The sequence below is a fragment of the Pseudomonas sp. LBUM1678 genome, from assembly GCF_059695575.1.
In genome coordinates this window covers 5,318,000-5,432,808 of the sequence record NZ_CP166775.1, presented here as the reverse complement: position 1 = coordinate 5,432,808, position 114,809 = coordinate 5,318,000, and the positions used below count along the sequence as shown (strand labels likewise).

The window sequence follows — 114,809 nt, the reverse complement described above, 5'->3', positions numbered from 1 at the left end:
CGGCATCACCAGCGCGATCAACATCGTCGGCCTGAAACTGGCCAACGGCATCAACGCCTTGCTGATGCTGGTGCAGTTCCTGGTGCTGATTGCCTTCGTCGCGCTGTGCATCCACTACGTCGGTGGCGATGCGAGCACGCCGTTGTGGTCGATCAAACCGTTCTTCAACGGCGACATGCAGATGCCGCTGATCATGAGCGGCGCGGCCATCGCCTGTTACTCGTTCCTCGGTTTCGACGCGGTCAGCACCCTGACCGAAGAAACCCGCGACCCACGCCGCACCATCCCGCGGGCAATCATGCTGATTACCCTGATCGGCGGGCTGATCTTCGTCAGCGTCTCGTACTTCGTGCAGATCGCGCATCCATCGTTCCAGTTCGACAGCGTCGACTCGGCGGCTTATGAAATTGCCCGCAACATCGGTGGTGACCTGTTTGTGTCGATCTTCCTGATCGGCCTGATCGTCGGCCAGTTCGCGTCGGGCCTGTCGGCTCAGGCCAGCGGTTCGCGTCTGTTGTTTGCCATGGGCCGCGACGGTGTGCTGCCCAAATCCTTTTTCGGCAGCTTGCATGAACGCTTCGGCACCCCGGTCAACAGCATCCTGTTGTGCGCCGTGGTGGCTTTGCTGGCACTGAAACTCGACGTCACCACCTCGACTTCGTTCATCAACTTCGGCGCGTTCCTTGCGTTCAGTCTGGTGAACCTGTCAGTGATTTTTCACTACTGGATTGGCGGTGAGAAGAAGGGCCTGCGAGAGTTCGTGCTGTTCCTGTTGTTCCCGTTCATTGGCCTGGCGGCAGATTTGTGGCTGATGGTCAGCCTCGATCACCTGGCGATTTACCTGGGCCTGAGCTGGCTGGCAATTGGCGTGGTGTACCTGGCGGTGCTGACCGGTGGCTTCCGCCGCCAGCCACCGGAGATGGATTTCCAGGAGGCTGCATAACCCACACCAATCCCTGATCTCTGATCTCTGTAGGAGCTGTCGAGTGAAACGAGGCTGCGATCTTTTGATCTTGCTTTTGATAAAACAAAGTCAAAAGATCGCAGCCTCGTTTCACTCGACAGCTCCTACAAAGGGTGTGTTCAGGGGGGCAGGGGTGTTCAGGTGGCTGAGTTTGTCTGGTGCACGGGTAGCTCGACCCTGAATGTGCTTCCCACACCGACTTCACTCACTACCGAAATATCCCCCCCATGCTTCTTCACAATCCCATAAGACAGGGACAACCCAAGCCCTGTCCCCTGGCCCACCGGCTTGGTGGTGAAGAACGGGTCGAAGATTTTCTGCAAGCTGTCCGGGGCAATACCCGACCCGGTGTCTGCCACTTCGATCCACACCCGTTCACCCTCAAACCCGGTGCGCAGGGTGATGGTGCCGCGCTGCGGGCCCATTGCCTGGGACGCGTTGACGATCAGGTTCATGATCACCTGGTTGATTTGCGATGGCAGGCACTCGATGTCGGGCAGCGGCTGATACTCCTTCACCACGTCGGCCTTGTACTTGAGTTCATTGGCGACGATGTTCAGGGTCGATTCGATGCCCTGTTGCAGATTGGTCCACTGCCATTCCTGGTTGGAGTCCACGCGGGAGAAGTCCTTCAGGTCTTTGACGATCTGCCCGACGCGGTTGATGCCCTCCTTGGACTCCTTGATCAGCAACGGGATGTCGTCGCGCAGAAATTCCAGTTCGATCCGTTCACGTAACTGCCCGAGACGTTCGATCACCTCGTTTGAAGCAATCGCTTCTTCGGCTTCGCGGTAGGCGTCGAGCATTTCCTGCAGTTGCTTGAAGTAGCCATCAAGGCTGCCGAGGTTGGAGGAAATGAAGCCGATAGGGTTGTTGATTTCATGGGCGACACCGGCGGCCAATTGCCCCAGTGAGGCGAGTTTTTCCGACTGCACCAGTTGCGATTCAAGCTGTTTGCGCTCGTCGATTTCCCGCTGCAACGCCTCGCTGGCCTGTTTGAACTCGGTGGTGCGCTGGTCCACCAGATGCTCCAGGTGGCTCATCTGCACAAACGCGCGTTCGGTCATCTCCCACTTGGTCAGCAGGGTGTTGGCCATTTGCTGGACTTCGATGTTGTCGAAGGGTTTTTTCAGGATCAGCAAGCGGTCATGGGCCTGTAGACGGTCCAGCAGTTCATCCCAGGAATAGTCGGAATACGCGGTACACACCACCACTTGCAGGCGCGGGTCTTCCTGCCACAGATGTTCGATGGTCTGCGCGCCGTCCCAACCCTCAGGCATGCGCATGTCCACGAACGCGAGGGCGTAGGGGCGGCTTTCCTGCAACGCCTGAGTGAGTTTGCCCAGGCCTTCCTGGCCGCCATAGGCCGAATCCAGTTCGAAGAGGGGAGTGGTGGCTTTGACTTCACTGCCAAATAGCGTGGCTTCCATCTCGTCCAGTTCAACGTGCTGCACCGAAACCGGTGTGAGGATCTTGCGAAAGTCGGCATGAATCGACGGTGTGTCGTCGATCAGCAGAATTCGCCGGTTCGCAAGTTCACTCATGCCTCCTCCGGGACGGTTTTCAACGGGATCTGCAGGGTGAACTGTGCGCCCTTGCCAGGCCCGTCACTGTGAGCGCTGAGATGGCCGTTCATTTCGATAGCCGCCAATGCGCAGCTGTGCAGACCAAAGCCGTGACCTTCCTTGCGGGTGGTAAAACCGTGGGCAAAGATGCGCGTCATGTTCTCCGGCGCGATGCCTTCGCCATCATCCTTGACGCTGATTTGCAGGGTGGCGTCTTCAACGATTTTTACCCCGAGGGTCATTTGTCGCGGACGATTGCTGAGGTCGGACATGGCGTATTTTGCATTGCTGATGAGGTTGATCAGGATCAGCAGCAAGCGGTGCTTGTCCCCCATGACCTGCGGCACCTCGTTGTACTCCTTGACCACCGTGACGTGATGCCGGGTCAGCGCACCGGAGTTCATGCGCAAGGCGTCTTCCAGCAGTTCACTGATGTGCAGCGGTTCCATCAGGCTGTTGGCGCCGGCGTAGGACTGTTGGGTGGCGACGATGTCCTTGATGTGATCGACGCTTTTGGTCAGTTGGGCCAGTTCCTCGGTCATGTTCTGTTGTTCGAGCGCAATGGCGTCGACCAGTTGATTCAGGTAGCCAGGGAGCAATTTGCCTTTTTCGTCCAGGGTCAGAAAGGTGCCCAGGTCGCCTTGATGTTCGTTGATCAGCTGCATGGCCTTGCCCAGCCCCTGGGCCTTGCTGCTGCGCAGTTTGCGACTGACGAGGTCGGCGGAAATGTTCACGCTGTTAAGCACGTTGCCAACGTTGTGCAGCACATTGGTAGCGATTTCGGCCATGCCGGCCTGGCGCGCGGTGTCCAGCAATTCGCTCTGGGTATCCTTGAGCTCGCGGGTGCGTTCTTCGACCCGTTTTTCGAGGTCATCATTGGCAGTTTTCAGGTCTTTGTTGACGCGATTGATCACGGTGAAACTGCGCATCAGGTGAATCGCCAGGTACACCAGCAACAGCACCAGCAGCACCGAAAACGCCAGCATGTAGAAGTGATAACGCTGGTCGATCGCATCGGTGCGCTGCTGATCGTTGTTTAGCAGATCGGTGATGTCGTCCAGCCGTTCGGCCACGGGAATGGCCTCGATGTTTTCCAGCAACCGGTTGACCACCGGCTGTTCCCGCAGGATCAGCTCGATGTGCTTGTCGAGAATATCCAGCGGACTGTGGAATTGCTCCGGCAGTCGCAGTTTGTTCACTTTCAGTTTGCTCAGGCCCACCAGAATTTCGGCGGCCTTGCCGTCAGAGGTGACCATGGCGAACTCCATGGTGCTGAGTACCAGGTCATACGTGTCGTTGGCGATGTTTTGCAGTTGCAGTTTGTCTCCGTCCTGCAACTGGGCGAGGGGTTCCTGAATGTCGTCTTCGGCGGTCGGCAGAAACGCCAGTGAGTTGCGCAACACGGCATTGTGGGACTTGAATTGTTCCACCAGCCGGGTCTTTTCCTCGATGGCGCTCAGGTACGCATCATGGCTGGTGAGCCAGGCGGGCGAGTCGTTGCGGCCGTGATTCGACTCCATCGTGTCGAACCGCTCCCACAGCTTCGTCATCTCGGTCAACGGTGCGACCAGCGGATCGTAGTTGTGGTTGATGGCAATCCTGGCCTTGAGGATTTCCGTTTCCCATTGCGCGTTCAGCTGTTTCATCCGGGAAACCAGATCCCGGGATTCGGCGTAGGTCGACGTCTGGTTCGAGCTGGATTTGAGGTACAGAAACAGCAGTATCGAGGCCAGTATCAGGGCCACGATACCGAGGAGCGCCAGGCTGCGTCCGCGAGACATTTTCATAACGGTTTGCCCTCCCATTCACCGGTCAGGGTCTTGAGGAATTGGATGATCAGCACCTTGTCCTCGGTGGAGGGAATGCGCCCCAGCTGAAACGTGAACATCACGTCCACGGCCTCTTCGAGGGTTTTGGCCGAACCGTCGTGAAAGTACGGCGCGGTCACGGCGACGTTACGCAGGCTCGGAACCTTGAACACGTTGCGGTCCTCTTCGTCCTTGGTCACCAGGTAGCGGCCCAGGTCGGATTCAGTCGAGTTGCCTCGCGTCTTGAAGTAATCACCCATCACTCCGAATTTCTGGAACATGTTGCCGCCGATGTTGATCCCCTGATGGCAGGTGATGCAGCCGTAGTCCTTGAAGCGTTGATAACCGTACTTCTCCTCGTGGGTGAGGATGTCGGTATCGCCCCGCAGGTATTGGTCGAAACGCGAGTTGGCGCTGATCAGCGTGCGCTCGTAGGTGGCCAGGGCGTTTTGCACATTGTTCATGGTCACGCCGTCCGGGTAAGCATTGCCGAACGCGGTTTGATAAGCCGGATCGGCGGACAGCGTTTGCACCACGTGTTTCCAGTTGCTCCCCATTTCACTGGGGCTCTGCACCACGGTGTGGACCTGGGTTTCCAGGGTGTCGGCGCGGCCGTTCCAGAACTGCCTGAAGTTCAGGCTGGCGTTGAACACGCTGGGGGTGTTCATGGCGACTGGAAGACCGTTGAAACCGATGGAAAACGCCTTGTTATCGGCACCGCCGCTTTCAAGTCGGTGGCAACTGGCGCAGGACAGGCTGCTGTTGACCGACAAACGGGGTTCATTGAATAACTGGCGACCCAATTCCACCCGCAGAGGGTTTTGCTGTGGGACAGCCGGCAGCGGTTTAAGCGGTTCGTCCAGTGGCGCGCCGCTGGCCGTCAGGCAAAGCCCGAGCAAAGGCAGCAGAAGAAGACGGTGGGAGGATGGCGACATCTGATACTTCCTTGGCTGATAGCCCGTGTGTCGCTGCTTATCGGTCATGTGGTGGCAGGAGGAGGGGATTTCACCGACGTCAGGTATTGCACAAACGCGTCCGGCGCCACGGCTTTGCTGAAGTAGTAACCCTGGCCTTCCTCGCACTGATGGGCCTTGAGGAAATCCAGCTGTTCGAGGGTTTCCACCCCTTCGGCGATGATGGTCAGCTTGAGGCTCTTGCCCAGGCTGATGATGGCGCTGACCAGCGCGGCGTCGTTGCTGTCCCGGCTCAGGCCACGAATGAACGACTGATCGATTTTCAGCACGTCGATGGGAAAACGCCGCAGGTAACTCAGGCTGGAATAACCGGTGCCGAAGTCGTCAATGGCCAGTCGCACCCCCATTGCCTTGATCCGGTTCAGGGCGGTGACCGTGGCATCGATGTTCTGCATCAGCACGCCTTCGGTGATTTCCAGCTCCAGCAATGACGGGTCCAGACCGGTTTGATCGAGGACCTGTTCAATGCCTTCGACAAAGTCTCGCTGACGAAAATCGATGGCCGACACATTCACCGACATGCACAGCCTCGGCAGCCCCGCTGCCTGCCAGGCACAGGCTTGTCGACAGGCCTGGGCCAGCACCCATTTGCTCAACGGCACGATCAAGCCACTGTCTTCGGCCACCCCAATGAAATCCGACGGGTAAACCCAGCCATGCCCCGGTTTCTGCCAGCGAATCAACGCCTCTGCACCGACCACCTCGCCGGTGCCCAGGTCCAGTTTTGGCTGGTAATGCAGCACAAATTCGTCCCGCTCCAGTGCCAGGCGAATACCCGACTCGATGCTCTGCTGATCCCGGGCACGCTGGTTCATCTCGTCGATGAAAAAGCGAAAGTCGTTGGGGCCGCTTTCTTTGACGTTGCGCATCGCCGTTTCGGCTTTCTTGATCAGTGCGATGGCATCGAAGCCGTCATCGGGGTAGATGCTGATGCCCAGGCTGGCGGTCACGCTCAGGTCATGGCCCGCGATGTGCTGGGGCGTGCAAATGGCGTTCAAGAGTTTTTCAGCGATGCCTTTGGTCTGTTGCGGATGACGGATATCAGCGAGGATCACCACGAACTCGTCAGAGCCGTAGCGAAACACCGAATCGGACTCACGCACCGTGGACACCAGGCTCTGCCCAACTCTTTTGAGCATCTCGTCACCGGCCGGATGACCCAGGGCATTGTTGATGCGCTTGAAGCGATCAAGGCCCAGAAACATCACCGCCAGTTGCTTGTCATGGCGGCGGGACAACGCCAGGGACTGGTTCAGCCGATCACCGAGCAGCGTGCTGTTTGGCAGATCGGTCAATACGTCGTATTGCAGCAGATGAGACACCTTGAGCAGTTCGTGGACCCGCGCCTCGATGGTTTGCTCCAGGCTTTGCACTTTCGTCTCCGCGTCGTGCGTCATCTGCCATTTCCAGGTCAGAGCACTGGCCATCTGGCGGATTTCCAGACTGTCGAAGGGCTTTTTCAACACCAGCAACTGGTCGCCGAACTCCAGCCGTTCAGCCATGTCTTCCCAGCTGTAATCGGAAAAGGCGGTGCACAGCGCGATTTGCAGATGTGGGTCGATCTTCCAGAGTTGTTCGATGGTTTCCAGCCCGTCCCAACCCGGCGGCATGCGCATGTCGGTGAACGCCATGGCGTAGGGGCGTCCTTCGGCCTGGGCGCGTTTGACCAGTTCGAGGGCTTCCTCGCCCTGAAACGCAGAGTCGAGCTGGAACGTCAGTCGGGCAGGCTTGAGCGTGCCGAACAACGCCTCTTCAGTGCCGGCCAGGGACCGCTCATCGTCGGAATCGGGGCCGAGGATCTTGTGAAAGTCCTGATGGATCGAGGGCGTGTCGTCGATGATCAGGATGCGCCGGTTGGTCTGGACGGACGAAGTTTTCATCCTTGGCCCTCCGTGGTGCGCGGGTTGTCCAGGGGCGGCCCGTTTCCTGGGCTGGTGGGCACGATACTGCCGGCTTTAAGTAATTCGGCTGCCTGTTGGCTGCTGACCGCTTTACTGAAGAAGTAACCCTGAGCGTTCATTGGCGAGCCTGTGGCCATCAGCGAACTGCGCTGTTCCTGGGTTTCGACACCTTCGGCGATGATTCCGATCCCTACCTCGCGAGCGAAATTGATAATCGCGCGCAACGTGTTGGCGCTGGCCGGATCGCGGGCCGCGGTGTCGATGAAGGCCTGGGCGAGTTTCAGGTGATTGACCTGGTAGGTCTTGAGGTAGTCGAACGAGGAATACTCAGTGCCGAAGTCGTCGATGGCGATCTTCACCCCCAGCTCCCGCAGGCGCGGCAGCACGTCGTTGTGGGTCCATTTGGTCTGGGCCAGGGTCGCTTCGGTGACATCGAAGCGCAGGTCCCAGGCGCACAGTTCCCAGCGCGCGGTGGTGCGCAGCACGTCATAGATCAGTTCGGGCCCACTTTTGAGCTGGGCCAGGGACAGCTTGATGGCAATGACCGGCGGGGCCATGCCTTCATCGCGCCACTGGCGCATTTGCTGGCAGGCGCGATCCAGCACCCAGTGACCGAGGGCGATAATGGCGCCGGTTTTTTCCGCCGCCGGCAGGAACGCCGGCGCTTCCAGCAATCCACGCTCGGGGTGGTTCCAGCTGACCTGGGCTTCCATGCCGAGGATCCTGCCGCTGCTCAGGTCAACTTCCGGCCAGTAATTGAGTTCGAGTTCGTCATGCTCAATGGCGGTTTTCAGATCGTTGGCGATGGTCATGCGCTCGACCACCTCCTGATTGATCTCCTCGGAGTGAAAGTGATACTGGTTGCGGCCCTTTTCCTTGGAGCGATACAGCGCCATGTCGGCCTGGTTCAGCAGGCCGTCGGCGCTTGTGATGAGCGGCGAATAGCTGCTGATGCCGATGCTGACCGAAACGCGTACGTCATTGCCGGCCAGGGAGTAGGGCAGCACCAGCGCATCGCGGACCTTGCCGGCCAATGATGCGGACTGGGTCGGGTCGCCGACATCCAGTTGCAGGATGGCGAACTCGTCGCCGCCGAGGCGCGCGACCACATCGTTTTCGCGCACACAGGCCTTGATGCGCCGGGCGACTTCCTGCAGCAACAGGTCGCCCACCGGATGACCAAGGGTATCGTTGATGCGTTTGAAGTGATCGAGGTCCAGGTAGAACATCGCGAACGGTGTGGCGCCCCGACGTGCGGCGGCGAATGCCTGGTGCAGGCGTTCGATCAGGGTGGCCCGGTTGGCCAGGCCCGTGAGCCCGTCGGTGCGTGCCAGCAGGGCGATTTTCTCCTCGGCGACCTTGCGTTCCGTGACATCGATGATGATGCCTTCGACTTCCAGCAAGCGTCCTTCATCGTCACGCACCGGGATATAGCGGTTTTCGACCCAGCGCCAGGCACCGTCGCCGGTGCGCATCCGGAACTCGATGGACGCGCCTGCCGCATGGCGGTCCAGCACCCGGGCCATGGCCGTATCGACCTTCGATTGGTCGTCCGGGTGGATCAACTCCTGGGCCCAGTTGGCCGAGGCGACGAGGTTCGCCGCGACGTGACCGTACTTGGTGATGTTGTGGGAGATGTACATCAGCGGAAACAACGGTTCGCCCCGCAGGCGATAGAGAATGGTCGGGCTGTTCTGCACGATGATGTTGGCATCGGACAGCTCCCGGGTGCGTTCTTCGACGGCCTGTTCCAGCAGCGACATTTTCAGCTCGGCGTCTTCGGTCATCTGCCATTTGGCGGTCAATGCGCTGGCCAGTTGCCGGATTTCGATGGCATCGAAGGGTTTTTTCAGGATCAGCAGTCGGTCGCCCAGCTCCAGGCGTTCATCGATGTCTTCCCAGGAATAGTCGGAATAGGCGGTGCACAGCGCCACTTGCAGCTTGGGGTCGACCTGCCACAGCCGTTCGATGGTTTGCAGACCGTCCCAGCCCGGCGGCATGCGCATGTCGATGAAGGCCATTGCGTAGGGCAGGTCGTTGGCCAGCGCTCGCTCGACCTTGTCCAGTGCTTCGAGGCCCTGATACGCCGAGTCGAGCACGAAACTTTGCAGTGTTGCCGTCGCTTGAGTCCCGAACAGGGCGTTTTCGGCGCTGATCAGCTCGTCGTCATCAATCGATGGCGGGCTGAGGATCTTGATGAAGTCTGCATGAATGGAAGCAGTGTCGTCGACGATAAGTATCCGACGGTTGGTTCGCGCCAGCAGCGTATTCATAGGTATACGCCGGGAGCGGTGGCAGTGTGGAGCGGTGTGCTCATAGGGGCATCCTTTCCCTGATCACGTGGCAACGGTACAGATAATGGATCCGAGTGAACTGAGCATAGTCGCCCGTGCAGCACTTCGCCCGGTCGACTGAGACGAATCATTTCCAGGGGCCTTGCTGGAAATCATCTAGCCTGTAGCTCAGGCAGGGCCAGAAACGGAATGTTTTGGCTGATGACTGACGCAACAACGCCCGTTTCGCTTGAGGTAATGCCATGGAAGAGCAACTCCCCACGACTGCCGCCTATAAACCCACGATTCTGCTGGTCGACGATGAGGAATCGATCCTCAACAGTCTGCGTCGGCTCTTGCGCGGCCAACCCTACGACGTGCTGCTGGCGACCAGCGGTGCCCAGGCCCTCGAAATCATGGCCAAACAGCCGGTCGACCTGGTGATGAGCGATGCGCGCATGCCCAATATGGACGGCGCCACGCTGCTGGCGCACATTCACCAGCTCCATCCCGGCACGCTGCGCATTTTGCTGACCGGTTATGCCGACCCGACGATGATGGTCAAAGCAATCAACGATGGGCAGATTTACCGTTACATCAGCAAGCCCTGGCACGATGAGGAGTTGGTGTTGACGTTGCGACAATCCCTCGCCTACCAGCATTCCGAGCGCGAACGGTTGCGCCTGGTGCAGGAGACGTGGGACCGCAACGAGGAATTGAAGCTGCTCAACGCGACCCTGGAAAAACACGTTGCGTCCCGTACCTCGGAGCTGCAACAGACCGCCGACATGCTCGACCTGGCCTACGAAGAGCTCAAACACAGCTATGTCACCGGCACCGAGGTGTTTTCGTTGCTGGCCAACCTGCGTTTACCGCCGGCCAAGCAGACTAACCGGCAGATCATCGAGCTGGTGCGGGTGTACTGCAAACTCCATGGCCTGGACGAGGGCAGCACCCGCGACCTGACCATGGCCGCGGCGCTCTACAACATCGGCAAGCTGAGCTGGACCGACAGCATGATGACCGCGCCTGCGGACCTGCTGCACCACAGCGATCAGGAGCGCTATCGCGGTTATCCGAAGCAGAGTGAATCGTTGCTGATGACCCTCGACCCAATGAAAGATGCCGCTCGCCTGATTCTTCACCATCAGGAACGCTGGGATGGCACTGGTTTCCCCGACCGGCTCAAGGGCGAGGCGATCCCGCTGGGTTCGCGGTGGCTGAAACTGGCGGTGGATTTCATCGAGTTGCAGCGTGGGCTGATCCTTGAGCGCCAGATGAACAGCGATGAAGCGCTGGTCTATATCCGCCAGTACGCCGGTCGACTCTACGATCCGGCGCTGGTCGAGGACTTCATTCAGGTCTGCGCCGCGTATCTGAGTGATGTGTCGCTGGCCGATCCGACGGTCAAGGTACTGACCACCCGGGACCTGGCAGCGGGCATGATTCTGGCGCACAACCTCAACGCCGATAACGGCATGTTGCTGCTCAATGCGGGCAAGGTGCTGAGTGGGCCGCTGGTGGAGAAACTGATCGCTTTCGAGGCGATGGAAGGGGCGAAGTACAGTGTTTTTGTGAAGGTGCCGGAAGTGCAGGAGGCCGCGATTCCCGAAGCGCCAGAGGTCGTCCAGCCACTGCCGTGATCCCCTGTGGGAGCGGGCTTGCTCGCGAAGGCGTCGTGTCAGTCGACATCTACTTGATTGACACACCGCTTTCGCGAGCAAGCCCGCTCCCACAAAGGTTCAGCAGTGCTCGGCAGATATTTTTTCCCCGTGACGACGCCCCGACACCCATGTGATCCTTGCGGTTTTTACCCAAGGCCACTCCAGATCCATGACACTTTCATCTGCCGCTTCCCCCCGCATCATCCGCATTGCCGCCGCCCTGCTGATCGGCCCCGACGGTCGCACGCTGTTGGTCCGCAAGCGCGGCACCGAAGCCTTCATGCAACCCGGCGGCAAGATCGAGGCCCACGAGCAACCGGTTCATGCCCTGGCCCGTGAACTGGAAGAAGAGCTTGGGCTGGTCATCGACCCCGCGCACGCCACCTACCTGGGACCTTTCTCGGCACCGGCCGCCAACGAGCCGGGTTTTGTCGTACAGGCCGAACTCTTTCAGCTGACCATCGATTCAGACGTATCACCTGCGGCGGAGATCGAAGAGGTGCGCTGGATCGATCCGGCCACCGACGGCAATCTCACGCTGGCGCCATTGACACGAGACCTGATCCTGCCGTTTTATCGAGCGTCGCTGACCGCGACCGTCTGATTACTCACGGACCAGGATTGCCCTATGATCCCGCTACCAGACTTGCTGATTTTCGCCGCCGCCGCGTTGCTGATGGTGCTGACGCCGGGGCCGAACATGATTTACCTGATCTCCCGATCGATCTGCCAGGGGCGCAAGGCCGGCGTGACCTCGTTGCTCGGTGTGGTCGCGGGGTTTTTCGTGCATTTGTTCGCCGCCGCGGCCGGCTTGACCGCGGTGTTTCTGGCCGTGCCGATGGCCTACGAAGTGCTGAAGTGGGCCGGTGCGCTGTACCTGGTGTGGCTGGCCTGGCAGGCGGTCAAGCCCGGGGCGCGTTCACCTTTCGAAGCGCAACAGTTGCCGCCGGACTCGTCGCGCAAACTGATCACCATGGGGTTTCTCACCAGTGCCTTGAACCCGAAGATTGCGGTGTTTTACCTGTCGGTGTTTCCGCAATTCATCTCGTCTGAACATGGCTCGGTGTTCACCCAAAGCATCGTGCTGGGCTTGACCCAGATCAGCGTCAGTTTCTGCGTCAATCTGCTGATCGCAATCTTCGCTGCGGGCATCGCGTCGTGGTTCGTCAACAACCCGACCTGGCTGGCGGTGCAGCGTTATTTCATGGGGTTTGTCTTGTCAGCGCTGGCAGTGCGGCTGATGCTTGAGCAACGTCGGACGGCTTGATCATGTGGATTGAACGACTGGATGCCAGCCATGCCCTGGATTATCGGGCTCTGATGCTTGAAGCCTATGACCTGCATCCGCAGGCGTTCACTTCCAGCGTACGTGAGCGTGCCGCGATGCCGCTGAGTTGGTGGGAGTCGCGCCTGACCAGCAAACTGGATGTGGTGCTTGGGGCGTTTGACGAGGGCAAGTTGGCAGGCATCGTCGGCCTGGCCTTCGAACCCCGGGAAAAGGCCCGGCACAAGGCGACGTTGTTTGGCATGTACGTGTCTGGAAAGGTTCGCGAGCGGGGGTGGGGTCAACAACTGGTGCAAGCCGCGTTGGCTGAAGCGCAGAACCATCAAGGCCTGAGACTGATCCAGCTGACCGTCACCGCGGGCAACGAGGCCGCGTTCAACCTGTACAAGCGTTGCGGCTTTGTACAGTACGGCCTCGAACCCATGGCGGTACGCGTCGGCGAAGACTACTTCGACAAAATCCACATGTGGCGCGAACTCTAAGGATCACATAGATCCTGTAGGAGCGAGGCTTGCCCGCGAAGGCGTCGTGACAATCGACATCTACTTGGCTGATACACCGCTTTCGCGGGCAAGCCTCGCTCCTACAGGTCTTGTGGTGTGTCAGCGGACTGCGCTAACCCCATCCAGTGTCGAGAACGACGTGTCTTTGGCCGTCAGCAAAAAATCGCGCATGTACGGCGCATCCAGCATGTCCGCGCGAATCCCCGCATACAGCGTCGCAAACAATCCCTTCTCGCCCAGCCGCTTGGCCTTCACGTAACCCCGTGAGCTGTATTCGTGCAGCGCCCAATGGGGCATGCCGCACACGCCGCGTCCGCTGGCCACCAGTTGCATCATCATCACCGTCAGTTCCGAGGTGCGGACCTGCGCCGGTTCGATATCGGCGGGTTCGAGGAAGCGGGTAAAGATGTCCAGCCGATCGCGTTCCACCGGGTAGGTGATCAGCGTTTCCGTGAGCAGATCTTCCGGAACGATGTAGGCCTTGCTCGCCAGACGGTGCTGGTTGGCTACCGCGAGCATCGCTTCATACGTGAACAACGGCACGTAAGTGATCCCCGCCAGTTCCAGCGGGTCGGAGGTCACCACCAAATCCAGATCGCCACGGGCCAGGGCCGGCAGCGGGGCAAAGGAGAAGCCTGAGGCCAGGTCCAGCTCGACTTCCGGCCAGGCATCGCGGAACTGATCGATGGTCGGCATCAGCCACTGGAAGCAACTGTGGCATTCGATCGCCATATGCAAACGGCCCGCCGTACCGCCCGCCAGGCGCGCGATATCACGTTCGGCGCCGCGCAGCAGCGGCAAGGTCGCGTCCGCCAGTTGCAGCAGGCGCAAACCGGCGCTGGTGAAGCGCACCGGTTTGGTTTTGCGCACGAACAACGGCATCCCCAGCCGTTCCTCAAGCTCCTTGAACTGGTGGGACAGGGCCGACTGGGTCAGGTGCAGGCGGTCGGCGGCATCGACCAGGCTGTCCGCTTCGCGCAAGGCGTGCAGGGTCTTCAGGTGACGGATTTCAAGCACCGGATGGCTCCATGAGGAAAACTTGTGATCAACACGAAAAGGTTGAGTTTGTCTCATGTTGGGTTGGCTGTCGACAATGGCGCCATGTTTTACAGCCTCTTTTACAGGAAGAAACTCACCATGGCTCTGGCCCACACACTTGGTTTTCCACGCATCGGCGCGGACCGCGAACTGAAAAAAGCCCTCGAATCCTTCTGGAAGGGCGATCTCGATCAGGACGCGCTGAAAAGCGTCGGCCGCCAACTGCGTGCCAACCACTGGCAGTTGCAGAAAGACGCCGGCATCGACCTACTGCCCGTCGGCGACTTCGCCTGGTACGACCAGGTGCTGACTCATTCCCTGACCTTCGGCGTGATCCCCGAGCGTTTCGACAGTGTCAAGGATGCGCGCGGCCTGCCGACCCTCGACACCCTGTTCGCCATGGCCCGAGGCGCTACCGCGACCTGCTGCGGCGGTGAACACACCCAGTTGCAATACGCCCAGGAACTGACCAAGTGGTTCGACACCAACTACCACTATCTGGTCCCGGAATTCACTGCTGACCAGCAGTTCAAACTGAGCTGGGAACAGCTGTTCGACGAAGTCGACGAAGCCAAGGCCCTGGGCCACAACGTCAAACCAGTGATCATCGGCCCGCTGACTTACCTGTGGCTGGGCAAGGCCAAAGGCAAGGACTTCGACAAGCTCGATCTGCTGGAGCGCTTGCTGCCGATCTACGGTGAAATCCTCGGCCGCCTTGCCGCGCAAGGCGTGGAATGGGTGCAGATCGACGAACCGATCCTGACCCTCGACCTGCCGCAAGCCTGGAAAAACGCCTTCGAACGCGCTTATCACATCCTTCAATATTCGCCGCTGAAAAAACTCGTGGCCACCTACTTCAGCGGCCTGGAAGACAACCTCGGCCTGGCGGTCGGCCTGCCCGTGCAAGGCCTGCACATCGACGCGGTGCGTGCGCCGGATCAACTCGGCCAGGTGCTGGATCGTCTGCCGACCTACAAGATTCTGTCGGTGGGCCTGGTCAACGGCCGCAACGTCTGGCGTTGCGAACTGGAGCAAGTTCTGGCGCAACTGCAACCGGCCCAGGAACGCTTTGGCGACAACCTGTGGGTCAGCAGTTCCTGCTCGTTGCTGCACAGCCCGGTGGACCTGGAACGCGAAGACAAACTCGATCCTGAACTGAAAAGCTGGCTGGCCTTTGCTGTACAAAAGTGCGGGGAAATCGCCGTGCTGCGCGATGCCCTCAACGACCCGCAATCGCCCAAGGTGCAAACCGCACTCGCCGAAAGCCGAGCGATTCAGGCCAGCCGCGCCGAGTCACCGCGTATCCATAAAGCCCAGGTGCAGGCACGCATCAACGCCATCAGCGCAGCAGACAGCCAACGCCACTCGCCGTTTGCCAAACGCATCGCGCAGCAACAGGCGCGTTTGAAACTGCCGCCATTTCCGACCACTACCATCGGCTCGTTTCCGCAGACCGGTTCGATTCGTCTGGCACGCCAGGCCTTCAAGCAAGGCAAGCTGTCGGCCAACGATTACACCGACGCCATGCACAGTGAAATCCGCCACGCGGTGCAAGTTCAGGAACGCCTGGGCCTGGATGTGTTGGTACACGGCGAAGCCGAACGCAACGACATGGTCGAGTACTTCGCCGAGCAACTGGACGGCTACCTGTTCACCCGTTTCGGCTGGGTGCAGAGCTACGGTTCGCGCTGCGTCAAACCGGCGATCATCTACGGCGACCTGAGCCGCCCGAACGCCATGACCGTCGACTGGATCACCTATGCACAGAGCCTGACCGACAAGGTCATGAAAGGCATGCTCACCGGTCCCGTGACCATGCTGATGTGGTCGTTCCCCCGCGAAGACGTCTCGCGCAAAATCCAGGCGCAACAGTTGGCCCTGGCCCTGCGTGACGAAGTGGTCGACCTGGAAAACGCCGGCATCAAAATCGTGCAGATCGACGAAGCCGCATTCCGCGAAGGCTTGCCGCTGCGCCGGGCGCAATGGCAGGAATACCTGGACTGGGCGGTGGAAGCGTTCCGCTTGAGTGCTTCCGGTGTGCGGGATGAAACCCAGATCCATACCCACATGTGCTACAGCGAGTTCAACGATGTGATCGAGTCCATCGCGGCGATGGATGCCGATGTGATCACCATCGAAACTTCGCGTTCGGACATGGAATTGCTGGACGCCTTCGAAGCGTTCGACTACCCGAACGACATCGGCCCGGGTGTGTATGACATTCACTCGCCACGAGTGCCGGACACGGGAGAGATGGTCAAGTTGATGAGCAAAGCCGTTAAACGCATTCCGGCGGAGCGTTTGTGGGTGAACCCCGATTGCGGGTTGAAGACCCGGGCCTGGCCGGAGACTGAGGCGGCGTTGGTGAATATGGTGGCGGCGGCAAGGCAGTTGCGGAGTCAGTTGGCCTGACGACTAGTCGCTTTTCAGCTTGAATGAAAAACCCGCTGGATCGGTGACGATCAGCGGGTTCTCCTTTCAAATTACGAGCAAACGACGATTTAAAGCCGGCTCTTTTACGTTGCGCTAGGCATGTGTCGCGTTAGTGAGTTGTTGCACAATTATCAACAAAATCAGGGAGTCGTTTCCATCCGCTGAAGATTGATGGTTGTGAATCTCAAATGTCGCGCTGTTGTTGTTGGGAGCAGTAAACTCACCGACCAGATCATGCTGCACGAGCCTCGGTGGTGTCACTCCAGGAGTCTCCAGAAGATTGATGATCCGTAAGTTAAACAGAGGGTTTTGACGTCCTCCCGATCCTGTGGCGTTCATCACACGAGCCGTAAATCGATACCTCGCCCCTGTGGCCAGCTGAAAGGTTTTATACAGAATTGCGCCCGCATGATTGTAACCCCCGGGTGTGATATTGAAAAAACCAACTTGTGGAGAGGGCAAAAGCCAGCCAGTTCTTCCTCCTGGGCCGATATTCCAGCCATTAAGGCTACCTACGAAGTTAGTAACATCATATAGATCGGGGCGAGTAGTAACGATCCAGTCGGGTGAGCTCTGCTGACCATCAGGCGTTTTCGCAGTCAGGCTATGTCTGCCCAATCCGATATTCAGGGTTTTCCTCCAGATCCCGTTTTCTTCCGATGTTGTGGTGCCTATCGATGTGCTTCCATCAAACAAATGGACGGTGCTTTTAGGTGTTGCGGTCCCCACGAGTTCAGGTGTTGTGTCGTCGCACGCCCCACCGTTGACAACTTGCCCGGTAATTGCCCCTTGATTGTCAATCAACTGAGTAATCATCGGCCTTGCCAGCATTTCCGATTTGATCGTCAGCTCCCGCACAGGGAAGAACGTATCAACACCACTCTTGTCGCTGAAATTTGCGATCGACAATCCACGAACCTGCGTGCCGTCTTTGAACAGTTTGAGCTGTTCCCGAGAGATGACTCCGCTCAATCCGGTGCTCACATGGTTGGCGGTGATCACCCCCTCGAACAGCATGATGACGTATTCGCTCCCGTCGGATTTTTGCCCACTCAGGGCCACCCGCATCCGGGTGCCGATGGCAATGAACAGCCAGGCAATCAGCGTCCAGTGAGCATCGCCTGTAAAGTTGTTGAGGTTCAGGACCTTGTGATCCGGCGCCTCCTTGATGGTCATGCGCGGGTAGTTGATGTCTTCATTGGCAATGGACGTGACTTCATATTTGGTGGGCGCAGAACTTTGATCATGTATGCCTTCCTGCGTCACGACATACCAAAAGGACATGAATGTGCCCATGTTGGCGGGGACGGCGGTCAGGGGCAGGGTGAAGGTCAGTGTCCCGCTGGCGCTTCCTTGAAGTGTCGCAAGCACCGGGCTGCCGAAACCATCACGCCCTTTGACGAAGAGGGTGACACGGTGGGTGGGGTCCATCCCGGTGTAGGTGACTTTGACCGTGGCAAGTTTCTGAGTGTTTTGCGGATTGATAAGGTTGCCAGGTGAGGCCTGTATCAACTCCGGCGGTAGTAGCAACAAGGCTTTGGCGCCGATTCGCAGCACCAGTTCGGGGGCGGTCAGAGGCAGTTCCCGGTTGCGTTCGATGTACCAGTCCACTGTGATGACTAGATTGAGCAGTGAGTTGATGAGCTCGTAGGCCAATCTGAATTCAATGTCTTTGTCGAGATGGGCCGCGGCAATGAGCAACGAGTCTGCAAAAACAAGATTGCCGTCAGGCCCCCGTACTTCCAGGTGAACCGTGTCGCCGATGCGCGTGTGGCCTTTGGCCGGGCAAATGGCTGGGGTGCCGAAAGGAATATCCTTCGGATCGAGCACGCCGTTTTCATCTTTACCGACATCGACGATGTTCAGGACATTGGTCACTAGGTCGATACGCAGACGACTTATGAAGGACTCCAGTGGCGCGGCATGCCTGATGCCGGTGACGGTATAGGACAGCCGGACGGAACCGTCCTGATAGGTATCAAGGTGCGTGGTTTCCCAGTCAAAGGGTACGACGATGCCGACCCCCGGAATCACCATGGCCTGCGTGACAAACCGTTCGTAAGTTTGCAGTCGGGTGGTGCCGCCGGCGCTTGTACTCAGGCAGGTCAGTGTCACCTTGTCACCGACCGCGAGGCCTTCGATTTCGGGGCCGGCATAGACGACCGTCTCGGCCAGATCTGGCGACAGGACCGCCCCGTGGGCTTGCGGCGCAGTCGGCGCTGGAGCCCGGTATTTTTCGCCGATCAATCTAGGGGAATAAGGGTAAGACGGCGTCCGTTCTGGCGAACCCGACACCATCCTGATCCTGTGGTAGCTCAGTTTTATCGTCGTCGGGGCGAGTTTGTTCACGAGTTCAAAAGGGATCTCGAATGTCACGACACCCGCCTTGTAGTCGAGTGGACCAAAGACTTTGCTGTACCCGGTAGCGGCGTCGTAAAGGGTCAACTCCACTGTATCGCCAGCGACGGCGTCTGCACGTCGCACCAGTACGTCAACCTCCATGGGCCCACCGTCGAGATCGTCGATCGCCAGGACATCGTCATTGGCGAGACGCACTGAAGGCGCTTCAAGATAGGTCGTGTCCGGTTCCAGCGTACCCACACCGACGTTGGACGTCAGGCTGCTGTTGTGTACCTGGTCATGGATTTTGTAACTCACCAGCAGCGGGTCGGCAGGGCCGATCAGCTTAAGGATCGCGGAAGACACAAACACCACAATGTCCTGACCGACTTGCCCGGCATCGATGACGAACTCGACGATCTGGTTATCGATCGTCAGAACAATCCGGTCTCCCATGGTCATGACTGGCCAGGCCGGGATGATGAAGTCAACGCCGGCTTCCACCATCTCCTTATCAATCACCGCCGGGAAGCGCGGAGCTTCCAGAGGTACGCGTTCGCGGGTGTTGCCGGTTGGATCGAGGCTGTCCGGAAAGGTTGGCTTGAACCATACGGTGATCTCTTCTGAACGTTCCGGTCCACCGCCACTGGTGCGTTCGACGGTGTACCACGTCAGATGGATGCCAGGTTTTTCGACGGCCGTTCTGGGAATGAAACTGACGATGTCCTCGTTGTTGTGATCCCTGGGGACGATTTCGGTCTTGATCAGTGTGCCTCGATCCGTCGGGTCCGGGACCTGACCGGGCTCAAGGCGTTTGCCCATGTACAGGCGTAGGGTGTCAAACGCCTCCATCAGGGGATAAGAGGGGAAAAGAACCCACCATCCAAGCCCGGGACCTGCGGTCTCATCCGCGTTGACCCCATGGGAGGCGGTGGGGTAGTCGACCACGTGCCAACCGGGGATCAGGATGGGGAATATCCTGAGTGCTCCATCTTCTGTGAACAGGCCCTGCGACCTGACTTCGGCAAACGGGTCGACGGGTTTTTGCGGGCTTTCTATTCTCAGCTCGGCCAGTTGTTCTGGTGTGTAAAAAGAAAAAGCAGTCACGGTTATTCTCCGACTCGCACGAAAAGCGCACGAACCGGGGCGGCAAGGCGCGTCAGAGACTGATTGAAAGCTCAAACTTGCAGGCTGGCTACTGTCAGAAATAACAGGTTCAGACTGTTTTCTGACCAGCGGTAGCCGTCGATGCTTCACACGACCGTTCAGCACTCTTCATCAAACTGTCACGTAACTGTGGCAGCGCGCTTGATCAAACTTCATCAGACTCGCGCTCTACTGGGGTTCTGCGTTTCGGTGTTTTTTCATGCGTGCACGATTTTTATCAACAGCGGCCTTCCTGGCCGCGTTGTTGTTTGGATTACCGTCTTTCGCGGCGTCTCGTTGCGATGTCAATGTTCCAACCCAACAGGCCGATCTGGCGCAGGTGAGCCTGGCGTACCAGAGCATCGGCCGTGCGTCCGACCCGGCGTTGCTGCTGGTGATGGGCCTGGGCGGGCAGTTGATTCACTGGCCGGACGAGGTGGTGGTCGCGTTGTGTCAGCAAGGTTTTCGGGTGATTCGCTATGACAATCGCGACGTCGGTCTCTCGACCTGGCGGCAAGCGCCCGCCGACGCCAACCTGACTTTCGAAGTGCTGCGCTACAAACTCGGTTTGCCGGTGGCGGCGCCGTACACCCTGACCGACATGGCGGACGACGCTTTTGGCCTGATGGATGCGCTGAAGGTTGAGCAATTCCACGTATTGGGCGCGAGCATGGGCGGGATGATCGCCCAGCATATGGCGGCGATGGCGCCGCAGCGGGTCGAGAGCCTGACCCTGATCATGACCAGCTCCGGAGCCGAAGGCTTGCCGGCGCCGAGCGCGGCGTTGGTGCAGTTGTTGTCGCGGCGTAGCGCGCCGAATCGCGAAGTGGCGCTGGAGCAGCAGGCGGATTTGCTGGCGGCGTTGGGCAGCCCGGCCGTCAGCGATGATCGGCAGGCGTTGCTGCATCAGGCGGCGCTGTCTTATGACCGCGCGTTCAACCCGGAAGGCGTGAAGCGCCAGATCATGGCGATCCTCGCCGAGCGCAGTCGTGTGGCGTTGCTTAACCAATTGCGCGTGCCGACGCTGGTGGTCCACGGCACGGCCGATCCGCTGTTGCCGGTGATGCACGGCGTGCACCTGGCGGCGCATATTCGCGGTAGCCAGTTGAAGCTGATTCCGGGACTGGCGCATCGATTCCAGGAAGCGTTCAAGGCGCCGTTGCTGGCGGCGGTGTTGCCGTACTTGCAGGCCCATCGCGAAGACACCTCGCATTGGGCGCAGATTGATCCGGTGCCAACCCCAAATCTCCTGTAATCCCCAATCCAGACTGTGGGACAAAACCCTGTGGCGAGGGAGCTTGCTCCCGCTGGGCTGCGAAGCGGCCCCAATCCTGCGTATGCGGTGTATCAGGCAAACCACATTGGCCGGTTTTACGACTGCTGCGCAGCCGAGCGGGAGCAAGCTCCCTCGCCACAAAGGCTCATCGCCCTCAGTTGGTTATGTCGGTGGAACGAGGTTGTCGAGCATCCGGTTCACCGCCAGTTCACCCAACATGACCGACTGCTGAATGCCGAGCACGGTATTGCGCTGCGGGCCTTCCATCAATGCCGCGAAGTCACTCAACATCACGCTCGCCGACGCAAGGGATTCACAGGCGTTGGCCAGCAGGGTTTCGTGATCGATGTCGGGGGCGATGGTGTAAATGGTGCTGGGCCGGCGTGGGGTGTCTTTGGGGATGACCGGTTTGAGGTAGTAATCGAGGGCGCGGTCGGCGGCTTCGTTGAGTTTTTTGGAGTCGGGGGTTTCGTAGGGGGAGACGTCGTCGGTTTCTGGGGGATTCGGAGTAATTTTGAACATTGAACTGGAGCTCCTGCTAGTAGAGCTGCAACTCATCTCGCTACTAAACGAATGGGTGGCAGCTGTGCGCAAGTTAGTAGACCGGCCTCCAGTCAAAACCGGCGCGCCCGAGGGCGCCATGCGCACAGCCACCATCAAGTGCAGGCAACTGCCTGACTAGATGACACTTATGCGACCGGAAAAAGCCGGGCTACTAAACCCGATCACTGGGAATCAGTGACACGAACCAAGTTACCGACGGCCCCCAAGGCGCACAAGCCGGCGGATTCTGACGTGGTTGTAGGCGACGGCGCAAGGCGCTGTAGCTTTCAGGAAGTAACCTTAAACAGAACTAAACACATCCCCAAAAACACCGTAAATCCCCTGTGGGAGATTCTATGTTGCCCGGCAACCCTGAATTCTCAGGCTGACAGGTATTCGCTCTGATTTTTCATCAGGGCAAATGCCACCCGACAGAGCTTTCGGGCCAAGGCGACCAAAGCCTGGGTTTTCGAGAAGCCTCTAGCCAGGTATGCCTCGTAAAACGGCTTCCATTTAGACGAGCGACACGCCGCCATTGCGGCGTTGTAAGCCAAACGACGAACCTCCGGATCTCCTTTTTTGGTCAGGTACCGCCGCCCATTCTTCTTGCCGGAATCGTCGACTGCCAAGTCCATTCCCAGGAATGCGATGAACGCATCGCTGTTCGCAAAATCGCCCCGCATAAAAGTCGTCGCTAACCCCGTTGCGGTCAGCTCCCCAACGCCTTCTATGGCTTTGCAGCGATCAATATTCGCCTCAATCCCTGCCTCTTTGCTGACCTTGCGCAGCAGTTTCTGAATAGCCTGATCCGCTTGCTTGAATGCCTTCTGCTGAGCGGCCTGCACTTTCTTCAACAAGGGTTCATTGGCCCAACTCAACATCAGCCCAGCATGGTTCTGGATCAGCGTTGCACGTCTATGGAGAAGGCTTTTCAGTGAGCTGTAGGCCTTGGGTGGCGGGCTCCAGACCCGCAGTTTGGTTTGTTCATTCTCCAAGTAACGCGCCAGCAAACGCGCATCGCAGGGATCATTCTTGGCTCGTTGTCCGACGCCACGGCGGTAATGACTTACCCGATAAGCGTCCACCACGTAGACCTGATGACCCATTTCATGAGCCAACTCAACCGTGTCCAGGTGGTAAATGTTGGTGGCTTCAACGGCGATAGCGCTTTGGGCGGGCAGGGTTTTAAGCCAACGTTTAAGGGTGGTTCGATCGTTCTTGATGTCTTGAATGATTTGCAGGTCGGTGCGATAGACAGCAATTTGGGCCTTGGCGATATCGATACCAACAACCGTCTGCGAAGTAAGGATTGTCATGACAAATCCTCGGAGCTAGGGTTTAAGTGCTTGTTGGGGTCTACCGTTGCGCTGGCTTGTCTCTATCGTCGGTTTACCGATGAATTCCTTATCGGCGCTTTGGGTAGAAGGGGCGGGACGAGAAGTCTCCCACGGTCTGTACTGGTCAGAGTCAGAATCGAGTCTGTAGTCCCGCCCACCCCTTCAAGTCTAAACATACAAGCGAGCCTGCTCGCGATGGCGTCGTGTCAGTCGCCATCTGCTTGACTGATACACCGCCATCGCGAGCAGGCTCGCTCCCACAGGATATGTGGAATGGCTGCCACCTCTGTTCCACAGGGGTTAGGGGAATGGCTGCCACCTCGGTCTCGTCAGGTGTATCGTTCAAACTTTCCGCCGCCTTTCCAGCCTGCGAGGTGAATGATGAGTACCCCTTTGAAAATCGATTTCGTCAGCGACGTGTCCTGCCCGTGGTGTGTTGTCGGCCTGTATGGCCTGACCCGCGCGCTGGAAGTGCTGCGTGATGAGGTCCAGGCCGAGATCCGTTTTCAGCCGTTCGAACTGAACCCGAAAATGGGGCCGGAAGGGCAGAACATCACCGAACACATCACCGAAAAGTACGGCTCGACCCCTGAGCAATCGCAGAAGAACCGCGAGATGATCCGTGCCCGTGGTGACGAGGTCGGGTTTGCGTTTCGCACCGATGGCAACAGCCGCATCTACAACACCTTTGATGCCCATCGGTTGCTGTTTTGGGCGGGGCTGGAAGGGTTGCAGTTCAACCTGAAGGAAGCGCTGTTCAAGGCGTATTTCACTGATGGCGGGAATCCGTCCGATCACGGTCAGTTGGCGCAGATTGCGGAAAGTGTAGGGCTGAACCGGCAGCGGGCGGCAGCGATTCTGGCGTCCGATGAGTTTGCCAAAGAGGTGCTCGAAGAAGAGCAGCTGTGGCTGTCGCGCGGGGTGAGCTCGGTGCCGACGGTGGTGTTTAACGGGCAGTATGCGGTGAGTGGTGGGCAGCCGGTCGAGACCTTTGTCGGAGCGATTCGGCAGATCATGAGCGAATCAAAAGGCGGGACCGTTAGCTGATCGAGCGGCGAGCCGAATAACTGTGGGAGCGAGCCTGCTCGCGATAGCGGTGTCTCAGTCAAGCAGAGGGTGACTGACACGACGCTATCGCGAGCAGGCTCGCTCCCACAGGGTTTTGTGTGTAGCTGGAAATTAGCGGACGATTTTGTCTACGTGGATGCCCAGTTTCTTCAAGCGATACCAGAAGCTGCGCTCGGAGATCCCGATCAACTGCGCCGCCGCGGCCTGCACGCCATTGCTCTGCGCCAGCGCCGCCAGAATGTAGGCCTTTTCGACCTCGGCCAACGCCGCCTCCAGGTCCGCCGGCACGTTGCCTTCGGTGACCAGGGCGCCGCTGCTACCAGAATTTGAGGCAAACAAATAAGCCGGCAAATCCTCCTCTTCGATCACCGCCCCCGACGCCACAATCGTCGCCCGCTCCACGCAGTTTTGCAGTTCGCGAATATTCCCCGGCCACGAATAATTGGCCATCGCCTGCAAGGCTTCCGGGCTGAATCCGGTAAAACGCTTGCCCGCCGCGGCACCCAGGGTGTGAGCGAAATGCCGGGCCAGTTGCGCGACGTCTTCAACCCGTTCGCGCAGGGCCGGCAGCGGGATCGGGAACACGTTGAGGCGGTAATAAAGGTCTTCGCGAAACTCCTTGTTGGCCACCGCGTCCAGCAGGTTCTTGTTGGTCGCGGCAATCACCCGCACATCGACCTTGCGCTCGCGTGGATCGCCCACCGGCTCGATCACCCGTTCTTGCAAGGCCCGGAGGATTTTCGCCTGCAAGGCCAGGGGCATTTCGCCGATTTCGTCGAGGAACAGCGTGCCCTTGTCGGCTTGCATGAAACGCCCGACGCGATCCGCCACCGCGCCGGTAAACGCGCCTTTGCGGTGGCCGAACATTTCGCTTTCCAGCAGCCCTTCGGGGATCGCCGCACAGTTGACCGCGACGAAGGGTTTGTCGGCGCGGTTGCCGTGTTTGTGGATCGCCCGGGCGACCATTTCCTTGCCGGTGCCGCTTTCGCCGGTCAGCAGAATCGTCGCGTTGCTTTCGCGCACCGAATCGATCGCGTGCAGCACCCGGCGAAAACTCGGGCTGTCGCCGATCAGACTGTCGATCTGCTGATGCTCGTCGAGCTCGGCGCGCATGCGCTGGTTGTCTTTGAGGATGTCGCGAAATTGCAGGGCCTTGCTGACGGTGATGTCCAGTTCATCGATGTCGAACGGCTTGGCGATGTAGTCGAAGGCGCCGTTGCGCATCGACTGCACCGCGTTTTTTACCGTGCTGTAGGCGGTCATGACGATCACCGGCAACTGCGGAAAACGGCTTTTGATTTCCGCCAGCAATTGCGGGCCGTCCATGCCGGGCATGCGCCAGTCGCTGATCACCAGGTCGATGTCCTCGCACTCCAGCACCTTGAGCGCGTGCAGGCCATTGCCAGCGGTGAACACCTGGATGCCGTTCTGACCCAGGGCCGATGCCAGCAAGTCGCAGAGCTTGGGCTCGTCGTCGACCACCAGTACGTTATGCGTCATCGCTGCCCTCGTCGAAATCTTCACCGTTGGCCGGAATGTACAGCGTGAAGGTGGTTCCGGCATCTTTTTCACTGACGCATTCGATGCGCCCGTCATGACTTTCCATGATCGAGAACACCTTGGCCAGACCCAGCCCGGTGCCCGAGGCCTTGGTGGTGACGAACGGCGTGAAGATCCGCTCGAGCATGTCCGGTTCAATGCCCTGGCCGGTGTCGCAGACGCTGATCACGGTGTAGTGCTCGTCGCTGCTGATGCCAACCGTCAGCCGCCCGCCGTCGGGCATGGCGTCGATGGCGTTGACGATTAGGTTCAGGCCGGCCTGCTTGAGTTGCCGTGCGTCGGCGTGAAGGGTCGCGCCGGGCGCCTGATCGTCGACTCGCACATCGATGTTGTGGCTGGCCAGTTCCGGGGCGCAGAAGCCGATCAGTTCATCCACCAGCGGCCGCGCCGCTTGGGTCGAACGCATCGGCGCGCTGGGCTTGGCGAAGTCTAGGAAATCGGTGATCAGGTCGTTGATGCGGCTGACTTCGCTGACCACGTATTCCAGATGACGCTTGTCGGTCTCGGGCAAATCAGCGCGCCGGTGCAGTAGTTGGGTGGCGGTTTTGATGATGCCCAGCGGGTTGCGGATTTCATGGGCCAGGCCCATGGCGACTTCGCCCAGCGCATGCAGACGGTCGCGGCGGCGCAGTTGCGATTCCAGGTGCTGCAACTCGGCGAGGCGTTCGCTCATGTGGTTGAACGTGCTGCTCAGTTCCGCCAGTTCGTCGCCGCCGGAGACCGGCAGGCGCTGGCGGTAGTCCCCGGCAATCACCGCTTGCACGCCTTTGGACAGCCCGCGCAACGGCTTGGTCAGGCGTTGGGAGACAAACCAGCCGACCGCCAGGGACGCCGCCGAGCTGAGCAGGAAAATCAGGATGAACAGGTTGCTCTGGTTCACCAGCCCGACCAGGCTGGTGTGGCGCAGCAGACCGCTGAATATCACACCTTGCAGCTCACCGTTTTCGTTGAGAATGGGCCGGTAGATGCCGCTGTAACGATTGGTGAATTGTTCGATCGGCTGCTTGGTGTTGCGCAGGATCTGTTCGATTTTCTCCGGCACGGCGGCCGGGTGATCTTCGAAGCGCTGGGTGGAGAAGATCTCCGAGAAGTCATTGGCCTTGGCCAGGTACAGCCGCAGGTCGAGGGAATGCACATCGGCGACGCTGGTGAGGAAACTGCTGTCCAGGTACGTGGCAACGACCAGTTTGTAATCGACGCCGTCCTGATCGGTCTCGAAGGTCGACACAACGGTGCCGGTGGCGACGCCGCCGACTTGCAGCGTTTGCAGCACCGCTTTGGGCTCGGTGCTGATTTGACGGACGATGTCATCGGCAGTGGTGCTGAACACTACTTTGTGATCGCTGTTGCGCACCAGCGCCACGACGTCGATGCCCATGGAGTCGGCGATGTCGCTGGTCAGTTTGTCGTGTTTGCTCGACAAGCGATCCGTGGGCGGGCGCGTGTAGCGCAGGAACAACTGCGCGGCCCGGGCGTTGTCACGCAGGATCTCGCTGATCTCGTCCTCGACGATCTTGGTCGATTCCTGCAGCCAGATCCGCACGTTGCTGTCGAAAATCTGCGACAGGGTGGTGGCCGCCAGTTCCGCGGCGATCATGGTCGGGATCACGCTGACCAGCCAGAACGCGAGCACCAGTTTGCGCTGCAGGCTCCAGCCGGAGAGGGCGAAAGGTCGGGCGGTGGCGCGTGGGTTTTTGATCATCGTGCTTCGCTTATCGCAGCAGCCATGGCGGAATCGGAACGGTCCGGTCGAATGAACATTTTCACCAGTCGCAGCAGGCTGTCGAGCACCCGGTTGCGGTGGCGGAAAAACACGGTGTTGCCGGTAAACGAGCAACCCAGGCGCAGCTTACTGGCATAGCCGGCCTGACCGCACGCGTAGATCGGGATGCCGTGTTCAATACAGTAGTCGACATTGGCCAGCCAACTGCGCACGTACAGGTTGTGATCGCGGGTTCGACTCAGGTCGTGGGCGAAGAATTTATCGACCAGGCGTTGCTCGTCCAGCAGCACCAGGTTGAACGCCACCAGTTCAGCGCCGACCCAGTAGAGCACGCACGCGGCGCGTTCATCGAGGTGTTCCAGGACCTGGCGAAAGTAGTCCGGCGGCAGGCGTTCGAAGGTCAAGTCGCTGCGCTCAAGTGTGGCTTCGTAAAGCGCCATCATTTGCGGGAGCAGGTCTTCGACGGAGCGCCGCCACTCGATGCGTGGACCTTGCCCGCGCAAGGTCCGGCGCAGGTCTTTGCGGGTGGATTTGCCGAGGGTGCCGAGGTACGCGTCCACGGAGCCAAAACGGATCGGCAGTTCGGCGCTGGGCAGACCGGGCATGCTTTGCAGGCCGGCCTCCTGGCACACCTTCAACCATTGCGGATCGCGGTGCGACGCGTCCTTGACCGCCAGCAGACCGATGCCCGCCTGATCGGCGTCGTTTCGCGCCAGGGTCAATAATTGCTCAAGCAAGGCCGGACGCCGGGCGGGGTCGATCTGCCGTGCGGTCCCGACATGGCACTGCTCGGCCACCGGCGAACCGAGGGCGTACAGCCGCACGTCGAACAGGCCCGGCCACCAGCGGCGCAACTGTTCGGTGACGCGTTTGCCCGACCCCTGAACCGTGGTGTCCAGCGAATACGCGGTGGTGAACGCCACCGCCGCCGCGACCAACACCTCGTCCTCGTACAGCGCCAGATAACGCCACTGAAAATCCGCGATGCCCGCCTGTTCAACGGCCCGGTAATAATCCCAGCCCTCCAGTTCAGCGGGGAAACAGTCATTCCAGGCTGTGCGGTCGATGGCTTCGATCGTCGAAAAGGCAAGGGCAGTGATCACATCGGTTCCTTAAAATTTACCCACGGGTTTCTCCATCGCCCGACTCCCACAACGTTGCGTCGTTACGCAATTTATGTAGCAGCTGGCGAAGCCTGCGTTCGGCTCGGTCCGCGCTCGGGCGCAGCAGTCGTAAAACCTGCTGGCGCGGTATGCCTGACACACCGCAGTGGCTGATTTCACGACTGCTTCGCAGCCGAACGCAGGCTTCGCCAGCTGCTACAGGGATCGTTGCGAGAGTCAGGCCAGTTGCCGGTAATCCTGGCGCACGGGTTGCGGGGCGGTTACTTGTTGCATGAACCGATGCTGGATGAAGTCCGCGCTCAGCTCCACGACACGCCGGTATTGCAGGTCGACGGTGATCATGTGGTAGCAATCGTCGAGCAGGATCTTCACCACCGGGCCGCCGAGTTTGCGTTCCACATAGTCGGCGTTCCAGCGGCTGGTGATGTCGTCTTCCCGTGAGTGCAAAACCAGCGCCTGAGTGGTGATCTGCGGCATGCGTTTTTTCACCGCGGCCACCAGCCGATGCAGTTCCCGGACACTCACCCCGGACATGGTCAGCAGCCCGGCATTGCTGCTTTCACCGGCCTTCATCTGCCGCTCGACGATGGCGCGCAAGCGTTCGTCCTTGATGCCGAACGGTGATTTTTCATTGAAGCGGCACAGGTGCACGCCATACGGAATCGCCATCAGCAACGGTGTGAGCACGGCGACTTTGGGCATGTTCCAGCCGTCGTAGCGCAGGGTCGTCGAGTACAGCAACATGCCTTCGATCTGCCCCGGATGCTCGGCGGCCAGGTACATCGCCAGCACCGCGCCCATCGACAAACCGCCGACAAACACGTGCTGGTGTTTGCGCCTAACACCGATGAAGGTGTTGCGCGCGCTCTCGTACCAGTCGCGCCAGCCGGTGGCTTGCAGGTCGGCGTTGTCCCCGCAGTGGCCGGCCAGGGTCGGCACGTAGACCGTGCAACCGGCCTTCGCCAGGCCCATGGCGACCCGACGCAACTCGGTCGGCGTGCCGGTGAGGCCGTGGATCAACAACACCGCAACCTCCCCGTTGCCGAGAACGAAACCGGCGCTGCCTTCGCCCATGTCGATCTCAGCTGCACTTGAAAAAAAGTCGTTCATCGTTTCATCGCCCGATGCAGCAGACGGTCGAGCAAGGCGATGCCCAAGTCGATTTCCGGGTAGCTGATTTCCAGCGACGGCGCGAGGGTGATCACGTTCTTGTAGTAACCGCCCACATCGAGGATCAGGCCCAGGCGTTTGCCGTCGATTTCGATGTCGCCCTTCATGCCTTCGTCGACCATGAAGTCGAGGGTTGCCTTGTCTGGCGTGAAACCGTCCGGCCCACAGATTTCACAGCGCAGGGCCAGGCCAAGACCGTCGACGTCGCCGATGATCGGGTAGCGTTTCTGCAAGTCTTTCAGGCCTTCGAGGAAGTATTTGCCCTTGTTCATGACCATCGCGCCGTAGTCGACTTCGCTGGTCATCTTGAACATTTCCAGACCCACCGCCGTGCCCAACGGGTTGGACGCGAAGGTCGAATGGGTCGAACCCGGTGGGAAGATTTTCGGGTTGATCAGCTCTTCCTTGGCCCAGATGCCGCCCAATGGGTTGAGGCCATTGGTCAGTGCTTTGCCGAAGACGATGACGTCCGGTTTGACGTCGAAGTGCTCGATCGACCACAGCTTGCCGGTGCGATAGAAGCCCATCTGGATTTCATCGACCACCATCAAAATGCCGTGCTGATCCAGCACATGCTTGAGTTCGCTGTAGAAGTTCATCGGTGGAATCACGTAGCCGCCGGTGCCCTGGATCGGCTCGACGTAAAATGCGGCGTATTCACTCTGGCCGACTTTCGGGTCCCAGACGCCGTTGTATTCGGTCTCGAACAGGCGGGCGAATTGCTGCACGCAGTGGCTGCCGTACTCTTCCTTGGTCATGCCTTTCGGGCCACGGAAGTGGTACGGGAACGGGATGAAATTGGCGCGCTCGCCGAAGTGGCCGTAGCGGCGGCGATAGCGGTAGCTGGAAGTGATCGACGACGCGCCGAGGGTCCGACCGTGGTAACCGCCCTCGAAGGCGAACATCAGGCTTTTGCCGTTGGTGGCGTTACGCACGACTTTCAGCGAGTCCTCGATGGACTGCGAACCGCCAACGTTGAAGTGCACGCGACCGTCGAGGCCAAATTTCTTCTTCGCGTCCACGGCGATCATTTCCGAGAGCTCGATCTTGCCTTTGTGCAGGTACTGGCTGGCGATCTGCGGCAGGGTGTCGATCTGCTGTTTCAGCGCGTTGTTCAGGCGCGGGTTGGCGTAACCGAAGTTGACCGCCGAGTACCACATTTGCAGGTCGAGGTAGGCCTGGTCTTCGGTGTCCCAGACGTAGGAGCCTTCGCAGCGGCTGAAGATGCGCGGCGGATCGATGTAGTGAACGGTGTCGCCGTAGGAGCAGTATTTGGCTTCCTTATCCAGAAGGATCTGGTCTTCAGGCGTAGCGATTCGAATATCAGACATGGTGGAAGCGTTCCTGTGTTTCTACGTTGAAAGAGGTGGCGTTGGCGGCTCGGGCGCTTGGCAGCAGAGCGAGCAACGCAGGCAGTTCGGCGAAGCTGTCGAAGCGCGCATAGGCGATGCCGTTGCGCTCGCAGTGCTCGGCCAGGCGATCCTTGGCGAACACGAAATCGGCGGTTGACGCCACGCACATGTCGGACTGGCCGTCGCCGATCACCAGCACCCGTTTGGTGCTGGGGGTGGATTTGCATTTGCAGTTGCCGGAGGCGGCGCGGCAGGCGTCGCTGGCATGCGGGAAGTCGATGCGCCAGCTCTGGTGGTCGATCTGCCGTAAGCGGTTGGCGAGGATCGGCAAGAGGCTGACGTAGTTGCGCGCCAGGATCCGGGCGATGCCTTGCTCGATGCCATCGCTCACCACTTCAAGGGAAGCGCCGAGGCCGATGACGTGGTCGACGAAGTCAGGGAAGTCCGGGTCGATCTCGATGGTGTCGAAGAACCCGAGCAGCTCGGAAGGTGTGGCTCTGACCAGCGAGAGCTGGCGGCTGAGGCATTCACGGGAACCGATGTCACCCGCCAGCCACTCGTTTTCGATCGCTTCCCAGCTCGGGTCGGCGAACCGTTGGAGGATGCTGTCGATCACGTCGGTGCGGGTGATGGTCCCGTCGAAATCACACACGATATGCCAGTCAATCATCTCAGTACCTCTCTTGGATAAAGCGAGCGCAGTACGCGCTGTTTGCGCTTGCCAAGGAGGTAGAGCAGGGACTGTGCCAACCGGGTTAGGCCCAGCGGGGCCGGGGTTCTGGCGTGTGTTTGTGTCGGCGAAGCTACAATTTTTGTAGGTCGCTACAAACAACATGAGTGCTTGCGCGAGAGGTGCGATTCGGGGATTGATGCGCGCATGTCCAGCTCAAGGAATTGCCTCATGTCGAGGATTACTGTTGCTCTATTCGCCGCGCTGACGTGCCTTTCGGCTAACGTTTCCGCGGACGGCATCACCGGTGAGGCAGGGGTTGGCCTCAGCTATCAACCTCACGATCCGACCGGTAGCCGCTACGAAACCCGGCCGGTGCCGTACCTCGATCTCGATTGGGGCGATGTCAGTCTCAGCACCGATGACGGGCTGACCTGGGATGCGTTGAAAGCCAACGGTTTCAGCGCCGGACCGTTCGTGAATTACCTGCCAGGGCGCACCTCCAACGGCGAGCTGCATGGCTTGCGCGATGTACCGGACATGGGCGAAGTGGGCGGCTACGTGCAGTACGCGCCGGCTGATTTCTGGCGAGTGTTTGCGTCGGTCGGGCAAGCGGTTGGCGGGCGCGGCGGGCAGGGCGGGGTGTTGGGGCGTGTCGGCGGGGAGGTGGGTTATCCGCTGGGTGGCGGGGTGATTGGCAGCTCTAATCTGACTGCGCATTTTGCTGATGCCCGGCAGAATCAGACGTTTTTTGGGGTGAGTGGTGAAGAGTCTCAAGCTTCAGGGATTCGGCCGTATAACGCGGGCGGTGGATTGCAGAATGTGGCGTTGACCCAGAGCTTCGAGTTCCCGCTGGCGCCGCAGTGGTCGTTGCTGACGAGCGCGAGCTGGATTCACCTGACGGGCTCTGCGGCGAACAGCAGCATTGTCAAAGAGGTTGGGGATACCAACCAAGGGGAAGTGCAGGCGGCACTGGCCTACAAGTTCAACTGAGCACTTGTGGCGAGGGAGCTTGCTCCCGCTGGGCCGCGAAGCGGCCCCCTGCAATCCTTCAGATCCACCGAGTTGCCCGAATTACGACTGCTGCGCAGCCGAACGGGAGCAAGCTCCCTCGCCACAGGAATTGCGGTGATTTTCAGGTTTCTTCACCCTCGGCCAGCAACGCAATCCCCCCCATAATCACCGCCACACCCACCCAGTGCAGCACGCTGATCTGCTCACCCAGGCCCAGCCACGACCCGAGCAAAACCCCGACAAACACCAGTGAACTCAGCGGAAACGCCAGGGATAAACTGCTGCGCCGCAAGATCAGCATCCATACGAAAAACGCGCCGATGTAGCAGGCAATCGCAAACCACACCCCCGGATTCACCGCCACGGCCAGCAGCCATTGCAGGTTGAAATCCATCTGCCCCAGCTGATCTCCGCCCACCTTGGTGGCGATCTGGCCGGCGCTTTCAAAGCCGATCAACAGCGCCCACAGCACCACCGTACCGAGGCGCTCATGCAGCCAGTCGGTCTTCCCTCTGATCATCGATTGAGCCTCATGCATGGGCGACACACACGAGCATCACGCCCGCCGTAATCACCAGGGTGCCGAGCCAGCGCCGCCGGCTGACGGTCTCGCCGAGGATCAGCTTGCCGGCCAGCACCACGCCGCAATACGCCAGCGCCGCCGCCGGAAACAACAGGCTCAGGGGCGCCCGGGACAGGGCTTCGAGCCAGACGAAAAATTCGATCACGTAAGCGCCGATCCCGCACCACAACAGCGGCGCGTTGAACACCTGGCCCCAGAACGCATTCAGCCGAAACCCGCCTTCGAGTTCCGGCAAACGGTCCAGGCCGAGCTTGAAACAGAGCTGACCGATGACGTCCAGCACGATGGAAAACGCCACCAGCACAATCACGGTGTAGGTCATGGGAACAGCTCCTCGAACACATCAATCAACGCCTGATTGGTCGCCGAGTTACGCAGCAGATCGGCTTCGCTCCAGCGTTCGGCCGGGGGCTGGTCAGACTTGGCTTCCCAGCGTTTGAGGGCGTTGCTGAAGGCCGGGCGGGCGTACTCGCCGCAGATGTCGATGCCAATGATTCGCTTGCTCGCCGCCAAGGCTCTGATGGCTTGCAGCAAATGGCTGAGGCGCATGCCGCCCTGGTCCCAATTGGTTGCCGCGTCCTCGCTGGCCAATACGTCCTTGTCTACGGTGATCCACACCGCGCGGGTGGGCAGGCTGGCGATCATTTGTTCGAGAAACACTGGCCAGTCGAGCTCCGCCAGATTGCGCCAGTGCAGCAGGTTTTCCTGCTGTTGATGGCCGGCGCCGTCACCGACTCGGCCCCATACTTTCGAGGGGGCGTGCTGCCACGGAAACAGCTGCAACACGCCGCGTTTCAGCGCCCGAACATTACCGCCCTTGAGCTGCGGATTTTGCAGGTCATCGCTGCACGGGCCGAGGGTGACGATGCGCTGGATGTTCGGCAGTTTCAGCGCCTGGTTAACCCACGAACCGCAATGCCGGCGCGGCGCGAAGCGGACCCAGTCGGGGTGGTTGTCAAAGTGGATCAGGCTCACCGGCTCCGGCAAATCGGTCAGGAACGCCGGGGTCAGGTGGTGGTAATCACCGGAGCCGACGAAGAAGATTTCCGGTTGCGGGCCGTTGTGCCGGGGCCGTTGCTGCAAGCGTTCGGCGAAGCGGCGCCAGGTTCGTTCGCTGGACCACAGGCGCAGTTTCGGGCCGAGGTCGAGCAAGTCGAGGCGTTTGGCACGGCCGCTTTCCAGTAGCCACTTGATGGGCGCCTGGGCAGTCAGGCTGTGGTCGAGATCTAAAATGTTCAAGGTCGCAATTCACCCTTGGCAGACCCTCCCAGACACCGGCTTCATCGATCATGAAGGCCGGCCGAGGGGGCTTTTGAGGGTAAATGCAAGGGACGGGCCAGCCACAAACTGCACTGGAATTCATTGTGGCGAGGGAGCTTGCTCCCGCTCGGCTGCGCAGCAGTCGCAAATCAGTTAAACAGGATTTACCTGTCAGAACGCGATTGCAGGTATTGGGGTTGCTTCGCAACCCAGCGGGAGCAAGCTCCCTCGCCACAGGGGATTGGGGGTGGTCAGGCGTGGAGGCGGACCCACACGGTGACGAGCACGGTGGCCGCCATCAACCACGCCACCGCCGCCACGGCGAGCGAAGCCTCCAGCCGCATGCGGTCAACCATCACATACAGCGTCGCCAGGTAAACGAAGTACGGAATGATCGACCACATCCCGAACACGATGGTGGTCTTCAAATCATCCAGCGAACGCCCCTTGCCGACGATGTAATGCGCAATCAACGCAAAGGTCGGAAACAGCGGCACCAGGCCTGCGATGTAATAGTTTCTGGTCTTGGCCAGTGCAGCCAGAATCACCACGACAGCCGCACCCAGCGCCGCTTTCAGAATCAGATCCATCAGTGGCTCAGCCCGTACTTTTTGACTTTGTCGAACAGCGTGGTCTTGGCCATCCCCAATTCCAGGCTGGCCTGGGTCAGGTTGCCGCCGCTGCGTTGCAACGCGTCGCCGAGCAAATTGCGTTCGAATGCTTCCACCGCTTCGGCGAAGGCCAGGCCCTGATTGCTGCCGCTGGCGCCGGACTTCTTGAACGCTGGCAGACCGAGGGCATAACGCTCGGCGACGTTGCGCAGTTCACGCACGTTGCCCGGCCAGTCGTGGCTCATCAGGTTCGACAGGGTCTGGTTGTCCAGTTCCGGCACGGCGCGGTCGAAGCGCAGGGACGACTGCTGCAGGAAGTGCTCGAACAATTGCAGGATGTCTTCACGTCGCTCGCGCAGGGGCGGCAGTTCCAGCGTTACCACGTTCAGGCGGTAATACAGATCGCTGCGAAACTCGCCGGCCTTGCTCGACTCATCAAGATCGGACTTGGTAGCAGCAATGACCCGGCAATCCACGGCCACGCTCTGGTTCGAACCCAGGCGTTCAAGGGTGCGTTCCTGCAACACCCGCAGCAATTTGATCTGCAAGGGCAGGGGCATGCTTTCGACTTCGTCGAGAAACAGGGTGCCGCCGTCGGCGTGTTCAATCTTGCCGATCCGCCGTTTGCCGGCGCCGGTGAAGGCATTGGCCTCATGGCCGAAAATCTCGCTCTCGAACAGGTTCTCCGGCAGGCCGCCGCAGTTCAGCGCGACGAACTGTTTGGTGTGCCGACGGCTGAAGTCGTGCAGGCAGCGCGCAACCAACTCCTTGCCGGTGCCGGTCTCGCCCTCGATCAGCACGTTGGCCGACGTATCGGCGACGTTGGCGATCAGTTCGCGCAGGTTCTGCATGGCCGGCGAGCGGCCAATGATCCGGCCTTCCAGGGAATTGCGCTCTGCCAGTTGCCGGCGCAACGAAGAGACTTCCCGGGCCAGGCTGCGTTGCTCCAGCGCGCGACGGGCGACGTCCACCAAGCGTTCCGGGGAGAAGGGTTTCTCCATGAAGTCATAGGCGCCTTTCTGCATGGCGCCGACGGCCATGGAGATGTCGCCGTGGCCGGTAATCAGCACCACCGGCAGGCTGCGATCCCGGGCCTTGAGTCGGGTCAGCAGTTCCAGGCCATCGATGCCAGGCAGGCGAATGTCGCTGATGACGATGCCGGCAAAGTTGTCGCCGACCCGCTCCAGCGCTTCTTCGGCGCTGCCCACGCCGACGCAGGGAATGTCTTCCAGGGTCAGCGCCTGCTGGCAGCCGAGCAGCACATGGGGGTCGTCTTCGACGATCAGCACACTAAGGTCGTTGTTCATATTGGCTCGGCGTGAGTGGGGCTTACCAACGGTAAACTGAGGACGAATGTGGTGCCACCGCTGGCCGGGTGTTCGACACCCAGATGTCCGCCGGTGGCGGCGGCCAGGCTGGCGGACAGGGTCAGGCCGAGGCCCAGGCCTTGTTCGCCGGGTTTGGTGGTGAAGAACGGTTCGAACAAATGCTTGCGCGCTTCGGCGTCGATGCCGTGGCCGTTATCGCGTACGCGCAGGCGATATTTGCCATCGAATTGTTCGCCTTCGAGCCTCAGCTCGGGCAACGGTTGAGCCTGCATGGCGTCGAGGGCGTTGCCGATCAGGTTGACCAGAATTTGCTCGAGGCGGGTCTGGTCGATCTGCACCTGCACATCGTTGAAGTCACGATGCACTTGCAGGTGCGCGCTCTCCACGCGACCGCCCAGCAATTGCAGGGCAGCATCCACCGCTTTGCCGAGGCTGGCCCGGCCTTTGTCGTCACCGCGACGGGCGAAGGAACGCAGGCTGGCGGTGATTCGGCCCATGCGGTCGATCAAATCGTTGATGGTCTTGAGGTTGGTGCTGGCGACGTCCAGTTGACCGCGCTCAAGAAAGCGCACGGTGTTGCCGGACAAGGTGCGCAGCGCTGCCAACGGCTGGTTCAGTTCGTGGGCGATGCTGGTCGACATCTGCCCGATGGCGGCGAGTTTACCGGCCTGCACCAGTTCATCCTGGGCGCGGCGCAAGGTCTCTTCGGCCTGACGCCGTTCGCGGATCTGGCCCTTGAGGCGTTCGTTGCTGGCGCGCAGGTCGGTGGTGCGTTCGGTAATCCGACGCTCCAGCTGATTGTTGGCTTCCTGCAGGGCTTCCCGGGCGGCGAGGCGGGTGGCGATCACCTTGCGCCGCTCGTTCCAGGCAATCAACAGGAACGCCACGAGGGCAAACGCCACCGCCACCAGAATCCCCTGATTGATCGCTTCGCGGCGCAAATCCTGGAGCGGCGTGAGCAGGGTGAAGTTCCATGGGGTGTCGCTCAAGGGCCGGGTTTGCGAGAGGTAGCTGATGTCCTCTTCATCTGATTCCACTTCGCTGTTGGCGGGGAAGGTCAGTTTTTCCTCGCCTTCGGCCAGTTGTTCCCGGGCCAGTGGTTGCAGTTCGTTCAGCGGAAACCAGTAGTACTGCAGGCTGCGGGCGAGTTTTTCTTTGGTTTCGTCGCTCAAGGGCACAACCGACTTGAGCCGTCGCGCCGGATCGCTGGAGAGAATGATGATGCCGTTCTCGTCGCTGACGAACGCTTCGAGGCGCGCGCGCTGCCAGCGTTCTTCCATGGCTTCGAGGCGCACCTTGACCACCGCGACGCCGATGATCTTGCCGTGTTCTTCCAGGCCGTGGGCCAGGTAGTAACCGGGTTCGCCGTTGGTGCTGCCGATGCCGTAGAAGCGCCCCGGTTGACCGCGTACGGCGTTCTGGAAATAGGCGCGAAAGGACAGGTCTTCGCCCAGGTAACTGTCGACATCGCGCCAGTTGCTGGTAGCCATGACACGGCCGGTGGTGTCCATTACGTAGATAGCCCGACTGCGGCTGCGCCGGTTCAGGCCTTCGAGGTAGTCGTTGACGGTCTGCCGGTGTTCCGGCGATGGGTCGGCCAGCAATTTTGAAACACTGGATTCAAGTTCCAGCAGGCTGGGCAGGTAGGTGTACTTGCTGATCTCGCTCTCGACGGCACGGGCGTGCAGTTCGAGCTGACGCTGGCCGTTCTCGCTGAGGCTGCGAATCCCATAGTGTTCACTGACCCAGAAGCCGAGGTAACCCAACCCGATCATCAGGGCGATGACCAGCGGCGGCAGGAACAGATGGCGGATCAGACGGGGTTTCACGGCGAGTGATGGCGGCGCGGCGCGATAGAGAGTGGGGTCGCATTTCATCACAGATGCCTTGGGTCAACCAGTGTGGCAACAGGCTTGTCTGGTTTCCAGTCGAACGCGGAACCTGTGGCGAGGGAGCTTGCTCCCGCTCGGCTGCGAAGCAGTCGTAAAACCGGTAAATGCGGTGTGTCAGACAAAATGCATTTGCAGGTTTTGGGGTCGCTACGCAACCCAGCGGGAGCAAGCTCCCTCGCCACAAGGGCAAGCCAGTACCGTCTTAGTGCTGCAGAATCTTGTTAAGGAAATGCTGTGTCCGCTCGGCGCGGTGGCTGATGTCGCCGAAGAAGTCTTCTTTCTTGCAGTCTTCGATGATCTTGCCCTGGTCCATGAAGATCACGCGGTCCGCCACTTTGCGGGCGAAGCCCATTTCGTGGGTCACGCACATCATGGTCATGCCTTCGTGGGCCAGTTGCACCATCACGTCGAGCACTTCGTTGACCATTTCAGGGTCCAGCGCCGAGGTCGGTTCGTCGAACAGCATGACGATCGGGTCCATCGCCAGTGCACGGGCAATTGCCACACGCTGTTGCTGGCCACCGGAGAGCTGGCCCGGGTGCTTGTGGGCATGAGCCGAGAGGCCGACGCGCTCAAGCAGTTGCAGGCCTTTCTTGGTGGCTTCTTCCTTGCTGCGGCCCAACACCTTGATCTGCGCGATGGTCAGGTTTTCGGTAATGGTCAGGTGCGGGAACAGTTCGAAATGCTGGAACACCATGCCGACGCGCGAGCGCAGTTTCGGCAGGTTGGTCTTCGGGTCGGCGATGGACGTGCCATCGACCACCACGTCGCCTTTCTGGAACGGTTCCAGCGCGTTGACGCATTTGATCAGGGTGGATTTGCCGGAGCCGGACGGCCCGCACACCACGATCACTTCGCCTTTTTTGACCTCGGTGCTGCAGTCAGTCAGTACCTGGAAGTCGCCATACCACTTGTTGACATTCTTGATAGAGATCATACGGCAAACCTTTTTTGCAGACGCTTGACCAGCAGCGAGGCGGCAAAGCTGATTGTGAAGTACGTGAGACCTGCGAAGATCAGGAACTCATTGGAGCGACCGATGATGTCGCCACTGGCACGGGAGGCATTGAGGAAGTCCACCAGGCCGACCGCGTAGACCAGCGAGGTGTCCTGGAACAGGATGATGCTCTGTTGCAGCAACAGCGGGGTCATCTTGCGGAACGCTTGCGGCAGGATGATCAAACGCATCATCTGGCCGTACGTCATGCCCAGGGCCTGGGCAGCACCCATCTGGCCCTTGGGAATCGACTGCACGCCGGCCCGGACGATTTCGCAGAAGTACGCCGCTTCGAACATCATGAAGGCCACGATGCAGGAGGCGAATGCGCCGATCGGGGTGTCTTCGCCGGTGATCCAGCGCAGCACGAACGGCACCGCCAGGTAGAACCAGGTGATGACCAGCAGCAATGGAATCGAACGGAAGTAGTTGACGTAGGCGCCGGCGATGTTCGACAGCAGCTTGCTGTGGGACAGGCGCATCAGTGCCAGGATGGTGCCGAGGATGATCCCGCCGACGACGCCCAGCGCCATCAGTTGCAGGGTCATGACCATGCCGTTCCACAGGCCCGGCAGGGACGGGATGATGCCCGAGAAGTCGAATTCCATCATTTACCCCCTACGGAGATCAGGCCCGGTACGGCGACTTTCTTCTCGACCATGCGCATCAGCAGCATCAGGCTCATGTTCAGGGTGAAGTAGATCAGCGTCGCCAAGGTGAAAGCTTCGAACAGGTTCGCGGAAAACTCGGCGGTCTGTTTGGTCTGTGCGAGCAATTCCATCAGGCCGATCAGCGAGGCGACGGAGGTGTTCTTGAACACGTTCAAGAATTCCGAGGTGAGCGGCGGAATGATGATCCGGTAGGCCTGGGGCAGCAGCACGTTCCAGTAGATCTGTGGCAGCTTGAAGCCCATGGCGCGAGCGGCGGCTTCCTGGCCTTTGGGCAACGCCTGGATGCCGGTACGCACTTGTTCGCAAACGCGGGCGGTGGTGAACAGGCCCAGGCAGACAACAACGCTGAGGAACGCCGAGGTGGTCGGGTTCAGGTCCTGCTTGTACCAGTCCTGCAGGTTTTGCGGCAGCAGATCGGGCACCAGGAAGTACCAGATAAACAGTTGCACCAACAGCGGTACGTTACGAAACAGTTCGACGTAGCAGGTCGCGATGCCCGACACGATGCGATTCGGTACGGTGCGCATGACGCCCAGAATCGAGCCCAGCGTCAGGGCGATGATCCAGGCCATGATGGCGATGGCGATGGTCCAGCCCAAACCGGTGAGGTACCAGTCGAGATAAATCTCGCTGCCCACGCCGGTGGACTTGAAGAACACGCCCCAGTCCCAGTTGTAATTCATTAGGGTCTCCCCTCAGATCGATCGATGTACAAATGCCCGCCTGGGGAAGCTCCGTTCCCGCCCGACCTTGGGAGTCAGGCACACACGAGCGGCTCGACAGCCACCGGTTCGAGTGTTTCCAAAAATGCCAGCAGGGAGTGACTATCTCCTGAAAGGGCTGCGGCCCCCTCAGGAGATAAGGTTAGTCAGAAATCAGGACTTCTTGTCGTCAGCCGCTTTATCGGTCGGATTGGCGATCAGGGCCTTGAGTTCGTCGCTCATCGGGAAGTTCAGGTTCAGGCCTTTTGGCGGGATTGGCGCCATGAACCATTTTTCGTAGATCTTGTTGATCTCGCCGGACTTGTAGGTAGCGACGATCGCGTCATCCACGGCTTTCTTGAACGGCGCATCGCCCTTGCGAACCATGCAGCCGTAGATTTCGTAAGACTGCGGATCACCGGTCACTTCCCAGTCACTCGCCTTCTTGGCTTTGGCCGCTTCACCGGCCAGCAGTGCGTCGTCCATCATGAACGCGACGGCGCGGCCCGATTCCAGCATCTGGAAGGATTCGCCGTGGTCTTTGGCGGAGATGACGTTCATGCCCATTTGCTTGTCGGCGTTCATCGACTTGAGGATGCGCTCGGACGTGGTGCCCGCGGTGGTCACGACGTTCTTGCCTTTCAGGTCGTCGAAATTCTTGTACGTGGAGTCTTTCTTGGAGAGAAGACGCGTACCGATTTCGAAGATGCCGACGGAGAAGTCAACTTGCTGCTGACGTTCAACGTTGTTGGTGGTGGAGCCGCACTCGACGTCCACGGTGCCGTTCTGCACCAGCGGGATACGGGTTTGCGAGGTCACGAGGTTGTATTTGACCTGGAGGTTCGGCATGTCCAGGTCTTTCTTGATGGCTTCGACGATTTTCAGCTGGATATCGTGGGAGTAGCCAACCGGTTTGCCGGAAGCGTCCGCAATATAGGAGAACGGAATGGAAGCGTCACGATGCCCGAGGGTGATGGTGCCGGACTCTTTGATCTTCTTCAGTGTGCCGGTGAGCTCGGCAGCGAAAACTGGAGTGCTAATCAGAGCGGCAGCAATGGCTGCGCCCAGGATATGGGGAACGATGCGCATCAAATTTTCCTCGACATTGTTTTTTTTATGGAGCCAGTTCATCGGCCCTTTTGTGCTTCGAATGCCTGACGGCTCCTGAGTGGGGTGCACAAGCATTCGTCCAAGAGTGTAGAGCATGACTCGTGCCAGGCCAGGCGATATAGATCAAGTTGTTGATTTGTAAAGGTATTAAATATTTATGGCGTTGGTTTTTAGCGAAGGTTAATCCGGTTAACCGAATCGACCGACAGGTCGTGTTCGGAAAACCGAATGCAATCTATCGACTTGCACATATCCCCTGGAGGAGGGAGCCTGCTCGCGATGAGTCATCAGATCCAGCATTGATTGCGCCTGACACTCCGCTATCGCGAGCAGGCTCACTCCCACAGGGGGGATAGGTATCTGGCGGAATGCAAAAAGCCCCTGAACCTTTCGATTCAGGGGCTTTCGTTCAAGCGGATCGGCGATCAGGCCGCTTCGATCTTGCTGCGGTTTTGCTCGACCTTGCTCAGGTAATCCGCCAGTTTCTGCTGTTCGGCGGGGGTGGTGAACAAGCCCAGCTTGCTGCGACGCCACAGAATGTCATGGGCGGTGGTCGCCCACTCTTCGCTGCACAGGTAATCGACTTCGCGGGTGTAGAGGCCGCCGCCGATGTGTTCGCCCAGATCGCTGAGGCTTTGCACGCCTTCCATCATGCGCCAGGTGCGGCTGCCATAAGTGGTGGCCCAGCGGCGTGAAATTTCAGTCGGCACCCAGTCGAACTTGTCGCGAATCAGCGAGCTCAACGCCTGCGGGGTGGTCATGTCTTCACCGCCCGGCAATGTCGCGCTGACGGTCCACGTCGGCTTGATGTGCGTGAAGTACGGCGCCAGTTGTGCCAGCGCCGACTCGGCCAGTTTGCGGTAGGTGGTCAGCTTGCCGCCGAACACCGACAGCAACGGCGCTTCTTCGCCAGTGCCCGACAGTGCCAGGGTGTAGTCGCGGGTGACGGCCGACGGGTTGTCGGATTCGTCGTTGCACAGCGGACGCACGCCGGAATAGCTGTGCAGGATGTCGTCACGGCTGATCCGCTTCTTGAAGTGGGCGTTGACCACTTTGAGCAGGTAATCGGTTTCGCCTTCGGTGATCGCTACTTTGGCCGGATCGCCGGTGTATTCGCGGTCGGTGGTGCCGATCAGGGTGAAGTGGTTCAGGTACGGGATGGTGAACACGATGCGCTGATCTTCGTTTTGCAAAATGTGCGCGTGTTCGCCTTCGTACAGTTTCGGCACGATCAGGTGGCTGCCCTGGATCAGACGGATGCCGTACGGCGATTCCATCTTCAAGTCATCACGGATGAACTTGGCGACCCATGGGCCGGCAGCGTTCACCAGAGCCTTGGCACGAATCGAAAACAGCCTGCCATCGGCGCGTTCCAGGTGCAGGTGCCACAAGCCCTTGGTGCGACGGGCGCTGACGCAACGGGTCTGGGTGTGGACGTGGGCGCCTTTTTCGCGGGCGGCCATGGCATTCAGCACCACCAGGCGCGCATCGTCGACCCAGCAATCGGAGTATTCGAAGCCTTTGGTGATTTCGCTTTTCAGCGGGCTGTCCGGGCCGAACTTCAGGCTTTTCGAACCTTCGAGTTTTTCCCGCTTGCCGAGGTTGTCATACAGGAACAGACCGGCGCGAATCATCCAGGCCGGACGCAGGTGCGGACGGTGCGGCAACACGAAGCGCATTTGCTTGACGATGTGCGGCGCCTTGGCCAGCAACACTTCGCGTTCGGCGAGGGCTTCGCGTACGAGGCGGAATTCGTAATGTTCGAGGTAGCGCAGGCCACCGTGGATCAGCTTGCTGCTGGCCGACGAAGTGTGGCTGGCCAGGTCATCCTTTTCGCAAAGGAACACCGAAAGGCCGCGGCCGGCGGCATCCGCTGCGATCCCCACGCCATTGATCCCGCAACCAATGACGGCGATGTCGTAGACCTCAGCGAGTGGGGGCGTAGGCAAGGTAGAAGTGGGCATCGGCTGGCCTCGGGCTCTTTTGATTTTCTGTATTGGAATACGAACATTAATGTTCATTTACGAAAATAGTAGCCCATTAAACCGCCCACAGCCAGTCAACTTCGATTGAAAATACTGATCGAAGGGCCGAGAAAGGAAAATTTACGAACATTAAATGATGGTGATGGAGACTTTTGTGGCGAGGGAGCTTGCTCCCGCTCGGCTGCGCAGCAGACGCAAATCAGATGACTCGCTCTTCCTGAAGTACCACGATTACCGGTTTAAGGGCTGCTTCGCAGCCCAGCGGGAGCAAGCTCCCTCGCCACAAGGGAGCGTGCTGTTTGGAAAGGGTTAAACGACTTCGAGTCGAATCTTGTGCTGACTCAACAACTGCGCCAACGCCGGCACAGGCTGCTGATCGGTGACCAGGCAATCAATCAGGCTGATCGGCCCCAGGCGAATCATGGCGTTGCGCCCGAATTTGCTGGAGTCAGCCGCCAGAATCACCTGCCGGGCGTTGGCGATGATCGCCTGCGACACCCGCACTTCCTGATAATCGAAGTCCAGCAGGCTGCCGTCTTCATCGATACCGCTGATGCCGACCAGGGCAAAGTCGACCTTGAACTGGTTAATGAAGTCGACACTCGCCTGACCGACCACACCGCCGTCGCGCCGCACATTGCCTCCGGTCAGCAGAACGTCGAAGTCGTCCTTCGCGCTGAGCATCGAGGCCACGTGCAGGTTGTTGGTGATGATTTTCAGGTGGTTGTGGTTGAGCAGCGCCCGGGCGATCGATTCGGTGGTGGTGCCGATATTGATGAACAGCGAGGCGTGATCCGGGATCTGCGCCGCAATGGCTTCACCGATACGCTGCTTTTCATCGCGCATCTGGTCAGCGCGCATGGCGTAGGCGGTGTTTTCGACACTGGAATCGTAGGCTGCGCCGCCATGGTAGCGACGCAACAAATTGGCTTCCGCAAGCTGATTGATATCGCGGCGGATGGTCTGCGGTGTAACGACGAACAGCGTAGCCATTTCCTCGATGCTGACGTAGCCGCGTTCGCGGACCAGTTCGAGGATTTGCTGCTGACGGGGAGGCAGATTCATGGGGCTTCCTTTGGGCTGCCGTGCAAAAATTTGCCCATGATGCCGCAGGAATCTGCTCCCGACCAGTTACATACCGATACGAGTACTCAGGTTGGCTTATTCAGCGCCTTCATGCGGTTCCCAGTCGCGGGTGCGGCTGACGGCTTTTTTCCAGCCGGCATAGAGTTTTTCCTTGGCGGTTTCGTCCAGGGTCGGTTCGAATTCGCGTTCGATCACCGCCTTGCCGCGCAACTCATCCAGGCTGCCCCAGAAGCCGCACGCCAGGCCGGCCAGGTAAGCCGCGCCGAGTGCGGTGGTTTCGCGCATTTGCGGACGCTCGACCTGAGTGCCGAGAATGTCGGCCTGGAACTGCATCAGGAAGTTGTTCGCGACCGCGCCGCCGTCCACGCGCAGGGATTTCAAGCGTTCGCCTGAATCCTGTTGCATGGCGTCCAGAACGTCGCGGGTCTGGTAGGCAATCGACTCCAGCGCTGCACGAATAATGTGATCCACGCGTACGCCGCGGGTCAGGCCGAACAGGGCGCCGCGGGCATACGGGTCCCAGTACGGTGCGCCGAGACCGGTAAAGGCTGGCACCAGGTACACGCCGTTGCTGTCCTTGACCTTGTTGGCGAAGTATTCGGTGTCGTGGGCGTCGTTGATGATCTTCAGTTCGTCACGCAGCCACTGAACGGTCGAACCACCGTTGAACACCGCGCCTTCCAGCGCGTAAGCCACTTCGCCACGCGGGCCGCAAGCGATGGTGGTGAGCATGCCGTGCTTGGACTTCACGGCTTTTTCACCGGTGTTCATCAGCAGGAAGCAGCCGGTGCCGTAGGTGTTTTTCGCCTGGCCTGGCTCGACGCACATCTGGCCGAAGAGGGCAGCTTGCTGGTCGCCGGCGATACCGCCGATGGCAATGCCGCTTTTGGTGTGGCCGTAGATTTCGGACGAGGACTTCACTTCCGGCAGCATCTCGCGCGGAATATCCAGCACCTCCAGCATCTTCGCGTCCCACTCAAGCGTGTGGATGTTGAAGAGCATGGTGCGCGAGGCGTTGGTGTAGTCAGTGACGTGGACCTTGCCGCCGGTAAATTTCCAGATCAGCCAGCTGTCGACGGTGCCGAACAGCAATTCACCTTTGCGCGCACGCTCGCGGCTGCCTTCGACGTTGTCGAGGATCCACTTGAGTTTGGTGCCGGAGAAGTACGGGTCGGTGACAAGGCCAGTGGTGTCGCTGATGTATTGCTCGTGGCCGTCGCGCTTGAGCTGTTGGCAGATCTCGGTGCTGCGGCGGCACTGCCAGACGATCGCGTTGTAGATCGGGCGGCCGGTGGTCTTGTCCCAGACCACGGTGGTTTCGCGCTGGTTGGTGATGCCGATGGCCGCGACCTGGTCGTGATGCAGGCCGGCTTGAGCCAGGGCCTCGACCATCACGGCGCTTTGGGTGGCGAAGATTTCCATCGGGTCGTGTTCGACCCAACCGGCTTGCGGGTAGTGCTGGACGAATTCGCGCTGGGCGGTGCAGACCACGTTCGCGTCACGATCAAAAATGATCGCGCGGGAGCTGGTCGTACCCTGATCGAGGGCAATGATGTAGTTCTTATTCTGAATGTCGGTCATGTCGATTGCCTTGGACGAAAAAAGGGAGAGAGGTCCGGCGCGCGATTTTATGGGCAGGATCACGCGCCTACGGTATCAAGAAGTTCTTGGTTTGCCGTCAATGGCCGGTGCTGCATCCTTTGTAGCAGGTGTGGCGTTGGGCAGATGACGGGCAATCAGCCCGCGATACGCGGCAGCGCCGAGGCAGGCACCGACAATCGGTGCAAAAATCGGAATCAGGAAATACGGGATATCGCGGCCGCCAGTGAGGGAAATTTCACCCCAGCCTGTGAAGAAAGTCATCAGCTTCGGACCGAAATCACGCGCCGGGTTCATCGCAAAACCGGTGAGCGGGCCCATCGAGCTGCCAATCACTGCAATCAGCAAACCGATCAGCAGCGGTGCCAGTGGCCCCTTTGGCAGACCATTGTTGTCGTCGGTCAGGGACATGATCACGCCCATCAGAATGGCGGTGATGATCACTTCAACCAGGAAAGCCTGGGCGGTGGACAGGGCCGGGTTGGGGAAGGTGGAGAACACCGACGCCAATTCTAGGCTGGCCTGGGTGCCACGAACCATATGGTGAGTTTGTTCGAAATCGAAGAATAAATTGCTGTACAGCGTGTAGACCAAAAATGCGCCGCAGAACGCGCCAGCAATTTGAGATAGGATATAAAACGGCAGTTTGCGCTTTTCGAAGTCAGCGAAAATGCTCAGGGCGATGCTCACGGCAGGATTGAGGTGAGCCCCGGAAACCCCGGCGGTCAGGTAGATCGCCATGCTCACGCCGACGCCCCAGATGATGCTTATTTCCCACAAGCCAAAGCTGGCACCCGCGACCTTGAGCGCAGCAACGCAACCGGTGCCGAAAAAGATAAGCAGTGCAGTGCCCAGAAACTCGGCCATGCATTGGCTTGAGAGCGACGGTTGTTGTAAAGCAGTTGTCATTGAAAACCTCGTTTTTGTTGTTGTCTGGCGCTTCTTTCGTCATGGCCAAAGCGCGTTTTCCACCGAGGCAGAATCCCCATCCTGTTCTCGGTTTACTGCTGGGTGCTGCGATGACACATTCGTACAGTATTCAGATTCGAAAAAATATAGACAAGAAACGCCGCTGTCAAAGGTCGATAGTGAACCGTCAGTCACAATTCAACTATTAGTCACGTGAATGATCGTATCGTTCACGCGGTGGGCCGAGGGCGGACGAGCGGCGGGTGGCGCTGCCAAGCCTTTGAAACAGGGCGCAATAGAGCCTTTTGCCGATCAATGTCCTAGAATCCAGCGCAGGATTTTTCTACTGCCGCCCAGTCTGGAGCTGCCATGACCCCCGCATTGGATTTGTTGAAAAAAGTTCGAGCCGAACATCGCGTGCACAGTTATGAACATGATCCGAAGGCTGCGTCCTATGGGCTGGAGGCCGCGGAGAAACTGGGACTGAACCCGGCGCAAGTGTTCAAGACCCTGTTGGCGGCCAGCGAGAAAGGGGAGTTGCTGGTGGCGGTGGTGCCGGTCGTCGGAAGTCTGGACTTGAAGCATCTGGCTCACGCTGCAGGCGTGAAAAAAGTTGAAATGGCCGATCCTGCCGCTGCGCAACGTGCGACGGGTTATCTGCTCGGGGGCATCAGTCCGCTGGGGCAGAAAAAGCGTTTGCGCACCTTCATCGACAACTCGGCTCAACCCTTTGCCAGCATTTTTGTCAGCGCCGGTCGGCGCGGTCTGGAAGTCGAATTGGCGCCGGCCGTGTTGGCCGAACACACCCAGGCCAAGTTTGCCGACATAGGTCGCAGCTGAATCAGGGATGGGTAAGTCGAGCCTCAGCGCTTATCAGTGGTCCGAAGCGAGGCGGGGAGTTGTTCTGCTGGCTGGAGGGGGGGAGGGTGAAGATTGGCGGGAATGCGACGTTGGTTGCGAGTGGAACACTAACTCTCGGTTGAGCACAAATCCCGTAGGAGCGAGGCTTGCCCGCGAAGGCGTAATGTCAGGTGATGATGATATCGACTGATACTACGCCTTCGCGGGCAAGCCTCGCTCCTACAAATTCAGGTAATCAGCTAGCGGTGCTGTAGCGGCGGACGCCCGACTCGGTGGCCGGAATCTGCGCCGCCGTGCTGCCGGATGCCTGGAACAACACCAGGTGCTCAGCCGCGACGCGAATACCGACTTCGGCACCGACTTGATGATCAGCATGGCTCGGGAAAATTGATTCAAGCTGTGCACCGGTCGGCATCTGCAACCGGTACAACGTCGACGCACCCTGAAAAGACTTGCCGACAATCCGCGCCTTCAAACCGCTGTCCGGTGCATAAACGATATCGTCCGGACGCAGCAGCACGTCTACCGCACCGCCAACCGGCCAGGTGTAGGCGCGATTACCGCGTAACTCACCCAATTCAGTCTGCACCGACTCGGGGCTGCTCAACTGGCCGCGAATGAAGTAACCCTGGCCAATGAAGCTGGCCACAAACGGCGTCAGCGGTTCGTGATACAGGTTGTAGGGTGTGTCCCACTGCTCCAGCCGGCCTTCCTTGAAAACCCCCACGTGATCGCTCACTGCAAAGGCTTCTTCCTGGTCGTGGGTCACCAGAATCGCGCTGGTGCCACGGGCCTTGAGAATGTCGCGCACCTCATGGCTGAGCTTGCGCCGCAGTTCGCCATCGAGGTTGGAGAACGGTTCGTCAAGCAGCAGTAATTGCGGTTCCGGCGCCAGTGCGCGGGCCAGTGCGACGCGCTGCTGCTGACCGCCGGACAACTCATGCGGGAAGCGCTTGCCCAGGTTTTTCAGGTTGACCAGTTCGAGCAGTTCTTCTGTGACGCGATCCTTTTGCGGATGCTTGCGGATTCCGAAGGCGATGTTTTCGGCCACGCTCAGATGCGGAAACAGCGCGTAGTCCTGGAACACCATGCCGATCCGCCGTTTCTCCGGGGCGAGGGTGAAACCGGCGCGGGAGAGGGTCTCGCCCGCCAGCGTGATTTCACCTTCGTGTACCGGTTCGAAACCGGCAATCGCCCGTAGCGTGGTGGTCTTGCCGCAACCCGAAGAGCCCAGCAGGCAACCGATATCGCCGGCATTCAAATGCAGGTTGAGGTTCTGCACCACTCGCTGGTCTTGATAGCCACAGGCGAGGTTGCGCAGGTTAAGCAGTAATGGATGGCTCATGCGTGGTGGTACGAAGGCGGGACGAGAAACTCGAGCAGCGCCTTTTGTGCGTGAAGGCGGTTTTCCGCTTGATCCCAGGCCACGGAGCGCTTGTCATCGAGCACGTCGAGGCTGATTTCCTCGCCACGGTGGGCCGGCAGGCAGTGCATGAACAACACATCCTCGGCAGCCAGGTCGAGCAGGGCGCGGGTGACCTGGAACGGCGCGAACAGCTTCAGGCGCTTGGCGGTCTCTTCTTCCTGGCCCATGGAGGTCCAGACGTCGGTGCTCACCAGATGAGCGCCGCGCACGGCCTCCTTCGGATCGCGGACGATGGTCACGCGATCACCGGCCTTGGCCACGAATTGCGCGTTGGGTTCAAAACCTTCAGGGCAGGCGATGCGCAACTGGAAGTCAAACTGGATCGCCGCTTCTATATAGCTGTTGCACATGTTGTTTCCGTCGCCGATCCAGGCCACGGTCTTGCCCTGGATCGAGCCGCGATGTTCGAGGAAGGTTTGCATGTCGGCCAGCAACTGGCACGGGTGCAAGTCATCGGACAGGCCGTTGATCAGCGGGACGCGCGAATTGGCGGCGAATTCAGTCAGTGTGCTGTGGGAAAACGTGCGGATCATCACCGCATCGAGCATGCTCGACATGACTATGGCAGCGTCGCCGATCGGCTCGCCACGGCCCAGCTGCGTGTCGCGCGGCGACAGGAAGATGGCCTGGCCGCCGAGCTGGATCATGCCGGCTTCAAACGAAATTCGGGTACGGGTCGAGGACTTCTCGAAAATCATCCCGAGCACGCGGTTTTTCAGAGGCTCGAACAGTACGCCGCGGTTACGCAGGTCCTTGAGCTCAACGCCTCGACGGATCACGCTGACCAGCTCTTCGGGCGTGCAATCCATCAGGGAGAGAAAGTGCCTTGCGCTCATCATTGACTACCTTTTTGCAACAGACCGCAGATACTCAAAGCCTTGTTTAACTGAAAAACGGGCGAGACCTGCGGCGTAAGCCGCACGGGGCGACGAAATAGGGGGAGGCGCGATATTGACATTAAATGTCGCGTTTTTCCAATAGGGGCTGTTTTTACAGCTTCCAACATGTTTCAAGCTTTAAAACCGTTTGGCCTGTGCACCGTGGCATTGATCAGGTTGTGCAGGCCCGGAGCAACATTTGTACACGGTGCCGAAGCTGGAATGCAATAAATGACGTGATCAGACTCATCATCCGGCGAAGAGTGGCAGACCCGCTGAGCAGCGCTTTCTGCCCTCAAACTGCGCTTCGTCAATGGCGTCGTTTCAAGGAGGCGGAGTCGTTCGCTGTTACGTTTTCAGGTGCCGGGTATCGGGCTGCGCTCAGGTATTATCCGCCCCATTGCGGATTCTCGACTGAGAAAGTCAAACACTCCCAGGGAGGGAGCGCTGTATGGAGATCAATAAAACCGGACACACTGGCCTTACACGACTTCGTCGTGTTTCCCCAGCATTCGATATGGCTGTGATTTCCACGGTCATGGGCTTCGCGATTATCGCCAGCACGATTTACCCGGGCGTTCCAAGTGCAGTGGTTGGCGCCATCGTCGGCGCTTTTATCGGCGTGAAGAACTTCAAGGATGACGCGATTGCAGATTGATTCGACCCAATTTTTGGTATTGGGGGGATTGATCGCAATTGGAATCTATCTGGGGGCTTCGTTACTTGCGCGATCGACGCCCGACCTGAAGCATGGCGCTGCCTTGGTGGTCGCGTGGTTCACCGTGGTGAGCGTCATTGATATTGCTTTGCAAGTCTATCAAGCCGAGCCTCATCAGCTGGGCATCCTGGCAAACCAGAAAGCGATCATCCTGATCGGGTCCGGCGTCATGCTTTGGCTGGCTGTCGGTGGAATATGGACGGCATTGACCTCACCTCTTAAAAAGAAGGCGTTGAAGATTTCTCAGCCTCAGTGAGTCTGTCTGTGCGGCCGCACTCATGTTTTGACAAGGCTTCAACGCACCGGCCGTAACTGTGTCTGGCCTGAAACATTTGCTTATGCAAAGTGCTGGGTTATAACTAACTCACGAGTGACGCAGGAAGCCTTCGGAATGGAATCGAAAGAACAGCTGTTAATGGATTTACTCGGCCTCACGGCCCGCTCATTGACTCACCTCACTGCTTCCATGACGTCGATGTCCTTCGAATTGATGCGCAGTGAAGACGAAGTGACCAAGGCGGCCGGTCGACGCATGATCGACCGTATGGCGACCATCAGCGCCGGGCTCGACGAGCACTGGCGACTGATTGGCGAGCTCACCGGCGTACATGTCGCCCAGGAACAGATCGAAACCATTCAGGAAATCCAGTTGCAGGCGCCGCCCAGGTTGCCGCCGAACTGATTGTGCGCGGCCATCGGCTGGCCTGATGGTGGCCGATTCACAAGACGAACGTCGCTGGCGCAGTTGCGGGGCACGCGCCATAGTTTTGTTCCCGCGGCCGATATTGCCCGCCCAGAACAAAACAGAGACTGGCCATGACCAAGACTCTCCATCACCGTGCCTGCCACCTGTGTGAAGCCATCTGCGGCCTGACCATCGAGACCACTGAGGTCGAAGGCAGCGGCGTGCAGATCACCTCGATCAAAGGCGATCCGCTGGATACATTCAGCCGTGGGCACATCTGCCCCAAAGCGGTAGCCCTGCAAGACATTCAGAATGATCCGGATCGCCTGCGTCAGCCGATGTTGCGAGTGGGCAGCGAATGGCAGCCCATCGAATGGGAAGACGCGTTCAGCCTTGTCGCTGAACGCCTGGCGGCGATTCAGGAGCATCACGGGCAGAATGCGGTGGCGGTTTATCAAGGCAACCCCAGCGTGCACAACTATGGGTTGATGACCCACAGCAATTATTTCCTGGGCTTGCTGAAAACCCGCAACCGGTTTTCCGCGACCTCCGTCGATCAGCTGCCTCATCACCTCACCAGCCATTTGATGTACGGCCACGGCTTGCTGTTGCCGATTCCGGATATCGACCATACCGATTTCATGCTGATCCTCGGCGGTAATCCGCTGGCCTCCAACGGCAGCATCATGACCGTGCCGGATGTGGAAAAACGCCTCAAGGCGATTCAGGCCCGGGGCGGTAAAGTGGTGGTGGTCGATCCGCGCCGCAGTGAAACGGCAGCGATCGCCGATCAGCATCTGTTCGTGCGTCCCGGTGGCGATGCTGCGCTGTTGTTCGGGTTACTCAACACCTTGTTCATCGAAGGCCTGACCCGTGACAGCCATTTACCGGTGGACGGTCTGGATGAGGTGCGTCACGCGATCGCAACATTCACCGCCGAAACCATGAGCCCCTTGTGCGCGGTGCCGGCAGAACAGATTCGCCAACTGGCACGGGATTTTGCGGCGGCGCCGACAGCGGTCTGCTATGGCCGGATGGGCGTCTCGACCCAGGCCTTCGGCACGCTGTGTCATTGGCTGGTGCAACTGATCAACCTGGTCACCGGCAACCTCGACCGCGTCGGCGGTGCGTTGTGCACCGAACCTGCGGTGGATCTGGTGGCGTCGACGTCGGGCGGGCATTTCAATCTGTGGCAGAGCCGCGTGTCCGGACGTCCCGAGTACGGCGGCGAGTTGCCGGTGTCGGCCCTGGCGGAAGAGATGCTGACGGGCGGGGAAGGGCAGGTCCGTGCGCTGATCACCGTGGCCGGCAATCCGGTGCTGTCCACACCTAATGGCCGGCAACTGGAACAGGCGCTGGACGGGCTGGAGTTCATGGTCAGCATCGACCTGTACATCAATGAAACCACGCGCTATGCCGATCTGATCCTGCCGTCGACTTCGGCGTTGGAAAACGATCACTACGACACCACCTTCAACATGTTTGCGGTGCGTAACGTGACCCGTTTCAACCGGGCGATCCTGGGCAAACCTGAAGGTGCGTTGCATGACTGGGAGATTTTTGTCGGCCTGGCCCAGGCTTTTGCCGCGAAGACCGGCAAGGAGCTGAAGCCGACCATTCCACCTGCGCAGATGATCGATCGTGGTCTGCGGATGGGGTTTTATGGCGATGCCTCGCCACACAAGCTTTCGTTGGCGACTCTGTTCGATCACCCGCATGGCGTCGATCTGGGCGCGCTCAAATCCAACCTGGCCCCGCGTTTGAAAACCGCTAACCAGCGAGTCCAGGCCGCGCCAGCCGCAATCCTCGCCGACCTGGCCCGGTTCGCCGCGCTGCAAGCACCGGCTGCCGATGAATTGTTGATGATTGGCCGCCGCCATGTGCGCAGTAACAACTCATGGATGCACAACTATCACCGTCTGGTGAAGGGCAAGCCACGTCATCAATTGTTGATGCACCCGGACGACCTGGGCAGTCGTGGACTCAGCGATGGGCAGCGCGTGCGGGTCACTTCGCGAGTCGGCATGATCGAAGTTGAAGTGGTCGCCAGCCTGGATATGATGAAAGGCGTGGTCAGCCTTCCTCACGGTTGGGGCCATGCGCGCCCGGGCGTGCAGATGACGATCGCCAGTGGTCAACCCGGTTCCAGCGCCAATGACCTGACCGATGAATGTCAGCTCGACGAATTGTCGGGGAATGCGGCGTTGAACGGTGTTCCGGTGACCGTGGCGGCGGCTTGATAGTGTCTGTCGGGGAGACCGAGCATGGCGCTCGGGTTTCCGTTACAATGCGCCACCGTGCCGACCCTGAGTCGGAAAGTTCAGCCGAGGTGCTCCATGGATATCATCGAAACGATTAAAGAGCAGATTGCTAACAACACCATTCTGCTTTACATGAAAGGTTCGCCGAATGCCCCGCAGTGTGGCTTCTCCGCGAAAGCCGCGCAGGCCGTGATGGCATGTGGTGAAAAGTTTGCGTACGTGGACATCCTGCAGAACCCTGAAATCCGCGCCAACCTGCCGAAGTACGCCAACTGGCCAACCTTCCCACAACTGTGGGTTGGTGGTGAGCTGGTCGGCGGTAGCGACATCATGACCGAGATGGCTGCTGACGGTTCGTTGCAGACCACGATCAAGACGGCTGTTGAAGCGGCTGCTGCTGGCAAGACCGAAGCCTGATTTGCTTCCTGTGCAGGAGCGAGGCTTGCCCGCGAAGGCGTCGTACCTGATACACCGCTTTCGCGAGCAAGCTTCGCTCCTACAAGAGCAAAAGCATAAAAAAGCCCCGCCTCTTTAAAAGAGCGCGGGGCTTTTTATTGTCTCGAATTTAGCGGGTACTAACTTACTCGTCTTCGCCCATCTGCGATTGCAGATAGTTCTCAAGACCGATTTTATCGATCAGGCCCAGTTGGGTTTCCAGCCAGTCGATATGTTCTTCTTCGGACTCAAGAATGTCTTCGAGCAGTTCGCGGCTACCGAAGTCGCCAACGGTTTCGCAATGAGCGATAGCGACCTTGAGGTCGGCATGGCCGGTTTTTTCGATACGCAGGTCACACTCAAGCATTTCCTGGGTGTGTTCGCCGATCTGCAGCTTGCCCAGGTCCTGGACGTTCGGCAGACCTTCGAGGAACAGGATGCGCTTGATCAGCTTGTCAGCGTGTTTCATCTCATCGATGGATTCGTGGTATTCGTGCTTTCCGAGCTTGTTCAGACCCCAATCTTCGTACATGCGCGCATGCAGAAAGTATTGATTGATCGCGACCAGCTCATTGGCAAGGATCTTGTTGAGATGCTGGATGACTGTAATGTCGCCTTTCATGATGGGGTCCTGCCCTGTATTAGCTGTCTATAAGGCAGAGTTTGGGCTGCACAACTAAGAGTGTCAAACCTAAGTTATTGAAACTTAAGTGAAAATTAATCGGAATAAGAATGTTTGTGTTCCGCGTCTGGAGCGTAAGCAGTTGATTTTCAGGCATAAAAAAACCGGACATCAAGTCCGGTTCTTTGGAATACGGTTTTTACGCGGCAGTAAATTCCACAGGGAAAGGAATCGCAGCCTGCGCCGATTGTAATTTGGTCAGGGTTTCACGCACCACTTCCTTGGCAAGGCAGGCGCATTTGCCGCATTGGCTGGCTACGCCGGTAGCCTGACGGACTTCCTTATAGCTGCAGCAACCTTCATAGATTGCATCGCGGATTTGACCGTCGGTGACGCCAGTGCAGAGGCAGACATACATAAGTGAGAACCGTCGCTGGTTGTGACTCAATTGCGATGGATCTTAATGTTAACGAGAATGATTGTCAAAGTGGTTTCTGAAAGCTTTGCGTTATAAGCGCGTGAGACTGACGAACGGTTTTCCTCCAGGCGATCTGCCATTAGCTACCGCGACGACCAATTTGATGCACCAGTGAAAAACCGTTGAGGACAGCTCAAAAACGCCGTGTATGATGGTCGGTCCTTGCGAAGGGGGTCGTGTCACAGGGCTGTCGCCTGAGGGTGGCAGGCTGACGCGAACCCAGTTCTTCACGTTAATAGACCAGGAGATATTCAATGAGCGTACTCGTAGGCAAACAAGCCCCGGACTTCACCGTACCGGCCGTACTCGGCAATGGCGAAATCGTAGACAGCTTCACCCTGTCGTCGGCCATCAAAGGCAAATACGGCCTGGTGTTCTTCTACCCACTGGACTTCACCTTCGTTTGCCCGTCCGAGCTGATCGCTCTGGACAACCGCATGTCTGACTTCAAGGCACGCAACGTTGAAGTGATCGCCGTTTCGATCGATTCGCACTTCACCCACAACGCATGGCGCAACACCCCGGTGAACAATGGCGGTATCGGCCAGGTTCGTTACACCATGGCTGCCGACATGAAGCACGAAATCGCCAAGGCCTACGACGTTGAGTCCGAAGGCGGCGTGGCTTTCCGTGGCGCGTTCCTGATCGACGACAAAGGCGTTGTCCGTTCGCAGATCATCAACGACCTGCCGCTGGGTCGTAACATGGAAGAGCTGATCCGTCTGGTCGACGCGCTGCAATTCCACGAAGAGCACGGCGAAGTTTGCCCTGCCAACTGGAAGAAAGGCGACAAAGGCATGAACGCTTCGCCAGAAGGCGTCTCGGCTTACCTGACCGAGCACGCTGCGGCGCTGTAAGCCCAGGCGTCAGGCATAAAAAAACCGGCCGCTGAGGCCGGTTTTTTTATGGGCGGAAGACGCAGATCCCTGTAGGAGCGGGTCGCTGGCGATGAATGATGACGCGATCTTCATGTTGAACCGCGTCGCCTGCATCGCGAGCAGGCTCGCTCCCACATCAGTCGTTGAAGTCTTCCCAGCCGCCCATTTGTTTCCAGCGATTGACGATGCCGCAGAACAGCTCGGCCGTCTTCTCGGTGTCGTAGCGTGCCGAGTGAGCCTCGCGACCGTCAAAGTCGATATCCGCCGCCTGGCAAGCCTTGGCCAGTACGGTTTGACCGTAAGCCAGGCCGGCGAGGGTCGCGGTATCGAAGCTGGAAAACGGATGAAACGGGTTACGTTTCATGTCCAGGCGCGCCACAGCTGCGTTGAGGAAACCCAGGTCGAAGCTACTGTTGTGCCCGACCAGAATTGCCCGTTTGCAGCCGTTGGCTTTCAGGGCCTTGCGGATGCCACGGAAGATGTCGGTCAACGCGGCTTCTTCGCTCACCGCCATACGCAACGGGTGATCAAGTTTGATCCCGGTGAATTCCAGCGCGGCGGCTTCAATGTTCGCGCCTTCAAAAGGCTCGACGCGGAAGAAATAGGTGTGATCGGGGAACACAAACCCTTTTTCGTCCATGGCGATAGTGGTCGCGGCGATTTCCAGCAAGGCGTCAGTGGCAGAGTTGAAACCACCGGTTTCAACGTCGACAACAACTGGCAGGTACCCACGGAAGCGAGCAGCCATCGGGTGGCGCGAACCACCTCCGCCGCCTTGACCGTCCTGTTCGTCGTCGAAATGGTCTTCACTCACGCGTTTTCCTCCAGCAGGCGCCAGCGCAGTTTTTCACCGGCGCGCAGCGGGATTACGGTCAGCTCGCCAAATGGCAGGCTGGTTGGGGCGGTCCACTCATCGCGGACCAGGGTGATGCGATCGGTGTTCACCGGCAGGCCATAGAAGCGCGGTCCGTTGAGGCTGGCGAACGCTTCGAGCTTGTCCAGCGCGTTGCGTTGTTCGAAGGCTTCGGCGTACATCTCGATCGCCGCGTAAGCGGTGTAGCAACCGGCACAGCCGCAAGCTGCTTCTTTGGCGTGCTGGGCATGCGGCGCCGAATCGGTGCCGAGGAAGAACTTGTCGCTGCCGCTGGTTGCGGCGTCGAGCAGGGCTTCCTGGTGGGTATTGCGCTTGAGGATCGGCAGGCAATAGAAGTGCGGCCGAATCCCGCCCACCAGCATGTGGTTGCGGTTGTACAGCAGGTGATGCGCGGTGATGGTCGCGCCAACGTTGGCCGAAGCCTCGTTGACGAACTGCACGGCGTCGGCGGTGGTGATGTGTTCGAACACCACTTTGAGCGTCGGGAAACGCTCGACCACACGACGCATGTGCTCATCGATGAAGAGTTTTTCGCGGTCGAACACATCGACATCGCCACGGGTGACTTCACCGTGAATCAGCAAGGGCATCCCGACTTCGGCCATGGCCTCAAGTGCAGGGAAGATCTTGTCGATACTGGTGACGCCAGAGTCCGAGTTAGTGGTCGCGCCGGCCGGGTACAGCTTGGCGGCGTAAACGAAACCGCTGGCCTTGGCCTCGCGAATTTCTTCGGGCTGGGTTCGGTCGGTCAGGTACAGCACCATCAACGGTTCGAAACGACTGCCGGCCGGGCGTGCAGCGAGAATCCGCTGGCGATAGGCGTCGGCTTCAGCGGCGTTACGCACCGGAGGTACCAGGTTGGGCATGATGATGGCGCGACCAAAGGTGCGCGCGACATCCGCAACGGTATTGGTCAACACAGCACCATCGCGAAGATGAATATGCCAGTCGTCGGGACGCAGCAGGGTCAGGCGGTCGGACATGAGGGGATTCCAGGCGGGTCAAACTGAGGGGAATGCTACCGGAAAAGACTCTCTCAGGCACTCGCTATCAAGTTTTGCAGGAACCTTCCGATATCCAACAGGTATGCCGTAAATATGTGTGTCGGTCTTTTTGTTGTAGAAGCCAGTGGAGCCTCCCGTGCGCCAGCGTTATTTAGCCTTGCTCAGTGTGTTTGCCAGCCTCCCTGCGATGGCGCTCACTTTCCAGACGCGTCTGGAGAGCATCGAGTGGACGGTCGAAGGTGACAAGTTCGAATGTCGCCTGACTCAACCGATTACCGATTTCGGTTCGGGTGAATTCGTGCGCCGTGCTGGCGAGCAGGCGACGTTTCGTCTCAAAGCCTACAACCCGATGGTCGGCGGTGGGTCCGCGACCCTGCTGGCGGCCGCTGCGCCGTGGCAGCCGGGACGTGGCGACATCAACCTGGGCTCGGTGCGAATCGGCAGCGGCAACGTGTTGTTCAACAGTTCGCAAGTTCAGGCCGGGCGCCTGATCAGCGGGTTGATGGACGGCCGCAGTCCGGTCATTCGGCATGCCTCCGGCGATGGCCGGGTGTCTGAAGTGCGCCTGTTGCCGGTCAAGTTCAGCAAGGCCTTCAACGACTATCAGGGTTGCGTGGCGAAACTGCTGCCGAAGAATTTCGAGCAGGTCAAACAGTCCGAGATCGGCTTCCCGGGTGAAGGCGTCGATCTCGATCCGCAAGCCAAGACTCAGTTGCAGGTGATGCTGGAGTTCATGAAGGCTGATCCGACGGTCAATCACATCGAACTCGACGGGCACTCCGACAACAGCGGCAATCGTCTGACCAACCGCGAGCTGTCACGCCGCCGGGCGCTGGCGGTGATGGACTATTTCAAGGCCAATGGCATTCAGGAATCGCAGATCACCATGCGTTTCCACGGTGAGCGATACCCTGTGGCGCCAAACACCAACGCCAGCAACCGCGCGAAGAATCGCCGGGTCGCAGTGCGCCTCGAGCGAGTAGCACCGACCGAGAAAGTTGCGCCTCAAACCACGACGCCTGGAAGCGCCCCGGCGACCTCCTGAACCCGCCGAAATCGTCGCTCGCTCGACAGAATCTGTCGCTTCGTCGTCATAAGCTGTCGCGCCTCTGTAAATTATTGCGTATGACCGGTAGACTTCACGGCTTTCCGTAGAACCCCGTGGAGTGATGGCATGGCGGACGTAAACAAGGTCGTTCTGGCGTATTCCGGCGGCCTGGACACTTCGGTGATCCTCAAGTGGCTGCAGGATACTTACAACTGTGAAGTGGTGACCTTTACCGCTGACCTGGGTCAGGGCGAAGAGGTCGAACCTGCACGCGCCAAGGCTCAGGCCATGGGCGTGAAAGAGATCTACATCGACGATCTGCGCGAAGAATTCGTGCGCGATTTCGTTTTCCCGATGTTCCGCGCCAACACCGTTTACGAAGGCGAGTACCTATTGGGTACTTCCATCGCTCGTCCGTTGATCGCCAAACGCCTGATCGAAATCGCCAACGAAACCGGGGCTGACGCCATTTCCCACGGCGCCACCGGCAAGGGTAACGACCAGGTTCGTTTCGAACTGGGCGCATACGCCTTGAAGCCTGGGGTGAAAGTGATCGCTCCGTGGCGCGAATGGGACCTGCTCTCCCGTGAAAAGCTGATGGATTACGCTGAAAAGCACAACATCCCGATCGAGCGCCACGGCAAGAAAAAATCCCCGTACTCGATGGATGCCAACCTGCTGCACATCTCCTATGAAGGCGGCGTGCTGGAAGACACCTGGACCGAGCACGAAGAAGACATGTGGAAATGGACCGTCTCCCCGGAGAAGGCTCCAGACAAGGCGCAATACCTGGAACTGACCTACCGCAACGGCGACATCGTTGCACTGGACGGCGTTGAAATGACTCCGGCCACCGTGCTGGCGACCCTGAACCGTATCGGTGGCGAACACGGTATCGGCCGTCTCGACATCGTCGAGAACCGTTACGTGGGCATGAAGTCCCGTGGCTGCTACGAAACCCCTGGCGGCACCATCATGCTGCGCGCTCACCGTGCGATCGAATCGATCACCCTGGACCGCGAAGTGGCTCACCTCAAAGACGAGCTGATGCCTAAATACGCCAGCCTGATCTACACCGGTTACTGGTGGAGCCCTGAGCGTCTGATGCTGCAACAGATGATCGATGCGTCCCAGGCGCACGTGAACGGCGTTGTGCGCCTGAAGCTGTACAAGGGCAATGTGATCGTCACCGGTCGCAAGTCCGACGAATCGTTGTTCGATGCCAACATCGCGACCTTCGAAGAAGACGGCGGCGCCTACAACCAGGCCGACGCGGCGGGCTTTATCAAGCTCAACGCCTTGCGCATGCGCATTGCTGCGAACAAAGGCCGGAAGCTTTTCTGAGACCTTTGAAGCTGCAACGACGGTAATGGAAATGTGGCCTTGTCGATGACAAGGCCACATATCTGAAAAAGGGAATATTCTTGCCGGGCATTATGTTTCAGCTTTTTTGTTGTTGTGATTTCGTCTGCTTTTACTCTCTGATCGTCCTTCGATAGCTGTCTTCTGCTATTGGTATTCAAGCCATGGTCGTCATGCCATGTGAGCTCAAATTGTAAGCAATCCAGAACGTGGTGCTGTTGCGTTTCCTGGTCTGTTTCGAATGCCTGTGCGCGCCTTCCTTCAACAATGCCTCTGAATCGGTGCACGTGAGAAACACGATCACCCGTGCAGGGTTTTCCTGTGGTTGCTGGACCTTCTCCATCAAGGTGTTGAAATCCACTTTGTTACTCATCCATCGTGCGTCGACGATGTGTAGATCCTTTAGCAACACCGTCGAGCGTTGGTGATGCCCAATCAAATGCTCTGGTGTGTTGCTTTGTGAGTGATCGGTATCGGTCATGGCCTTTATGAAATGCTTTCCTTTCTCAAAATCCGAGGGCGCGTAAAGCGATCGATAGTTGAAGTTGAGTGTTGCGAAGAATAGAAAGAGCAAATAAAAGGGAAAGCTGATAAGGAACCAGATATAGATCTCTCGTTCCTCGTTATCGAGAAAGGGAAGAGAAATAGCGGCCGATGTTTCAGACAGCGTTGCAAATATCGCAATGATTGTCATGGGGTTGGTAATTCTTGTTTTGAGTTTGATCATGTTTTTTGCTCATGAAAGATTGTCTTTTCTCGGTCGATTTATGGAGAGGCTCCGGGTGTTGGTAAATTAAGGTGTGGCAGGGAAAGACTTGTACTGTTTTTGTGGTTTCCTTTTAGTTGGTTTTTTAGTGGGTGCCATAGTAGCTGTATTATTTGCGAGTCGGGTACTGTTGTTGTGCTTGTTTTAATAAGTGCATGTTAGTTTCTGTTTTTTGAAGTGTTGCTTGATGTTAAGTTTGTTGTGGCAGGTTAAGTTGGTGGGTAAGGGTCTTAACTATCTAGTGTAATCTTGATTTGACAAGGCCGGTTACTTTAAAGCGTAGCTCAATCGTCAGCGCTTGTAGGATCGCTCGAATAGAATCCTGTTTCTTTGAATTCCTGATGTAAAACGATACAAAAATATTGTAAAACGCCCAGCGCTGACTGGGCGGTAAAATTTAAGACACACAGTATTCGCCTGATTTTTGTAAGACTTATCCTTTTTGTTTGTAGGGAATGTCTCTCGGTGCCGGTGGCTGAGGGGGCCGGCATGCCATGGATGAAACGACTAGGCTATTGTGCGGGCTCTAAAAATTCGAACAGCGAAATTGGACTTGCCCATGAATAAAGTGCTGATTGTGGATGATCACCCCGTCATTCGTCTTGCGGTACGTATGCTGATGGAGCGTCATGGCTACGAAGTCATTGCAGAAACAGATAACGGCGTGGATGCATTACAACTAGCCCGCGAACTTATGCCGGATATTGTCATTCTGGATATTGGAATACCCAAACTGGATGGGCTGGAAGTCATAGCGCGCCTGACATCGACGGCGATGCCTCTTAAAGTTCTGATATTGACCTCTCAGGCCCCCGGCCATTTTTCCATGCGTTGCATGCAGTCGGGTGCTGCCGGATATGTCTGCAAGCAGCAGGATCTCACTGAGTTGCTCAGTGCAATAAAGGCCGTACTTTCTGGCTACAGTTACTTTCCGAATCAAGCGCTGCATACCGTGCGCTCCAGTCTTGGGAATGCCAGTGAAGCCGATATGGTTGATCGTCTGTCCGGGCGCGAAATGATGGTGCTTCAACAGTTGGCCCGAGGAAAGACAAACAAGGAGATTGCCGATGGAATGTTCCTCAGCAATAAAACCGTCAGTACTTACAAGACCCGCCTGCTGTTGAAGCTCAATGCTCGCTCCCTGGTCGACCTGATTGAGCTGGCTCAACGCAATGGACTGGTATGAGTGCACTGGCGATTGAGGGATTGGCACTTAGTAAAAAGCCTCCGTTTCGGGAGGCTTTTAGGTGTCACATGTCAAAATCGTAATCGGCCAATTGCTTTTGCAGTCGGCGCTCCTCCAGCAGATTGTCGATGGTGCGGCGTTTGCTCAGGTTTGTCTTCGCCACTTCAACCACCGGTTCAGCGTCATCGGCCTCAACGGGTGTGAAGTCGTCTTCTACGTCCAATTGCTCTTTGCCAGTGCTCATAAGGTTAACTCCAGGCTAAGACTGCCTTTGGCGCCCCTTATATCGACAATCTCTCGGCGGGTAAAAAAGATTTTTTCAATCGATGGATCAATAAATCTAATAGCGCCTCAATCGTCCGAGGTCTTTTGCTTGTATTCGCACAGGTCTTCGATCCGGCAGCTACCGCAACGTGGCTTGCGGGCCAGGCAAACGTAGCGTCCATGAAGGATCAACCAATGGTGGGAATCGAGCAGGTATGGCTTGGGGACAAACTTCATCAGCTTCATCTCCACCTCCACCACATTCTTGCCTGGCGCAATGCCCGTGCGGTTGCTGACCCGGAAAATGTGGGTGTCTACGGCCATGGTCAGTTGGCGAAAAGCGGTATTAAGCACCACATTGGCGGTCTTGCGGCCGACGCCGGGTAGCGCTTCCAGTTCCTCTCGGGTTTGCGGAACCTCGCCGCCATGGCGCTCCACCAGTAAACGACAGGTTTCGATCACGTTTTTCGCTTTGCTGTTAAACAGGCCGATGGTCTTGATGTATTCCGAAAGGCCTTCAACCCCCAAGGCATGAATCGCCGCCGGCGTATTGGCCACCGGGTAGAGTTTGGCGGTGGCCTTGTTCACGCCGACATCGGTCGACTGGGCGGAGAGAATGACGGCAATCAGCAATTCGAACGGCGAGGAATAGGCCAGTTCGGTCTTCGGTTCCGGGTTGTCTTCGTGAAACCTGCGGAAAATTTCCAGGCGTTTTGCGGCATTCATGGACAGTGCGTTTCCTCGAAATCAGTCAGTGTGAGGGAGTCGGGCGGTTCCAGGCCTGCCAGGCGGCAATCAGCAGCCCCAGCAGAATGAATCCGCCAGGGACCAGCGTGGCCAGGTGCAGGCCGCTGTTGCCGATAAGCTCGCGCAGCAGGCCAAGGCCCACCATCAGCGCGCCAAACAGGCCACACAAGCGCAGGCGATCAAGTCGCGATTCCTGGAAGAAACCATTGTGTTCCAAAACCACGCATTGCACGGCGATCAGTCCTGCATAGATCCCCGCGTGCTGATGCCATTGAAGTGACCCGACCTGGGCGGCAAGTTCCGCGCAACTGGTCAACGTGGCAGCCAGCAGGATGCTGGCAAGCAAGCGGGTGGACGGGATCAGCCGTGATCGCAAGGCCGCCATGCTGACGTCATAAGCATTGATCACCACGAAGAACATCAGCCACAGGCCCAAGGCCGTCAGCCAAGCGTCCGTAGCGCCGATAAGAGGCGCAAGCATCAGTGAGTTGCGCAGCGTTGCTGATTTATTCATGAGCGCTGCTCCCGATCAGCTGTTGCGAATGCTCATCGAAGTAGCGCAACGCGTCATGGACGGCGCTGATCACCGCTCTGGATGTAATGGTCGCGCCCGCTATCTGATCGAATTGGCCCTGGTCTTTTTTCAAGGCCCAGCCCGTGTCACCGGGGTCGGTTCGAGACTTGCCGGTGAATAGCTGAAGCCAGGCATTGGGCCAGTCTGCGATCTTGCCGCCCAGCGCAGGGGTTTCCGATTGCTTGAGGGTTTTGACCCCCAGCAACTTACCGTTTGCGCCGATGGCGACCAGCAACTCGATGGAGCCCTCGTAGCCCAGCGTCTGGCTGCGCAGCAACACCGCGCAAGGTTGGCCGGTCTTGGTCGCCAGATAGCCACCCAGCAGCATGCTGTTAGCCAAGCGGATGTCTTTGAGGGTGAGCGGCTGATCCAGCGGTTGATTGTCGTAGCTGTCCGGCGGTAGCAGGTCCAGCAGGTTGCGGCTGTCGATCAAGCGCTGTTGCGCGCTGATGCGCGGTGCGCCGGCGTATTGCGCGAAATATGTCGCGCCGATCCCCAGCCCGGCCAGCAGCACCAGGATCACAACACTTGTCGCTCGGTTCATGGGGCAACCTGCTCCTGCCTGGACGCGACAAACCGCTCCAGCGCCGGGACACAAAGGTTCATCAGCAACACGGCAAACGCTACACCGTCCGGGTAACCGCCCCAGGTTCGGATGAGGTAGGTCAGTAATCCCACGCCGGCACCGAACAGGAGTCGGGCACCGGGACTTTTCGCGCCGGACACCGGCTCAGTGGCAATAAAGAATGCACCCAGCATGGTCGCGCCGGTGAGCAGGTGAAACAGCGGTGAGCCATGGGAGTCGGAGCCCGAACCGTTCCAGCACAGCAGGCTGATAATGAACAGGCTGGCGAGCATGCCGACCGGTGCATGCCAAGTGAACACCCGCCGTTGCAGAAGAAACGCGCCGCCTGCGAGAAAGGCCAGGTTGACCCATTCCACGCCGCGTCCGCCGAAATTGCCGAACGCCGGGTTGCCGGCGAAGAGTTCGTCCATGGTCAGGCTTTTGTTGATCCGCAGGCTGTCCAGCGCCGTGGCCTGGACCCAGGCATCCGGGGTCTGGCCGAAGCCGAAGACCTGCTGCAAACCCCCGAGCAGATTCATGCCGTGTGACGATGGCCAGAGGGTCATCTGCTGGGGAAAGGCCACCAGCACCAAGGCAAAACCGAGCATCGCCGGGTTGAACGGATTCTTGCCGACACCGCCGTAGAGGTGTTTGCCGAGCAGCGCGAATGCCGCTGCACTGACCGTTAGCCACCACGGGCAGTAAGGTGGCAAGGCCAGTGCCAGCAGCGTCGCGCTGACCAGGGCGCTGCCGTCGCTCAAGGTCGGTTTGATCGATCGCTTGCGCAGTTGCAACACCGCTGCTTCAACGGCCAATGCGCTAACCGCCGCCAGAATCAGGTTGATCAACACGCCCCAGCCATACAACCAGAACAACACCAGCATCCCCGGCACGGTGGCCAGCAACACCAGCTTCATGGCCTGCTGAAGGCGTTCGTCCACCGATTCAAGGGGCGACATAGGCATCCACCTGGCACTCGGCGTCCTTCACCGCGAGTTCCAGCGCTGCGATCTGTTCCACCGCTGCTTCACTGGCTCGCGCTTTGTTGAGTTCGGCACGGCGCATGGCCAGCTGAATCTTCGCCCGTTTCAGTTCGGCATCCTTCACTGGCGCAACCGGCGCCGGGGTTGGCGGCGCGCTGCTTTCCAGCCTCGCCAAGGCTTGCTCAGCCGCTTCGAACTGCTGTTGCAGCACGATCAGTTGCGACTGCTGTTCGAAGGTCGGTGGATGTCCGAAGGCCTTGAGCGACTTGTTCAGTTGCGCGCGACTCATCGCCACATCGATCTTGGCTTTTTTCAACGCCGCATCGGCGTTCGCCGCTTTCTGCGCGCGCACCCGCTCAAGCGCAGCCTGAACCGGGTCGAGCGGCGTCACTTCGTTGTGCGGCACGGCGCGTTGGGCGCGGGCCTGACGTTCGGCGAGTTTCTGTTCTTCTTCACGCCGCAAGCGGGCGTTGCGCTGCTCGAAGCGGCGCCGCGCACGATTGCGTTTGGCGGTGCGCGCCTGTTGTTCTTCAAGGCTGAACGCCAAGCCACCGACAATCGGCAGCACGGTGGCCAAGGGCAGTGGCCGCATCTCGATGCAGTCCACCGGGCAGGGCGCGACACACAGGTCGCAACCGGTGCATTCGTCGACAATCACGGTGTGCATCAATTTCGCCGCGCCGACGATCGCATCCACCGGGCACGCCTGAATGCACTTGGTACAACCGATGCATTCGGCTTCGCGAATATAGGCGATTTGCGCGGGGGCCGAGCCGCGACTGACGTCCAGCTCCAGTACCGGCACTTTCAGCAAGTCAGCCAGTGCCGAGATGGTTTCGCTGCCACCCGGCGGGCACTTGTTGATCGACTCGCCGCTGGCGATGCCTTCGGCGTATGGCTTGCATCCAGGGTGGCCGCACTTGCCGCATTGGGTCTGCGGCAGGAGGGCGTCGATGCGTTGAATCAGACTCATGTTTTGATCAGTCCGGTGAATCCGAGAAAAGCCACTGCGATCAGTCCGGCGCCGATCAACTCGATCGGCAGGCCACGAAAGGGCAGGGGGACATCGTTATCGAGAATGCGCTGGCGCAAGTCGCTGAACAGGCTCAGCACCAGCCAGAAACCCAGACCGGCGCCGAGGCACAGGGCAGTGGTGTGAAAGAATCCTTGGTCGTCCCCGGCGTTGAGCAATGCCAGCCCCAACACACCCGCGTTGCCCAGCAGCAACGGCCAGAGACCATCGAACGCAAGCTTGGGCAGTAACCGCGACAGCAGCTTCAACAGTGGGCTGATCAGCAAAACGCTCAAGGGCAGGAACACGAAGAGGCGCAGCGAAGTCAGCTCCAGCGGCACCAGCAGCCAGTGCCAGGCCGAGTAGCTCAACAGGCCGACAACCAGCATCAGACAGGTCGTGGCAATGCCCAAGGCATGAACCTGATCGCGCTCGCTGCCCAGCAGCGGATCGACGCCCAGCGGCCAGTGCAACACGAGGTTGTTGATCAGGGCTGCGCTGATAAGCGTAAGAAGCATCTCGGTCATGATCGTGCCGGCAGAAATAGGGCTTTTTAACAGTGCGGTCTAAAAAGCTTAGGCATTATCCGGCAAGGACGGAGGGTGGGGCCAGATATGAAAATCCCACAGCCGCGACAGGCACGACTGTGGGATCGATTTAGCGCAGAACCTTACTTGATGCGTTGACCCGGCTTGGCGCCGCTGTCGGGGCTGAGCAGGTAGATTTCTTCACCGCCAGGACCGGCGGCCATCACCATGCCTTCGGAGATACCGAACTTCATTTTTCGTGGTTTGAGGTTGGCGATCATCATGGTCAGACGGCCGTTGAGCTTGGACGGATCCGGATAAGCGCTCTTGATCCCGGAGAACACGTTGCGTTGCTCGTCACCGATGTCCAGGGTCAGACGCAGCAGTTTGTCAGCCCCTTCCACGTGTTCGGCCTTGACGATCAACGCTACGCGCAGATCGACCGCAGCGAAGGCGTCGAACTCGATTTCCGGCGACAGCGGATCCTTGGCCAGTTCGCCGTTGCCGGCAGGCGCAGCAGCACCGGTGTCGGTCTGGCTGGCGGTCAGGTCTTCTTTCGAGGCGTCGCTCATGGCTTGCACTTTTACCGGGTCGATACGGGTCATCAACGGCTTGAACTCGTTCAGCTGATGGTTGCTGAGCAAGGTCGTGTGGTCGTCCCAGGTCAGCGGCGCGACGTTGAGGAACGCCTCGGCATCGGCGGCCAGCAACGGCAGCACCGGTTTGAGGAAGATCACCAGTTGGCGGAACAGGTTCACGCCCAGGGCGCAGATGGCCTGGACTTCATCCTGCTTGCCTTCCTGTTTGTTCAGCGACCACGGCGCCTTGTCGGCGATCCAGGCGTTGGCGCGGTCGGCCAGGCCCATGATCTCGCGCATGGCACGGGCGAAGTCGCGAGCCTCGTAGGCCTCGGCAATGCTTGGCGCTGCGGCCAGGAACGCTTCGGTCAATTCTGGAGCGGCGTTGCCGGCCACCAGCAAACCGCCGTTACCCTTTTGGATGAAGCCGGCGCAACGGCTGGCGATGTTGACGACTTTACCGACCAGGTCGGAGTTGACCTTCTGCACGAAGTCTTCGAGGTTCAGGTCGAGGTCATCGACGCCACGACTCAGCTTGGCCGCGTAGTAGTAGCGCAGGTATTCCGGCGACAGGTGGTCCAGGTAAGTCCGGGCCTTGATAAAGGTGCCACGGGACTTGGACATTTTCTGACCGTTGACGGTCAGGTAGCCGTGCACGTTGATGCCGGTCGGCTTGCGGAAACCGGCGCCTTCGAGCATCGCTGGCCAGAACAGGGCGTGGAAGTTGACGATGTCCTTGCCGATGAAATGGTAAAGCTCGGCGGTGGAGTCCTTGCCCCAGAACGCGTCGAAGTCCAGCTCCGGCGTACGATCGCAGAGGTTCTTGAAGCTCGCCATGTAGCCGATCGGCGCGTCCAGCCAGACGTAGAAGTACTTGCCTGGCTCGTCTGGAATCTCGAAACCGAAGTACGGCGCATCGCGGGAGATGTCCCACTGTTGCAAGCCGGCATCCAGCCATTCGGCGATCTTGTTCGCGACGGCTTCTTGCAACGTGCCGCTGCGAGTCCAGGCTTGTAGCATTTCCTGGAAGTCCGGCAGCTTGAAGAAGAAGTGCTGGGAATCCTTGAGCACCGGGGTGGCGCCAGAGATCGCCGACTTCGGATCCTTCAGGTCGGTCGGTGCGTAGGTTGCACCGCATTTTTCGCAGTTGTCGCCGTACTGGTCTTCAGTGCCGCATTTCGGGCAGGTGCCCTTGATGAAGCGGTCGGCCAGGAACATTTTCTTTTCCGGGTCGAAATACTGAGTGATCGAGCGCTGGGCGATGTGCCCGGCGTCGCGCAGCTTCAGGTAGATCTGGCTCGACAGCTCACGGTTTTCTTCGGCGTGAGTGGAGTGGAAGTTGTCGAAGTCCACCAGGAACTCGGCAAAGTCGGCGCTGTGCTCAGCCTGGACGTTGGCGATCAGTTGTTCCGGGGTGATGCCTTCCTTTTCCGCGCGCAGCATGATGGCCGAACCGTGGGCGTCGTCGGCGCAGACATAAATGCATTGATTGCCGCGGTGCTTCTGGAAGCGCACCCACATATCGGTCTGGATGTATTCCAGCATGTGGCCAAGATGGATCGAACCATTGGCATAGGGCAGGGCGCTGGTGACGAGGATCTTGCGTGGCTCGGACATGGGGCTCGGCTACTTGATGAAACGGAGGTCGGCCACTATAAAGCGCCGGCGCATATTTTTCACCCCGTGAGCCTGTATCCATATGCGGCAATCGCAAAAAACTGTGGCGAGGGAGCTTGCTCCCGCTGGGTGGCGAAGCCGCCCCAAACCCTGCAACCCGGCTCCATCGGAAGGAACGCATCCGTCTGATTGCGGCTGCTTCGCACCCGAGCGGGAGCAAGCTCCCTCGCCACAGGGATGTGTTTGCCACAAATCATAGGCGGGCATGCCGTCCAGGCCATAGAACGGTTAGGATACCCGCCTGATTTTCCAGTCTTGCTATCGGAGTTGCCCATGAGCGTCGTCAATCGCGCAGCGGTGGAAGCCGTCCTTCGCCAATACACCGACCCTTATCTGAACCAGGACCCGGTCAGCGCCGGGTGCGTGCGCGGCATCGACATCCAGGGTGATCGCGTCAGCGTTCAGTTGGAGCTGGGTTATGCCGCCGGTCTGTTCAAAAGTGGCTGGTCGCAGATGCTGCAAATGGCGATCGAAGCCCTCGACGGCGTGACGAGCGCTCGCGTTGACATCACCAGTGTGATCGCCGCGCACAAGGCCCAGGCGCAGATTCCGGGCCTGGCCAACGTCAAAAACGTGGTGGCTGTGGCGTCCGGCAAGGGCGGCGTGGGCAAATCCACCACCGCCGCCAACCTCGCACTGGCCCTGGCCCGTGAAGGCGCCAAGGTCGGGATTCTCGACGCGGACATCTACGGTCCGAGCCAGGGCATCATGTTCGGCATCCCTGAAGGTACCCGACCAAAGGTCAAGGATCAGAAGTGGTTCGTGCCGATCGAATCCCATGGCGTCGAAGTGATGTCCATGGCCTTCCTGACCGACGACAACACGCCGATGGTCTGGCGCGGGCCGATGGTCTCCGGCGCGCTGTTGCAACTGGTCACGCAAACCGCCTGGGGCGACCTGGATTACCTGGTCATCGACATGCCGCCAGGCACCGGTGACATCCAGTTGACCCTGGCGCAGAAAGTCCCGGTGGCCGGTGCCGTCATCGTCACCACCCCGCAAGACCTGGCGCTGCTGGACGCGCGCAAAGGCGTGGAGATGTTCCGCAAGGTCAACATCCCGGTACTGGGCGTGGTGGAAAACATGGCCGTGCACATCTGCTCCAACTGCGGGCATGCCGAGCATCTGTTCGGTGAAGGTGGCGGGGTGAAGCTGGCCAATCAATACGGCGTCGAACTGCTGGCGTCGTTGCCGCTGGCAATGGCTATCCGCGAACAGGCCGATGGCGGCAAGCCAACGGTGATCGCCGAGCCGGACAGCCCGATTGCGCTGGTGTACCAGGAACTCGCCCGCCATGTCGGCGCGCGGATTGTGTTGCAGGAAGCGGCGACACCGGCGATGCCGAACATCACCATCAGCGACGATTGAATCACTCCGCTGTGTAGCAGCTGCCGAGGCACGAGGCTGCGTTGCGTGTCCGCAGGACCGCCCTTCGGGGCTGCTGCGCAGCCCAACGCAGCCTCGTACCTCGGCAGCTGCTACACCTGATGAGGCTGTGACATTGTGGTTTAGATCCGCAACCCGCCATCCATTTCCAGAATCCGGCCGGTGTAGTAGTCGTTCTCGAAAATATACGCCGCCGAATGTGCGATCTCTTCCGGTTTGCCCATGCGCTTGAGCGGAATCCCGGCCGTCATCTTCTCCAAGGCTTCAGGCTTCATGCCCAACGTCATCTCGGTTTCGATAAAGCCCGGCGCAATGCCCGCCACGCGAATGCCATAACGCGCCAGTTCCTTGGCCCAGGTTACGGTCGCTGCGGCCACGCCAGCCTTGGCGGCGGAGTAGTTGGTCTGGCCGACGTTGCCGGCACGGGAGATCGAGGAGATATTGATGATCGCGCCGCTGTTGTTCAGCTCGACCATTTTTGCCGCGACTTCACGGGTGCACAGGAACACGCCGGTCAGGTTGACGTCGATGACGGCCTGCCATTGGGCCAGGCTCATTTTGGTCATTTCGCCATCCTTGACCTTAAGCAGCAGGCCGTCGCGCAAGATCCCGGCGTTGTTGATCAAGCCATGAATCGCGCCAAAATCTTCGGCCACCTGAGCGACCATGTGCGTCACTTGCTCTTCATTGGCGACGTTGCACAGGTAAGCCCGCGCCTCTACACCCTTGGCTTTGCACGCCGCGACGGTGTCGTCGAGCTTTTCCTGGTTCAGGTCCACCAGCGCCAGCTTCGCGCCTTTACCCGCGAAATACTCGGCCATGGAGCGGCCTAAACCCTGGCAACCGCCAGTGATAATGATTACTTTGTCAGTGAGTTGCATTCGCATGCCCCAATAGCAGGTTCAGAGTGGTTTCCTTCCTAGAGGGCCTCTCGATCTGCACCTGATGCGGCCTGGTTGCACATGAGAACTGCCCCGATGGCGTACTGGAACTTATCCCCAGGCGCCTGTCCGTTTTCTCGACGGATTCTATATAAGGAGTCATAAATTGAGCGTTGAAGCGGCCAAGAATGCCCGAGAATTGCTTCTCAAGGAATACCGTGGGGTGCTGTCGACGCACTCCAAGTCGATGCCCGGCTTCCCGTTTGGCTCCGTCGTTCCTTATTGCCTGGACGAGCAGGGCCGGCCACTGATCCTGATCAGCCGCATCGCCCAGCACACCCACAATCTGCAGAAGGATCCGAAATGCTCGCTGTTTGTAGGCGAGCGCGAGGCCGACGATGTTCAAGCCGTTGGTCGCCTGACTTACCTCGCCGAAGCAGAAAAGCTCGAAGACGAAGCCGCGATCGAAGCGGCGGCCGAGCGTTACTACCGCTATTTCCCTGACTCTCAGAGCTACCACAAAGCCCACGATTTCGATTTCTGGGTGCTCAAGCCTGTGCGTCACCGCTACATCGGCGGTTTCGGCGCGATTCACTGGGTCGACCAGCTGACCCTGGCCAACCCGTTCGCCGGCAAAGCCGAACTGAGCATGGTCGAGCACATGAATGCCGATCACGCCAAAGCCATCGCCCACTACGTCGATCTGGCGGGGCTACCGAAAACCGAACCGGCGCAACTGGCCGGTATCGACAGCGAAGGCATGCACCTGCGCATTGGTCAGGCCCTGTACTGGCTACCGTTCCAGGCAACCTGTAATACGCCGACACAAGTGCGCGAAGCCTTGGTTTTCCTGGCTCACGCCGAGCATTGGCCGAAAAATGAAGTGGCCGACGCTTGAATTCACGAAACGGCGACGTCATCTAGGGAAGACTGGCAAGGCATTCTTGCGTTGAGGAACCATTTGATGCGCCCTTTTTTATTGCTCTTTGTACTGTTTCCGGTGTTGGAGCTGTTCGTATTCGTCAAGGTCAGCGGGGCCATCGGGTTTTTCCCGGCCCTGCTGCTGATCATTCTCGGCTCGATGCTCGGCGTTTTCGTGCTGCGTATCGCCGGTCTGGCCACCGCGTTGCGTGCTCGTGAAAGCCTGAACCGCGGCGAGTTGCCGGCCCAGACCATGCTGGAAGGTTTGATGCTGGCCCTGGCGGGTGGTCTGTTGATCCTGCCGGGCTTCGTCTCTGACGTGCTGGGTCTGATCATGCTGCTGCCGATCTCCCGTCGACTGCTGGCCAATAAAATGCGCCAGCGCGCCGAAGAGGCGGCGATCCGTCAGCGTGCGTTCGCCGACGATCTTCAACCACGTGGCGGTCCTGCTCCGCAGCCGCCACTGGGCCGCGAGCCCAATGTGATCGAAGGCGAGTACGAACACCGCGATTCCAAGTAAAGCGTTTCAGCTGCACGGCACCTTCGGGTGCCGTGTTCGTTTTCAGGGCATTGATGCAAAAAATTTCGATCCTCGCCCTTGTAATAAGCTTATGCGCCCTTATGTAACGGTCACCGCAAGGTTTCTGGCGATCATGCCAGACAGACTTCCGCGGTTCGCTTGACGAACCGCACCCGGCACCGCCGGATTTGTTAAACCCGCCGGGAATACACCGGCCGATGAAAACCACAATTAGGAGAGATCGACAATGAAGCTTCGTCCTCTGCATGACCGCGTCGTCGTCCGTCGCAGCGAAGAAGAAAAGAAAACCGCTGGCGGTATCGTCCTGCCAGGTTCGGCTGCTGAAAAGCCAAACCAGGGCGAAGTCCTCGCTGTAGGCCCAGGCAAAGTTCTGGACAACGGTGAAGTGCGTGCGCTGTCCGTAAAAGTGGGTGACAAGGTTGTGTTCGGCCCTTACTCCGGCAGCAACACTGTGAAAGTTGACGGCGAAGACCTGCTGGTTATCGGCGAGAGCGAAATCCTCGCTGTAGTCGAAGGCTGATTCCCCGCTCATTTTCCCGCTACTACAAAGTATTTAAGGAATATCGATCATGGCTGCTAAAGAAGTTAAATTCGGCGATTCCGCCCGTAAGAAAATGCTCGCCGGTGTGAACGTCCTGGCTGACGCAGTAAAAGCGACCCTGGGCCCTAAAGGCCGTAACGTGATCATCGAGAAGAGCTTCGGCGCTCCGACCATCACCAAGGACGGCGTGTCCGTTGCCAAAGAAATCGAGCTGAAAGATCGCTTCGAAAACATGGGCGCGCAGCTGGTCAAAGACGTTGCCTCCCGTGCCAATGATGACGCAGGCGACGGCACCACCACCGCTACCGTTCTGGCTCAATCGATCGTCAACGAAGGCCTGAAAGCCGTCGCTGCCGGCATGAACCCGATGGACCTGAAACGCGGTATCGACAAAGCGACCATCGCAATCGTCAAAGAGCTGAAAGCGCTGTCCAAGCCTTGCGCTGACACCAAGGCAATCGCTCAGGTCGGCACCATCTCGGCCAACTCCGACAGCTCCATCGGCGACATCATTGCCGAAGCCATGGAAAAAGTCGGTAAAGAAGGCGTGATCACCGTTGAAGAAGGCTCGGGCCTGGAAAACGAACTGTCGGTTGTTGAAGGCATGCAGTTCGACCGTGGCTACCTGTCCCCGTACTTCGTCAACAAGCCAGAGACCATGACTGCCGAGCTGGACGGTCCGCTGATCCTGCTGGTCGACAAAAAGATCTCGAACATCCGCGAAATGCTGCCAGTACTGGAAGCCGTTGCCAAAGCCGGCCGTCCACTGCTGATCGTGGCCGAAGACGTTGAAGGCGAAGCCCTGGCGACTCTGGTTGTGAACAACATGCGTGGCATCGTTAAAGTCGCAGCCGTCAAGGCTCCAGGCTTCGGCGACCGCCGCAAGGCCATGCTGCAGGACATCGCTGTCCTGACTGGCGGTACCGTTATCTCCGAAGAGATCGGTCTGAGCCTGGAAAGCACTACCCTGGAACACCTGGGTAATGCCAAGCGCGTGATCCTGTCCAAAGAAAACACCACCGTGATCGACGGCGCCGGCGTTGAAGCTGATATCCAGGCTCGCGTTCTGCAAATCCGTCAGCAAGTGGCTGACACTTCGTCCGACTACGACCGTGAAAAACTGCAAGAGCGTCTGGCCAAGCTGTCCGGCGGCGTTGCAGTGATCAAGGTTGGCGCTGGTTCCGAAGTTGAAATGAAAGAGAAGAAAGCCCGCGTTGAAGACGCCCTGCACGCAACCCGCGCAGCCGTTGAAGAAGGCGTGGTACCTGGCGGCGGCGTGGCACTGGTTCGCGCTCTGCAGGCTATCTCCGAGCTGAAAGGCGACAACGATGACCAGAACGTTGGCATCCAGTTGCTGCGTCGCGCTGTTGAAGCGCCACTGCGCCAGATCGTTGCCAACTCCGGCGACGAGCCAAGCGTAGTTGTAGACAAGGTCAAGCAGGGTTCGGGTAACTACGGTTACAACGCTGCCACCGGCGAATACGGCGACATGATCGAAATGGGTATCCTGGACCCGGCTAAAGTGACTCGTTCGGCTCTGCAAGCGGCTTCGTCGATTGCCAGCCTGATGATCACCACCGAAGCCATGATCGCCGAGATCAAGGAAGACGGCCCAGCTGGCGGCGGCATGCCAGACATGGGCGGTATGGGCGGCATGGGCGGCATGATGTAAGCCAGCCTTACCCCGTACATAAAAACCCCGCCGGCGATGAGCCGGCGGGGTTTTTTATTACCCGGATTCCGAGGCGCACATCGGCCCATGTGGGAGCGAGCCTGCTCGCGATAGCGGCGGATCAGCCAGCATTGATGTGGCCTGACACACCGCTATCGCGAGCAGGCTCGCTCCCACATTGATTTGTATTTCAGGCGTTAACCGGATTGGTCTTGGCCATCGCCTCAATCTTGGTCGCCGGTCGGTACAAGATGTAGTAGTAAGACCCCAGACAAATCAACCAGCAAAAAATCGCCGTCCACACGTTATGCGAAAAGAAGTGCGCCCCCTGCATCATCCGGCTCACCGAAAACACCGTCCCCAGTGCAAACGCAAACACAAACGCCTGGCGTGCCAGACGCGGACGACGGTCACGCAAGACAAAGAACAGCGCAAACAGCGTAAACCCGGTCGCCGCATGACCCCCAGGCCAGCAACGGCCAGGCTTGTCTGTTTGCGGGCGCGGGCTGAGCAGTTCGCTGTAGGTTTCGTGGCCGCCGAATTGCTCGAGACTCCACGGGCATTGCACCGCCGTCACCGCTTTGACCGGCGTCACGAACGAGGTCGCCAGCGCCAGAGACAGCACCAGGCAGCCCAGTTCACGTTTGAACGGTTTGAGCCTGTCCACGAAAAAGGCGCCAATGAAGCCGAAGATGGCAAACACCGAAAACGCGATGACCACTTGCTTGGCGCGGTCATGCAGAATGTTTTCAAGGAAGTAACTGTGGCGCCCGATGAAATCCCCGGTGACCGGGTCGTAGAACAGTTTGGCCAGGTCCATGTCCAGGGACGTCAGTTCGAGCAGCAGCAGAATGATCGCCGCAGTGGCAGGTACGCCCAGGCACACCCAGAAGTTGAGCGGTCTGGAAGCGGGGCGGGCAGCGGTCGAAGCCATGGCAATTCCTTGGTCGGTGAAGGGTTCTGGAGAGCGCATCCGCGCGGAGTCTGAGCCCGGTGCTGTCGTCAACGTGTGAATCGATAGTGAAAAACTTGTTAAGCCGTCATCGGCTTTTTCTATCGGATTTACAACTGCACGCAGTCCTAGCCCTGAGCCACACTTGGCCTTAAGCTGCGCGGGCCACGACGGCCGTTACTGTGTACGGAGGAGGTGCCCATGCGCATTCTATTGGTTGAAGACAACCGCGATATCCTGGCCAATCTGGCCGACTACCTGGGGCTCAAAGGCTACACCGTGGATTGCGCGCAGGACGGTTTGTCGGGCCTGCACCTGGCGGCCACCGAGCACTATGACTTGATCGTGCTCGACATCATGTTGCCCGGCATCGACGGCTACACCCTGTGCAAACGCCTGCGCGAAGACGCCCGCCGTGACACGCCGGTGATCATGCTCACCGCGCGCGATCAGCTGGATGACCGGCTGCAAGGCTTCAAGTCCGGTGCCGATGACTACCTGATCAAGCCATTCGCCCTGTCCGAACTGGCGGCGCGCATCGAGGCGGTCATGCGTCGTGCCCAAGGGGGCGGTCGGCGAGCCTTGCAGGTTGGCGATTTGAGCTACGACCTCGACACCCTGGAGGTGACCCGCGAAGGTCGTCTGCTGAAACTCAACCCGGTCGGCCTGAAGTTGCTGGCCGTGCTGATGCAGAAAAGCCCGCATGTACTGCGCCGCGAAATTCTCGAAGAAGCCCTGTGGGGCGATGACTGCCCGGACAGCGACAGCCTGCGCAGCCACGTCCATCAACTGCGTCAGGTGATCGACAAGCCATTCGCCAAGCCCTTGCTGCACACCGTGCACGGTGTGGGTTATCGCTTGGCCGAGGGCCGAGATGGAGTTTAAGCAGAGCCTTGCCCAGCGGATCATCATCGCCTTTGCGTTGATGAGCGCGCTGGTGGCGGGTGCCTTCGCCATGGGCATTGTGGCGACCGTGCACCTGGTGGAAGAAAAGCTGATTTCGGCCGGGCTGGGCGGCGACTTGCAACGTCTGTTGCTGATGGACAGCGTCTCGGACTGGAGCCATCGCCCCGAGCCGGACCAACTTTTCTATTTCAGCGGCGGGCCAGGGGATTTCGAGTTGCCCAAGGATTTGCGGCACCTGGACTCCGGTTTTCACGAGGTCTTTCGCGAGCAGCTGTCGTATCACGCGATGGTCGAAATCGTCGATGGCCGGCGTTACGTACTGCTTCAGGACCAAAGCGATTTCGAAGAGCGTGAGCGGGTGCTGTTTGCCGTGGTGCTGGTGGGCTTCGTGCTGAGCCTGGCACTGGCGGTCTTTCTCGGCTGGGTCCTGGCGCGCAAAGTGATGGCGCCGGTGGTTCGGCTGGCCCGCCAGGTGCGTCATCGCGATCAATTGCTGGGGCTGGCGCCGCCTCTGGCACCGGATTATGCCGCCGACGAAGTGGGCGAACTGGCCGTTGCCTTCGACGCCACCCTTGGGCGTTTGCGCCAGGCGTTGACCCGTGAGCGATTGTTTACCAGCGACGTCAGCCACGAACTGCGCACGCCGTTGATGGTACTGGCCAGTTCCTGCGAGCTGCTGTTGGAAAACCCCGGTATCGACCAGCGTGGCCGAGCCCAGGTCGAGCGAATCGCCCGCGCGTGCGCAGAGATGCGCGAGTTGGTGCAAACGTTTCTGATGTTGGCCCGGACCCAGCGAGAAGACGCCAGCATTGCACCGCAGCAGTCGTTGAGTCAGATCGCTGATGGGCTGCTCAATCAGTGGCGCGAACCGATAGAAGCCAAGGGCCTGAATTTGATCTTCGAGCCGGGCAATCCGCTTGGCACCTGCTACAACGCAACGCTCTTGCACGCCGTCATGGGCAACCTGTTGCGTAACGCACTGCATTACACCGAACACGGCTTCATCCGCTTGACCCTCTCGGCCACGGGTTTCACGGTCGAAGACAGTGGCGTGGGCATTCCCGAGGAAAAACGCGAGGCGATGTTTGAACCTTTCGTGCGCGGCAGCGAAAAGCGCGGCGAAGGCCTGGGGCTTGGGCTGTCACTGGTGCAGCGGATCTGCGAGAACCAGGGCTGGAACGTCAGCCTGACCAACATGGAACCCCATGGCTGTCGTTTTGAAGTGGCGTTGAGTCAAGAATAGAGGTGCCCAAAGCTAAAGGCTCGGTTCGTGCCTGTCGTCCTGAAAAACCTTGAAATGATTGCGTGTTTACATGACAATTTTTTCACAAAGGCATGACCTGACGCTGACACTACGCTACATAAGGTAGATGTCATCAGAAGTACAGGAGACCTTGATGATGGACGGCCCGATCAAACTAGATTTTTCCGAAAAATACGACGACCAGCACGCTCAACGATACTTGCAAAAACATCAGGATGGCCTCGGCCGTCGACTGTCCCACTGGCGGGACGAGCAGCTGGCGCGAAAGGCGCTGGCGCTGGTCGGTGAGCCTGGGCTGGTCCTGGATTTGCCTTGTGGTGCGGGGCGTTTCTGGCCATTGCTGGCGGAAAAGGCCAATCGCGCGATCATCGGAGCCGACAACTCCGAGTCAATGCTGAAGATTGCCACCCAGGCGCAACCTGCCGACGTCGTAAAGCGGGTACAACCCTTACACACGTCTGCATTCGACATCGCCTTGCCCGATAACGCTGTCGACAGCATTTTCTGCATGCGTTTACTGCATCACATCGGTGAAGCCGAGCATCGACTGGCCATTCTGCGCGAATTTGAACGAGTCACGCGTGACAGCGTGATCCTTTCGTTGTGGGTGGACGGTAATTTCAAAGCCTGGAAACGCAAGCGCTCAGAGCGGCGGCGTGGGCAGGAAGGTTATCAAAACCGATTTGTGTTACCGGCGGCCACGGTAGAAAAGGAATTCGAACAGGCAGGGTTTCGTATCCAGGAACAACTGGACTTTTTACCGCTCTATGCCATGTGGCGAGTTTACGTATTACGCAAGAGGTAACAGGATGGCAGTGCAATGTGCAGCAGAAACGGATGTCGCTTCTCAGGACCGCTTCGACTATTTCTGGAATCAGCGCGGTGAATGGGTAGAAGAACCCAACGTCCGTCGCGGTGGAGAAAGTGGCGTGGAGCGTGTCATGGGCAGTGATGGCCAGCTGCTCTACGCCAAGCGGCAGACCGGGCATATCTACCGCAGCTGGCTGCACCCGTTCGGCCGCCCGACCGTGTTGCGCGAACAGGATGCGCTCATTGGCCTGCGCGCGCTTGATGTGCGAGTTCCGGAAATCGTTTTCTGCGGCGCACAGCGCGACCCTGTGCACAAATGGCGCGCATTGCTGGTGACCAAGTCGCTGGACGGCTTTGAGGAACTCGAACACTGGTACGCCGGCGGCGGTCGCGAGCGCCACGGCGAGGTGGTGCATGATCGCGTCTTGAAGGAACTGGCCGACAATCTGGCCCGCATGCACAAAGGCCGTTGGCAGCACAGCTGCATCTATATCAAGCACGTATTCGTGCGGGTTACCGGCGAAGACGACTCAGCCAAGGTCGAGATTGCCTTGATCGACCTGGAGAAATGCCGACAGCGTTTGACCGCCTACCGCGCGGCTGCTCATGACCTGAAGCAACTGCGTCGCCACTCGTCGTTCAGCACGACGGACTGGCGCAAACTCGTCTATTTTTATGAGACGGCGTTTGGCAGCGCTATCAAAGGTTTATAGCAATGAAACTAGAAATTGCGCGAGGTGTTTTCTTGATAGGAGCCTTGGCAGTTGCTTCATTGGCGTTGGCGGCGTGGGAGCAGCCCCGCACGCAAGTCCTCAGTTCAGTGAGTGCTGATGATCACTGTCCGTTGCCACGGGTTGCCAAGGCATCCGTGGCATCCCAACCCGATCATGATTTATTACTGTTCATGTTCGGACTTTCTCAAGGAATGAGGCCACAGAGTTGAACAGATTGAAGCCCAAATAAAAGGCCTCGCCAAAATGCGAGGCCTTTTTTTGTGCCCGAACTTAAAGCCTTGCACCAGACCAATGTGGGAGCCAGCCTGCTGGCGATGGCGGTGTGTCATTCAACACAATGCTGAATGGCGGACCGCTATCGCCAGCAGGCTGGCTCCCACAGGGGTTACTGGTGTTCCTTAGCATCGGGTTTGGCTAGAAGGGTGTAGATGCACGGCAGCACAAACAGCGTGAACAACGTGCCAATCGACATCCCCGTTGCGATCACCATGCCGATATCGAACCGGCTGACCGCCCCCGCGCCCGTGGCAATGATCAACGGCACCATACCGAACACCATCGCCGCCGTGGTCATCAATACCGGTCGTAGCCGAATCGCCGCCGCTTCTTCCACCGCCTCGCGCGGAGTCAGCCCCTTTTCTTTGCGCAGCTGGTTGGCGAACTCGACGATCAGGATGCCGTGCTTGCTGATCAGCCCGATCAAGGTCACCAGCCCCACCTGGGTGTAAATGTTCATGCTCGACCAACCCAGGAACAGCGGAATCAACGCGCCGCAGATCGACAGCGGCACCGTCACCAGGATCACCAGCGGATCACGGAAGCTTTCGAACTGGGCCGCCAGCACCAGGAAAATGATCGCCAGCGCCAGGGCGAAGGTCACCCACAGCGCGCTGCCTTCCTGAACGTATTGCCGCGACGCGCCGGCGTAATCCATGGCAAAACCGGCCGGCGCTTCTTCCAGCGTGATCTGCCGCACGGTGTCGATGGCTTCACCCATGCTGACCAGCGGGACTCCCGCCAGAATGGCTGAGTTGAGTTGCTGGAACTGGTTCAGCTGCCGTGGACGCGCGCGGTCGGTGACGGTGATCAGGGTCGACAGGGCCAGCAGCTCGCCTTGGGTGTTCTTGACGTAATAGTTGTTCAACCAGTCCGGGTTATCCCGAAAGGGTCGTTCGACCTGAGCGATGACTTTGTAGCTGCGACCCTCAATGGTGAAACGGTTGATCTCCGCCTGTCCCAGCAACGTCGCCAGTGTTCCACCGAGGTCCTGCATGGACACGCCCATCTGCGCGGCCTTGGCACGGTCGATATCCACGACGACTTCGGGTTTGTCGAAGGCCAGGTCGACGTCGACGAAGGCGAACTTGCCGGACTCCATCGCCCGTTTTTTCACCCGGTCCATCACTTGCAGCAGCGCTTCGTAATCATTGGCCGTGTTGATGACGAACTGAAACGGCAACCCTTCGCCGGTGCCGGGCAGGGAGGGCAGGTTGAAACCGAAGATCTGCAAGCCCGAGATGCTCTCCAGTTTGCGCTGGACCTCGGGCAGGATTGCCATCTGCGTGCGGTCGCGTTCGTTCCACGGTTTGAGCAGGAAACCACCGATCCCCGATTGCACGCCGCTGAATCCATTGATCTGGAACGAGGAGTAGTACTCGGGAAACTCCTTGAAGATCGTGATGAATTCGTCGGTGTAGGTGTTCAGGTAGTCGAGGTTGGCCGGTTGCGGGGCGTTGGCCAACATGAAAATGATGCCCTGATCCTCGTCGGGCGCCAGTTCCGACTTGGTGAACTTGAGCAGTACCGGAATCAGGCACAGCACGATCACCGCAAACACCAGCACCACCGGCCGGGTGTTGAGGGTGCCGTGGAGCATGCTTTGGTAGCGGCGCTTGAGGCCTTCGAAAATCAGGTCCAGGCGATGGGCCAGGCCGCTGGGGTTTTCATCGTGGCGCAGGAGCAGGGCGCACATCATCGGCGACAGGGTCAGCGCGACCACGCCGGAGATCACCACCGCGCCGGCCAGCGTCAGGGCGAACTCCTTGAACAGCGCCCCCGTGAGCCCGGTCAGGAAACCGATGGGTGCATACACCGCCGCCAGGGTGATGGTCATCGAGACCACCGGCATGGCGATCTCCCGGGCGCCTTCGAGGGCCGCATCCAGCGGCGTCTTGCCTTCCTCGATGTGCCGGTGAATGTTTTCCACCACCACAATGGCATCGTCCACCACCAACCCGATGGCCAGCACCATCGCCAGCAGGGTCAGCAAGTTGATCGAGTACCCCATCATCTGCATGAAGAACATCACGCCGATCATCGACAGCGGAATGGTCACCACCGGGATCACCACCGACCGCAGCGCCCCGAGAAACAGAAACACCACTACGATCACGATCAGCACGGCTTCGAAGAGGGTTTTAACCACCTCGTCGATCGAGGCCTGGATGAACAGCGTGGCGTCGTAGGCAATTTCGCCTTTGAGGTTGGGCGGCAGCTGGGCTTCCAGGTCCGGCATGATCTTGCGCACTTCCTTGATCACGTCCAGCGGGTTGGCGCCCGGCGTGGCCTTGATACCGATGTACACCGAGGGTGTGCCACCGAAGGAACTGATGGAGTCGTAGTTTTCCGCGCCCATCTCGACCCGCGCAACATCGCTGAGCAGCACGCGACTGTCGCCATCGACCTTGAGCGGAATCGCGGCAAACGCTTCGGCGGATTTCAGCTCGGTGTTGGCATTGATGCTGGTGACGACGTACTCGCCTTTCACTTCACCGGCGGCGGAGAGGAAGTTGTACTGGCGCACGGCGTTGGTCACGTCGCTGGCGCTCAGGCCGAAACCGGCCAGTTTCACCGGGTCCAGCCACAGGCGCATGGCGAACACCTGGTTGCCGAGAATCTCCGCTTCAGCCATGCCCGGCAGGGTCGCCAGTTTCGGCTGGATGACCCGCGACAGGTAGTCGGTGATCTGCGGGTTGCTCAGCTCCTTGCTGAAGAAACTGATGTACATGAGTGCCGAGGCGTCGGCGGCTTCCTTGCTCAGCACCGGGTCTTCGGCGTCCTGAGGCAGCTGGTTTTTCACCTCGTTGGCCTTGGCCAGCAGCTCGGTGAACAAGCGGTCGCTGTTGGAGCCGATGCGCGCGTAGATCGAGATCACCGAGAAGTTCTGGCGACTGACCGAGGTCATGTAGTCGATGCCCTCGGCGCTGGCCAGGCTTTGCTGCATCGGTTGGGTGATGTAGCCCTGAATGGTTTCGGCGTTGGCCCCGGGGTACGCCGTGGTCACCGTGATCAGGGCGTTTTCCATTTGCGGGTATTGGCGCAGCGGCAGCTTGCTCCAGGCCTGGAAGCCCAGCAGCACAATCAACAGGCTGACCACGGTGGCGAGCACCGGGCGGCGGATGAACGGGTCAGTAAAAGCCATGTGGATTCCTTGATCAGTCAACGCGAGGCTGACTGCTCTTCTCGGCTAGGGTCTTGTCGTCGCTGATGGCAATGTGTGCGCCGTTGTCCAGTTTGATCTGACCGGCCGTGACCACTTTTTCGCCGTTCTGCACGCCTTTGGTAATCATCACCAGCCCGTCGCGGCGCTCGCCGGTTTCGATGAAACGCCGTTCGGCGATCAGGATCGGCTGGCCCTTGTCGTCTTTTTCGAGGCTGCCGTCTTCGGCTTTTTTCTGCGCGACGACGTAGAGCGAGTTGCCGTACAACGTGTACGTGATCGCGCTTTCTGGCACGACGATGCGCAGCTGCGGGTCGGGCAGCATCACTTGCAGGCTGGCGAACATGCCCGGCAGCAGTTTGCCGTCAGGGTTGGCCAGGGTTGCGCGGACCTGCACGTTGCGGGTGCTGTTTTCGACTTTCGGGTTGATTGCGCTGATGGTGCCGGGGAAGGTTTGTGTCGGGTAGGCCGAGACAATGATCTGCACCGACTGGCCGATGCCGATCTTCGGCACCGACTGCTCGGGCACAAAGAAGTCGACGTAGAGGCTGCTGAGGTCTTGCAGGGTGGCAATCATGGTGCCGCTGGCCACGTAGTCACCGACGTCCACCTGACGAATACCGATGGTGCCGCTGAACGGGGCGAGAATGCGCTTTTTCGCCAGCGACGCCTTGAGCTGGTTAACCGTGGCCTGATCCTTTTTCATGATCGCCGTGAGTCGGTCGAACTCACCTTTGGAGATCGCCTGGCTACCCACCAGTTGACTGCCGCGGTTGTAATTCACTGTCGACAGCCCGAGGTCCGCCATCGCGGTTTCCAGCAAAGCCTTTTCCACGCCGCTGTCGAGTTGCACGATCGGCTGGCCGGCCTTGACCTGCTGCCCGGACTCGAACTGCACATCCATGACGGTGCCGGCGATCTCCAGGCTCAGGTCGACCCCTTGCAGCGCCTTGAGCGTGCCAACGGACGGCAGACGGGCTTGCCACGGGCGTTCGGCGGCAGTGGTCGCGGCGACACTGATCGGCGGTTTCGGCGCGGAAAAGCCTTGAATCATCGTGTAGATGGAGAAGGCTTTGTAACCGGCCAGGACCAGCACGATCAGCAGAACAACACCCAACATGATCAGCATGCGGCGACGCAGCATATTTCCACTTCCTTGGAGAAAATCAGGTGAGACAGTGGGGCACATTACTCCGAGTGGGAGGGTGATTCCAACTGGTAGAAATTACAGCCAGACGGCGCCGCGACCTGTAGATACCGTCTTGAACCTTACCGCGTCGCATGCCCCCCACGACCTGTAGCAGCTGGCGCAGCCTGCGTTCGGCTGCGTAGCAGTCGTCAATCCATTCAACTCGGTATGCCTGATACACCGCGGTGCATGATCTCACGACGGCTGCGCCGCCGAACGCAGGCTGCGCCAGCTGCTACAAGGGACCGTGTTTAGATGAGGTGAAGGTGGTTGTCCCAGAGCCCTGCCGGAAGCTCCAGCGGTTTTGCAACCAGATTTGTCTGGCGGCAATCGTAGTACCGGCAGCGGCCCTGACCCGAGGTCACGACGAACCCATCCGCCACCGCGCCAACCCCGGCGCAGTCGGGAAGCGGAGCATCCAGGCGCACTTCGCCGCTGTCCATGTCCCAGATGAAAAAACGGTTGCCGCGCGGCGCGGTCAACGCGACCAGCCGCAAGTCACTGTGGACCGCAACGCTGGCGGTGTAATGCCCCATCGCCTGCAACTGATGCTCCGGCACCGGAAACGCCACGAACGGTTGGCCTGGACGCTTGATCGCCAGCAGTTCCGAAGACTCGTGGGATGGCCCCATGAACTGCTGACCGGCGACGATGGTGCCGTCGCTGGCGATCCCCAGATGACGCACGCTGTTCATCTGCTGGGCGAGGGTTTCCTTGCTCAGCAGGGTGCCGTCCCGTTGCATCAGCACCAGGCTCGGCTCCATGGCATTGAGGTTCATCTCGACCCGGCTTTCAGCTTCGGTGCGAATGCCGCCGTTGGCGACTACCAGGGTCTCGCCATCCGGCATCCACGACACCTGATGCGGGCCGATACCATGGGTGGAAATCTCGCCGCTGTGCACCAGCCGCTCACCTTCAAACTTGTACACACCCAACAGTCCGCGACCCGGATCGGAGGTGTCGTTCTCGGTGGCGTACAGCCAGTCGCCGCTCTTGTGAATCACCGCGTGACCGTAGAAGTGCCGGTTCGGCAGCGAGGCCACGGTTTGCAGCAGCGTGCCGTCGCGCAGGTCGATCAGGTAACTCTCGGTGCCCGGACGCCGGGCGACAAACAGCGCGATCGGCAGCGTCGGGTGGTTGATGATGTCGTGGCAACGCTGGCCGACCTGGGTGGCGAACACCCGGGTGCCGTCCAGCCGATAACCGACGGCGTAATGCTTGCCGTCGCCATCATCCCGCGCTGAAAGCAGCAGCGGGCTTTTGTCCTTTTGCTTGAACAGCGTCCAGCCGCCCAGTGTCACTGCTCCCAGCAGCAAACTACCTAAAGTCAGAGCCTGACGTCGCAGCATGGCACTCGCCCTCATCAATCACCGTCGTTGGCGTTGAAGCCCAGTTGGATGCCCAGCGCCTTGGCCAGTTCGCCTTCGTGCAGGCGATGGACGACGTTGAGGCTGTCGTAGATGTCGTTGAGTTGCTGGCGCCCGGCGTCCTCGTTGAGCATCTCGGTCAGCGGACGTTGATTGCTGGCGAACAGCTTCAGGGACGCGGCGTAAGCGGCATCGATCTTGTCGGCCAACGGTTTCTGCTCGGTCGGCAGCAGGCCGCGCAGGCCTTTGTTGTCGACGCCTTCCCACACGGTTTTGGCGGCGGCGAGGCTGGCTTCGAGGCCGGTCAGGGACGACTGGCTGCGCCATGCATCGGCCTGGAAGGGTTGCGGCACGCCCTTGCTCTGGCGGCCCATCGGCGTGCCGAGTTTTTTCTTCAGAGTGTCGAGGGCGGTGACCTGGACGCGCAGCAAATCGGCGATGGCCTCGTGGGAATCGGCGTAACGCTGGTTGGGAAATTTGCTCATCTGCGCGAGCATGCCGTCGGTGTTGTTCCAGCTTTGCAGAATCTCTTCGGCCAGCAGTTTCTGACGCTCGCCAATCGCCTTCAACAGTGGGCAGTACTTGGCTTTCTGCGCGTCGTTGGCCACGTCCGGCTTGCTGTCGAACAGAATGTATTCATAGGCCGAGAGGCCCTGCACCACGACGCTGGACTTGGCCAGGGCGGCGGCATCGATCTGCGGTTGCGCGGTGACCAGTTGCTCGACCTGACGGCCGACCAGGTTTTTCTTGTCCGGCCAGAATTGCACCTGCCAGGCGCGATTGCCTTCGGCCAGCGGCCCGATCAGCAGCGGTTGCAGCTCGGCCCAGGCTTTCTGCGCGTGCAGGAAGTCGGCGCGGGCGGTGTCGAGGTTTTCCTTGCCTTCGCAGTAGGCGAGTGCGCTGACAGCCAATTGGCGGTCGGCTTCAACCCAGCGAGTGTAAGTCGGCAGGATCACCGATTTGGCGATGGCGGCCGAGGTGACGGCTTGCGGGTCCTGTGGCGAGCAAGCGCCGAGGGCGAGTGCGGCTAGGCTGGTGAACAACAATTTGGGACGGAACATGTCGGGCTCCCGCTATGGAATACGTATTAAAGGGAATTCAAAAACGCCAGCAACGCAGCGCGCTGCTCAGCATTGAAAGACAAAACCTGTTGCTGGGCCGCTTGCGCTTCGCCGCCATGCCAGAGCACGGCCTCAAGCAGATTGCGCGCGCGGCCGTCATGCAAGAACTGGGTGTGGCCACTGACCGCTTGCGTCAGGCCGATGCCCCACAACGGCGGCGTGCGCCAGTCGCGGCCACTGGCCTGGAATTCGCTGCGGTTGTCGGCCAGGCCGTCGCCCATGTCGTGCAGCAGCAGATCGCTGTAAGGGCGAATCACTTGATTGGCCAGTTCAGGTTCGGCGGCGTTGGCGGCGGTGGTGTATTTCGGTGTGTGGCAGGACTGGCAGCCAGCCTGGAAAAACAGGTTTTTGCCGGCCAGCACTTCGGGTGCGTTGACGTCACGGCGGGCCGGTACAGCCAGGTTGCGGCTGTAGAACAGCACCAGGCGCAGGATGTTATCGCTGACCTCCGGCTCGCCATTCGGGCCGTTGCCATTCGGTGCCTGTTTGCAGGCGGTTTGCGCATCGGTGCAGTCGTCGAAGGGGCGCAGGCTGGTGGTCAGGCCCATGTCGCCGGAAAACGCGTGAACGTTCTGTTGATTGAGGTTTGGTTGCCCGGCTTTCCAGCCGAAGCGGCCAAGCACGGTCTTCTGTTGTACGTCGTCCCAGACCCGGTTCGGACGTCCGGCGATGCCGTTTTTATCCTTGGCCTGCGCCTCGGCGTTGGCGAGGATCGCCTCGTCGGGGATGGCTTCGAGTAAGCCCAGGCCAATCATCGGCGGGGCCACGCGCGCCGAGAAACGGGTGTCGGGTTGCATCGGGCCGTAACCCAGCTGGGTGATGTTCAGGCTGGGTTTGCGTAACTCGAGTTCGGTGCCGTCCTTGAAGCGGATCGGAACGGGGGTGTAGTCGACGCGCACTTTGCCTTCAGGGGTCACGCCGGGTACGGCCATGTCCTGGAACTGGCCGCCGTAGACCGGCTCCGGGACGACGCCGAGCTGCTCGATGACTTTGGCATACGCCGGCGCGTCCGGGATCGACAGGCGCACCAGCATCGATACTGCGTTCACGGCATCGGGCGTCGGCGGATGACCGCGACCGTCCTTGATGTGGCAGCCCTGACAGGCGTTGGTATTGAACAGCGGACCGAGGCCGTCCCGGGCGGTTGTGGTCGACGGGGCGATCACCCAGGGGTTGCGGAAGAAGCTGTTGCCGACACTGAAATCCACGCGCCGTGACGGCGACAGGTTTGCTGAGGGCAGGGAGAAAGCGTTCTGATCGGTCTTGCGCACGGTCGCTGCGCCACCGGACCGGGCTTCACCGGGTTCGGCCTTGGTAAAACGCGGGGCGTCATCGCAGGCACTCAGGCCCATGGCCAGAAACAGTGCGGACAAGCGAAGAAGCAGCGAGGGCATCAGACATCCTGCAAGACGAGCAAAACAAAGGCGCAAAGTCTAACAGGGCAGGGGAGATTGAATAAGAGGAATTATCGTTTGGTTGATGTGGGGCAGGTTTTCACAGAAGACCGAGGCGCGGCCATCGCGAGCAGGCTCGCTCCCACAGGATCTGCGCAAGACCCTGTAGGAGCGAGGCTTGCCCGCGAAAGCGATGTATCAGTCACCATTGATGTTGAATGTGATGCCGTCTTCGCGGGCAAGCCTCGCTCCTACAGTGGTCCGTGTCAGGCAGGCATGAAAAAGGCGACCCGAAGGTCGCCTCTTTAGTCACTCAGCCAGCGTTGATCAGAACTCGTGATCAGCGTTGTCCGGGTTCAGGTCGGTGATGCCCAGTTTGCCAGCGGCGGCTTCGATCGAACCGGTCTGCTTGACCAGGGAGGCGATAGCGTCACGGACGATCTGGTTGCCAGCGGTGTTGCCGGCGGCGATCAGCTGGTCGTAGTGCTCACCCTTGTTGGCGTGATCGACGATGACCTGCATCTTGGCTTCGGTGGCGGCCAGATCGGCTTTCAGCGCGGTGTCGGCCGCCGGGTCGGCTTTGGCCACCAGGGACGACAGGCTGGCGCCGGTCATTTTGGTGCCGTCGACGCGGGTGTATTCGCCCAGGTAGACGTTGCGAACACCCTTGGCATCGTAGAACTGCGAGTTATGGGTGTTGTCGCTGAAGCAATCGTGTTCGTCTTCAGGGGAGTTGGCTTCCAGGGAAACCTTCATGCGCTCGCCCGCCAGTTCGCCCAGGGACAGGCTGCCCATGCCGAACAGCATTTTGCGCAGGCCGGTATCAACCGGTTCGGCTTCCAGGGTGGCGCGGTAGTTGTCAGCCACGTTCGGCTTCCAGTTACCGACCATTTCTTCCAGGTCGCTGACCAGCAGCTGGGTCACGGACTTCAGGTAAGCGCGACGACGATCATTGTGACCGCCGGTGGCGCCTTTGCCTTCCAGGTAATCGGAGGCTGGACGGTTGCCGGCGCCTGGGCCGGTGCCGTTCAGGTCCTGGCCCCAGAGCAGGAATTCGATGGCGTGGTAGCCGGTGGCGACGTTGGCCTCGGAACCGCCCAGCTCGTTCAGGCTGGCGAGTTTTTCCGGGGTGATGTCTTTGACGTCGATCTTGTCTTCGCCGACCTGAACTTGCACGTTGGCGATGATATTGGCCGTGGCACCCGGGTTACCCAGTGCGTGCTCGTAGGATTTGTCGACGTAGTCGATCAGGCCTTCGTCCAGTGGCCAGGCGTTCACCTGACCTTCCCAGTCGTCGATGATGGTGTTGCCGAAGCGGAACACTTCGCTCTGCAGGTAAGGAACGCGGGCAGCAACCCAGGCAGCCTTGGCGGCTTTCAGGGTGTCGGCGTTCGGCTTGGCGAGGAAGGCGTCGACGGCGGTTTGCAGGGTTTTCGCGGTGGATTCGGCATCGCTGTAGACGGCGTAGACGATGTCGGCGTAATGCGCGACAACGGCTTTGGCGGCGGCTTCGTCGACTTTGCTGGTAGCGGCAGGTGCGGTGGCTGGCGCCGGCGCGGTCGTGCTGGCGGCCGGCGCTGGAGCTGCAGCTTTGTCTTTGCCTTCGCCACAACCGGCGAGGGAAATAGCGATGGCCAACAGACTGGCGGTAGCCAGAGGCATACGAATCATGGCGAACATCCTGCTTCGAGAGGGGGTGGTATGGCGCAGCGAGTGCGCAAAACTGCGACATAATGCAAATCTTTCGCATTATGTGTAAAGGGTTGTAGCTGGAAATATTTCTTATTCACACAAGAGTTGTGTCGTGGATCAAAAGATCGCAGCCTCGTTTGACTCGACAGCTGCTACGCAAGCACATGGACCCGTAGCAGCTGTCGAGTGAAACGAGGCTGCGATCTTTTGATATCTACAAAATTGCCGCGTTAGTGCGTTGCGCCTGTTTCAGGTAGGCACCCAATTCCCGCGCCGGCAGCGGTTTGCTGTAGTGATAGCCCTGACCTTCGTGGCAGCCTTCGGAGATGATGTAGGCCTCTTGCTCGGCGGTTTCCACGCCTTCGGCAATCACCTGCATGCCCAGGCTCTTGCCCAGCTGGATGATCGCCCGAACGATGGTGGCATCGTCGTCGTCATCAAGCAGGTCCTGCACGAAACTCTTGTCGATCTTGATCTTGTCCAGCGGCAGGCTTTTCAGATAGCTCAAGGACGAATAACCGGTGCCGAAATCGTCGATCGCAATCAGTGCGCCGGAGCGGCGCAGGCTCAGCAAATGCTGGGCGGCGGTGCTGATGTCTTCCATCAGGCCGGTTTCAGTGACTTCCAGCTCCAGGCTGCGAGGGGGAAGGCGGTACATCTGCAGCAGGTTGTTGACCACTCGCGGCAGCTCGGCGTGGTGCAGTTGCACCGTGGACAGGTTCACCGCCATGCGCAGGTCGATGAAACCCTGGTCATGCCATTCGCGCAGTTGTTTGCAGGCCTGATCCAGCACCCATTCGCCGATGGCGATGATGGTGCCGTTCTGCTCGGCCAACGGGATGAACAGGTCGGGCGGCACCAGACCATGCTCGGGATGCTGCCAGCGAATCAATGCCTCGACGCCCACTACCCGGTGATCGCGGTAGCTGATCTGCGGTTGGTAGACGAGGTAGAACTGATCCCGCCGCAGGGCGTCGCGCAGGTCTTTTTCCAGTTCCCGGCGGCGGCGCATCTCGGTGTCGACGCTGGCGATGTAGAACTGATAGCGGTTGCGCGAACGGGTTTTCGCCAGCGTCATGGTCTGCTCGGCTTTTTGCAGCAGCTTCTCGGTGCTGTCGCCGTCCTCGGGAAACAGGGTGATGCCGATGGTCGCGCGTAGGCGGATTTCCTGATGATCGAGGGCAAACGCCGCTTCCAGGTCATCGAGAATGCTTTGCGCCAGTTCGGCGGCTTCATAAGGTTGTTCGATATCGGCCTGGACCAGGGCGAACTGGTCGCCACCGAGGCGGGCGAGGGCGCCGAGGCGACCACTGTGAGCGCGCAGGCGATCGGCCAGGGCCAGCAGCAGCTGGTCGCCGGTCTGATAGCTGAACTGTTCGTTGATCCCTTTGAAATCGTCGAGGCCCACCACCAGCACCGCAACCCGGCGTTGCAGTTTGCCGGCGTCGACCAGGATCTTGTCCAGTTGCTGCTGCAATTGCTGACGGTTCGGCAGGCCGGTGAGGAAGTCGTACTGGGCCATGCGCAGCAGGCTGTTTTCCGCTTCGTGGCGCAGATGGGTGTTGCGTTCGATGGATTCGAGCAACTGGTTGGCGGTGTTGATCCAGATGCCCAGTTCGTTCTTTTCGTGGCCCTTGAGCAGCGGAATCTTGTGTGCGCTGGGGCGGTCCGGATTGATTTCGGTCAGGTGTTCGATGATTCGCGACAGCGGTTTGGTCAGCAGCCAGTGGTAGACCAGGTACAGCACCAGGCCCATGGCCAGGGCGCGTAACACGCCGGAGATGAAGATGATTACCGAGCTGACGATGAAACCCTGCCCGTAGGTGGCGGTGTCGAGGGTGATGCTCAGGTCGCCGTAATATTCGCTGTACGGGCCGCGACCGACCAGTTGGGTGGTGAAGGTGCGCTCTTTGCCGAGAATCAGGTCGGTCAGCCAGCGGCTGTTTGAATACTGCAACTCTCGGGATTTTTGCGCGAGCATGGCTTCGTTGGGATGGCCGATGGAGGCCTGACGCACGGCGTCGTCCTGGAACAGGCCTTCGATTACCTGCATGCCCATTTCCCGGTCCAGGCTGTAGACGGCCTGGGTGGAGGGGTCGCGGAACATGTCGAGGATGCGCTCGGCATCACTGGCCACGGCCTGGCGTGTTTTATAGGCATCGAAAACGATCTGCGCGCAGCTCAAGACCACGCCGACGATCAATGCCGACAGGAGCACAACCCGGAGCAACTTCACCGACAAGCTGTTCTTGAGTTCCAGCTTCAAAGGGTTATTCCTTGTTCCGTGCGGGTAGCATCAAGTTGCCATGAGTATTGGCAATCCCGTGATGGCAGTCAAAGGGACAATCAATCTCAGGGTTTTTTGCCGGTAGCTTGGCAGAAATGCTGTTGTTTTGAGTATTTGCCCTATTAGTACTGTGTCGGTTGTTGGGTCCTTCAACTTGAGGGGGATTGGGACTATTTTTCCATTTGTTGATGTTAGCCTGCTGTGGCGTGGGGGCAAGGGGCTGAACGCTGGTTTCATTGTCGGAGATTGGCTTGGTTACTTGGCGGCCTTATAGCCGACCATGTTCTTGTTGGTTGTGTACATATCCATTCCTGCGGTAACGGCCACTTATGGTTTCGCCCTTACGGCGACTCACTTTTTTTACAAGCGCCTAAAAAAAGTAAGCAAAAAAACGCTCGCCCCAAGCGTCCGGCCCCTCGCTAAGGCTCGGCGTACCTTCGCTCCGGTATCCATCCGGGGACACTGCCCTCCGGTTGGCTTCGCTGCACCTACATGCAGCGTGTTCGACTGCGTCGAACGGCGCTACGCGCCACTCCCCGGATGAACACCTCCACTCAGCCTCCCGAAAGGGGCGGGTGGATCAAAATCAAAAGCAGGCGAGCTAACGCTCGGCCTATTGAGTGGTGAGAAGCGGAAGGCTTACGCCGATCCATTGTGGGAGCTGGCCTGCCAGCGATGGCGGCCTGACAGCCGACCAGTCTCTTGCTGATGTACACCAAGCCCTTGTGGGAGCTGGCTTGCCTGCGATGGCGGCCTGAAAGCCGACCAATTTCTTGCAGGTGTACACCGAACCCTGTGGGAGCTGGCCTGCCAGCGATGGCGGCCTGACAGCCGCCCAATCTCTTGCAGGTGTACACCGAACCCTGTGGGAGCTGGCCTGCCAGCGATGGCGGCCTGACAGCCGACCAATTTCTTGCAGGTGTACACCGAACCCTGTGGGAGCTGGCTTGCCTGCGAAGGCGGCCTGACAGCCGACCAATTTCTTCCTGCTTCCCCCCGATTGATCGTTCCCTACGCGCAGCAAAGGAATGCAGCCCGGGACGCTCCGCGCTCCATTTTTGAGTGTTGAATAATGTGTAAAAAACACAGCAATTTCCCACGCATTTTTCAGGTTGCCGGGTAGGAAGCAGTCTCTCTAACCTCTGGCTGTCGCTGAAAACTCAGCGACCGGGTGTGAGAACCCGGTAAGCCTGTTAATACAACACCAGTACCACCATAATTGCCGCCAGCTTATTCGCTGTCGACAATGCTCTATGGCGGCTGTGTGCGGGCGGACTTCGGTCCGGCCGGGTTTGGGCTCTGACCGGTTTCTCACTCCGCACATAGCTGCCACCCCTTCGTCGCGTGAGAAACGGCAAGTGATGGCTCCAACTGAGAAGAGCATCCAATGAATAAGCTGATTCCCGATCCACCCGTCAACACCGCACCCACCTCCGAAGCCCCCGAAGCCGAAACGCTCCTCCGAGACCGCGAAGCCATAAAACGCGCCCTCGATTACTACCTCGACCCGCCAGACCAATACATCGAAAAACCCCGTCGCCCCAGCACGATGTTCATGATCGCACCAGACATGGACAGCGAAAGCCTCCTGGCCCAAGCCTGCGAGTCCCTGGCCTCGGCCAGCGTCATGGCCAGTGATTTCGCCGCGAACCTGATCGGTCCGCAGCGGCACACGGTGCTGGCGCTCCAGCAGATCATCATGCTGGCGGAGCTGGCGGTGAACCGAGCTTTGGATAACGTTGATCCGGCGTAGTAGTTCATAGACCGCGTTATCGTTCATCGCGAGCAGGCTCGCTCCCACATGAGATTGAGGGGGTACATAAATGGTGTGTCCACCCATACCCACTGTGGGAGCGGGCTTGCTCGCGAAGACGGCCGCACAGTCGCCCCAATTTTCAAGGCCGCTCAGGGCGCTCTGATATTTCCTGAGGCCATAAAAAAACCCGGCATAAAAGCCGGGTTTCTTGTCTGGCGTCGATCTTAAGCCTTGAAGGTTTTGCCTTCAAATTGCTCAGCCACGAATTTCCAGTTGACCAGGTTCCAGAACGCTTCGACGTATTTCGGACGAACGTTGCGGTAGTCGATGTAGTAAGCGTGTTCCCAGACGTCGCAGGTCAGCAGCGGGGTGTCGCCGCTGGTCAGCGGGTTGCCGGCGCCGATGGTGCTGGCCAGGGCCAGGGAACCGTCAGCCTTTTTCACCAGCCAGCCCCAACCGGAACCGAAGGTGCCGATGGAGGTTTTGCTGAATTCTTCTTTGAACTTGTCGAACGAACCGAAGGAAGCGTTGATGGCTTCAGCCAGCGCGCCGGTTGGTTGACCGCCGGCGTTTGGCGCCAGGCAGTTCCAGTAGAAAGTGTGGTTCCAGACCTGAGCGGCGTTGTTGAAGATACCGCCCGAGGAAGATTTGACGATTTCTTCCAGAGTTTTGCCTTCGAACTCGGTGCCTGGCACCAGGTTGTTCAGGTTCACGACGTAGGTGTTGTGGTGCTTGTCGTGGTGGTATTCCAGAGTTTCCTTGGAAATGTGCGGCTGCAGGGCATCGTGTGCGTAAGGCAGCGGCGGCAATTCGAAAGCCATGATGATTCTCCTAATCAGGTCAGTTGCGGTGAGCGCAAGGCCGATCACGGGCGGCCAGACAAGCGCCGGGGAGTTTGTACTCTTTGCGGCGCATCGGATCGGATCATAGCACCGGGGGTGCGGCATAACCACGCAACAACTGTGTGGAATAGAGGTTCCAGAGCCTTTTGGAATAATCAGCCGGCAACAATTAATTGAAACGCCACTGCAAACATCATCACCGCCACCAACAGATCGAGAATCCGCCAGGTGCTGGGCCGGGCCAGCCACGGCGCCAACCATGCAGCGCCCAGTGCCAAGGTGAAAAACCACAACAACGACGCACTCGCGGCCCCGACCACATAAGCGCCGGGCTCGGTTTGTTGCGCGCCGAGAGAGCCGATCAACAGCACCGTATCCAGATAAACATGCGGGTTGAGCAGGGTCACGGCCAAGGCGCTGAGCATCACCGCGCGCAGCGAGCGCACTGTATGGTTTTCACCTTGTTGCAGACTTTGTTTAGAACACGCCCGACGCAGCGCCTGGCTGCCATACCAAATCAGAAATACAACGCCACCCCAGCGGGCGACCGCCAACAGGGTCGGGTTTTGCGCCAGCACCGTCGCCAGCCCGAACACGCCAGCGGCAACCAATAAGGCATCGCAGGTTACGCACAACGCCGCCACCGGCAGGTGATGTTCACGCCGAAGGCTCTGCGCCAGCACAAACGCATTCTGCGTGCCGATCGCCATGATCAGCCCGGCAGCCACCAGCAGGCCGTTCACATAGCTTTGCCACATAAGGTTTACTCCGCGTTGGCTGCCAGGTCTCGCAGCACTTGAAGGGCATGTTGGGCATCGGCTTGACCGACGAATAAGTGGTCGTGGTAGTAACCGGCGATCACGTTGCAACTGATGCCGGCCTGGCCCAATGCCGTGGCGAAGGCGGCGGTCAGGCCGACGGCTTCGAGGGCCGAATGCACGTTCAAGGTGATCCAGGCCGCGACGTAGTCGAAGCTGAAACCGGCCTGTTCGGCGTGGGAGCGTTCCAGAATCACTGTCAGGCCTTCCTGCTCGCGAAAGCTGCCGACGATCTCAATGCCGGCGGGCAACTTGCCGTCGCGCAGCGTGCAGAACACGTATTCGCCGTCGTTGAGCTGCGGGCTCATGCTGCGCAGCAGCGTTGCCAATGATGTTTCGCCAGCCATGTCGGTGATCCTTGTTCAAGAGTTCTTGGTGGCCATTCTCCGGCGCAACGCGGTATAAGAAAAACCAATCATGCTGATCGCTCATTAGGAAAACTGATGTTCGACTATAAATTGCTTTCTGCTTTGGCCGCGGTGGTCGAGCAGGCCGGATTTGAACGCGCCGCGCAGGTATTGGGTTTGTCGCAATCGGCGATCTCCCAGCGCATCAAACTGCTGGAGGCGCGGATCGGCCAGCCGGTGTTGGTGCGGGTCACACCGCCGGCGCCCACCGAGATTGGTCGACGGTTGCTCAACCATGTCCAGCAGGTGCGTTTGCTTGAGCGGGATCTACAGACGCTGGTCCCGGCGCTGGACGAGGAAGGTCTGCCGGAACGTCTGCGCATCGCTCTCAATGCCGACAGTCTGGCGACGTGGTGGGCCGCAGCCGTCAGTGATTTCTGCGCCGAGCAACACCTGCTGCTGGATCTGGTGGTCGAAGACCAGACGGTCGGCCTCAAACGCATGCGCGCTGGCGAAGTGGCCGCGTGCATCTGCGCCAGCGAGCGTCCGGTGGCTGGCGCGCGCAGCGTGTTATTGGGCGCCATGCGCTATCGGGCGCTGGCCAGTCCCGCGTTCATCGCCCGGCATTTTCCTGAAGGGGTGCGTGCTGACCTGCTGGCGAAAACCCCGGCGCTGGTGTTTGGCCCTGACGATTTCCTACAGCATCGCTACCTCGCGTCCCTCGGTGTCGATGGCGGTTTCGAGCACCATTTGTGCCCATCGTCTGAAGGCTTCATTCGCTTGGCCGAGGCCGGACTTGGCTGGGGCCTGGTGCCCGAGTTGCAGGTGCGCGAGCAACTGGAGCGCGGTGTATTGGTGGAGCTTTTGCCAGATAAGCCCATCGATGTGCCGCTGTACTGGCATCATTGGCGCAACGGCGGTCAGCTGCTGGGGTTACTGACCGATCAATTGGTACGCTCATCCAGGCAATGGCTGGTGCCGTTGGACTGACGGGCAGCGTCAAGACTCACGCATTACGCAAAACGAAACACATCGGAGCTCTACATGAAAATTCTGGTCACCGGCGCAAGCGGCTTCATTGGCGGACGCTTTGCGCGTTTTGCTCTGGAGCAAGGCCTGGACGTGCGGGTCAACGGTCGCCGGGCCGAAAGCGTCGAACATCTGGTGCGCCGTGGCGCCGAGTTTATCCCGGGCGACTTGAGCGACCCGGAACTGGCGCGCGAGCTGTGTTCCGATGTCGACGCCGTGGTGCATTGCGCCGGCGCGGTCGGTGTGTGGGGGCGTTATCAGGACTTTCACCAAGGCAACGTGCAGGTCACCGAAAACGTGGTCGAGGCCTGCCTGAAGCAGCGCGTTCGGCGCCTGGTGCATTTATCGTCGCCGTCGATCTACTTCGATGGCCGTGATCATCTGGGGCTGACCGAAGAACAGGTGCCTAAACGGTTTAAGCATCCCTACGCCGCCACCAAATTCCTCGCCGAGCAAAAAGTCTTTGGTGCCCAGGAATTTGGTCTCGAAACCCTGGCCCTGCGCCCGCGTTTCGTGACAGGGGCGGGTGACATGAGCATCTTCCCGCGCCTGCTGAAAATGCAGCGCAAGGGACGCCTGGCGATCATCGGCAATGGCCTGAACAAGGTCGATTTCACCAGCGTGCAAAACCTCAATGAAGCGTTGCTCAGCAGCTTGCTGGCCAGCGGTTCCGCATTGGGCAAGGCCTACAACATCAGTAACGGTACGCCGGTGCCGTTGTGGGACGTGGTCAATTACGTCATGCGTAAGATGGAAGTCCCACAAGTGACGCGCTACCGTTCCTACGGGCTGGCCTACAGCGTTGCCGCGCTCAACGAAGGGGTGTGCAAATTGTGGCCGGGGCGTCCCGAGCCGACGCTGTCGCGTCTGGGCATGCAGGTCATGAACAAAAATTTCACCCTGGACATCAGCCGCGCCCGGCATTATCTGGATTACGATCCAAAAGTCAGTCTCTGGACGGCCCTCGATGAGTTCTGCGGCTGGTGGAAGGCCCAAGACCTTCGCTGACTTTCCAGTCCCCCGTCTGCCCGCACTGAACCGAGTTTGGCGTTGAGGGTCAATCGGTGCGGCAGTGGGGTTTATACTCGCCGCATACAACCATCACCGCGTTCCACAAAGGTTGACTCAATGTCCATGCGTAACGATGCCAACGACGACTTCGATTTACCGAGCCTGCGCGCAGACGTCCCCGATGACGATGATTTTCCGGCCACGACTCGCACCTCGGTGCATTCGCGGACGGCGCCGGTCGTCAAAGTCAAAAGTGCCAGCACCGGTCCTCTGTGGGCCTTGGTCGGCGCTTTGTTCTTTGCGTTCGGGGGGCTTGCCTGGTGGAGCTTTCAGCAGATTTCGCTGATGGAACAGCAACTGGTGGCCACCCAGGAAAGTTTCGCGCGCATCAGTGAGGATGCGGCGGGGCGCTTGCAGGATATTTCCGGCAAGGTTGTCGCCAGCCAGACCAACGTCACCAGCGACAGCGAAGCCTTGAAGCTGCAAATCAAGCAGCTGGAAACCCAACTACTGGATCAGGGCAAGCAGCAGCAAGGCGTTGTCGGTCAGACCAGCGATCTGGACAAGCGTCTGGCACAGATGACCGCGCAAACCACTGATCTGGACAAGCGCCTGGCGCAGATGTCCGCCCAGAGCACCGAACACCAGACTGCCAACGTGCAATTGCAGGCGCAGGTCAAAGCCTTGAGCACTGAGTTGGCCGCGCTGAAAAGCGCCCCGGACGACAGCAGCAAATTCGACGCCCAGCTCAAAAGCCTCGGTGCCGACATCGTCGCGCTGAAGAAACAAGGCAACCCGAGCGCCGCTATCGAGCGTCTGGAACAGGACATCATCGTGCTCAAAAGCGAGCAGGACAACCGTCCGTCTCCTGCGCAAGGCGCCACCAATACCGCCGAGTTTGACGCGTTCCGCGGGCAAACTACCCGCAACATCAACACCCTTCAGGCGCAGATCCAGAATCTGCAGCAACAACTCCGCGCCCGGCAGTAAGCCTTAAACAGGCCGATGTAGCAGCTGTCGAGCCCCAGCGAGGCAGCGTCCGGCGGCGAAGCCGTCGTAAAACCAGCCATCGCGGTGTTTCAGGTAAACCAAGTCGATAGGATTGACGACTGCTTCGCCGCCGGACGCAGCCTCGCTGGGGCTCGACAGCTGCTACAGGGTCCTGAATATTCGTACATATCCCCAACCCGTCTACGCTCTTGAAACACCGACAAGAACGAGGGATGCATTATGGGGGGGCTGCACAAATTAGCCGTGCTGGGCGCAATGCTCTTGATGTGCCTGGGGCAGGTTCAGGCCGCCACTACGGAAAAGGACGACAGCCAGGCCGCCAAGGCCTTGCTGGAAAAAGCCCTGGCCTACTACCACGACAACGGCGACAAGGCCTTCGCAGCTTTCAGCCGCCAGGGCGAGTTTGTCGACAAGGATCGTTACGTCTTCGTGGTCGATACCAAGGGCGTGATGCTCGCCAGCGGCGGGCCGTCTTCGGCGTTGATCAGGCGTGATGTGTCTGAAACCCTCGGGCCGGATTTGCAGAAAGCCTTCAAGGACGCCTTGAACGTGCCGGAGGGCAATGGCATTCAGCAGGCCGAATATCGCTGGCAGAACTGGTCCGACGGCAAGGTCGAGCGCAAGCATGTGTTCTATCAGCGCGTTGGCCAGCGGATTCTGGCCGTGGGTTACTACTTGCCACGGGCGTCAGCGGAGCAGGCGATGGCCTTGCTGAACAAAGCGGCGACCGATCTGGCCAAGGACGAAAAGGGCACGCTGACCGCGATCAACTCCCTGAAGGGCGGTTACTTGCAGGATGACCTTTACGTGTTCGTCGTCGACCTGAACACCCAGCGTTATGTGGCCCACGGCACCACCTTGCGGCTGATCAACACCGACTTCGGCAAGATCAAGGACCCGGAAGGCAAACCGGTGGGCGAGCCGATCCTGGCATTGATCGCCAAACAGGATTACGGCGAATACGAATACCGCTGGAAAAACCCGGTGACCGGCAAGGTTGAAGACAAGCATGCCTACCTGAAAAAGGTCGGGCATTTTCTGGTGGCTGTCGGGTATTACAGCCCTTGATTCATGGGTGTCTGTGAGAACGCCATCGCGAGCAGGCTCGCTCCCACAGTAGATCTCCAGCGCTCACAGCATTTGTGGACGACAAAGATCCATTGTGGGAGCGAGCCTGCTCGCGATGGCCGGCGACTCGGTCCCTCTATTGAACCTTGTCTTCACGCCCTCGTAACAACATATTCGGCATCGCCACCGCCGCCGCCAACCCCAACAGCGACACCGCCGCACTGACCATCAACAAATGCTGGAAGGTCAGCAGCAACTCGGCGCGCAAGGCGTTCTGCGCATCCCCCGGCGCAGCGTTCAAACCATCCAGCAACACATTCCCCGAACTGCCCTCGGCAATCATCGACGAGCCGGCCAGGTGGGCGAAGCTCGAGTCCTGCAGTAACGCCAGCAGCAGCGCCGACATCAACGCCACCCCCACCGCGCCGCCCAGCGAGCGGAACAGGTTGGTGGTGCTAGTGGCGACGCCGATATCCCGTTGCTCCACCGAGTTCTGCGTCCCGACCAGAGACGTCGGGAATTGCATGCCACCGGCGATCCCACTGAGCAACATAAACAGGCTGCTGAGGACGAAAGCCTGGGGCGGACTGAACGCCATGCCGAGAATCGAGATCGGCATGAGGATCGCGCCGGCCAGGATCATCGGTTTGTAGCGTCCCGTCACCGACGTGCGGCGTCCGGCGAAATAAGCCCCGATCGGCAAGCCCATGGCCAGTGGCAACAGGTGCAGCGCGGCGCTGTCGGCCCCGGCGCCGGTGACGCTCTGGAAGCGCAGCGGCATCAGCACGATCAGCGAGATGGCCTGGAAACTGGTGAAGAAAATCGTGCACCAGCACAGGATTGCGTTGCGGTTGGCGAACAGGTGCATCGGCAGCAACGGCTCCCGCGCCCGGCGTTCATGCCAGACGAACAGCGCCAGCACCAACACCGCACACCCGAGCAGGCCCAGCACTTCGGCGCTGCGCCACGAGTGGCCCTGACCGACTTGGGTGATGCCCAGCAGCAATGCGGTCAAACCGATGATCATCAGCAACGTGCCGAGGTAATCGATGATCGGTTTGCGTTGTGGTACGGGCAACCCCACCAGCGTGCGATTGGCCACCAGCCAGGCACCGATGCCCAGCGGCAGGTTGATCAGAAACACCCAGCGCCAGGACAGGTATTCGGTCATGTAGCCGCCAAGCACTGGGCCGGCAACACTGGCCACGGCGTACATGCTGCTGAAATAACCTTGATAGCGACCGCGCTCCCGGGGCGGGACAATGTCGCCGATGATCGCCTGGCTGACCGAAATCATCCCGCCTGCGCCGATGCCTTGAATGATCCGCGCCAGCACCAGTTGCTCCATGCTCTGGGCCATGCCGCAGAACAGCGAGGCAAGGGTGAACAGCCCCATGCCGAACAGCATCAACTGGCGTCGGCCATACAGGTCGCCGAGTTTGCCGTAGATCGGCACCGCCACGGTCATCGCCACCATGTAGCCGGAAATCACCCAGGCCAGCAGGCTGACGTCCTTGAATTGCGCGGAAATGGCCGGCATTGAAACGGCGACGATGGTCTGGTCCAGTGCGCCAAGAAAGATCGCCAGCATCAGGGCGATCAACACGCTGCGAATGGCCGGTTTAGGCGTTTCAGGCTGGTTGAGATTGGTCACGGGTAAAAACCTGCGGACAGTGATTGACCCGCAAGGAGCAAGGCGAGCGGGGATGCTCGCCAGTGTAAGTCGGTAGCAAGCTATTCGATAGCCTCGTAAGGAAGCCCGACGTAATTTTCTGCAATGGTTTTTCGACCGGCCTCGGAGTGCACGAAATAGTCCAGCTCCGACTCGTTGATGCGCTGACTAAAGGCATCGTGATCATCGAAACGGTGCAGCATCGAGGTCATCCACCAGGAAAACCGTTCGGCTTTCCAGACCCGGCGCAGGCAGATCTCGGAATACTTTTCCAGCAAATCCAGACGCCCCTCACTGTAAACCTTCAGCAAAATCGTGAACAAGGTGCTGACGTCGCTGGCCGCCAGGTTCAGGCCCTTGGCGCCGGTAGGCGGGACGATGTGCGCGGCGTCGCCGACCAGGAACATCCGTCCGTACTGCATCGGTTCGACCACAAAACTGCGCAGCGGAGCGATGCTCTTTTCGATCGACGGCCCGGTCACCAGAGATTCGGCCAACGTAGAAGGCAGACGCGATTTGAGCTCTTCCCAGAAGCGCTGATCCGACCAGTCCTCGACCTTCTCGTCCGCCGGCACCTGGAGGTAATAACGGGTGCGGGTCGCCGAGCGCATGCTGCACAGGGCAAATCCACGCTCGTGGCGGGCGTAGACCAACTCTTCGTGAACCGGCGGCGTATCGGCGAGAATGCCGAGCCAGCCGAACGGATAGACCCGCTCGAAGACCTTCAGGCAATCCGCGGGAATCGACTGTCGCGCCACGCCATGGAAACCGTCGCACCCGGCGATGTAGTCGCAATCAAGGCGATACGTTTCGCCATCCTTCTCAAACGTCACGAACGCTTCTGCGGTTTTCATCCCGTGCGGTACGACGTTGGCAGCCTGGTAAATGGTCTGCGCGCCAGCCTCCCGACGAGCGGACATCAGGTCGCGGGTGACTTCGGTCTGGCCATAGATCATCACCGTTTTGCCACCGGTCAGGGCTTGCAGATCGATGTGCACCCGGCGCCCGTCGAGGGCCAGTTCGAAACCACCATGGACCAGCCCTTCGGCGTCCATGCGCTGACCCACCCCGGCCTGCCGCAACAGCTCTACCATGCCTTGTTCAAGGACACCGGCGCGAATGCGCCCGAGCACATAATCCGGGGTCTGGCGTTCGAGGATCAGGGTGTCGATTCCAGCGTTATGCAGCAACTGGCCGAGCAGCAAACCGGAGGGGCCGGCGCCGATGATAGCGATTTGGGTTTTCAGCATTTTCATTGTTGTTATGACTCGCAAGCTTCACGCGACCACGGCCGGTGAATGATTTTTATGGATCGAGTGCTTGCATTTTTCCCTTGCGGGTCTGTCAATTGAAGGTGAAAACTGAGCCGATACCTGTACATTCTGCCAATCGGTGCGATTATCGCCCGTAACCCTTTGAGGCCTGGATTGAAGTGATGAACAAGCCTGACCTGCCTTCGATTCCAGTGTTCAAGCTCTACGGTGAAAGCCTGGACTGGCCGACCCCCGACTTGCTGCACTGTGAAACCATTTCCAAACGCAGCCGCGAACACCAATGGGAAATCAAACCCCACCGTCACGCCGATTTGTGCCAGTTGCTCTTCGTATTCAAAGGTCAGGCAGAGCTTGAAATCGAAGGCAAACAGACGCAACTGACTGAACCGGCGATCCTGATCCTGCCGCCGTTATCGGTGCATGGTTACCGGTTTTCCGAGGACGTCGAAGGATTCGTCGTGACCCTCGCCGCGCCGCTGGTTGCCCATCTTCAGGCGCAACTGGGCAACTCGGTGAACACGCTGGCTCTTGCCGAAAGTTACCCGGCGGGCAAGGAAAGCGACTACCTCAACAGTCTGTTTTCGGCGCTGCAAGACGAATACACCGGCCACCAGCCCGCGCGCGAGATGCTCATGCATTCGCTGGTCAGCGTGATCATGGTCTGGGTCAGCCGTCAGGTGATTACACGCCGCGCCGCCAGTCAGCGTCCGCAACGGGCCCGGGAATACCTCAACGGATTTATCCAGCTGGTGGAAGAGACGTACCGCCAGCACGTCAAGGTCGAGGATCTGGCGCATCGGCTGGGGATTTCCGTGTCCCACCTCAATGGCACCTGCCGTGAGCTGGCGGGGCAACCGGCGTTGCAGATCATGCACGAGCGCCAGCTGCTGGAGGCCAAGCGCTTGCTGACCTACACCAGCATGACCATTTACGAAATGTCCGATGTGTTGGGATTTTCCGATCCAACCAACTTCACGCGCCTGTTCCGACGCCGGGTGGGGATTTCGCCCAAGGCTTTTCGCGACCGCTTGAAGGCCGATCAGGACAACGAGGCCTGACCGCCTTCGTTACCGAAGGGCGTTGAGGGTCGCGTTGTGGGGAATGCAATGCTCGTAGTTACAACTCGCGGTTTCACGGGGCAGTTGTCGCAACTGCTCGACACGCCAGGCGGCGGTGCCATACAGCGCCAACGTCGCGGCGCAGGTGACGAAAATGGCGAGGTATCTTCTTGTTTTGATGTTCATGGCGTTGACCTCTGAACGAATACCCTTCGGTACTCCTTTCAGCATAGGTCAGCGCGGGTGAGTTGCCAGTAACACGTCTTGCGTATGTAACCCGCCATTCAGAACACTGATATCCCCTGTAGGAGTGAGCCTGCTCGCGATAGCGGAGTGTCAGGCAACAGAGATGTCAGAAGACCGTCATGGCGAGCAGGCTCGCTCCCACATTGGGTCCTGTTAAAGACCAATATCCCACTGCGGTTCTTCGGGGAATCTGAGCACCAGGAAATCCAGCATGCTGCGTAGCGCCGCCGGCATGTGTTTGCGTGAGGCGTACACCGCGTACACGCTCATCTGCCGTGGCTCGGCGTGGGGCAGCAGGCGAATCAGCTCGCCACTGTGGATATGCACGCCCGCCTGATAACTGGGCAGCATAGCCACGCCAGCCCCGGCGAGGGTTGCGCGCAGCAGCGTACTGGCCTCGTTGGCGCTGATATTGCCCTGTACCGGCACCGACACCGGCTCGCCGTCCTCTTCGAAATGCCAGAGACTTTTACCGAAGTAGGAGTGAGTCAGGCAGTTGTGCTGGCTCAGGTCCTCGACCCGTTGCGGTGTCGGGTGTTCGCGCAGGTAAGCGGGGGAGGCGCAGATCACCGAGCGGCAGACCGTCAGCCGTCGGGCGATCAGGTTTGGGTCAAGATCGTTGCTCGTACGGATCGCCAGGTCGATGCGTTCATCCACCAGGTTCACGGTGCGGTCGAGCATCTGCATGTCGATGCTGACACCGGGATAGCGTTTGACGTAAGCCGCCATGGCATCCGCGAGTTGCGCCTGGCCGAACGAGGTGCTGACGCTGATGCGCAACAGGCCGCGGGGCGCCTCGTCCGGCTCGCTGACAGCGGCTTGCATGTCGGTGGACAAGTCGAGCATCTGCCGGCAGCGAGGCAGGATTTCACTGCCAGCGGCGGTCAGGCTCAATTTGCGTGTGGTGCGGTGCATCAGGCGTGCGCCGACCCAGTCTTCCAGCTCCGCCAGGTAACGCGAAACCACCGGCCGTGACAGGTCCAGATGATCGGCGGCGGCCGATTGGCTGCCGAGGTCGACCACTGAGACGAACACCCGCATTGCTTGTAGACGATCCATGATTTGCCCGCTTTCAGAAACAAACTATGTTCAAGCATCGCATTTTTTGTACTGAGTCAGGCAACTAAGCTCTGTCCCCATCGCCAGACACGGCATTCGGACCACGGAGCAACAGATGATCGGCTTCACCTCTCTCAAGCGCATTTTGCTGGCCACCGCCACCCTCGGCTTTGCGGCCCACGCCGCTGCGGCGTCGACCCTGACCCTGGACGTGTACAACCCGGGTGACAAGGCGATCTTCCCGGTGACCTCGGTCCTGGTCAGCGGCGAAAAAGAAGCGATTCTGGTCGACGCGCAATTCGGCAAATCCCAGGCCGAACAAGTGGTCGAGAAGATCCGCGCCAGCGGCAAGCAACTGACCACCATCTACATCAGCCACGGTGACCCGGATTACTACTTCGGCCTCGACACCCTGACCGCCGCGTTCCCGAACGCCAAAGTGCTCGCCTCGCAGCCAACCGTTGATCACATCAAGCACACCGTCGACGGCAAACTGGCGTTCTGGGGGCCGAAGATGGGCGCCGACGTGCCAGCCAAAACCATCGTGCCCGGCGTACTCAAGGGCGACAGCCTGATGCTTGAAGGGCAGAAGTTGCAGGTGGTGGGCCTGAACGGCAAGCAGCCGGACCGGACCTTTGTGTGGATCCCGTCGATCAAGGCTGTCGTCGGTGGCGTGGTCGTCGCAGAAAACATCCACGTGTGGATGGCCGACACCCAAACCGCGCAATCCCACGCCGATTGGTTGACTACGCTGCACGCCATCGAAACCTTGAAGCCGAAAACCATTGTGCCGGGGCATTATCTCGGTGAGAGCGCCCGTTCGCTGGCTGCTGTGCAGTTCACCGCCGATTACATCAAGGCCTTCGACGAAGAAACCGCCAAGGCCAAAGACTCCGCCGCGCTGATCGCCGCGATGAAAAAACGCTTCCCGGCAGTGGGCGAAGTGAGCTCGCTGGAGCTGAGCGCGAAAGTCGCCAAGGGCGAGATGAAGTGGTAACCGGATTGAGTGACTGAAGGGCCTTTGTGGCGAGGGAGCTTGCTCCCGCTGGAGTGCGAAGCGCTCCCCTGCAGTGTGTCAGCCACAGAGCATTCTCAGGTTTACGACTGCTGCGCAGCCGAACGGGAGCAAGCTCCCTCGCCACAGGATTGCGTTATCGCACTCGCTGCAAACGTCAGATATACCCAAGCCAACTGGAGAACGTCATGAGCAAAATCGCAATCATCGGTGCCACCGGCCGTGCCGGCAGCCAACTGCTGGAAGAAGCCCTGCGTCGTGGTCATAGCGTCACGGCAATCGCCCGTGACACGTCGAAGATCACCCCGCGTGCCGGTGTGGTGGCCAGGAACGTCGATGCCCTTGATGCCAAAGCGTTGCAAGCGGCCGTCGCGGGTCATGAAGTGGTGATCAGCGCGGCGCACTTCGCGACCCTTCCGGCAAGCGCCGTCGTGGGCCCGGTAAAAAAGGCAGGGGTGAAACGCTTGCTGGTGGTGGGCGGTGCGGGTTCGTTGTTGCTGCCGGATGGCACTCGCGTCATCGACAGCAAGGGCTTTCCGGAGGCGTACAAGGCAGAGGCCAGTGCCGGGGCTTTGTTTCTGGAGAACCTGCGTCAGGAACAGGATCTGGACTGGACCTTTCTGTCACCGTCGGCGGAGTTTGTGGAAGGTGAGCGCACGGGGGCGTTTCGGGTGGGCAAGGATGATTTGCTGGTGAGCGGTGCAGGGCGGAGCTGGATCACCTTTGCCGATTATGCGATTGCGATGATCGATGAAGTGGAAGCGCCGAAGCACTCTCGGCAGCGGTTCACAGTCGGATACTGATCCCCGCAACACCACAAACCTGTAGCAGCTGGCGAAGCCTGCGTTCGGCTGCGCAGCAGTCGTAAACCCTGTATCCACGGTTTTCCTGGCACACCGCGGTGTATGGTTTTACGACTGCTGCGCAGCCGAACGCAGGCTTCGCCAGCTGCTACAGGGTGCAGTTCAGCGCAAGGCTCAGCGCGATTGAGCCTGCTCCACCAACCACCCCATCAACTCGCGCAACTTCGGCGAAGGCCCGGGTTTTTCCGGGAACACCAGGTAATACGCCAAACCCGTTTTCACCTTCAATTCAAACGGCATGACCAGCCGCCCGGCGCTCAGATCGTCGCCAATCAACGACCAATCTCCAATCGCCACACCGGTCCCCTGGGACGCCATCGACATCGCCAGGTCCAGGGTTTCGAAATGCTGACCCTTGCCGACATTGCTCAAGCGAATATCGGCGCTGGCCAGCCAGGCTTTCCAGTCGCGTTCGTCGCGGGTCGGGTGCAACAGCATGTGTTGTTCCAGATCCTCCGGCGCCTGCAACGGCACCGGCCCTTCGAGGTACGGCCGGGAGCAGACCGGCGTCAGTTGCTCATCGAACAGCCGATGGGACGTCAGTGACGTCTCCGGCGGAACGCCATAGATCACCGCCGCATCGAACTGCTCGCGATGAAAATCCACGCCGTGTTTCACCGTGGTGGTCAATTCCACCGGCACATCCGGGCGCTCCCGTTGCCACTGCACCAGGCGCGGCAACAACCAGCGCATCACGCACGTTGGCGCCTTGAGTTGCAGGGTTTTGCGCTTCTCGCCGATCTGCTCGACCGCCTCGTCGATCAAGACGAAAATCTGCTGGACCCGTGGCAGCCATTCCCGCCCTTCGGCGGTCAGGTCCAGGCCCCGCGCCTGGCGGATAAACAATTCATAACCCAGATGTTCTTCCAGCCCGGCGATCTGCCGGCTCACCGCGCCCTGGGTGATGTACAGCTGTTCGGCGGCCCGGGTGAAGTTGCAGCACTGCGCGGTGATCAGAAAAGTGTGCAGCGCCGGCAGGGGAGGCAATCGTTTCATTGGGATCCAAGGTATGACGTGAGGACATGGCTAGTATGACTTTTTATCCATTGTTGCGGCTACGTGTCGCCCGTTCCAATGAGGCCATCCCTGGACCTGCCCACGCATCATAAACACTGCGCAGGCCCGGCGTCTCAAACGAACAAAAAGGGCAAAGACATGGCGACGTGCGGCGAAGTATTGGTCAAGTTACTCGAAGATTACGGGGTCGAGCAGGTGTTCGGTATTCCCGGGGTTCATACCGTGGAGCTGTATCGCGGGCTGGCCCGTTCGAGCATCAACCACGTCACGCCGCGTCACGAACAGGGCGCCGGTTTCATGGCCGACGGTTATGCGCGCACCAGCGGCAAACCGGGTGTGTGCTTCATCATCACCGGCCCTGGCATGACCAACATCACCACCGCGATGGGCCAGGCTTATGCCGACTCGATCCCGATGTTGGTGATCTCCAGCGTGCAATCGCGCAGCCAGTTGGGCGGCGGTCGCGGCAAGCTCCACGAGCTGCCGAACCAGAGCGCTTTGGTCGGCGGCGTGGCAGCGTTCTCCCACACCCTGATGTCGGCGGCTGAATTGCCAGTCGTGCTGGCGCGTGCTTTCGCACTGTTCCAGGCCGGTCGTCCGCGTCCTGTTCACATCGAAATTCCGTTGGACGTTTTGGTCGAAGAAGCCGACGACTTGCTCACCAGTCTGCCGGTCAACATCGACCGTGCCGGTGCTTCGCCGAGCGCCATCAGCCGCATGACCGCGCTGTTGGCCGGTGCCAAGCGCCCACTGATTCTGGCCGGTGGCGGTGCCATCGATGCGGCCGCCGAGCTGACTGAACTGGCCGAACTGCTGGACGCGCCAGTGGCCCTGACCATCAATGCCAAAGGCATGCTCGAATCCAATCACCCGCTGCTGATCGGTTCGACCCAAAGCCTGGTCGCGACCCGTGCCTTGGTGGCCGAGGCCGACGTGGTATTGGCCATCGGCACCGAACTGGCCGAGACCGATTACGACGTCACGTTTGCCGGCGGTTTCGAGATTCCCGGCGTGCTGCTGCGGGTGGACATCGACCCCGACCAGACCGTGCGCAATTACCCGCCGAAAGTCGCCCTGGTGGCTGACTCACGCAACGCCGCGCAGGCCTTGCTCGGCGAGCTGTCCAAACACTCGCTGGTCGAGCGCCGCAACGATTGGGGTCAGGTCCGCGCTGCCCGTCTGCGCGAAGAACTCGCCGCCACCTGGGATGCGCCGACCCTGGCCCAGACCCGCTTCCTCGAAACCGTCCTGCACGAACTGCCAGACGCGGTCTTCGTCGGCGATTCGACCCAGCCGGTGTACACCGGCAACCTGACCTTCAACCCGGAACGCCCGCGTCGCTGGTTCAACTCGTCCACCGGTTACGGCACCCTCGGTTACGCCTTGCCGGCGGCCATTGGCGCCTGGCTCGGCGGCAGCGTTGAAGGCGGTGCGCGTCCTCCGGTTGTTTGTCTGATCGGTGACGGCGGCCTGCAATTCACCCTGCCGGAACTGGCCAGCGCAGTTGAAGCGCGCACCCCGGTGATCGTCCTGCTGTGGAATAACCAGGGCTACGAAGAGATCAAGAAATACATGGTCAACCGCGCCATCGAGCCGGTGGGCGTGGACATCTACACCCCGGACTTCATCGGTGTCGCCAAGGCGCTGGGCTGTGCGGCCGAAGCGGTCAACGGTGTCGAGCAACTGCGCAGCGCACTGCGTACTGCCGCCGACCGCCAAGGCCCGACGCTGATTGAAATCGATCAGACCCAGTGGATGAAGGCGGTGTCGAAATGAATTTTCCTACCACTCTCGACGGCCTCTACATCGACGGCCAATGGTCGGCCGGTAACGAACATTTGCGCGTGATCAACCCGGCCACCGAAGCCCTGTTGACCACCGTGAATGGCGGCGATGAAAAAGCCGTCGATCAAGCCGTCACCGCCGCCACCAAGGCCTTCGGTGACTGGTCGAAAACCACCGGCACTGAGCGCGGCGCGATCCTGCGCCGGATCGCTGCGGGCGTTCAGGCCGGGCGTGAACACTTGATGAAGTTGCAGTCGAGCAACAACGGCAAACCGCTGTTCGAAGCCGCCATTGACGTCGATGACGTGGTCGCCACCTTCGAGTATTACGCCGGTCTCGCCGAAGGCCTCGATGCCAAGCAGGACAGCAACGTCGAGCTGCCCACCGACGATTTCAGCGCTCGTGTGCGCCGTGAACCGTGCGGCGTGGTCGGCCTGATCGTGCCGTGGAATTTCCCGATGGTCACCACCGCCTGGAAACTCGCCCCGGCGCTGGCCGCCGGTTGCTGCGTGGTACTCAAGCCGTCCGAAGTCACCCCGCTGCCGGAGCTGGAACTGGCGACGATCATCGCCGAGGCTGGCTTGCCAGCCGGTGTGTTCAACCTGGTCTGCGGCACGGGCCTGGCCGTCGGCGCGCCGCTGTCGGCCGACCCGCGCATTGCCAAAATCTCCTTCACCGGCAGCAACGCGGTCGGTGTGCAGGTCATGCAACGCGCAGCGGAAACCGTCAAAGGCGTGAGCCTGGAACTGGGCGGCAAATCCTCGCTGCTGGTGTTGGCCGATGCCGACATCGGACTGGCCGTGGAAGTGGCCTGTGGCGGCGGTTTCTTCAATGCCGGTCAAATGTGTTCGGCCACCAGCCGCGTGCTGGTCGCTGACGAACTGGCGGATGAATTCCTCATTCGTTTGAAGGCTCGTACCGAAGCCATTCGCGTCGCCGACCCGTTCGACCCGAACGTCGAAATGGGCGCGCTGGTCAATCAGGCGCAATACCAACGCGTGCTCGGCCACATCGATCGCGGTTTGAGTGCCGGCGCCAAGCTGATTTGCGGCGGCAATCGCCCTGCAGACCTGCCGCGCGGATATTTTTTGCAGCCGACGATTTTCACCGAAGTGCCCCTCGACAGTGCGTTGTGGTGTGAAGAGATTTTCGGGCCGGTGATCTGCGTGCGCAGTTTTGCTTGCGAAGCCGAGGCGATTGCCCTGGCCAACGACAGTCAGTTCGGTCTGGTCGCCAGCGTGGTCACCCGTGATAACGAAGCAGCCGATCGGGTCGCCAACGCCTTGCAGGCGGGGCTCGTGTGGATCAACGCGCCGCAAGTGATCTTCCCGCAGACCGCCTGGGGTGGCTACAAACAGAGCAGCATCGGCCGCGAATTGGGGCCGTGGGGCTTGCAGGCTTTCCAGGAAATCAAACACGTAATTCGCGCCGTCTGACGCCTTTCATTGTAGGAGCGAGCCTGCTCGCGATGGACGTTAACGATAACGCGGGGGGTCAGAAAGCCCGCGTCGCTCATGCGCCTTTCGCGAGCAGGCTCGCTCCCACATGAGGCATGCGCTGGTGTCATGGCTTCGATGAGTTTTTATCGATAGTCAGGTGTTTTGCACGACCTCAGGATGAACTCACTGGTTCAGCCAAACCCCCGAAAATACGAGGGATAACGCTGATCCAGGCGCGCGGATGCAACAGTTTCGACCTGCCTTATACCTACAAAAACAAAGGGAGTCCGTAATGGGCGAGCATGATCTAAACAGACGTCAATTCATCAAAACCGTGGGCGTGGCCTCGGTGGCAGCGGCGGCCATGAGCTTGCCCTTCGTCAAGGCGAATGCCAGCGACACGCGCTTCCAGGGCAAGACCCTGCGCTTGCTGACCTGGTCCGATGACACCGGCCTTGCTGCATTGCGCAACATCGCGGCAACCTTCGAAGACAAGTACGGCTGCAAGGTCATCGCTGACCGCACCGGCAGCACCTCGGAAATGGTCGCCAAACTCAAGGCCGCTGGTGATCGTCCGCAGTACGACATCATCACCCTGGCCGGCGTCGGAGCAGAAGGTTTGGCCGCGGCCAACCTGCTGGAAAAACCCGACCTCAACCGCATCCCCAACCTGGTCGACGTGCCGGAGAAATACCGCACCGGCGCCAATGGCCACGGCATCGGTTACCTGTTGTGGTGCAACAGCCTGGTCTACAGCACCCGCACCATCAAGGAAGCACCGGACAGTTACGCCGCCCTGTGGGACGCCGAGCTGTCGCCGAACATCTTCCTGCCGCCGCCGAACTGGACCGAAGCGATGGACCTGATCATCATCGCCGCCAAACTGGCCGGTGGTGACGAGCACAACATCGAGCCGGGCTTCAAGAAACTCGCCGAGCTGAAAGATCGTGTGGTGACCCTGGGCGAAAACCCGAACCAGATCGCCGAACTGTTCCGCACCGGTTCCCTGGACATGGGTGGCCTGTACGCGCCGGCCTTCTTCCCGAAACAGATTCGCGATCCGGCCTACGGCCTGGGCGCCACGTTTGGCATGAAGGAAGGTTTCTACACCGACCTGATGCTCTCGGTGATGCCGAAGAATCGTCCGGGCGATACCGATCTGGTCTACGCCTTCATCAACCACTCTCTGGACCCGCTGGTGCAGGGCAAGATGGCCGAGGACATTTACAACGGTCCGGTCAATGCCAAGGCGATCATCTCCGCCGAAGCGCGCAAGAGCCCGTACATCCTCACGCCGGAGCAGATTGCCGAGAAAGCGATCATGCACGACAACGCCTTCCTGGCCTCCGTGCATGACAAATGGATTCGTCGTTACACGGAAATCTTTTCTTCCTGATCGAGTGACGAACACAAGTCTTCAGAACACTGCAAATCCCTGTGGGAGCTAGCCTGCTAGCGATTGCGGTCTGACATTCAGCATTGATGTCGACTGACAGATCGCTATCGCGAGCAGGCTCGCTCCCACAAGGGGCCAATGTGGTTTCAAGTCTTGTGCTCGCTCAGCTGCTTTCCATTGACGAGACCCTTGCTATGGAACACCAACCTCTGACTCATCCGGTCGCCGCCGCTCCATCGCGCACCAATCGGGGTGTTTCGCCGACGGCGCGTGCCTGGTTTTTCCTCACGCCGTCGATGCTGTTTCTGGGCGTGCTGATTGCCGCCAGTCTGCTGGTGCTGCGCATGAGCGTCGGCACCAAAGGCGCGGAATGGACCGGGTTCAGCCTGGCCAGTTACGCCCAATTGCTCGAACCCTATTACCTCAAATCCTTGCTGCTGACCCTGCGCCTGGCGCTGATCAGCGCGGTGATCGCGGTGCTGCTGGCGATCCCGGTGGCCTACACCATGTCGCGGCTGACCTCGCCGTTCGTGCGACGGATCTTCCTCGCCGCGGTGCTGCTGCCGTTGCTGGTCAACCTGCTGCTGCAAAGCTACGGCTGGCTGGTGATTCTCGGCCCGGGCGGGATGCTCAATCAGGCGCTGATGGGCCTGGGCCTGATCAAGCGCCCGATCATGCTGCTCTACAACCAGAACGGCGTGCTGATGGGCCTGGTGCAAACTGCGTTCCCGCTGGCCGTGCTGCCGATTGCCAGCGCCATGCGCGGCGTTGCGCGGACCTACGAAGAAGCTGCCGCCACCCTCGGTGCGAGTCGCTTCCAGGTGTTCCGCCAAGTGGTGTTGCCGATGAGCATGCCGGGGATCATCACGGGCGCGACGTTGGTGTTTGCCTACAACGCCAGCAGCTTCGTGGTGCCTTTGCTGCTCGGGGGGCGTCGCGTGCCAATGCTGGCGGTGATGGTGCATGACCAGATCGCGCCGCTGATGAACTGGCCTGCCGCCTCCGCTGCCGGTGTGGTGCTGATCGTCACCACCCTCGCGATCATGACCTTGTCCGAATTCATCACTGGCCGTCGTCGGCGCATGCTGGAGGCTTCCCAATGAGCACGTTGACCAAAAAGCGTTATGGACTGTT

Annotated in this window: 102 protein-coding genes and 2 pseudogenes (2 of these 104 running past the window's edge); 43 read left to right on the top strand and 61 right to left on the bottom strand. The window is 59.5% G+C overall.

Annotation, left to right across the window (positions count from 1 at the left end; all coding sequences use genetic code 11):
* Positions 1-943: the 3' portion of an APC family permease gene (locus tag ACA070_RS24665; RefSeq protein ID WP_497448693.1), read on the top strand. The gene continues 383 nt to the left of window position 1, outside the view; the window shows 943 of its 1,326 coding nt (coding positions 384-1,326); its start codon lies off the left edge, out of view; its stop codon occupies positions 941-943.
* 158 nt (positions 944-1,101) lie between these two features.
* Here the strand turns inward: ACA070_RS24665 and ACA070_RS24660 are convergent, their stop codons facing one another.
* From ACA070_RS24660 to ACA070_RS24640, 5 genes are read right to left on the bottom strand one after another with little or no spacing between them, the layout of a single operon-like run.
* Complete coding sequence (locus tag ACA070_RS24660) at positions 1,102-2,508, bottom strand: ATP-binding protein (RefSeq protein ID WP_497448692.1); 1,407 nt, start codon at positions 2,506-2,508, stop codon at positions 1,102-1,104.
* Positions 2,505-4,316 (bottom strand): DAHL domain-containing sensor histidine kinase, encoded by a 1,812-nt coding sequence (locus ACA070_RS24655; RefSeq protein ID WP_497448691.1) that lies wholly within the window; start codon positions 4,314-4,316, stop codon positions 2,505-2,507. The genes ACA070_RS24660 and ACA070_RS24655 overlap by 4 nt, the downstream gene beginning before the upstream one ends.
* Positions 4,313-5,272 (bottom strand): cytochrome-c peroxidase, encoded by a 960-nt coding sequence (locus ACA070_RS24650; RefSeq protein WP_497448690.1) that lies wholly within the window; start codon positions 5,270-5,272, stop codon positions 4,313-4,315. The genes ACA070_RS24655 and ACA070_RS24650 overlap by 4 nt, the downstream gene beginning before the upstream one ends.
* A gap of 44 nt (positions 5,273-5,316) precedes the next feature.
* Positions 5,317-7,191, bottom strand: coding sequence for a putative bifunctional diguanylate cyclase/phosphodiesterase (locus ACA070_RS24645; RefSeq protein ID WP_497448689.1), 1,875 nt, complete (start codon positions 7,189-7,191; stop codon positions 5,317-5,319).
* Positions 7,188-9,491 (bottom strand): EAL domain-containing protein, encoded by a 2,304-nt coding sequence (locus ACA070_RS24640; RefSeq protein ID WP_497452018.1) that lies wholly within the window; start codon positions 9,489-9,491, stop codon positions 7,188-7,190. The genes ACA070_RS24645 and ACA070_RS24640 overlap by 4 nt, the downstream gene beginning before the upstream one ends.
* A 257-nt stretch (positions 9,492-9,748) precedes the next feature.
* Between ACA070_RS24640 and nosR the strand changes: the two genes are divergently transcribed.
* The 4 genes from nosR to ACA070_RS24620 all read left to right on the top strand — a co-directional run bounded on the left by nosR (position 9,749) and on the right by ACA070_RS24620 (position 12,916).
* Positions 9,749-11,128, top strand: coding sequence for a response regulator c-di-GMP phosphodiesterase, NosR family (gene nosR / locus ACA070_RS24635; RefSeq protein ID WP_497448688.1), 1,380 nt, complete (start codon positions 9,749-9,751; stop codon positions 11,126-11,128).
* 190 nt (positions 11,129-11,318) lie between these two features.
* Positions 11,319-11,753, top strand: coding sequence for an NUDIX hydrolase (locus ACA070_RS24630; RefSeq protein WP_497448687.1), 435 nt, complete (start codon positions 11,319-11,321; stop codon positions 11,751-11,753).
* Between the two features lie 24 nt (positions 11,754-11,777).
* Positions 11,778-12,416 carry a LysE family translocator gene (locus ACA070_RS24625; protein WP_497448686.1) on the top strand — a complete coding sequence of 213 codons (639 nt, stop codon included), beginning with the start codon at positions 11,778-11,780 and terminating at the stop codon, positions 12,414-12,416.
* A 2-nt stretch (positions 12,417-12,418) separates the two neighbouring features.
* Positions 12,419-12,916 (top strand): GNAT family N-acetyltransferase, encoded by a 498-nt coding sequence (locus ACA070_RS24620; protein ID WP_497448685.1) that lies wholly within the window; start codon positions 12,419-12,421, stop codon positions 12,914-12,916.
* A gap of 120 nt (positions 12,917-13,036) precedes the next feature.
* Here ACA070_RS24620 and metR read toward each other — a convergent pair whose 3' ends face one another.
* On the bottom strand, positions 13,037-13,954 hold the full coding sequence (gene metR / locus ACA070_RS24615; protein ID WP_131060908.1) for a transcriptional regulator MetR: 918 nt from the start codon (positions 13,952-13,954) through the stop codon (positions 13,037-13,039).
* A gap of 120 nt (positions 13,955-14,074) precedes the next feature.
* On the opposite strand from metR, the gene metE reads away from it, so the two are divergent.
* Positions 14,075-16,387 carry a 5-methyltetrahydropteroyltriglutamate--homocysteine S-methyltransferase gene (gene metE, locus ACA070_RS24610; RefSeq protein ID WP_497448684.1) on the top strand — a complete coding sequence of 771 codons (2,313 nt, stop codon included), beginning with the start codon at positions 14,075-14,077 and terminating at the stop codon, positions 16,385-16,387.
* Between the two features lie 114 nt (positions 16,388-16,501).
* On the opposite strand, the gene ACA070_RS24605 is transcribed toward metE, so the two are convergent.
* Positions 16,502-19,855, bottom strand: a complete 3,354-nt coding sequence (locus ACA070_RS24605; protein WP_497448683.1) for a hypothetical protein — start codon at positions 19,853-19,855, stop codon at positions 16,502-16,504.
* Positions 19,856-20,114: 259 nt separating this feature from the next.
* Between ACA070_RS24605 and ACA070_RS24600 the strand changes: the two genes are divergently transcribed.
* The gene (locus ACA070_RS24600) at positions 20,115-21,149 is read left to right on the top strand and encodes an alpha/beta fold hydrolase (RefSeq protein ID WP_497448682.1); all 1,035 of its coding nucleotides are present in this window, start codon (positions 20,115-20,117) and stop codon (positions 21,147-21,149) included.
* A 183-nt stretch (positions 21,150-21,332) separates the two neighbouring features.
* Here the strand turns inward: ACA070_RS24600 and ACA070_RS24595 are convergent, their stop codons facing one another.
* Together ACA070_RS24595 and ACA070_RS24590 are read right to left on the bottom strand one after the other, a co-directional pair.
* The gene (locus tag ACA070_RS24595) at positions 21,333-21,692 is read right to left on the bottom strand and encodes a DUF6124 family protein (RefSeq protein ID WP_497448681.1); all 360 of its coding nucleotides are present in this window, start codon (positions 21,690-21,692) and stop codon (positions 21,333-21,335) included.
* Positions 21,693-22,093: 401 nt separating this feature from the next.
* Positions 22,094-23,029: an IS110 family transposase gene (locus ACA070_RS24590; RefSeq protein ID WP_497447458.1), complete on the bottom strand. Its 936-nt coding sequence runs from the start codon at positions 23,027-23,029 to the stop codon at positions 22,094-22,096.
* Positions 23,030-23,431: 402 nt separating this feature from the next.
* On the opposite strand from ACA070_RS24590, the gene ACA070_RS24585 reads away from it, so the two are divergent.
* The gene (locus tag ACA070_RS24585; protein ID WP_497448680.1) at positions 23,432-24,097 is read left to right on the top strand and encodes a DsbA family oxidoreductase; all 666 of its coding nucleotides are present in this window, start codon (positions 23,432-23,434) and stop codon (positions 24,095-24,097) included.
* Positions 24,098-24,229: 132 nt separating this feature from the next.
* On the opposite strand, the gene ACA070_RS24580 is transcribed toward ACA070_RS24585, so the two are convergent.
* From ACA070_RS24580 to ACA070_RS24555, 6 genes are all read right to left on the bottom strand, one after another.
* Entirely contained in the window at positions 24,230-25,618 is a 1,389-nt protein-coding gene (locus tag ACA070_RS24580; protein WP_497448679.1) for a sigma-54-dependent transcriptional regulator, read from the bottom strand.
* Complete coding sequence (locus tag ACA070_RS24575; RefSeq protein WP_497448678.1) at positions 25,608-27,380, bottom strand: sensor histidine kinase; 1,773 nt, start codon at positions 27,378-27,380, stop codon at positions 25,608-25,610. The genes ACA070_RS24580 and ACA070_RS24575 overlap by 11 nt, the downstream gene beginning before the upstream one ends.
* A complete protein-coding gene (locus ACA070_RS24570) occupies positions 27,377-28,504 on the bottom strand; it encodes a GNAT family N-acetyltransferase (protein ID WP_497448677.1) in 1,128 nt (375 codons plus the stop codon). The genes ACA070_RS24575 and ACA070_RS24570 overlap by 4 nt, the downstream gene beginning before the upstream one ends.
* A 237-nt stretch (positions 28,505-28,741) precedes the next feature.
* Complete coding sequence (locus ACA070_RS24565; RefSeq protein ID WP_497448676.1) at positions 28,742-29,635, bottom strand: alpha/beta hydrolase; 894 nt, start codon at positions 29,633-29,635, stop codon at positions 28,742-28,744.
* Positions 29,632-31,026 carry an aspartate aminotransferase family protein gene (locus ACA070_RS24560; RefSeq protein WP_497448675.1) on the bottom strand — a complete coding sequence of 465 codons (1,395 nt, stop codon included), beginning with the start codon at positions 31,024-31,026 and terminating at the stop codon, positions 29,632-29,634. Before ACA070_RS24560 ends, ACA070_RS24565 begins: the two co-directional genes overlap by 4 nt.
* Positions 31,019-31,717, bottom strand: coding sequence for an MtnX-like HAD-IB family phosphatase (locus ACA070_RS24555; RefSeq protein WP_497448674.1), 699 nt, complete (start codon positions 31,715-31,717; stop codon positions 31,019-31,021). Before ACA070_RS24555 ends, ACA070_RS24560 begins: the two co-directional genes overlap by 8 nt.
* Before the next feature lie 231 nt (positions 31,718-31,948).
* On the opposite strand from ACA070_RS24555, the gene ACA070_RS24550 reads away from it, so the two are divergent.
* Positions 31,949-32,710 carry a MipA/OmpV family protein gene (locus tag ACA070_RS24550; protein WP_497448673.1) on the top strand — a complete coding sequence of 254 codons (762 nt, stop codon included), beginning with the start codon at positions 31,949-31,951 and terminating at the stop codon, positions 32,708-32,710.
* Between the two features lie 142 nt (positions 32,711-32,852).
* On the opposite strand, the gene ACA070_RS24545 is transcribed toward ACA070_RS24550, so the two are convergent.
* From ACA070_RS24545 to ACA070_RS24480, 14 genes are all read right to left on the bottom strand, one after another.
* Positions 32,853-33,251, bottom strand: a complete 399-nt coding sequence (locus ACA070_RS24545) for a DMT family transporter (RefSeq protein WP_176457759.1) — start codon at positions 33,249-33,251, stop codon at positions 32,853-32,855.
* 10 nt (positions 33,252-33,261) lie between these two features.
* The gene (locus ACA070_RS24540; RefSeq protein WP_461955497.1) at positions 33,262-33,636 is read right to left on the bottom strand and encodes a DMT family transporter; all 375 of its coding nucleotides are present in this window, start codon (positions 33,634-33,636) and stop codon (positions 33,262-33,264) included.
* On the bottom strand, positions 33,633-34,553 hold the full coding sequence (locus ACA070_RS24535) for an arginase family protein (RefSeq protein WP_497448672.1): 921 nt from the start codon (positions 34,551-34,553) through the stop codon (positions 33,633-33,635). The genes ACA070_RS24540 and ACA070_RS24535 overlap by 4 nt, the downstream gene beginning before the upstream one ends.
* Positions 34,554-34,825: 272 nt before the next feature.
* The gene (locus tag ACA070_RS24530; RefSeq protein WP_497452017.1) at positions 34,826-35,155 is read right to left on the bottom strand and encodes a GlpM family protein; all 330 of its coding nucleotides are present in this window, start codon (positions 35,153-35,155) and stop codon (positions 34,826-34,828) included.
* A gap of 8 nt (positions 35,156-35,163) precedes the next feature.
* Positions 35,164-36,444: a two-component response regulator AauR gene (gene aauR, locus ACA070_RS24525; RefSeq protein WP_497452016.1), complete on the bottom strand. Its 1,281-nt coding sequence runs from the start codon at positions 36,442-36,444 to the stop codon at positions 35,164-35,166.
* A gap of 44 nt (positions 36,445-36,488) precedes the next feature.
* Positions 36,489-38,390, bottom strand: coding sequence for a two-component sensor histidine kinase AauS (gene aauS / locus ACA070_RS24520; RefSeq protein ID WP_497448671.1), 1,902 nt, complete (start codon positions 38,388-38,390; stop codon positions 36,489-36,491).
* 217 nt (positions 38,391-38,607) lie between these two features.
* Positions 38,608-39,342, bottom strand: coding sequence for an amino acid ABC transporter ATP-binding protein (locus ACA070_RS24515; protein WP_438662327.1), 735 nt, complete (start codon positions 39,340-39,342; stop codon positions 38,608-38,610).
* A complete protein-coding gene (locus tag ACA070_RS24510) occupies positions 39,339-40,010 on the bottom strand; it encodes an amino acid ABC transporter permease (protein ID WP_497452015.1) in 672 nt (223 codons plus the stop codon). Before ACA070_RS24510 ends, ACA070_RS24515 begins: the two co-directional genes overlap by 4 nt.
* Positions 40,010-40,756, bottom strand: coding sequence for an amino acid ABC transporter permease (locus tag ACA070_RS24505; RefSeq protein ID WP_497448670.1), 747 nt, complete (start codon positions 40,754-40,756; stop codon positions 40,010-40,012). Before ACA070_RS24505 ends, ACA070_RS24510 begins: the two co-directional genes overlap by 1 nt.
* A gap of 192 nt (positions 40,757-40,948) precedes the next feature.
* Positions 40,949-41,863, bottom strand: a complete 915-nt coding sequence (locus ACA070_RS24500) for a glutamate/aspartate ABC transporter substrate-binding protein (protein WP_497448669.1) — start codon at positions 41,861-41,863, stop codon at positions 40,949-40,951.
* Positions 41,864-42,309: 446 nt separating this feature from the next.
* Positions 42,310-43,848, bottom strand: coding sequence for a glycerol-3-phosphate dehydrogenase (gene glpD, locus ACA070_RS24495; RefSeq protein WP_497448668.1), 1,539 nt, complete (start codon positions 43,846-43,848; stop codon positions 42,310-42,312).
* Between the two features lie 330 nt (positions 43,849-44,178).
* On the bottom strand, positions 44,179-44,934 hold the full coding sequence (locus ACA070_RS24490; RefSeq protein WP_007916700.1) for a DeoR/GlpR family transcriptional regulator: 756 nt from the start codon (positions 44,932-44,934) through the stop codon (positions 44,179-44,181).
* 96 nt (positions 44,935-45,030) lie between these two features.
* Complete coding sequence (gene glpK, locus ACA070_RS24485) at positions 45,031-46,536, bottom strand: glycerol kinase GlpK (RefSeq protein ID WP_497448667.1); 1,506 nt, start codon at positions 46,534-46,536, stop codon at positions 45,031-45,033.
* Between the two features lie 75 nt (positions 46,537-46,611).
* Positions 46,612-47,463, bottom strand: coding sequence for an MIP/aquaporin family protein (locus tag ACA070_RS24480; RefSeq protein ID WP_462028489.1), 852 nt, complete (start codon positions 47,461-47,463; stop codon positions 46,612-46,614).
* Positions 47,464-47,832: 369 nt separating this feature from the next.
* Here ACA070_RS24480 and ybaK point away from each other — a divergent pair, with 369 nt between their 5' ends.
* Both ybaK and ACA070_RS24470 read left to right on the top strand, forming a co-directional pair.
* Positions 47,833-48,303, top strand: a complete 471-nt coding sequence (ybaK, locus tag ACA070_RS24475) for a Cys-tRNA(Pro) deacylase (RefSeq protein ID WP_497448666.1) — start codon at positions 47,833-47,835, stop codon at positions 48,301-48,303.
* Between the two features lie 7 nt (positions 48,304-48,310).
* Positions 48,311-48,446, top strand: a pseudogene (locus ACA070_RS24470) (isomerase); the annotation flags it as partial.
* 113 nt (positions 48,447-48,559) lie between these two features.
* On the opposite strand, the gene ACA070_RS24465 reads toward ACA070_RS24470, so the two are convergent.
* Positions 48,560-49,669 carry an ABC transporter ATP-binding protein gene (locus tag ACA070_RS24465; RefSeq protein ID WP_497448665.1) on the bottom strand — a complete coding sequence of 370 codons (1,110 nt, stop codon included), beginning with the start codon at positions 49,667-49,669 and terminating at the stop codon, positions 48,560-48,562.
* A complete protein-coding gene (argF, locus tag ACA070_RS24460) occupies positions 49,666-50,586 on the bottom strand; it encodes an ornithine carbamoyltransferase (protein ID WP_497448664.1) in 921 nt (306 codons plus the stop codon). The genes ACA070_RS24465 and argF overlap by 4 nt, the downstream gene beginning before the upstream one ends.
* A 493-nt stretch (positions 50,587-51,079) precedes the next feature.
* Here argF and ACA070_RS24455 point away from each other — a divergent pair, with 493 nt between their 5' ends.
* From ACA070_RS24455 to grxD, 5 genes are all read left to right on the top strand, one after another.
* On the top strand, positions 51,080-51,286 hold the full coding sequence (locus tag ACA070_RS24455) for a hypothetical protein (RefSeq protein ID WP_497448663.1): 207 nt from the start codon (positions 51,080-51,082) through the stop codon (positions 51,284-51,286).
* Positions 51,267-51,602 carry a hypothetical protein gene (locus ACA070_RS24450; RefSeq protein WP_131060887.1) on the top strand — a complete coding sequence of 112 codons (336 nt, stop codon included), beginning with the start codon at positions 51,267-51,269 and terminating at the stop codon, positions 51,600-51,602. The genes ACA070_RS24455 and ACA070_RS24450 overlap by 20 nt, the downstream gene beginning before the upstream one ends.
* 135 nt (positions 51,603-51,737) lie before the next feature.
* Positions 51,738-52,028, top strand: a complete 291-nt coding sequence (gene plzR / locus ACA070_RS24445; protein ID WP_462028484.1) for a PlzR type 4 pili assembly inhibitor — start codon at positions 51,738-51,740, stop codon at positions 52,026-52,028.
* Between the two features lie 134 nt (positions 52,029-52,162).
* Entirely contained in the window at positions 52,163-54,271 is a 2,109-nt protein-coding gene (locus tag ACA070_RS24440; protein ID WP_497448662.1) for a molybdopterin oxidoreductase family protein, read from the top strand.
* Positions 54,272-54,367: 96 nt separating this feature from the next.
* Positions 54,368-54,709 carry a Grx4 family monothiol glutaredoxin gene (gene grxD / locus ACA070_RS24435; RefSeq protein ID WP_497448661.1) on the top strand — a complete coding sequence of 114 codons (342 nt, stop codon included), beginning with the start codon at positions 54,368-54,370 and terminating at the stop codon, positions 54,707-54,709.
* A 163-nt stretch (positions 54,710-54,872) separates the two neighbouring features.
* Here the strand turns inward: grxD and bfr are convergent, their stop codons facing one another.
* Both bfr and ACA070_RS24425 read right to left on the bottom strand, forming a co-directional pair.
* The gene (gene bfr, locus ACA070_RS24430) at positions 54,873-55,349 is read right to left on the bottom strand and encodes a bacterioferritin (protein ID WP_461976357.1); all 477 of its coding nucleotides are present in this window, start codon (positions 55,347-55,349) and stop codon (positions 54,873-54,875) included.
* Positions 55,350-55,548: 199 nt separating this feature from the next.
* Positions 55,549-55,767, bottom strand: coding sequence for a bacterioferritin-associated ferredoxin (locus tag ACA070_RS24425; RefSeq protein WP_007943567.1), 219 nt, complete (start codon positions 55,765-55,767; stop codon positions 55,549-55,551).
* Between the two features lie 314 nt (positions 55,768-56,081).
* Here ACA070_RS24425 and ACA070_RS24420 point away from each other — a divergent pair, with 314 nt between their 5' ends.
* Positions 56,082-56,684, top strand: a complete 603-nt coding sequence (locus tag ACA070_RS24420; protein WP_462028481.1) for a peroxiredoxin — start codon at positions 56,082-56,084, stop codon at positions 56,682-56,684.
* Between the two features lie 157 nt (positions 56,685-56,841).
* Here the strand turns inward: ACA070_RS24420 and rnt are convergent, their stop codons facing one another.
* Both rnt and pyrC read right to left on the bottom strand, forming a co-directional pair.
* A complete protein-coding gene (gene rnt, locus ACA070_RS24415; RefSeq protein WP_131060881.1) occupies positions 56,842-57,519 on the bottom strand; it encodes a ribonuclease T in 678 nt (225 codons plus the stop codon).
* The gene (pyrC, locus tag ACA070_RS24410) at positions 57,516-58,562 is read right to left on the bottom strand and encodes a dihydroorotase (protein WP_497448660.1); all 1,047 of its coding nucleotides are present in this window, start codon (positions 58,560-58,562) and stop codon (positions 57,516-57,518) included. Before pyrC ends, rnt begins: the two co-directional genes overlap by 4 nt.
* A gap of 157 nt (positions 58,563-58,719) precedes the next feature.
* Here pyrC and ACA070_RS24405 point away from each other — a divergent pair, with 157 nt between their 5' ends.
* A complete protein-coding gene (locus ACA070_RS24405; protein WP_497448659.1) occupies positions 58,720-59,628 on the top strand; it encodes a flagellar protein MotY in 909 nt (302 codons plus the stop codon).
* A gap of 129 nt (positions 59,629-59,757) precedes the next feature.
* Positions 59,758-60,975: an argininosuccinate synthase gene (locus ACA070_RS24400; protein ID WP_007898502.1), complete on the top strand. Its 1,218-nt coding sequence runs from the start codon at positions 59,758-59,760 to the stop codon at positions 60,973-60,975.
* A 175-nt stretch (positions 60,976-61,150) separates the two neighbouring features.
* On the opposite strand, the gene ACA070_RS24395 is transcribed toward ACA070_RS24400, so the two are convergent.
* A complete protein-coding gene (locus tag ACA070_RS24395) occupies positions 61,151-61,720 on the bottom strand; it encodes a hypothetical protein (RefSeq protein ID WP_497448658.1) in 570 nt (189 codons plus the stop codon).
* Between the two features lie 598 nt (positions 61,721-62,318).
* Here ACA070_RS24395 and ACA070_RS24390 point away from each other — a divergent pair.
* The gene (locus ACA070_RS24390) at positions 62,319-62,945 is read left to right on the top strand and encodes a response regulator transcription factor (RefSeq protein WP_007943575.1); all 627 of its coding nucleotides are present in this window, start codon (positions 62,319-62,321) and stop codon (positions 62,943-62,945) included.
* 64 nt (positions 62,946-63,009) lie between these two features.
* On the opposite strand, the gene ACA070_RS24385 is transcribed toward ACA070_RS24390, so the two are convergent.
* From ACA070_RS24385 to metG, 8 genes and pseudogenes are all read right to left on the bottom strand, one after another.
* Positions 63,010-63,189 (bottom strand): PA3496 family putative envelope integrity protein, encoded by a 180-nt coding sequence (locus ACA070_RS24385; RefSeq protein ID WP_497448657.1) that lies wholly within the window; start codon positions 63,187-63,189, stop codon positions 63,010-63,012.
* Between the two features lie 107 nt (positions 63,190-63,296).
* Positions 63,297-63,935, bottom strand: coding sequence for an endonuclease III (nth, locus tag ACA070_RS24380; RefSeq protein WP_497448656.1), 639 nt, complete (start codon positions 63,933-63,935; stop codon positions 63,297-63,299).
* A gap of 25 nt (positions 63,936-63,960) precedes the next feature.
* Positions 63,961-64,470, bottom strand: a complete 510-nt coding sequence (locus ACA070_RS24375; protein ID WP_497448655.1) for an Rnf-Nqr domain containing protein — start codon at positions 64,468-64,470, stop codon at positions 63,961-63,963.
* On the bottom strand, positions 64,463-65,074 hold the full coding sequence (locus ACA070_RS24370) for an RnfABCDGE type electron transport complex subunit G (protein ID WP_497448654.1): 612 nt from the start codon (positions 65,072-65,074) through the stop codon (positions 64,463-64,465). Before ACA070_RS24370 ends, ACA070_RS24375 begins: the two co-directional genes overlap by 8 nt.
* A complete protein-coding gene (locus ACA070_RS24365; protein ID WP_497448653.1) occupies positions 65,071-66,054 on the bottom strand; it encodes an RnfABCDGE type electron transport complex subunit D in 984 nt (327 codons plus the stop codon). The genes ACA070_RS24370 and ACA070_RS24365 overlap by 4 nt, the downstream gene beginning before the upstream one ends.
* 601 nt (positions 66,055-66,655) lie before the next feature.
* Positions 66,656-67,030: pseudogene (gene rsxB, locus ACA070_RS24360) on the bottom strand (electron transport complex subunit RsxB); the annotation flags it as partial.
* 17 nt (positions 67,031-67,047) lie between these two features.
* Entirely contained in the window at positions 67,048-67,617 is a 570-nt protein-coding gene (locus ACA070_RS24355; protein ID WP_497448652.1) for an Rnf-Nqr domain containing protein, read from the bottom strand.
* A gap of 143 nt (positions 67,618-67,760) precedes the next feature.
* Positions 67,761-69,812 (bottom strand): methionine--tRNA ligase, encoded by a 2,052-nt coding sequence (metG, locus tag ACA070_RS24350; RefSeq protein ID WP_497448651.1) that lies wholly within the window; start codon positions 69,810-69,812, stop codon positions 67,761-67,763.
* Positions 69,813-70,145: 333 nt separating this feature from the next.
* On the opposite strand from metG, the gene apbC reads away from it, so the two are divergent.
* The gene (gene apbC, locus ACA070_RS24345; protein WP_497448650.1) at positions 70,146-71,240 is read left to right on the top strand and encodes an iron-sulfur cluster carrier protein ApbC; all 1,095 of its coding nucleotides are present in this window, start codon (positions 70,146-70,148) and stop codon (positions 71,238-71,240) included.
* Positions 71,241-71,380: 140 nt separating this feature from the next.
* Here the strand turns inward: apbC and ACA070_RS24340 are convergent, their stop codons facing one another.
* Positions 71,381-72,139: an SDR family oxidoreductase gene (locus ACA070_RS24340; protein WP_077749886.1), complete on the bottom strand. Its 759-nt coding sequence runs from the start codon at positions 72,137-72,139 to the stop codon at positions 71,381-71,383.
* A gap of 166 nt (positions 72,140-72,305) precedes the next feature.
* On the opposite strand from ACA070_RS24340, the gene ACA070_RS24335 reads away from it, so the two are divergent.
* From ACA070_RS24335 to groL, 4 genes are all read left to right on the top strand, one after another.
* Entirely contained in the window at positions 72,306-73,037 is a 732-nt protein-coding gene (locus tag ACA070_RS24335) for a HugZ family pyridoxamine 5'-phosphate oxidase (protein ID WP_497448649.1), read from the top strand.
* 66 nt (positions 73,038-73,103) lie between these two features.
* Positions 73,104-73,580 (top strand): FxsA family protein, encoded by a 477-nt coding sequence (locus ACA070_RS24330; protein WP_497448648.1) that lies wholly within the window; start codon positions 73,104-73,106, stop codon positions 73,578-73,580.
* 247 nt (positions 73,581-73,827) lie between these two features.
* Positions 73,828-74,121, top strand: coding sequence for a co-chaperone GroES (locus tag ACA070_RS24325; RefSeq protein ID WP_007948593.1), 294 nt, complete (start codon positions 73,828-73,830; stop codon positions 74,119-74,121).
* Positions 74,122-74,170: 49 nt separating this feature from the next.
* Positions 74,171-75,814, top strand: a complete 1,644-nt coding sequence (groL, locus tag ACA070_RS24320; RefSeq protein WP_008155543.1) for a chaperonin GroEL — start codon at positions 74,171-74,173, stop codon at positions 75,812-75,814.
* Between the two features lie 190 nt (positions 75,815-76,004).
* Here groL and ACA070_RS24315 read toward each other — a convergent pair whose 3' ends face one another.
* Complete coding sequence (locus ACA070_RS24315; protein WP_497448647.1) at positions 76,005-76,748, bottom strand: phosphatase PAP2 family protein; 744 nt, start codon at positions 76,746-76,748, stop codon at positions 76,005-76,007.
* Positions 76,749-76,967: 219 nt separating this feature from the next.
* Here ACA070_RS24315 and colR point away from each other — a divergent pair, with 219 nt between their 5' ends.
* The 5 genes from colR (at position 76,968) to ACA070_RS24290 (ending at position 80,689) form a co-directional block, all read left to right on the top strand.
* A complete protein-coding gene (gene colR / locus ACA070_RS24310; protein ID WP_007938890.1) occupies positions 76,968-77,651 on the top strand; it encodes a two-component system response regulator ColR in 684 nt (227 codons plus the stop codon).
* Entirely contained in the window at positions 77,641-78,915 is a 1,275-nt protein-coding gene (locus ACA070_RS24305) for a sensor histidine kinase (RefSeq protein ID WP_497448646.1), read from the top strand. The genes colR and ACA070_RS24305 overlap by 11 nt, the downstream gene beginning before the upstream one ends.
* Positions 78,916-79,072: 157 nt before the next feature.
* Positions 79,073-79,741: a class I SAM-dependent methyltransferase gene (locus ACA070_RS24300; protein WP_462029992.1), complete on the top strand. Its 669-nt coding sequence runs from the start codon at positions 79,073-79,075 to the stop codon at positions 79,739-79,741.
* A 4-nt stretch (positions 79,742-79,745) separates the two neighbouring features.
* A complete protein-coding gene (locus ACA070_RS24295) occupies positions 79,746-80,459 on the top strand; it encodes a lipopolysaccharide kinase InaA family protein (RefSeq protein ID WP_497448645.1) in 714 nt (237 codons plus the stop codon).
* A 2-nt stretch (positions 80,460-80,461) separates the two neighbouring features.
* Entirely contained in the window at positions 80,462-80,689 is a 228-nt protein-coding gene (locus ACA070_RS24290; RefSeq protein WP_497448644.1) for a hypothetical protein, read from the top strand.
* Positions 80,690-80,865: 176 nt separating this feature from the next.
* Here ACA070_RS24290 and ACA070_RS24285 read toward each other — a convergent pair whose 3' ends face one another.
* The 7 genes from ACA070_RS24285 to ACA070_RS24255 form a co-directional block, all read right to left on the bottom strand.
* Positions 80,866-83,901 (bottom strand): multidrug efflux RND transporter permease subunit, encoded by a 3,036-nt coding sequence (locus ACA070_RS24285; protein WP_497448643.1) that lies wholly within the window; start codon positions 83,899-83,901, stop codon positions 80,866-80,868.
* Between the two features lie 13 nt (positions 83,902-83,914).
* Positions 83,915-85,063: an efflux RND transporter periplasmic adaptor subunit gene (locus ACA070_RS24280; RefSeq protein ID WP_462028465.1), complete on the bottom strand. Its 1,149-nt coding sequence runs from the start codon at positions 85,061-85,063 to the stop codon at positions 83,915-83,917.
* A gap of 296 nt (positions 85,064-85,359) precedes the next feature.
* Positions 85,360-86,457 (bottom strand): DUF1513 domain-containing protein, encoded by a 1,098-nt coding sequence (locus tag ACA070_RS24275; RefSeq protein ID WP_403100314.1) that lies wholly within the window; start codon positions 86,455-86,457, stop codon positions 85,360-85,362.
* Between the two features lie 14 nt (positions 86,458-86,471).
* Entirely contained in the window at positions 86,472-87,536 is a 1,065-nt protein-coding gene (locus ACA070_RS24270) for an imelysin family protein (RefSeq protein WP_497448642.1), read from the bottom strand.
* A 26-nt stretch (positions 87,537-87,562) separates the two neighbouring features.
* Positions 87,563-88,990, bottom strand: coding sequence for a di-heme oxidoreductase family protein (locus ACA070_RS24265; RefSeq protein ID WP_497448641.1), 1,428 nt, complete (start codon positions 88,988-88,990; stop codon positions 87,563-87,565).
* 327 nt (positions 88,991-89,317) lie between these two features.
* Positions 89,318-90,661 (bottom strand): imelysin family protein, encoded by a 1,344-nt coding sequence (locus ACA070_RS24260; protein ID WP_497448640.1) that lies wholly within the window; start codon positions 90,659-90,661, stop codon positions 89,318-89,320.
* Positions 90,662-90,896: 235 nt separating this feature from the next.
* Positions 90,897-92,948 (bottom strand): putative bifunctional diguanylate cyclase/phosphodiesterase, encoded by a 2,052-nt coding sequence (locus ACA070_RS24255; protein WP_497448639.1) that lies wholly within the window; start codon positions 92,946-92,948, stop codon positions 90,897-90,899.
* Positions 92,949-94,356: 1,408 nt separating this feature from the next.
* Here ACA070_RS24255 and ACA070_RS24250 point away from each other — a divergent pair.
* A complete protein-coding gene (locus ACA070_RS24250) occupies positions 94,357-94,722 on the top strand; it encodes a DUF6124 family protein (RefSeq protein WP_497448638.1) in 366 nt (121 codons plus the stop codon).
* Positions 94,723-94,949: 227 nt separating this feature from the next.
* Here the strand turns inward: ACA070_RS24250 and ACA070_RS24245 are convergent, their stop codons facing one another.
* The 3 genes from ACA070_RS24245 to ACA070_RS24235 form a co-directional block, all read right to left on the bottom strand.
* Positions 94,950-95,546 carry a superoxide dismutase gene (locus ACA070_RS24245; protein WP_010457614.1) on the bottom strand — a complete coding sequence of 199 codons (597 nt, stop codon included), beginning with the start codon at positions 95,544-95,546 and terminating at the stop codon, positions 94,950-94,952.
* A 176-nt stretch (positions 95,547-95,722) separates the two neighbouring features.
* Positions 95,723-96,325 (bottom strand): LysE/ArgO family amino acid transporter, encoded by a 603-nt coding sequence (locus tag ACA070_RS24240; RefSeq protein WP_497448637.1) that lies wholly within the window; start codon positions 96,323-96,325, stop codon positions 95,723-95,725.
* Positions 96,326-96,330: 5 nt separating this feature from the next.
* Positions 96,331-96,732 (bottom strand): ACT domain-containing protein, encoded by a 402-nt coding sequence (locus tag ACA070_RS24235; RefSeq protein WP_497448636.1) that lies wholly within the window; start codon positions 96,730-96,732, stop codon positions 96,331-96,333.
* Between the two features lie 96 nt (positions 96,733-96,828).
* Here ACA070_RS24235 and ACA070_RS24230 point away from each other — a divergent pair, with 96 nt between their 5' ends.
* From ACA070_RS24230 to ACA070_RS24215, 4 genes are all read left to right on the top strand, one after another.
* On the top strand, positions 96,829-97,722 hold the full coding sequence (locus tag ACA070_RS24230; RefSeq protein ID WP_497448635.1) for a LysR family transcriptional regulator ArgP: 894 nt from the start codon (positions 96,829-96,831) through the stop codon (positions 97,720-97,722).
* A gap of 54 nt (positions 97,723-97,776) precedes the next feature.
* A complete protein-coding gene (locus ACA070_RS24225; RefSeq protein WP_497448634.1) occupies positions 97,777-98,769 on the top strand; it encodes an NAD-dependent epimerase/dehydratase family protein in 993 nt (330 codons plus the stop codon).
* Between the two features lie 120 nt (positions 98,770-98,889).
* Positions 98,890-99,762: an ATPase gene (locus tag ACA070_RS24220; protein ID WP_497448633.1), complete on the top strand. Its 873-nt coding sequence runs from the start codon at positions 98,890-98,892 to the stop codon at positions 99,760-99,762.
* 240 nt (positions 99,763-100,002) lie between these two features.
* Complete coding sequence (locus ACA070_RS24215; RefSeq protein WP_497448632.1) at positions 100,003-100,851, top strand: cache domain-containing protein; 849 nt, start codon at positions 100,003-100,005, stop codon at positions 100,849-100,851.
* Positions 100,852-100,987: 136 nt separating this feature from the next.
* On the opposite strand, the gene ACA070_RS24210 is transcribed toward ACA070_RS24215, so the two are convergent.
* Both ACA070_RS24210 and pobA read right to left on the bottom strand, forming a co-directional pair.
* Positions 100,988-102,505 (bottom strand): MDR family MFS transporter, encoded by a 1,518-nt coding sequence (locus ACA070_RS24210; protein WP_497448631.1) that lies wholly within the window; start codon positions 102,503-102,505, stop codon positions 100,988-100,990.
* An 80-nt stretch (positions 102,506-102,585) separates the two neighbouring features.
* Positions 102,586-103,770, bottom strand: a complete 1,185-nt coding sequence (gene pobA / locus ACA070_RS24205) for a 4-hydroxybenzoate 3-monooxygenase (RefSeq protein ID WP_497452014.1) — start codon at positions 103,768-103,770, stop codon at positions 102,586-102,588.
* 188 nt (positions 103,771-103,958) lie between these two features.
* On the opposite strand from pobA, the gene ACA070_RS24200 reads away from it, so the two are divergent.
* Positions 103,959-104,855, top strand: coding sequence for a helix-turn-helix domain-containing protein (locus tag ACA070_RS24200; RefSeq protein ID WP_497448630.1), 897 nt, complete (start codon positions 103,959-103,961; stop codon positions 104,853-104,855).
* Between the two features lie 9 nt (positions 104,856-104,864).
* On the opposite strand, the gene ACA070_RS24195 is transcribed toward ACA070_RS24200, so the two are convergent.
* Entirely contained in the window at positions 104,865-105,041 is a 177-nt protein-coding gene (locus tag ACA070_RS24195; protein WP_462028452.1) for a hypothetical protein, read from the bottom strand.
* Between the two features lie 213 nt (positions 105,042-105,254).
* A complete protein-coding gene (locus tag ACA070_RS24190; RefSeq protein WP_497448629.1) occupies positions 105,255-106,160 on the bottom strand; it encodes a LysR family transcriptional regulator in 906 nt (301 codons plus the stop codon).
* A gap of 115 nt (positions 106,161-106,275) precedes the next feature.
* Here ACA070_RS24190 and ACA070_RS24185 point away from each other — a divergent pair, with 115 nt between their 5' ends.
* A complete protein-coding gene (locus ACA070_RS24185; protein WP_497448628.1) occupies positions 106,276-107,157 on the top strand; it encodes an MBL fold metallo-hydrolase in 882 nt (293 codons plus the stop codon).
* A gap of 206 nt (positions 107,158-107,363) precedes the next feature.
* Positions 107,364-107,978 carry an NAD(P)-dependent oxidoreductase gene (locus ACA070_RS24180; RefSeq protein WP_497448627.1) on the top strand — a complete coding sequence of 205 codons (615 nt, stop codon included), beginning with the start codon at positions 107,364-107,366 and terminating at the stop codon, positions 107,976-107,978.
* A 174-nt stretch (positions 107,979-108,152) separates the two neighbouring features.
* Here the strand turns inward: ACA070_RS24180 and ACA070_RS24175 are convergent, their stop codons facing one another.
* The gene (locus tag ACA070_RS24175) at positions 108,153-109,034 is read right to left on the bottom strand and encodes a LysR substrate-binding domain-containing protein (protein WP_497448626.1); all 882 of its coding nucleotides are present in this window, start codon (positions 109,032-109,034) and stop codon (positions 108,153-108,155) included.
* A 159-nt stretch (positions 109,035-109,193) separates the two neighbouring features.
* On the opposite strand from ACA070_RS24175, the gene ACA070_RS24170 reads away from it, so the two are divergent.
* From ACA070_RS24170 to ACA070_RS24150, 5 genes are all read left to right on the top strand, one after another.
* Positions 109,194-110,831 (top strand): 5-guanidino-2-oxopentanoate decarboxylase, encoded by a 1,638-nt coding sequence (locus ACA070_RS24170; RefSeq protein ID WP_497448625.1) that lies wholly within the window; start codon positions 109,194-109,196, stop codon positions 110,829-110,831.
* Positions 110,828-112,276 (top strand): aldehyde dehydrogenase family protein, encoded by a 1,449-nt coding sequence (locus ACA070_RS24165; RefSeq protein WP_497448624.1) that lies wholly within the window; start codon positions 110,828-110,830, stop codon positions 112,274-112,276. Before ACA070_RS24170 ends, ACA070_RS24165 begins: the two co-directional genes overlap by 4 nt.
* Positions 112,277-112,571: 295 nt before the next feature.
* Positions 112,572-113,675, top strand: a complete 1,104-nt coding sequence (locus ACA070_RS24160) for an extracellular solute-binding protein (RefSeq protein WP_497448623.1) — start codon at positions 112,572-112,574, stop codon at positions 113,673-113,675.
* A gap of 194 nt (positions 113,676-113,869) precedes the next feature.
* Positions 113,870-114,778, top strand: coding sequence for an ABC transporter permease (locus ACA070_RS24155; RefSeq protein WP_497448622.1), 909 nt, complete (start codon positions 113,870-113,872; stop codon positions 114,776-114,778).
* Positions 114,775-114,809, top strand: partial view of an ABC transporter permease gene (locus ACA070_RS24150; RefSeq protein ID WP_497448621.1) — the 5' portion only. It continues 814 nt past the right edge of the window; only the first 35 of its 849 coding nucleotides appear in the window; its start codon is at positions 114,775-114,777; its stop codon lies off the right edge, out of view. Before ACA070_RS24155 ends, ACA070_RS24150 begins: the two co-directional genes overlap by 4 nt.

What these genes read in the sequence shown, in the direction of transcription:
- plzR (WP_462028484.1), top strand. Translation starts at nt 51,738, where the DNA reads ATGGAATCGAAAGAACAGCTGTTAATGGATTTACTCGGCCTCACGGCC.
- ACA070_RS24390 (WP_007943575.1), top strand. Translation starts at nt 62,319, where the DNA reads ATGAATAAAGTGCTGATTGTGGATGATCACCCCGTCATTCGTCTTGCG.
- ACA070_RS24180 (WP_497448627.1), top strand. Translation starts at nt 107,364, where the DNA reads ATGAGCAAAATCGCAATCATCGGTGCCACCGGCCGTGCCGGCAGCCAA.
- ACA070_RS24650 (WP_497448690.1), bottom strand. Translation starts at nt 5,272, where the DNA reads ATGTCGCCATCCTCCCACCGTCTTCTTCTGCTGCCTTTGCTCGGGCTT.
- ACA070_RS24285 (WP_497448643.1), bottom strand. Translation starts at nt 83,901, where the DNA reads ATGGCTTTTACTGACCCGTTCATCCGCCGCCCGGTGCTCGCCACCGTG.
- groL (WP_008155543.1), top strand. Translation starts at nt 74,171, where the DNA reads ATGGCTGCTAAAGAAGTTAAATTCGGCGATTCCGCCCGTAAGAAAATG.
- ACA070_RS24155 (WP_497448622.1), top strand. Translation starts at nt 113,870, where the DNA reads ATGGAACACCAACCTCTGACTCATCCGGTCGCCGCCGCTCCATCGCGC.
- ACA070_RS24585 (WP_497448680.1), top strand. Translation starts at nt 23,432, where the DNA reads ATGAGTACCCCTTTGAAAATCGATTTCGTCAGCGACGTGTCCTGCCCG.
- ACA070_RS24165 (WP_497448624.1), top strand. Translation starts at nt 110,828, where the DNA reads ATGAATTTTCCTACCACTCTCGACGGCCTCTACATCGACGGCCAATGG.
- metG (WP_497448651.1), bottom strand. Translation starts at nt 69,812, where the DNA reads ATGTCCGAGCCACGCAAGATCCTCGTCACCAGCGCCCTGCCCTATGCC.
- ACA070_RS24490 (WP_007916700.1), bottom strand. Translation starts at nt 44,934, where the DNA reads ATGAATCTGCCTCCCCGTCAGCAGCAAATCCTCGAACTGGTCCGCGAA.
- ACA070_RS24160 (WP_497448623.1), top strand. Translation starts at nt 112,572, where the DNA reads ATGGGCGAGCATGATCTAAACAGACGTCAATTCATCAAAACCGTGGGC.
- nth (WP_497448656.1), bottom strand. Translation starts at nt 63,935, where the DNA reads ATGAATGCCGCAAAACGCCTGGAAATTTTCCGCAGGTTTCACGAAGAC.
- apbC (WP_497448650.1), top strand. Translation starts at nt 70,146, where the DNA reads ATGAGCGTCGTCAATCGCGCAGCGGTGGAAGCCGTCCTTCGCCAATAC.
- ACA070_RS24620 (WP_497448685.1), top strand. Translation starts at nt 12,419, where the DNA reads ATGTGGATTGAACGACTGGATGCCAGCCATGCCCTGGATTATCGGGCT.
- ACA070_RS24625 (WP_497448686.1), top strand. Translation starts at nt 11,778, where the DNA reads ATGATCCCGCTACCAGACTTGCTGATTTTCGCCGCCGCCGCGTTGCTG.
- ACA070_RS24510 (WP_497452015.1), bottom strand. Translation starts at nt 40,010, where the DNA reads ATGGAATTCGACTTCTCGGGCATCATCCCGTCCCTGCCGGGCCTGTGG.
- ACA070_RS24215 (WP_497448632.1), top strand. Translation starts at nt 100,003, where the DNA reads ATGGGGGGGCTGCACAAATTAGCCGTGCTGGGCGCAATGCTCTTGATG.
- ACA070_RS24395 (WP_497448658.1), bottom strand. Translation starts at nt 61,720, where the DNA reads ATGATCAAACTCAAAACAAGAATTACCAACCCCATGACAATCATTGCG.
- ACA070_RS24355 (WP_497448652.1), bottom strand. Translation starts at nt 67,617, where the DNA reads ATGACCGAGATGCTTCTTACGCTTATCAGCGCAGCCCTGATCAACAAC.
- ACA070_RS24260 (WP_497448640.1), bottom strand. Translation starts at nt 90,661, where the DNA reads ATGATTCGTATGCCTCTGGCTACCGCCAGTCTGTTGGCCATCGCTATT.
- ACA070_RS24330 (WP_497448648.1), top strand. Translation starts at nt 73,104, where the DNA reads ATGCGCCCTTTTTTATTGCTCTTTGTACTGTTTCCGGTGTTGGAGCTG.
- ACA070_RS24440 (WP_497448662.1), top strand. Translation starts at nt 52,163, where the DNA reads ATGACCAAGACTCTCCATCACCGTGCCTGCCACCTGTGTGAAGCCATC.
- ACA070_RS24305 (WP_497448646.1), top strand. Translation starts at nt 77,641, where the DNA reads ATGGAGTTTAAGCAGAGCCTTGCCCAGCGGATCATCATCGCCTTTGCG.
- ACA070_RS24560 (WP_497448675.1), bottom strand. Translation starts at nt 31,026, where the DNA reads ATGTCTGATATTCGAATCGCTACGCCTGAAGACCAGATCCTTCTGGAT.
- ACA070_RS24500 (WP_497448669.1), bottom strand. Translation starts at nt 41,863, where the DNA reads ATGCGCATCGTTCCCCATATCCTGGGCGCAGCCATTGCTGCCGCTCTG.
- colR (WP_007938890.1), top strand. Translation starts at nt 76,968, where the DNA reads ATGCGCATTCTATTGGTTGAAGACAACCGCGATATCCTGGCCAATCTG.
- ACA070_RS24315 (WP_497448647.1), bottom strand. Translation starts at nt 76,748, where the DNA reads ATGGCTTCGACCGCTGCCCGCCCCGCTTCCAGACCGCTCAACTTCTGG.
- aauS (WP_497448671.1), bottom strand. Translation starts at nt 38,390, where the DNA reads ATGAAATGCGACCCCACTCTCTATCGCGCCGCGCCGCCATCACTCGCC.
- ACA070_RS24630 (WP_497448687.1), top strand. Translation starts at nt 11,319, where the DNA reads ATGACACTTTCATCTGCCGCTTCCCCCCGCATCATCCGCATTGCCGCC.
- ACA070_RS24230 (WP_497448635.1), top strand. Translation starts at nt 96,829, where the DNA reads ATGTTCGACTATAAATTGCTTTCTGCTTTGGCCGCGGTGGTCGAGCAG.
- ACA070_RS24340 (WP_077749886.1), bottom strand. Translation starts at nt 72,139, where the DNA reads ATGCAACTCACTGACAAAGTAATCATTATCACTGGCGGTTGCCAGGGT.
- glpD (WP_497448668.1), bottom strand. Translation starts at nt 43,848, where the DNA reads ATGCCCACTTCTACCTTGCCTACGCCCCCACTCGCTGAGGTCTACGAC.
- ACA070_RS24540 (WP_461955497.1), bottom strand. Translation starts at nt 33,636, where the DNA reads ATGACCTACACCGTGATTGTGCTGGTGGCGTTTTCCATCGTGCTGGAC.
- ACA070_RS24565 (WP_497448676.1), bottom strand. Translation starts at nt 29,635, where the DNA reads ATGAACGACTTTTTTTCAAGTGCAGCTGAGATCGACATGGGCGAAGGC.
- metE (WP_497448684.1), top strand. Translation starts at nt 14,075, where the DNA reads ATGGCTCTGGCCCACACACTTGGTTTTCCACGCATCGGCGCGGACCGC.
- ACA070_RS24480 (WP_462028489.1), bottom strand. Translation starts at nt 47,463, where the DNA reads ATGACAACTGCTTTACAACAACCGTCGCTCTCAAGCCAATGCATGGCC.
- ACA070_RS24235 (WP_497448636.1), bottom strand. Translation starts at nt 96,732, where the DNA reads ATGGCTGGCGAAACATCATTGGCAACGCTGCTGCGCAGCATGAGCCCG.
- ACA070_RS24515 (WP_438662327.1), bottom strand. Translation starts at nt 39,342, where the DNA reads ATGATCTCTATCAAGAATGTCAACAAGTGGTATGGCGACTTCCAGGTA.
- ACA070_RS24175 (WP_497448626.1), bottom strand. Translation starts at nt 109,034, where the DNA reads ATGAAACGATTGCCTCCCCTGCCGGCGCTGCACACTTTTCTGATCACC.
- ACA070_RS24595 (WP_497448681.1), bottom strand. Translation starts at nt 21,692, where the DNA reads ATGTTCAAAATTACTCCGAATCCCCCAGAAACCGACGACGTCTCCCCC.
- ACA070_RS24220 (WP_497448633.1), top strand. Translation starts at nt 98,890, where the DNA reads ATGTCCATGCGTAACGATGCCAACGACGACTTCGATTTACCGAGCCTG.
- ACA070_RS24290 (WP_497448644.1), top strand. Translation starts at nt 80,462, where the DNA reads ATGAAACTAGAAATTGCGCGAGGTGTTTTCTTGATAGGAGCCTTGGCA.
- pyrC (WP_497448660.1), bottom strand. Translation starts at nt 58,562, where the DNA reads ATGTCCGACCGCCTGACCCTGCTGCGTCCCGACGACTGGCATATTCAT.
- ACA070_RS24600 (WP_497448682.1), top strand. Translation starts at nt 20,115, where the DNA reads ATGCGTGCACGATTTTTATCAACAGCGGCCTTCCTGGCCGCGTTGTTG.
- ACA070_RS24295 (WP_497448645.1), top strand. Translation starts at nt 79,746, where the DNA reads ATGGCAGTGCAATGTGCAGCAGAAACGGATGTCGCTTCTCAGGACCGC.
- ACA070_RS24455 (WP_497448663.1), top strand. Translation starts at nt 51,080, where the DNA reads ATGGAGATCAATAAAACCGGACACACTGGCCTTACACGACTTCGTCGT.
- ACA070_RS24550 (WP_497448673.1), top strand. Translation starts at nt 31,949, where the DNA reads ATGTCGAGGATTACTGTTGCTCTATTCGCCGCGCTGACGTGCCTTTCG.
- ACA070_RS24400 (WP_007898502.1), top strand. Translation starts at nt 59,758, where the DNA reads ATGGCGGACGTAAACAAGGTCGTTCTGGCGTATTCCGGCGGCCTGGAC.
- ACA070_RS24245 (WP_010457614.1), bottom strand. Translation starts at nt 95,546, where the DNA reads ATGGCTTTCGAATTGCCGCCGCTGCCTTACGCACACGATGCCCTGCAG.
- bfr (WP_461976357.1), bottom strand. Translation starts at nt 55,349, where the DNA reads ATGAAAGGCGACATTACAGTCATCCAGCATCTCAACAAGATCCTTGCC.
- ACA070_RS24190 (WP_497448629.1), bottom strand. Translation starts at nt 106,160, where the DNA reads ATGGATCGTCTACAAGCAATGCGGGTGTTCGTCTCAGTGGTCGACCTC.
- nosR (WP_497448688.1), top strand. Translation starts at nt 9,749, where the DNA reads ATGGAAGAGCAACTCCCCACGACTGCCGCCTATAAACCCACGATTCTG.
- ACA070_RS24420 (WP_462028481.1), top strand. Translation starts at nt 56,082, where the DNA reads ATGAGCGTACTCGTAGGCAAACAAGCCCCGGACTTCACCGTACCGGCC.
- ACA070_RS24465 (WP_497448665.1), bottom strand. Translation starts at nt 49,669, where the DNA reads ATGAGCCATCCATTACTGCTTAACCTGCGCAACCTCGCCTGTGGCTAT.
- ACA070_RS24385 (WP_497448657.1), bottom strand. Translation starts at nt 63,189, where the DNA reads ATGAGCACTGGCAAAGAGCAATTGGACGTAGAAGACGACTTCACACCC.
- ACA070_RS24375 (WP_497448655.1), bottom strand. Translation starts at nt 64,470, where the DNA reads ATGAATAAATCAGCAACGCTGCGCAACTCACTGATGCTTGCGCCTCTT.
- ACA070_RS24195 (WP_462028452.1), bottom strand. Translation starts at nt 105,041, where the DNA reads ATGAACATCAAAACAAGAAGATACCTCGCCATTTTCGTCACCTGCGCC.
- ACA070_RS24240 (WP_497448637.1), bottom strand. Translation starts at nt 96,325, where the DNA reads ATGTGGCAAAGCTATGTGAACGGCCTGCTGGTGGCTGCCGGGCTGATC.
- ACA070_RS24185 (WP_497448628.1), top strand. Translation starts at nt 106,276, where the DNA reads ATGATCGGCTTCACCTCTCTCAAGCGCATTTTGCTGGCCACCGCCACC.
- glpK (WP_497448667.1), bottom strand. Translation starts at nt 46,536, where the DNA reads ATGACCGACATTCAGAATAAGAACTACATCATTGCCCTCGATCAGGGT.
- ACA070_RS24275 (WP_403100314.1), bottom strand. Translation starts at nt 86,457, where the DNA reads ATGCTGCGACGTCAGGCTCTGACTTTAGGTAGTTTGCTGCTGGGAGCA.
- ACA070_RS24280 (WP_462028465.1), bottom strand. Translation starts at nt 85,063, where the DNA reads ATGCTGCGTCGCCGCATGCTGATCATGTTGGGTGTTGTTCTGCTGATC.
- ACA070_RS24250 (WP_497448638.1), top strand. Translation starts at nt 94,357, where the DNA reads ATGAATAAGCTGATTCCCGATCCACCCGTCAACACCGCACCCACCTCC.
- ACA070_RS24300 (WP_462029992.1), top strand. Translation starts at nt 79,073, where the DNA reads ATGGACGGCCCGATCAAACTAGATTTTTCCGAAAAATACGACGACCAG.
- ybaK (WP_497448666.1), top strand. Translation starts at nt 47,833, where the DNA reads ATGACCCCCGCATTGGATTTGTTGAAAAAAGTTCGAGCCGAACATCGC.
- ACA070_RS24645 (WP_497448689.1), bottom strand. Translation starts at nt 7,191, where the DNA reads ATGAAAACTTCGTCCGTCCAGACCAACCGGCGCATCCTGATCATCGAC.
- ACA070_RS24170 (WP_497448625.1), top strand. Translation starts at nt 109,194, where the DNA reads ATGGCGACGTGCGGCGAAGTATTGGTCAAGTTACTCGAAGATTACGGG.
- ACA070_RS24580 (WP_497448679.1), bottom strand. Translation starts at nt 25,618, where the DNA reads ATGACGCATAACGTACTGGTGGTCGACGACGAGCCCAAGCTCTGCGAC.
- ACA070_RS24270 (WP_497448642.1), bottom strand. Translation starts at nt 87,536, where the DNA reads ATGTTCCGTCCCAAATTGTTGTTCACCAGCCTAGCCGCACTCGCCCTC.
- argF (WP_497448664.1), bottom strand. Translation starts at nt 50,586, where the DNA reads ATGAGCGCAAGGCACTTTCTCTCCCTGATGGATTGCACGCCCGAAGAG.
- ACA070_RS24225 (WP_497448634.1), top strand. Translation starts at nt 97,777, where the DNA reads ATGAAAATTCTGGTCACCGGCGCAAGCGGCTTCATTGGCGGACGCTTT.
- ACA070_RS24450 (WP_131060887.1), top strand. Translation starts at nt 51,267, where the DNA reads ATGACGCGATTGCAGATTGATTCGACCCAATTTTTGGTATTGGGGGGA.
- ACA070_RS24200 (WP_497448630.1), top strand. Translation starts at nt 103,959, where the DNA reads ATGAACAAGCCTGACCTGCCTTCGATTCCAGTGTTCAAGCTCTACGGT.
- ACA070_RS24655 (WP_497448691.1), bottom strand. Translation starts at nt 4,316, where the DNA reads ATGAAAATGTCTCGCGGACGCAGCCTGGCGCTCCTCGGTATCGTGGCC.
- ACA070_RS24325 (WP_007948593.1), top strand. Translation starts at nt 73,828, where the DNA reads ATGAAGCTTCGTCCTCTGCATGACCGCGTCGTCGTCCGTCGCAGCGAA.
- ACA070_RS24555 (WP_497448674.1), bottom strand. Translation starts at nt 31,717, where the DNA reads ATGATTGACTGGCATATCGTGTGTGATTTCGACGGGACCATCACCCGC.
- grxD (WP_497448661.1), top strand. Translation starts at nt 54,368, where the DNA reads ATGGATATCATCGAAACGATTAAAGAGCAGATTGCTAACAACACCATT.
- ACA070_RS24505 (WP_497448670.1), bottom strand. Translation starts at nt 40,756, where the DNA reads ATGAATTACAACTGGGACTGGGGCGTGTTCTTCAAGTCCACCGGCGTG.
- ACA070_RS24590 (WP_497447458.1), bottom strand. Translation starts at nt 23,029, where the DNA reads ATGACAATCCTTACTTCGCAGACGGTTGTTGGTATCGATATCGCCAAG.
- ACA070_RS24575 (WP_497448678.1), bottom strand. Translation starts at nt 27,380, where the DNA reads ATGATCAAAAACCCACGCGCCACCGCCCGACCTTTCGCCCTCTCCGGC.
- ACA070_RS24265 (WP_497448641.1), bottom strand. Translation starts at nt 88,990, where the DNA reads ATGCCCTCGCTGCTTCTTCGCTTGTCCGCACTGTTTCTGGCCATGGGC.
- ACA070_RS24660 (WP_497448692.1), bottom strand. Translation starts at nt 2,508, where the DNA reads ATGAGTGAACTTGCGAACCGGCGAATTCTGCTGATCGACGACACACCG.
- ACA070_RS24370 (WP_497448654.1), bottom strand. Translation starts at nt 65,074, where the DNA reads ATGAACCGAGCGACAAGTGTTGTGATCCTGGTGCTGCTGGCCGGGCTG.
- ACA070_RS24545 (WP_176457759.1), bottom strand. Translation starts at nt 33,251, where the DNA reads ATGATCAGAGGGAAGACCGACTGGCTGCATGAGCGCCTCGGTACGGTG.
- ACA070_RS24365 (WP_497448653.1), bottom strand. Translation starts at nt 66,054, where the DNA reads ATGTCGCCCCTTGAATCGGTGGACGAACGCCTTCAGCAGGCCATGAAG.
- ACA070_RS24425 (WP_007943567.1), bottom strand. Translation starts at nt 55,767, where the DNA reads ATGTATGTCTGCCTCTGCACTGGCGTCACCGACGGTCAAATCCGCGAT.